Below are 115,343 nucleotides of genomic sequence, written 5' to 3' on the forward strand. Positions count from 1 at the left end.
GCGGGTTCAGCCAGAGCATCGGTGGAAAACCGTGACAGCAGAAGGTCGAGCGATGTCATATGGTCGTGCCCTTGATCGGTTATGGCGGCTGCCCGCTGACAGTCGGAGCCTGCACGGCGCGAGCAATGGCACGCCACCATGCAGCAGATGCCACGTCATGCCAATATCCACCCGGCCATGCACAATGCCGGGGCGCGGGATCGGTATGGATTCCGGCTTCCGGCTTCTATAGAAGGGGGAACATGAATACCCCGCGCACAGCCACGGTCCACCGCGCCACCAGCGAGACCGACATTACCGTCACCATCAACCTTGATGGCACGGGCCAGACCCGCATCGATACCGGCATCGGTTTTTTTGACCATATGCTGACCGCGCTCGGCCGCCACAGCATGTGCGACCTGACGGTTACGGCCAGGGGCGACCTGCATATCGACTACCACCATACGGTGGAGGATACCGGAATCGCCCTGGGCAAGGCCTTTGCACAGGCCATTGGCGACAAGCGGGGCATCCGCCGCTACGGCAGCGCCACCGTGCCGCTGGACGAGGCGCTGTGCGAAGCCGTGGTCGACATCTCCGGCCGTCCTTTCCTGGCCTGGTCGGTCACGTTCGGGCGTGACAAGATCGGGGAGATGGACACGGAACTGTTCGAGGAATTCTTCCGTGCCTTTGCCATGAGCGCCCTTGTCACCCTGCACGTGATCCAGCGCGCGGGGCATAACTGCCACCATATTGCCGAAGCCGGCTTCAAGGCGCTGGCCCGCGCCCTGCGCGCCGCCAGCGAGCCCGACCCCCGCGCGGGCGGCATCATCCCCTCCACCAAGGGCAGCCTGTGACCTTCTATTCCGCCCTGCTGCCACCTAGGCACGGGCAGGCCGATGGACCTGCCGGATGGCCGGTCATGGTCGCCTGCCGCATGTCGTGGCTGGTGCTGGCATGCGGGTGGCTGGGGCTGTTGCTGCGGGGCTGTCCGGTCAGCGGGCTGCTGGCTGGGGGGTGCTGCATCCTGCTGCGCCATGTGCTGCCGCTCTCCGTTGCCCTGCCGGTTCTGGCCGGGGGGCACCTGTTCCTGGCGCTGAACGCGCCGCAACTGCGAGAGTGGGAGCTGCGGCTGCGCGGCTACCGGCCGGCATCCGGCGTTTATGCAACGGACCCGAAGGGCGCCCTGCTGCGCTGGATGGACCATGACCGGTCCCGTTCCCTTTCTTCTGTATCATGAGGCATCCCATGCCCGCGCCTTCTTCTACGCAATCCATCGTGGTGATCGACTATAATGGCGGCAACCTTGCCTCCGCCGCCCGCGCCCTGACCCGGGCGGCGCACGATGGTGGCATTGCCGCCACCGTCACCATAACGGCTGACCCGCAGGCGGTGCGCGACGCCGACCGGATCGTGCTGCCCGGCCAGGGCGCCTTTGCCGACTGTGCTGCGGGACTTGCCGCCCGGCCCGGCCTGCGCGACGCCATTGTGGAGGCCACGGATGAAGGCACCCCCTTCCTGGGCATATGCGTTGGCATGCAGCTTATGGCCGAACGTGGGCGCGAGCATGGCGTGACCGCCGGCTTTGGCTGGATCGCGGGGGAAATCACACTGATGGACGCCCCCGGCCTGCGCCTGCCGCAGATGGGGTGGAACCAGCTTGCCTTCACCCCCGGCGCCCATCCGCTGACGGACGGGCTGGACGCAGATGCCCACGGCTACTTCGTCCACTCCTTTGCACTGGGGGGATATGACGCGGCCGACATGGTGGCCACGACCGATTACGGTGGCACGGTCCCCGCCATCGTGGCGCGCGGCAACCGCGCGGGCACGCAGTTCCATGTGGAAAAAAGCCAGAAGGTGGGCCTGCGCATCCTGTCCAACTTCCTGCGCTGGACACCAGCCCCCCTGTCGGCCGGCAGATCATGACACGCCCCGGCATTCCTACGGCGGTTCTTCTGGCCGAACGCCTGCAGGCGATGCATGAGGACGACCTGCATGCCCTGTGTGACGCCACAAACGCCGCCATCCTGGACGGCGGCGGCTTCGGCTGGCTGGCCCCGCCCCCGCGTGAGACGCTGGAACGCTACTTCCGCGGCGTGCTGCTGGTGCCCGAACGCCAGATGTTCGTGGCGCGCCTCGATGACATGATCGTGGGTTCCGCCCAGCTTGTCCGCCCCCCGCGCAATAACGAAGCGCAGGCGATGAGTGCGACACTCATGCACTTCTACATCGCACCCTATGCGCGCGGGCTGGGGCTGGGCCGCCTGCTGCTGACCGAAGTGGAAAACTGCGCGCGCAGCATGGGCTACCAGATCATCAACCTCGATGTGCGTGAAACCCAGGCGGAAGCCGTGCGGCTGTTCCGCAGCAGCGGATTCCACCACTGGGGCACCCACCCCAGCTATGCCCGCACGGACGGCCGTACCGTGCGTGGCCTGTTCTTCACCAAGCGCCTGCAGGCGGACGAGCGGATCGTACCCGCCCACCCGCAGGATGCCGCAACCCCCATTCCTGCAGCAGGACATGCCCCCGTGACCGGACACAGCCTGACACTCTATCCCGCCATTGACCTCAAGGACGGCCACTGCGTGCGCCTGCGCCGGGGCGAGATGGACAACGCCACAATCTATTCCGATGATCCCGGTGCGCAGGCGCGGGCGTGGATCCACGCCGGATGCAGCTGGCTGCATGTGGTTGACCTCAACGGCGCCTTTGCCGGGCGTTCCGCCAATACCGAGGCGATCGAGGCGATCATCGCCAATGCCTCCGTGCCGGTGCAGCTGGGCGGTGGCCTGCGTGACCTCGAAAGCATCGGCAAATGGCTCAATGCCGGGATCAGCCGTGTCATCCTGGGGTCCATCGCGGTCAAGAACCCCGAACTGGTGCGTGAAGCCTGCCGCCTGTTCCCCGGCCGGATCGTGGCGGGAATCGATGCCCGCAGCGGCCAGGTCGCAACCGAGGGCTGGGCCGAGACATCGGAGATGAAGGCCGTGGAACTGGGCCTGCGCATGCAGGATGCCGGTGTGGCCGCCGTCATCTTTACCGAGATCAGCCGCGACGGCATGCTGACAGGCATCGATATCGAACAGACATCCGACATGGCCAACGCGCTGTCCATCCCGGTCATTGCCAGCGGGGGCGTGGGCAACCTTGGCCATCTGGAAGCCCTGCGCGCGGCCACGGCACAGGCGCCGGGAATCGAGGGCGTGATCGTGGGCCGCGCGCTGTATGACGGGCGCATCGACCTGGGTGATGCGCTGCGGGTTCTGGGCTGATGCTGAAGCTGCGCGTCATCCCCTGCCTGGACGTGAAGAATGGCCGGGTGGTCAAGGGTGTGAACTTCGTCTCGCTGCGCGATGCGGGCGACCCGGTGGAACAGGCCGCCGTGTACGATGCGGCGGGGGCGGATGAACTGACCTTCCTCGACATCACCGCCAGCAACGAAAACCGTGATACCATCCTTGATGTGGTCAGCCGCACGGCGGAACGCATCTTCCTGCCGCTTACGGTGGGTGGTGGCGTGCGCACCACCGATGACATGCGCCGCCTGCTGCTGGCGGGTGCCGATAAATGCGCCATGAACTCGGCCGCCGTCTCGCGGCCCGAACTGGTCAGTGAGGCCGCGCAGAAATTCGGCAGCCAGTGCGTGGTCGTGGCCATTGACGCCCGCAGCGACGGCCATGGCGGGTGGGAAGTCTATACCCATGGCGGGCGCACCCCCACCGGGCGCAACGTGATAGACTGGTGCCGGGAAGTGGCCGAGCGGGGTGCGGGCGAAATCCTGCTGACCAGCATGGACCGTGACGGCACGGGCAAGGGTTTTGACCTGGACCTGCTGCGCGCGGCAAATGCCGCGGTGCGCATTCCCATCGTGGCCTCGGGCGGGGTGGGCGAGCTTGAGCACTTTGTCGAAGGCGCGCGGGCGGGGGCGACCGGCCTGCTGGCCGCAAGCGTGTTCCACTTTGGCCAGTTCACCATTCCACAGGTCAAGCAGGCGCTGGCGGCAGCCGGCCTGCCGGTCCGGCAGACGGACTGATCCCTTCATTCGAGCCTATCGGAGCCTTGTCATGGCCAAGACAGAAAAATCCCGCAAGAACGCCCCGGCCAAGTCCGCCACTCCCCCGAAGCCCGAGGCCGTGGGCCCCGCCACCCCCGATGTGCTGGACCGGCTGTTCGCGGTTGTGGAATCCCGTCGCGGCACCGATCCGGCCATCAGTCATTCCGCCCGGCTTCTGGCACGCGGGCGGCGCAAGATCGCGCAGAAATTCGGTGAGGAAGCCGTGGAATGCCTGATCGAGGCAGTCGCCGGCAACCGCGACGAACTGGTCAGCGAAAGTGCGGACGTACTCTACCACCTGATCGTAATGTGGGTGGATGCAGGTGTGAAACCGGCCGAGGTCTGGGCCGAACTGCTCCGGCGCGAAGGCACCAGCGGTGTTGCCGAAAAAGCTGCCCGCCCGCGCGACCCGCTGGCCTGACCCCACCACCGCCGACAGGAGAACACCCATGGCCGTAAGCGGCATTGGTCCATACGACCCGCAGAACATCTTTGCCCGCATCCTGCGCGGCGAAGTGCCGTGCAAGAAGGTATATGAGGACACATACGCCCTCGCCTTCCACGACATTGCCCCCAGGGCCCCGGTGCATGTGCTGGTGATCCCGAAGGGAGCCTATGTCTCCTTTGCCGATTTCAGCGCCAAGGCGAGTGAGGCGGAAATCACGGGCTTCATCCGTGCCGTGGGCACGGTTGCGCGTGACCTGGGGCTGGAGGCGCCGGGTTACCGGCTCGTCTCCAACACCGGGGCCGAGGGCGGGCAGGAAGTGCCACATTTCCATGTACACCTGTTTGGTGGGCGTGCGCTTGGATCCATGCTGCCGGGCTGATCTGGTAAACTGTTGAAAAAATAATGGAAGTTTCCGGGTGCCGCCTTTTTTAAAAAAGGCGGCATTCTTATCAAGCTTTTTGTAAAAAGCTTGACCAAAAACCCTTTGCTACAGGGACTGCAGTTCGAACAGCCCGCGATACAGTCCCCCTTCGCGTGCCATCAGGGCGGCATGGGTGCCATCCTCGCACACCTGGCCATGGCGGAACACGATGATCCGGTCCAGCCCCATGACGGTGGAAAGCCGGTGGGCGATGACCAGCACGGTGCGCCCCGCCATCAGCCGCTCCATAGCTTCCTGCACCAGCATTTCGGAACGGGAATCGAGGCTGGAGGTCGCCTCATCCATGATCACGATGCGCGCATGGCTCAGGAACGCGCGCGCAATGGCGATGCGCTGCCGCTCCCCGCCCGAAAGCTTGACCCCACGTTCCCCCACCATGGTAGCGTAGCCACGCGGCAGGCGGTTGATGAAGTCCGCCGCATTGGCCTGCCGGGCGGCATGAGCAATTTCCGCCATCGTGGCGTCGGGGCGGCCATAGGCAATGTTTTTCGCAAGGGACCGATGGAACAGCAGCGGCTCCTGCGGCACGATGGCGATCTGCGCACGCAGGCTGGCCTGCGTGACTGTCGTGATGTCGGTGCCATCGATGGTGATGCACCCTGCCTGCACATCATAAAGCCGCTGCAGCAGCCGCGTCAGCGTGGTCTTGCCCGAACCTGACGGGCCGACAAGCGCCACCCTGCTGCCCGGCGCGATATCAAGGTTCAGGTCATCGAATAGCACGCGCCCGTGCTGGCGCACATACCCGAAGCGCACGTGACTGAAGCGGATATGCCCCCGTGTCACCCGCAGGCTGCCCGCGCCGGGCTGGTCCGTCACGGCGGAGCGCATGCTGAACAGGCTGACCAGTTCCTCCATTTCGTTGACCGAACGCTGCACGACCGAAATCTGCTGCCCGATATCGCGCAGGTAGCCCTGGATCACGAACATCATCGTCAGCACATAGGCCACATCCCCCGGTCCCGCGCGGCCCCGCATCCACAGCAGCGCCACACCCGCGATCAGCGCCATGCGCATGAACAGGGCCGCAAGGTTCTGCAGGTTGGCGCTGTTGGTGCCGCGCAGCCATGAACGCACCATGCGCCGCCGCCACCGTCCCGCCACCCATGCCAGCCGCGCGTCCTCCCGCGCTTCGGCCCCGCTGGCCTTGACCACGGCATTGCATGTCACGGCATCGGACAGGGTGGCCCCCATGCGGGTATCCCATGCATTGGCCAGCCGGGCGGACGGGGCGACGTAACGCAGGGTCAGCACGACCGACAGGCAGACCAGCGCCACGGACCCCACGGCCAGCACCACCCCCATCAACGGCCAGTGAACGGCCAGTACCGCAGTGGTGGCGCACAGCACGATCCCCTCGGGCACCAGCATCAGCAGCACGGTATCACCCAATGTATCGACCGCCCCCATGCCCCGCGTGATCCGCCGTACGGTGGAGCCCGCGAAATTGCTGGCATGCCATTCGCTGGAAAAGCGCTGCACGCGGGCAAACGCCTCCGTCACGATGCCGGTCATGACGCGGGATGTCATGTGCGAGATGGCAACATAGGCCGTGCGCCGGGCCACGATGCCAGCCATGCCCAGTCCCGTCAGCCCCGCCACGTCCCACATTGCGCCACGCACGCCAGCCGTGGTGGCGGGACGGGAAACGTCATCCACCAGCCAGCCCGCCAGCAGCGGCATCGTCACATCCGCAACCGTGGCCACGGCAATGCCCGCCAGCGTCCACGCCAGAAAGGCGGGCTGGGCCCGCCAGCGACGCCATACAAACCCCAGAACGGCGGAAAATTCATGTCGCCCCGATGCCGGGCGGGAGAAAAAGGATGCCATTGCCAACGCGCCATGATGCAGGAAAACCATGCAACCGGCCACGAATGAGGGCGGGGCCGCACGGGGCTGGAACGACTACCCTTCGCCTGCTCCGCATGCAAGGCCGGTGATCCGGAACGGGAATGCCCCGGCGGGTGATTTACACGGACCACCCCCACGCCGCACAATGCAGCGCGCATCCACCCGCAGCGAGTAGCCCATGAAAACCCCCGCCCGCCCCCACAAACCCGCACGCCGCGCCATGACGCTGGCGGAAGTCCGTGCCTTCGTCAGCCTGCTGGCCACCGCCAACCCCGATGCGCGCAGCGAACTCGACTTTGTTGATGACTATACGCTGCTGGTCGCCGTGGTACTGTCCGCGCAGGCAACCGATGCCTCGGTCAACAAGGCGACCGTAGCACTGTTCCGTGATGCCCCCACCCCGCAGGCCATGGTCGAACTGGGGGAGGAAAAGGTGGGAGATCACATCCGCACCATCGGGCTGTGGCGGACCAAGGCACGCAATGTGGTCGCGCTCTCGCGCCAGCTGATCGACCGTTTTGACGGCAGGGTGCCCTATGACCGCACGGCGCTGGAATCCCTGCCCGGCGTGGGCCGCAAGACGGCAAACGTCGTGATGAATGTCGCCTTTGGTGACAGCACCATGGCGGTCGATACCCATATCTTCCGCATCGGCAACCGCACGGGTCTGGCGCCGGGGGCAACCGTGCGCGCGGTGGAGGACCAGCTTGTGCGCCGCATTCCCGCCGACATGCTGCGCCCCGCCCATCACTGGCTGATCCTGCACGGGCGCTACATCTGCAAGGCCCGCAAGCCCGAATGCTGGCGCTGCCCCGCCTTTGATCCCTGCCAGTACCGCCTGAAAGCCGACATCCGCGCCGAAGCGCCTGCAGGCTGAACCCTATTCCGCCCGCGCCATCGGCAGGTTGGGCATGCCTGCCCCGCCGGGCCGCATGACCCATGGCCGCGCGCCACGCGCCGCACGGTCGCGCGTCACCACCACCCCGCCCCCCGCACGGGGGTAGAGGGCATGGGCTCCCTCGCGCCATACATCGAAGCGTCCGATCCTGTCAGCACCCGGGCAGCCTGCCTGCCCGTGCAGGTTCACCACAACCTCCGCCCCCAGGCACAGCGCCGCATCGGGCAATCGCGCCCCCAGCAGCAGCACGATATCACCCCCCTGCCCCGCCACGCGGCAGACCCCGCGCTGGCATGCCACGCTGGCTAGCATGCCATCTTCCGGCAGCACGCCCGCAGGCAGGCCGGTCACCCGTTGCCATTCCCGCAAAATGAAGGGATCGGGATGCCCGCCCGGCCCGGTCAGCACCCGGCCGCCGGTCACCACCCCCACCATGCGCGCATCGGGTGACACCAGCACGACCGGCATCCGCCCCATCCAGGGTGACGACAGCGCCAGCACAACCGGCACGACACCCAGCAGCCGGACCCGCCCCGCCCACAGGCACAGCCAGCACAGCCCGGCAAAGAACAGCACCAGCCCGGCACCGCCCATGGCGGGCACCCCGATGCGCGCGACCGGCAGGCCCGCCACCAGCCGCGCCAGCCATGCCACCACATCAATACCCCACCCCATGGGCACCAGCGCCAGTTTTTCCGCCCCCAGCGGCATGAGCAGCAGCGATGCCAGTCCCCACGGCATGATCCAGACCGACATGAGTGGCACCGCCAGCAGGTTGGCCAGCACGAACCACGGCTGCACCGTACCGAAATGCGCCATGCCCACGGGTATGCACGCGCCGCCCGCCAGCACGCTGGCCAGCAGGGGGCGGCCCGCACGCCCGGCCATGCGCCGCCACCAGGCCACGTCATGCGCCCATGCGGACAGGACGGGCCGCAGGGCGTCGAATCCGGCAATCAGCGCCATGACAGCGGCCATCGACATCTGCAGTGGCAGTTCGGTCACCTGTTCCGGGGCAAGCGCCATCAGAATGGCGGCCGCTACCGCCAGCGCGCGCATGGAAAATGGCCGCCTGCCCGCAAGCAGCGCCACCACCGCCAGCCCCGCCATGATCAGGCTGCGCCGTGCCGGCAGGTGCGCGCCCGTCAGCAGCACGTAGCCTGCACCCGTCAGCAGCGCACCCAGTGCGGCAATCTGGCGGCATGGCCAGAACAGCGCCGCACGCTCGGACAGCGCCAGCCCCATGCGGAGCACCGCCATGACCAGCCCCATGACAATGGCAAGGTGCAGCCCCGCCACGGCCAGCAGATGGGCCAGCCCCGCATCGGCAAAGGATTCGCGAACGCCCGCGTCAACCGCGCCGTCCGACCCCGCCAGCACGGTCGCGGCAATCGTGCCGGAGGGGCCGGGAAGAGCTGCGCGAATCCGCTGCTCCAGCTTCTGGCGCAGGCCGTCCAGCCACGCCTGCATGCCCGGCAGACGCCGGTCATGCACGCATGTCACGCCATCCAGCGCGCGACCTTGCCCGGCCAATCCGTCAAACCATGCGCGGCGCTGGGCATCATACCCGCCCGGTATGGCGGGAAAGGCGGGCGGTGCCAGCAGGACACGGGCCGACAGCGCGTCACCCGCAACCGGAATCGCCGGATCATCGGGACGAAGGCGCAACCTGATCTGTCGGCGCAGCGGGGTCATGCCGATATTGATGCCATCAAGAAACCGCACATCCGCCAGTGCCATGCGCTGCACCTGTGTCCCATCGCGCAGGGTCTGTCCGTCCACGCCCGCAACGCGGCCGGACAGGTGAACCGCCCGGCGTGGCAGATCGGGGAAAGGCGGCATGCGGTGTGCCTGCCCCCATGCCAGCAGCAGCCCCGCGGCACAGCCACCCACCACGCCGCACCCCATGCGCACGGACAGGACGTTCCCCCACAGCAGCCGCGCCACCACGCAGGCCGCCACCACCATGCCCATGGCTGCGGCATCCATGCCACCCGGCTCCCACGGCAGGGCGAAATACGCGACGATGCCCGCCGCCAGCAGGACCGGCAGCCATACGGCAAAGCGGGCATGCTGCCCCCACAGCCATGCGGCCACCGGTTTACCGATGCGCGACAATGCGGCGGCAAGGCGGGCGATATGCTGGCGCGAGGGAAAATCCTCCATAATGATCCATGCAGGCCAGAGGGGGGCGTGCCCATGCGTGGCCGGAATGCATACCCTAACGGCCGAGATGGCCCGCACGCCAGACAGCCCCCTGTCAGCAGGGCGAAAACATGCTAAGGAGCCGGCTCATGACAGTCCGTACGCGTTTCGCACCCAGCCCCACCGGCCTGCTGCATATCGGCAACGCCCGTGCCGCCCTTTTCAATTTCCTCTATGCCCGCCACCATGGCGGTCAGTTCCTGCTCCGCATCGAGGATACAGACCGTGAACGTTCGACCCAGAAAGCGGTCGATGTACTGTTTGACGGCCTGGCCTGGATGGGCATCGAATCCGATGAGAAGCCGGTCTTCCAGTCCACCCGCCAGGCCCGCCATACCGAGGTGGCGCACAGCCTGCTGGAAAAGGGGCTGGCCTACCGCTGCTACTGCACGGCCGATGAACTGAAGGAAATGCGCGAGACCGCGATGGCCGAGGGCCGTCCCCCCCGCTACAACGGCATGTGGCGCGACCGCGACCCGTCCGAAGCCCCCGCCAACACCCCCTACACCATCCGCATCAAGGCCCCGCGTGAGGGCGAGACCATAATCCACGACCTGGTGCAGGGTGACGTGCGCGTGGCCAATGCCGAACTGGATGACATGATCATCCTGCGCGCGGACGGCACGCCGGTCTACCAGCTGGCCGTGGTGGTGGATGACCATGACATGGACATCACCCACGTGATCCGTGGCGATGACCACCTGACCAACACGTTCCGCCAGGCCATGATCTACCGCGCCATGGGCTGGAACCTGCCGCATTTCGCCCACCTGCCGCTGATCCACGGGCCGGATGGCGCCAAGCTGTCCAAGCGGCACGGGGCGCAGTCGGTGGTCGAATTCCGTGACATGGGCTACCTGCCCGAAGCGCTGAACAACTACCTGCTGCGCCTTGGCTGGGGCCATGGCGATGCCGAGATCCTGTCGCGTGAGGAACAGATCAGGCTGTTCGACCTTGATGGCGTAGGCCGCTCGCCCTCACGCATGGATTACGCCAAGCTGCTGCACATAAACGGCGTCTGGCTGCGGCAGGCCGATGACGTGCGCCTGACCAATGACGTGATGGAACGCCTTGCGAAAATGGACGGCGTGGATACATCGGATGCCACGCGCGCAAAAGTGCTGGCGCTTATGCCCGGCCTGAAGGAACGCGCCAAGACGCTGGTGGAACTGGCGGACAACGCCGCCTTCCTTGGCCGTTCGCTGCCGCTTGCATTCGACCCCAAGGCCGAAAAGCAGCTCACACCGGAAAACCGGGTGATGCTGGGCAGGCTGGCCGCAGCCCTGAAGGCGACCGAACCTTTTGCACAAGAAGGCATAGACGCCACCCTGCGCCAGTTTGCCGAAACGCATGAAATGAAGCTGGGCAAGGTGGCGCAGCCCCTGCGCGCCGCCGTGACCGGCAGCACCATGTCGCCCGGCATTGACGACACGCTGGCGGCCCTTGGCCGTGACGAGGTACTGGCCCGCATCAACGCGGTTGCCGCCCATGAGTGAGCGCGGCAGCCACGGCAGCAATGTCTTCCTGACCCGCACGGCACGGCACCTGCTGGGCGTGCAGGGCATGCATCCCGCCCGGATCACGCCCATCCTGGATCTGGCGGAGCACTACGCCCTGCTCAACCGCTCCCGCAAGACACCGCGCGACCTGCTGCGCGGGCGTACGCTGATCAACCTGTTCTTCGAGGACAGCACGCGCACGCGTACCTCGTTCGAACTGGCGGGCAAGCGGCTTGGCGCGGATGTGGTGAACATGACGGTCGCCAGTTCCTCGGTCAACAAGGGGGAGACGCTGCTGGATACGGCGGCAACACTCAACGCCATGCATACCGACCTGCTGGTGGTCCGTCATTCACAGTCCGGCGCCCCCGCCCTGCTGGCGCAGAAGGTGCAGGCCAGCGTGGTCAACGCCGGCGACGGCACGCACGAACACCCGACACAGGCGCTGCTGGACGCGCTGACCATCCGCCGGCACTTCGGCGTGTTCGAGGGGCTGACCGTGGCCATATGCGGTGACGTGAGCCACAGCCGTGTCGCCCGGTCCAACATCCACCTGCTGACCGCCATGGGCTGTCAGGTGCGTGTGGTGGGGCCGCCGACACTGGTGCCCGGCGCCATCGGGGCGCTGGGGGTCAGCATCCACCACACGATGGAAGACGGGCTGCGCGGGGTTGACGTGGTCATGATGCTGCGCGTGCAGCGTGAGCGCATGAAGGGCACGCAGGTGCCCAGCGCGCGTGAGTATTTCCGTTTCTACGGACTGGACAGCAGGCGCCTTGCGCTGGCGAAGCCGCATGCGCTGGTCATGCATCCCGGCCCGATGAACCGGGGCGTGGAAATTGACAGCCGGGTTGCCGATTCCGACCAGAGCGTGATTCGCGAACAGGTGGAAATGGGGGTTGCCGTGCGCATGGCGGTTCTGGACATCCTCGCACGCGGGGGAGAAGGCGCATGAAGCCGGTCCTGTTTGAAAACGTCCGCCTGATCGACCCCGCCAGCGCCATGGACCGCCCCGGTCGCCTGCTGGTGCACGACGGCGTGATCGCGGGCACCGACCTGCCACAGGCCGAAGGCGCGCCGGAGGGGGCCGAGGTTATTGACGGTGGTGGCCAGCTTGTCCTGTGCCCCGGCCTGGTGGACATGCGGGTCACGATTGGCGAACCCGGTTTTGAATACCGCGAGACGGTGCTGTCCGCGGCAAAGGCGGCGGTGGCCGGTGGCATCACCACCATTGCGGTGCTGCCCAATACCAGCCCCACCATAGACAACCCGGCCCTGGCCCGCCTGCTGCGCGCGCGTGGCGAGGAAACGGGCATGATCGACATCCTGCCCTATGGCGCGCTGACACGCGAATGCGCGGGCAGGGAAATGGCGGAAATCGGGCTGCTGGCCGAAGCCGGCGCCATTGCCTTTACCGACGGCCCCCACGCCATTGCCGACAGCCGCACCATGCGCCAGATGCTGACCTATGCCAAAGGCTTCGGCGCGCTGATCGTCCAGCACCCCGAGGACCCGTCACTGGCACGCGGGGGCTGTGCCACCGATGGCGAACTGGCCACGCGCCTGGGCCTGCCGGGCATACCGGCGGCGGCCGAGGCCATCCTGATCGCGCGCGACCTGCGGCTTGCGCGCATGACGGGCGGTCGGCTGCATTTCGGCCATGTCTCCACTGCGGAAGGGCTGGACCTGATCCGCGCGGCCAAGGCCGACGGGCTGCAGGTCACCTGCGATACGGCACCACCATATTTCGACCTGAACGAGACCGTGATCGGTGATTTCCGGACCTATGCCAAGCTTTCCCCCCCGCTGCGGGCGGAAGCCGACCGCCGCGCCATCTGCGCGGGGCTGGCCGATGGCACGATCGATGCCGTGGCGTCCGACCACATGCCGTGCGATGCCGATGACAAACGCCAGCCCTTTGCCGTGGCGGCGGCAGGTGGCACGGGGCTGTGCACGCTGCTGGCGGTAACGCTGGCGCAGGTCCATGCGGGCAATCTGGACATGAATGCGGCAATCGGACTGCTGACCCACCGCCCGGCCCGCGTGCTGGGCAGCACGACAGGCACGCTGGCTGCCGGCATGCCCGCTGACCTGTGCCTGTTCAATCCTGATACCGGCTGGATCGTGCGTGCAGGTGAACTGCCGGGCAAGGCGCAGAACACCCCGTTTGACGGCCGCGCGCTGGAAGGCCGCGTGATGGGTACGTGGAAGAAGGGCCGCCGTGTATTCGGGGCGCAGGCCGCATGATATACGGCATACCGACCTATGACCTGCCACTCATGGCCGGGGTGGCGTTCCTGTCCTACCTGATCGGCAGCATTCCCTTCGGGCTGGTACTGACCGCGCTCTCGGGCGGGGGGGATATCCGCAAGATCGGCTCGGGCAATATCGGGGCAACCAACGTGCTGCGCACCGGGCGCAGGGGGCTTGCGGCGGGCACGCTGGCGCTGGATGGCACCAAGGGCGCGTTTGCCGTGTTCTGCGCCTTCGTGCTGTGCCCGTTCCACACGCTGGCCGCTGAATCCCTGGCCGCCATCTTTGCCGTGGCGGGACACTGCTTTCCGGTCTGGCTCAAATTCAGGGGCGGCAAGGGTGTGGCCACGGGCCTGGGCTGTGTGCTGGCGCTCATGCCCGGCGTGGGGCTGTGCTGCTGCGCCCTGTGGCTGATCTTTGCCAAGGTCACGCGCATCTCCTCGGCCGGGGCCATCGTGGCCTTTGCCGCACTCCCGCTGCTCATGATCCGGCCGGGACGGATCGACTTTTCCTCCCCCGCCTATCTGGCGGGCTGCCTGATCGCGGTGATGATCCTGTGCCGCCATCATGCCAACATCACCCGGCTCCTGAAGGGAACCGAACCCCGGATCGGCCAGAAAGGCACATGACCGCGCCCGATGCCGCAACGCTGCTGGCCTGCCTGCGGCTGGCCCGGACGGACGGCATCGGCCCGGTCACCTACCGCCGCCTTCTGCGCACGCATGGCAGCGTGCAGGCAGCCCTGGACATGCTTGAGCGCGGCACCGGTTCCAGCCGCGGCATCGGCCATGCCTGCAGCCGCGATGACGCGCTGCGCGAGATCGAGCGCCTGCACGCCATGGGCGGCCAGTTCCTGCTGCATGGTCAGCCCGGCTACCCGCCCCTGATGGCGGCCTTGCATGATGCACCGCCGGTGCTGGCCGTGCTGGGCGATCCCGCCCTGCTTTCGGCCCGCATGGTGGGGATCGTGGGCGGACGCAATGCATCGGCGGGCGGGATCCGCATGGCCGAAAGCCTGTCCGCCCTGCTGGCCGCCGCGGGGATCGATACCGTGTCGGGACTTGCACGCGGAATTGATGCCGCCGCCCATCTTGGCGCCATGACCACCGGGCGCACGGTCGCAGCCATTGCCGGCGGGCTGGACTGTCCCTATCCGCCCGAACATGCCGACTTGCAGGCCCGGATCGCCCGCACGGGTGCCGTCGTGACCGAGGCGCCCCTGGGCACCATGCCGCAGGCCCGGCATTTCCCGCGTCGCAACCGGCTGATCGCAGGGCTGGGGCTGGGCTGCGTGGTGATCGAGGCAGCACTGCGTTCGGGCAGCCTGATCACCGCGCGCATGGCGCTGGAATACGACCGGACCGTCTTCGCCGTGCCCGGCTCCCCGCTTGATCCGCGCTGCCATGGCAGCAACGACCTGCTACGACAGGGCGCGGTACTGACGGAAAACGAACGCGATATCCTGCGCGAACTCCCTGAAACAATGGAAGAAACCGGTCTTTTTGCGTACAATGCCCCCCCACCCCGCCATGATACGCTCCCGTATCGGGACCAGGGGCAGGAAGAAGCACCAGCGGGCTTATCCCCCACCCCTTTGCCGCCCGTCGGGGATGGAGGGGACATTCATGAAATGATAGAGGGTTTTCTATCTTTCACACCATCTCCTGTTGACGATCTCGTACGGCGCTGCCAGTTCTCGACAGCAGCAGTCCTGGCCGCCCTGTCGGAAATGGAAATTGCGGGCATGATCGAGTTCCTTGCGGGGGACATGGTCGTGCGACGTCCACCCCCCGCCTGAGCGCTGGAAACAAGCAAGGTTTGAGAATCGTGATCCGGAGACAGAATGACTGACGTCGTGGTGGTCGAATCGCCGGCCAAGGCGAAAACGATCAATAAGTATCTGGGTGACAACTACACGGTTCTTGCCTCGTTCGGGCATGTGCGCGACCTGCCGCCCAAGGATGGCAGCGTCAAGCCCGACGAAGGCTTTGCCATGGTGTGGGAAACCGACGAGCGCGGCAGCCGCCAGATCGCGGCCATTGCCAAGGCGCTGCGCGGGGCCAAGCACCTTTACCTCGCCACTGACCCCGACCGGGAGGGGGAGGCCATTTCGTGGCATGTGCGCGCGATCCTTGAGGAGAAGAACCTCCTCAAGGGAATCGACGTGCAGCGCGTCACATTCAATGAAATCACCAAAAGCGCCATCAAGACCGCGATGGCGCATCCGCGCGGCCTCGATTTCCCGCTGATCGAGGCATATCTCGCCCGGCGCGCGCTGGACTATCTGGTGGGCTTCACGCTCTCGCCCGTGCTGTGGCGCAAGCTGCCCGGATCGCGCAGTGCGGGGCGCGTGCAGTCCGTCGCCCTGCGCCTGATCTGTGAGCGCGAAGCCGAGATAGAGGTCTTCAGGCCGCGGGAATACTGGTCGATCATCGCCCGCATGACCACGCCCGGGGGGGCCGCCTTCTCGGCGCGGCTGACGCATCTGGATGGCCACAAGCTCGACCAGTTCGACCTGAACGACGAAGCCCGCGCCATGGCCGCCAAGGCTGCCGTGGAAGCAGGCGACTACAGTGTTGAAAAGGTCGAGCGCCGCAAGGTCCGCCGCAACCCGCCGCCACCGTTCACCACATCGACCATGCAGCAGGAAGCATCGCGCAAGCTGGGCATGGGCGCGCAGGTGGCCATGCGCACGGCGCAGCAGCTTTATGAAGGTATCGATATCGGCGGTGAGACGGTCGGCCTGATCACCTACATGCGAACCGATGGCGTGCAGATGGCGGGAGAGGCCATTGGCGCCATCCGTGGCCATATCGGCCACAGCTTCGGACCGGAATACGTGCCGGAGAAGGCGCGCATCTATTCCACCAAGGCCAAGAACGCGCAGGAAGCGCATGAAGCCATCCGCCCGACCGATGTGCGCCGCACGCCGGCCGACATGGCGCGCTACCTCTCGCCCGAGCAGAAGAAACTGTATGACCTGATCTGGAAGCGCTCGGTCGCAAGCCAGATGCAGTCCGCCGAACTGGATCAGGTCGCGGTGGACATCACGGACCGCCAGCAGCGCGTCACCCTGCGTGCCACCGGCTCCATCATCGCATTTGACGGCTTCCTGCGCCTGTACAGCGAAGGCCGCGACGACTCGCCCGCCAAGGGTGATGACGACCAGGACCGCATGCTGCCCGCCATGGGCGAGCGCGACGCCATCGGGCGTGGCGAGGTCACGGCCGACCAGCATTTCACCCAGCCGCCGCCGCGCTATTCGGAAGCATCGCTGGTCAAGAAGATGGAAGAGATCGGCATCGGCCGTCCCTCCACCTACGCCTCCATCCTGACCGTGCTGCGTGACCGCAACTACGTGCAGCTGGAAAACCGGCGCTTCGTGCCCGAGGACCGGGGGCGGCTGGTCACGGCCTTCCTCACCTCCTTCTTTGAACGCTACGTCGATACCCAGTTCACGGCGGGGCTGGAGGAACAGCTTGATGACATATCGGGCGGCCGCGCCAACTGGCGTGATGTGATGTCCGCCTTCTGGTCCGACTTCTCGCATGCGGTCGACCAGACCAAGGATCTCAAGATATCCGACGTGATCACCGCGCTGGATGCGGATCTTGCCCCCTACTTCTTCCCCGACCGCGAGGACGGGCAGGACCCGCGCGTGTGTACCGCCTGCGGCACGGGGCGGCTGGGGCTGAAGCTGGGGCGGTATGGCGCGTTCATCGGCTGCTCCAACTACCCCACCTGCCAGTTTACCCGCAAACTGGTGGTGGACCCAAAGGAAGGCGAGGACGCGGCCACGCTGAAGGACGGCATGCGCGTGCTGGGCGCCGCCCCCACCGGTGAGGAAGTAACCGTGCGCCGTGGCCCGTGGGGCCTGTACGTGCAGCAGGGCGAACCTGACCCCGAGGACAAGAAGGCCAAGCCGAAGCGCGCCACCATCCCGCGCGGGCTGGATGGGGACAAGATCACGCTGGAACAGGCCGTGGGCCTGCTGTCGCTGCCGCGCATCGTGGGCATCCACCCCGAACTGGGCGAGCCGATCGAGGCGGGGCTGGGCCGTTTCGGGCCGTATGTGAAGATGGGCGCGGTCTATGGCTCGCTGGACAAGGATGATGATGTCCTGACCGTGGGGCTGAACCGCGCGGTGGATGCGCTGGCCAAGAAGCTGGCCTCCATCCGCACCATTGGTCCCCACCCCAAGGATGGCGAGCCGGTCATGGTGCGCAAGGGCCGCTTTGGCCCCTATGTGCAGCATGGCGCCATCGTGGCCACCGTGCCGCGCGGGCAGGACATGGCGGATGTGACCATGGACGAGGCCCTGGCGCTGCTGACGGAAAAGGGCAAGCCGCTCAAGGCCAGGGGCAAGAAGGCCACGACCACCCGCAAGCCGGCTGCCCGCAAAACGAAGGCCAAGGCGGCGGAAGGCACGGAGGGCGCCGAGACCGCGCCAAAGAAAAAAGCCGCCCCACGCAAGGCCGCCGGCAAGACGGCCACCAAAACCACCACGCGCAAGACAACGACGCGCAAAAAGGCCACACCGGCCAAGACCTAGAGCGAGACCGACTGATCATGAAAAGGCAGCGTCCAGCAACTTCCGAGATGCCGGACCGCCTGCCCACGGGCACGCCGCACGCCCGTACGGGTGGCCTGCCCGGTCGTGAACAGCTCCGCGCATTCATCGAGAACGCCACCGGACGGATCGGCAAGCGCGAGATCAGCCGGGAATTCGGTCTTGGTCCCGAACACCGGCAGGCATTGCGGCAGATGCTGCGCGAAATGGCGCTGGACGGCACGCTGGCCCCGGCCGGGGCACGGCGCTTCCGTGTTTCGGACCGGCTGCCCGAATCCATGGTGGTGCAGGTCACCGGCACCGATGCCGATGGCGACCCCGTTGCCCGCCCCGTGCAGTGGGATGGCGAAGGACCAGCCCCCGTGGTGTTCATGCACCCCGAACTGCGCGGACGCGCCGCCCTCGCCCCCGGGGAGCGTGTGGTCGCGCGCCTGCGCCGCACCGGCCCGGGCAGGTATGAAGGCCGCACGCTACGCCGCCTGACCGATGCGCCGATGCAGGTCGTGGGCCTGTTCCGCACCCTGGCGGCAGATGACCCGGCGGCCAGCACCCCCGCCCGCTTCCGCCCCGCAGGCAGGCTGACACCGGCCGACCGCAGGGCAAAGGCGGAATGGATCATCCCGCAGGGCGAGGACGCGGGCACGCCGGACAACGAAATCGTCATCGCGACCCCCCTGCCCCGGTCCGGGCCGGGGCTGCATCCCGCGCGGATCATCGAACGGCTTGGCCCGCAGGGGGATGCGCGGACGATAAGCATGGTTGCTCTCGCCATGCTCGGCATTCCGCATGTCTTCCCGACCGGGGCCCTGGCCCAGGCAGAGGCCGCCCGCGCCGTGACGCCTGCCGGCCGCACCGACCTGCGCGACATGCCGCTTGTGACCATAGACGGCGCTGATGCCCGCGATTTTGATGACGCGATTTATGCCGAGCCGGATGGCGATGGATTCCGCGTTACCGTAGCCATCGCGGATGTGGCCTGGTACGTCCGCCCCGACAGCGCGCTGGACCGCGAAGCGCGCCTGCGTGGCAATTCCGTCTATTTTCCCGACCGGGTCATTCCCATGCTGCCCGAGGCGCTTTCCAACGGCTGGTGCTCGCTGCGTCCGGGGGAAGAGCGCGGCTGCCTGTTCGTGACCATGGATGTGGCGGCCGATGGTGGCGTGGCCAATGCCCGTTTCGGGCGCGGCATCATGCGCAGTGCCGCCCGCCTGACCTATGAACAGGTACAGGACGCGCGGGATGGCATGCCGGATGCCGCCATTGCCGCACTACCCGCGGGGCTTCTGGACAGCCTGTTCGGCGCATGGCGCTGCCTGAGCAGTGCCCGCGCCCGACGCGGCACGCTGGACCTTGACCTGCCGGAACAGATGGTCCGGCTGGATGACCATGGCCAGATCACCACCATCACCCCCCGCATCCGGCTGGACAGCCACCGGGTGGTGGAGGAATGCATGATCGCGGCCAACGTCGCCGCCGCACGCTGCCTGGAGGGGCGGCACCTGCCCTGCCTGTACCGCATCCACGCGCCCCCCACGCCAGAACGGCTGGAAGGCCTGCGCCGTACGCTCGATACGATGGGGCTGAAGCTGCCGCCCGTGGGCAGCCTGCGTGCCGCCGATCTTGACCGGATCCTGCAGGAGGTACGCGGTACCGACCAGGCGGCGCTGGTGAACGAACTGATCCTGCGCGCACAGAACCAGGCCGAATACAGCCCGGACCCGGTCGGGCATTTTGGTCTGTCGCTTGCGGCCTACAGCCACTTTACCAGCCCGATCCGCCGCTATGCCGACCTGCTGACCCACCGCGCCCTGCTGGTGGCCACCGGGCTGGAACCCGGCCCCGCCCCGGACCATGCCGTGCTGGAAGAAACCGGCGCGGCCATAACCCGCACCGAGCGCCGTGCGGCCCAGGCCGAACGTGAGACGCTGGAGCGCTACGCCGCCACATGGCTGCAGGCACGCGTGGGCACGGTCATGGACGCGCATGTGTCCAGTCTGTCGCGATTCGGCATTTTCACGGTGCTGGACGCCACGGGCACATCCGCACTCCTGCCCATGTCTGCCCTGCCGGAAGATCAGTGGCATCATGACGAAAAAACGCAGACATTATACGGACGCGACAAGACCATGGCATTCCGCCCCGGTCAGGCCCTGCGCGTACGGATAGAAGAAGCATGCGCCATCCGGGGAACAGTCCTGCTGGCACTTCCCGATGCCCTTCCCCCCCGGCGAAGGCAGCGGGCGTGAAACGCCGCCGGTTTCCGGTCATTGTCCTGCGCCCCATGGGCTGTGACAGTGCCGCCACATGGCGGCGCCGGATCTCCACGCTGGGCCACATCCCGCGTGATACGTTCATCCTGCTGCTGGTCATTGCACGCCTGACCACGGCAGCCTGCGCCGATGACACGCCCGCCCCGCCCCGCAGCCCCACGCCGCAGCCCCCCACGCAGGAGGACAGCGTCGACACGGCGGAGGGGACAGGGATGGACCTTGCGGTCATCTCCTCCGTCATGCAGGCGAGCCTGTCCTTCCTGCAACCGCGCACGCTGGAAAGCCACGAGATCCACGATTTCGCGCTGTGGGGCCTGAACGGGCTGAGCGCGCTCGATCCCTCGCTGAGCATCGAGGAACAGCATGGCTTCCTGCAACTGGCCGCGACACAGAAGACGGTGCTCGCCCTGCCAGTGCCCGCAGCCGATGACGTACCGGGATGGAGTGCGGCCATCACCCGCATACTGGACGTGGCCTGGCACCATTCCGCCGCCATGCGCAGTACCGGGGCCGATGGGGTGCTGCAGGGCTTCTTTGATGAGCTGTTCAACCATCTCGATCCCTATTCACGCTACATTCCGCCCCAGGCGGCGGTGTCGGACCGCAGCACCCGCACCGGTGGCGAAGCCACGGCGGGGCTGACACTGGGGCTGGACCACCACGCGATCATGATCACGGCGGTCAACGCCAATGGTCCCGCATGGCCGACCACCCTGGCGGCGGGCCAGATCGTGCGCGCCATCAACGGTCGCTCCACCGAGTCCCGCAGCCTCGATACCGTGAATGCGTGGCTCAACGGCCCCAGTGGCAGCCTTGTGCGCATAACGGTGGAAGCAAAGGGGCGGCAGATGACGGTCACCCTTCACCGCGCCTCCACCCCACCGGAGACCGTGTTCGCCTATACCAGCGGCAAGCACGTGGTGCTGCACATCACCGCCTTCTCCGCCAATACGGCCGAGGAGATGAGCCAGTACCTCGATGAAGCCATGAACGTGCCCGGCCTGTCGGGGCTGGTCATTGACCTGCGCGGCAATCGCGGCGGCGTGCTGCAGCAGGCGGTCACCACCTCAGCACTCATGCTCGACCACGGGGTGGCCGCGATAACGCAGGGACGTGACCCGCAGGCCAACCACGTCTGGGCGGTGCAGGGCGGCGACATGACCAACGGGCTGCCCATCATCGTGCTGGTCGATGGCCGTACCGCCAGTGCAGCCGAGATCCTGGCCGCGGCGCTGGCCGACCAGAAGCGCGGCGTGGTGGTCGGCAGCGCGACCCTGGGCAAGGGGCTGGTGCAGACCATCGGCCAGCTTCCCAACGGGGCGGAGCTGTTCGTTACATGGAGTCGGGTGCTTGCCCCGCTGGGCTGGCCGCTGCAGGGGCTGGGGATCATGCCACAGGTCTGCACGAGTCTGGGCGAAGCGGAACTGGACCGTCAGTTGCAGAACCTGGCCGAAGGCACGGCGGACAGCAGGGAATGGGTAACGGCGGCCCGACAGATCCGTTACCCCGTTGACCTGTCCCGCATCCTGACCATCCGCAAGGCCTGCCCCGCCGCCATCGGCACGGACGGTGATCTGGATGCCGCCTATTCGCTGCTGGACAACCCGGTGGAATACCGCGCCGCCCTGGCCACCATACCCGATGAAGGGGCCAACCCACCCAACGGCGGGTGACCCGTGGCCACGGGGCAACTTTGCTATTCCTGCATGCCTCCCTGTGTTTTTCTGCATTACCGGAGATGTTCCCCAATGGAAGATGCGCGCCTGAAAACCGGCATATGGATCCGGGCAATGCTGCGCCAGGCTGGACAAACCGGAAATCCGGGCATGGTCCTGCACCATGGTGACGAAGACGCGGGCGAGGTACTGATCGTACTGCTGGGGCGCGCGGGACACATGTGTGTGCTCGCCCGGACACGCACCCCCGATGGACGGCAGGCATGGTTCCGCGCTACAGGAGAGGCGGCTGTGGATCAGGCCAGCGTCGACGCCTATGTTGCAAGGCAGATGGAACGGGACCCGGATCTGTGGGTTCTTGAATTCGACGCACCTGATCTGGTGCCACCGTTTGAAGCAAGGCTGATATGAAAGACGTGTTTCCACAGGACTGAAAGCAGGCAATCCGCTCTGGCGTACGGTGTGGCATCTCGCACACACTCGGCCACGACAGTTCGCCCGGCTGCCCCAGGCGGCGGATAAAGGTGGCTACAATGGATTGTCAGGGCTGGTTTCTTTCAGCAAAAGAATGCTGATGCTGATCATTCCAAGGAATATGGCACGTGCACCCGACCGGGCCGACATGCCGGAAGAGGCCCGTCGAAGGGAGAAGAAGAGTATGAATCTGCGGTACGGATTGCTTGCAGGGTCTTTATTGACTGCCGCGGTTACCCTGGGCTCCGTGCTGGTCTCCGCTCCGGTATTCGCCCAGCCTGTCCAGGGCCTGTATATCAGCGGTGCGGGCGGCGCGAGCTTCAACCAGGGCCAGGTCATACGCCATTCTTCCGCGCGTGATGAATTCAGGACAGGTGGCACGGGCATCGGCAGCGTCGGCTGGGGGCTGGGCAACGGCTTCCGTGTCGAGGTTGAAGGATTCTACCGCAACAATGACCTGAAAACCGTAGGCGGCAACGCCGCCTACCACGCCCATGCCGATGGCCGGCAGCAGGAATCGGGCATCATGGCCAATGCCCTGTTCGACATGGATATCGGCAAGAGCTGGCTTTTCCCGTATTTCGGCGCGGGCATCGGCTATGGCTGGCAGAACATGAACACCACCATGACCGGCAACGTGAATGGCCAGGGCTACAGCCAGCATGTCGGGGGCACGTTCGGCAACTTCGCCTATCAGGGTATTTTCGGCCTGTCCTTCCCCATGCCGTTTGCGGTCGGCCTGTCCGCCACGGCGGAATACCGGTTCTGGACCATGCTTGGCCCGCAGTCCCACCATTCCATTGTCAGTGGCAGCAGTGGCGCGCTGACCGCCATGAACAGTGACTACGGCTTCCGTAACGGCAACCGTGACAGCCGGACCGATTTCAATCACTCGCTCATGCTTGGCCTGCGCTACGAGTTCAATCCCGCGCCGCCGCCGCCGCCACCGCCCTCCACCATTGCCGCCCCCGCACCGGCGGAGAACCGGACCTATCTCGTGTTCTTCGACTGGGACCGCAGCGACCTGACCGACCGGGCACGCTCCATCGTGGCCGTGGCGGCGCAGGCTTCGACCAACACGCAGACAACCCGCATCGAAGTCAACGGCTATACCGACAACTCCGCGGCCCGTCCCGGCCCGCAGGGGGAACAGTATAACCAGGCGCTCTCCCTCAAGCGCGCGCAGGTCATCAAGGCGGAACTGGTGCGTGACGGCGTGCCCGGGCCGGCCATCGACATCCACGGGTACGGGGACGCGAATCCCCTGGTCCAGACCGTAGCCAACACGCGGGAAGCCCAGAACCGCCGCGTCGAGATCATCCTGCACTGATACCCCGTTTATGGGGCCGGAGCATGAAAAAAAGCGGCGCCGTAAGGCAGCCGCTTTTTTTCATGTCCATGACACCTGTTGAAATGATCCCCGAAAGCCGTCCATGACCTGCAGGGAGGTTTCCGCTGGGGCTTTTTTTTCAGAACGCCTGAGGGAACACTGCCTTTTGGAAAAAAGGCGGCATCCAGAAACCTTTGTCATTCATCCGTCAGTTATTTTTCAACAGTCTCTTTTCAGACCAGTCCGGTGAACAGGGACGTCGAAAGATAACGCTCGGCAAAGGACGGGGCGATCGTGACAATAGTCTTGCCGCTGTTTTCCGGCCGCTCTGCAAGCTGTACGGCCGCGTGCAGCGCCGCACCCGAGGAAATGCCCACCGGCACCCCATCCAGCCGCGCACAGCGCCGTGCGGCGGCAATGGCCTCCCGTTCCGATACCGGCAGCACGCCGTCCAGCGCCGCAAGGTCCAGCGTACGGGGGCAGAAGCCCGGCCCGATGCCCTGAATGCCATGCGGCCCCGGCTCGTCACCATTCAGGATGGCACTTTCCATCGGCTCGACACCATAGACCTGCACACCCGGCTTGCGCGCCTTCAGGCCATGCGCGATGCCACTGGCCGTCCCGCCCGTGCCCAGTCCGGCCACGACGATATCGACCTCTCCTCCCGTATCGACCCAGATTTCTTCCGCCGTGGTGGCGGCGTGCACATCGGGATTGGCCGGATTGTCAAACTGGCGCGGCATCCAGGCATTGGGCGTTTTTTTAAGGATTTCCTCCGCCCGGGCAATCGCACCCGCCATGCCAAGCCGGGAGGGCGTCAGCTCAAGCTGGGCATCAAGCAGACGCAGCATCTTGCGCCGTTCGATGGATGCCCCTTCGGGCATGGTCACGATCAGCCGGTAGCCCCGGGCCGCGGCAACAAAGGCAAGCGAGATGCCGGTATTGCCCGATGTCGGTTCCACCAGCGTGGTCCGGCCGGGTTCGATCTCGCCCCGGCTTTCCGCATCCTCGATCATGGCGGCGCCAATCCGGTCCTTGACCGAGGCAAGCGGGTTGAAGAACTCCAGCTTCATCAGGATGCGACTCTGCAACCCGTCCTCACGGGTCAGATGCGGCAGCGCCACCAGCGGCGTGCCCCCCACGGTCTCAACAATGGAGTCGTATACCTTTCCACGCGGCGCGGCAAAACCGTACGTGCGCTCCTGGGGGGTGGTCTTTTTCATGCGGTATCACTCCGTTCCATGGCAATGGCCTAATTCACGCGTACAGACTGACATAATCCACCATCCTCCCCAACAGAAGCGTGGATCAATCGGTTGATTGCTGCTAAATGAGGCAGACTGCTTTCCATATCCACCATAAAGCGAGGCTGAACGATATGCTGCTCCGGCGTGACAGGACCATGATCGCCATACTGATCATGCTTGATGTTGCCTTTCACGCAGGGCGGAATGGCACCATAAGCGCTGCCGACATAGCCGAACGTGCGGGCCTGGCACGGCGTGGCATCGAGCCGCTGCTCCAGACGCTGTCACGCTCCGGCCTGCTGGAAAGCGTGCGTGGCCCGCGCGGCGGCTACCGGCTGGGCCGCCCGCGGCGGGATATCCTGCTGGCGGATATCCTGTCCGTCATTACAGCGGAGGACAACAGGGACGACGGCCCCGTGGGTGGCCTGTTCAAGAAGGTCATCGAACCGTGCTGGGAGCAGTTCGACAGCATGATCGACGCGGAATGCCACAAGATCAGCCTGGATGACCTGGTGCGCCGCGCGGAACATGCCGGCATGCGCCGCCCGCTGCCCGAACCCATCACCTTCTCGATCTGATACGGCCGGCCACGTACCGGCGGACGCATGGCGTCCGCCCGGCCGGGTGGTTACTGCGCGCCGCTTACGGCGGATGCCGTGACGGTTGCGGTCACGTCCATGTATTCACGCGGCTGGCTGCCACCGGGGATCAGCACGACACGGAACTTGTCTTCCCCGGAATAGGACGTATTGGCCGTATACGTCACATAAGTGTGATCGTTGTAATTATAGATGAAGGCCTTGCCATGTTCCGGCGCGGGCGACACCCCGAAGGAGGCATAGGGATGACCGGCCGAGACACGGGTCTCGATCGCGCAGTAGCCATCATCGCTGCGCACCTGCATGGTGGCGGTTCTGGTGTTCTTGCCCGCGGCGGCCGGCGTGCTGACCTGGCACTGTCCCGATGGCTTCATGTAATTGTAGGGATTGGGGGTTCCGCCGATACCGCCAAGGTTCACGGCCGGTTTGTTGTCACATCCGGCGAGCAGAATGCCCGTCGTCATCATGATTGCAGACAGTCGCAGTCGCACTCGTCAGCTCCGCTGTATTTGATACATCACCCGTTATCAGGACAGTTACGCCCGCGCCGTCCCGTAACGGGCTTCATCGGCACAACGGCAAACCGCTTTGGCATACGCTGTAGAACAACGCACCCCGCCGGGAAAGACCCGTTGGTCGTTTTACGCAAGCGGGCAGGTCCCGCCCGTATGGCATAGCTGCCTGCCGGCATGCTGTCATCCCACGGCGGCGTGCCGGCGCATCTTTTTGAACGTGAAGTTATATCCCTCCCTTTTGGCAAGGGCGGCTTTGCGCTATAGACCTGTTCCAGTTTTCATTCCCACCGGAATTTGCGGGGTCCGTGCATCCCGTTGGCAACTGCCCCAATAGTCTGGAGAACCCGTCCTGATGTCGATGTCGATCTGGCGCGCTGGCGCCGCCGCACTTGCCCTTGCCGGGCTGGTCAATGGTGGGCAGGCACTGGCTGCCGGCCCCTGCTCTCCCTCCCCCGCGCATGAGGCGTTTGACGTGCAGGGCCTGAAAAGCGAGCTGATGGTCACGGCACTGTCCTGCAGCGCACAGGAAAAGTACAATAATTTCGTGATGAAGTTCCGCACCAAGCTGGCCAGCGAGGAGCATGTCCTCAACGGTTATTTCAGCAGCACCTACGGCCGCAACGCCCAGCGCCAGCATGATGACTACATTACCCAGCTGGCCAACGTGCAGTCCGAGCGTGGCCTGAAGTCGGGCACAGCATTCTGCCAGCAGCGCCTGTCCATGTTCGATGAGGTGGCGGAACTGGAAACGGCAGCCGACCTGTCCAACTACGCACAGGCGAAGGATATCCTCCAGCCTGCTTCCTACCTGACCTGCACGGCGCCCAACCGCCCTGCCGCCACCACCCGCCCGCGCAGCAGCTCCAGCCGCCACACGGTCCGGAGCTGACCCCACGGCCGGCGTGCCGGCATGCAGGAAAAGAAAAATATGGCCGGACCCGTGTCCGGCCTTTTTCATGTCGGTCACAGCGCGCATAGTCCGCAGGCGTGCACGGGCCTTATGGCTTGACAGGACGCGACCCGACAGAACAAAGAACGCTTCATGAACGACGATCTTTTTTCCGTACCCGCCAGCCCCGGCAAGCCGCCCCGAAGCAAGGTTTCCCCCGCCACCATGCCAGCAGATAACGCGAAAAACGGCCCCGATACCTATGACGCCAGCGCCATCGAGGTGCTGGAGGGCCTGGAGCCCGTCCGCCGCCGTCCGGGCATGTATATCGGCGGCACGGACGAGACGGCGTACCATCACCTCGCCTCCGAAATCCTCGACAACGCGATGGACGAGGCCGTGGCCGGCCACGCCACCACCATCGACGTTACGCTGGAAGCGGGTGACTGCCTGACCATCCGCGACAACGGGCGCGGCATTCCGGTGGACCCGCACCCCCGTTTTCCCGACCGTTCGGCGCTGGAGGTGATCCTGACCACGCTGCATGCGGGCGGCAAGTTCTCGGGCAAGGCCTATGCCACGTCGGGTGGCCTGCATGGCGTCGGTTCATCGGTGGTCAATGCACTGGCGTCACGCATGGAAGTCGAGATCGCGCGTGACCGTGAACTGTGGCGGCAGGTTTATGAACGCGGCCACCCGCTGGGCGGTGTTGAAAAGATCGGCCCGGTCAATAACCGGCGCGGCACGCAGATCCGCTTCACGCCCGACCCCGAAATTTTCGGGCGGCTGCACTTCTCGCCCGCGCGGCTGTACCGCCTGTGCCGGTCAAAGGCGTTCCTGTTCCGGGGTGTTACCATCCGCTGGTCGTGCGATCCGTCCCTGATAAAGAATGAGGATGTCCCGGCCGAAGCGGTCCTGCACTTCCCCGGCGGCCTGGCCGACAGCCTGCGCGACGAACTGGGGGACAAGGCCGCGCTGCTGACCGATCTGTGGTCGGGGGACGCGGACCTGCCCACCGGCCCCGACGGGGCTGACACCGGACGCATGGAATGGGCCATCGCCTTTCTGGAGCAGGGCACGGCCACCCTGGCCTCCTACTGCAATACCATCCCGACCCCCAACGGCGGCACGCATGAGACGGGCTTTCGCAATGCACTGCTCAAGGGGCTGCGCAACTGGGGTGAGCAGCGTGCCAACAAGCGCGCGGCCAGCATCGCGGCTGACGACATCATGGGCTGCATCGCCGCCAAGCTGTCGGTCTTCATCCGTGACCCGCAGTTCCAGGGACAGACCAAGGAAAAGCTGACCAGCAGCGAGGCCAGCAAGCTGGTCGAGACGGCACTGCGCGACCGCTTTGACCACTGGCTGGCGGGCAACCCGCCGCAGGCGGACAACCTGCTGGCCTTTGTGGTCGAACGCGCCGAGGAACGCCTGCGCCGCAAGGAGCAGAAGGAAACCCCGCGCAAGAGTGCGACCCGCCGCCTGCGCCTGCCGGGCAAGCTGACCGACTGCACGCGTGAAAACGCGGCCGAGACCGAAATCTTCCTGGTGGAAGGCGATTCGGCCGGTGGGTCCGCCAAGCAGGCGCGCAACCGGGAGACACAGGCCGTATTGCCGCTGCGTGGCAAGATCCTGAACGTGGCCAGTGCCTCGACGGAAAAGCTGCGCGGCAATCAGGAACTGCGTGACCTGGTGGAAGCACTAGGCTGTGGCATGGGCGAGCGCTTTGACGCCACCAAGCTGCGTTACGGCCGCATCATCATCATGACGGATGCGGATGTGGACGGCGCGCATATCGCCTCCCTGCTCATGACGTTCTTCTACCGTGAACTGCCCGGACTGATCCGGGGTGGCCACCTGTACCTGGCCCAGCCACCGCTGTACCGCCTGACACAGGGCGGCAAAAGCGTCTATGCCATGGATGATGCCGACCGTGAGCGGAAGCTGAAGAAAGACTTCAAGCCCAACAGCAAGGTCGAGGTCTCACGCTTCAAGGGGCTGGGGGAAATGCCGCCGGGCGACCTGAAACAGACCACCATGGACCCCAGGCACCGCACCCTGCTCAAGGTCATCACCCCACCTGAGGACAGGGCGCTGACACTGGAGCGCGTGGAGCACCTGATGGGCCGCAAGGCGGAACTGCGCTTCCGCTTCATTCAGGATCATGCCCGCCAGGTTGATAACCTCGACGTCTGAGACAGCGGGAACAAAAAAGCCCGGTCACCTGTTGCAAGGTGACCGGGCTTTTTTCAATCAGGCCGTCCGTCAAGCCTGCCGTGAATCACAGAAACATTTTTGGGGAGGCTTTTTTCAAAAAGCTTCAGGGGGGCGCCACCTTTTTAAAAAAGGCGGCACCCGACAGCTTTCCTCATTTTTGGGGCTGACTGTTTGAAACATCCGGCCCTTCAGCCCGCATCGGCCACATGCACGACCGGCTGCGGATCCAGCGTAGCAACCGATGTGACCGGATGCAGCAGGCCGGTCACGGCCGGGTCAAACACCCGCAGGAATGAGCCAGGGTGCACCCCCATCCAGATCGTCACGACGGCCAGCGGTACCAGCACGGCAAGTTCCTGCCCCGTCAGGTCACGCAGCAGGGCGACCACGCCCCCCCGGTCGGCCCCGAACAGTACCCGGCGATAGAGTACCAGCATGTAAACCGCCCCCAGGATCATGCTGCTCCCCCCCAGGAAAGCCAGCCAGAACGAGACATGCAGCGCGCCGACCATGACCAGGAACTCACCCACGAAGGCACCCGTGCCCGGCAGGCCGATATTGGCCATGACAAACAGCATGGCCAGCGTGGCCAGTACCGGCATCTTGTGCGCCACACCGGAGAATGCACTGATCTCACGCGTTTCCGCCCGCCACGACACGGCGGAGACACAGAAGAACAGCGCCGCGATCACGATGCCATGCGACAGCATCTGGAAAATCGCGCCATCGATCCCCGCCGGTGTCAGCGTGAACAGGCCAATGGCGATCACCCCCATATGCGAGAACGAAGAATAGGCGATCACCCGCTTCATGTCCGTCTGGGCCAGGGCAATGATGGCGGCATAGATCACCGCGATCACGCCCAGCGTCAGCACCACCGGGGCGAACAGGCGGGCAGCGTCGGGAAACATGAGCACGCCAAAGCGCAGCAGCCCGTAGGCCCCGGCCTTGGACAGCACGCCCGAGAGCATGACGGAAGCCGTTGTGGGCGCTTCGGTATAGGCATCGGGCAGCCATGCATGCAGCGGGAACAGCGGCAGCTTGACGCCGAAGGCCAGGATGAAACCCGCCAGCAGCCAGCACTGCATGCCATGGCCAAAACCGTGATGCTGCAGGGCAATGATATCGGTCGTGCCGGTCACGTTCCACATCGCCAGCAGGGCGAGCAGCATGAACAGTGAGCCGCCAAAGGTGAACAGGAAGAACTGCAGCGAGGCCCAGACCCGCTTCGGCCCGCCCCATACGCCCACCATCAGGCTGGCGGGCAGCAGTGTCGCTTCATAGAAAACATAGAACAGCACCATGTCGAGGGCCGAGAACAAGCCGATCAGCGTGGTTTCCAGCAAAAGCATGGCGATCATGTAATCGCGCACCCGCCCGGTAATCTGCCGCCACCCACCAATGATGGAAAGCGGGGTAAGGAAGGCGGAAAGCAGCACGAACATCAGGCTGATGCCATCCACCCCGGCATGGTAGGAGATGCCGGCGCCACTGGCCCACCCCACCTGCTGCTCGAACTGGATGCCCGGGCGTGACGGGTCGAATTCCACCCACATGATCACGGCCAGCGCGAACACGATGCCACTGGTCCACAGCGCCACCCAGCGCGCCGTGGTCTCGACCGTGTGGGGCGTGCCGCGGGTCAGCAATATGGCCACAACCCCGGCAAGGGGCAGGTAGGTAACTAGCGGGAGCAGGATCGGATGCACATTCGGTCTCACATCATCCATGGGGAATGCATGAGCCTAGGAGCGTTGCGGCCCGGGAATCCAGTACGGTCGCGCTCACATTATGCAGAGGACGCGGGCCACCGCTACCGCGCGGCGACGTGCCGCACGTCCGCCTGCGCAGCCGTGCCATGGGTCAGCGGCGACCGAACATCCGCTCAATATCGGCCTTTTCCAGCCTGAGCCAGGTGGGGCGGCCATGCGAGCAGGTGCCCGCGCGGGGGGTGCGCTCCATGTCCCGCAGCAGGGCGTTCATTTCCTCGTGTGTCAGCCTGCGCCCGGCCCGCACGCTGCCATGGCAGGCCATGCGCGCGATGACCGCATCCATGCGCGCATCCAGCGCATCGGCCTGCGCGGGGCTGGTCAGGTCATCGGCTTCCAGTTCCTCGGCCAGGTCGCGCAGCATGCCACCCGGATTTTCCTTGCCCAGCAGGGCGGGCATGGTACGGACCAGAACGGCCGTCCCGCCAAAGGGTTCGATCTCGATCCCTAGGCGGGCCAGTGCGGCACCAAAGCACAGCAGCACATCCACCTGCCGTGCAGGCAGGTCCACCACTTCAGGCAGGAGCAGGCGCTGGGCGCGGATCTCGCCGCCCATATACTGCTGGCGCAGGATCTCGTGTGTCAGGCGCTCATGCGCGGCATGCTGGTCCACCAGAACCAGCGCGCCATCCGCCGTCTGGGATACGATATAGGTGCCCAGCACCTGCGCCACCGCGGCCCCCAGCGGGTGCGCCATGGCAGCCATGGCTGCATCCGGGTCACGGGCGGTGTCCGGCGCTGTCTGGCGTGCTGCGGGCAGGCCGGCAAGCGGTAGCGACGACTCGGCAAAGCCGGGCGGCAGACCCGCATCGGGGCGGGCCGGAACAAGCGGCTCGGCCAGCCGTGTGGACAGGTCGGCCGCATCCGCAGCGCGTTCGGGCGGATACCAGATGCGCGCAGGCGAAGCCCCGCGTGACTGGAGCAGGCCGGGCCGCACGCCCGCCACGCCCGCGCCTGTACCCAGCGCACGCCCCAGCGCGACAATGACCAGCGCCCGCACGGCTGCAGAATCGGCATAGCGCAGTTCCGTCTTGGCCGGGTGCACGTTCACGTCCACCTGTTCGGGCGGGATTTCAAGCGAGAGCGCCACCACCGCGTGCCGCCCGTGCTCCATCACGTTGCGATAGGCCACCCGGACCGCCGTGCGCAGCACCGGGTCCACCACCGGCCGACCATTGACCAGCAGCATCTGCCCATTGGCCGTGGCGCGGTGGACGGATGGCGCGCAGATATAGCCGCTCAGCTTCAGGTCCCCGCGCTGGCCTTCGACTTCCAGCAGGCCGTCCGCCTGACCTGCCTCCAGAATGGCTGCGACACGCGCCGCCCTGTCCTGTACCGGCAGGTCAAGGATCAGGCGGTCATCGAATTCCAGCCGGAAGGCGATATGCGGGGCGGACAGGGCCAGCCTGCGCACCACGTTTTCCGCATGGCCTGACTCGACACGGGGGCTTTTGAGGAATTTGCGGCGCGCGGGGGTGGCGAAGAACATGTCCTCCACCAGCACACGGGTACCGGGCGCGCCCGCACAGGGTTCCGGCGCACTGACCATGCCGCCTTCCACCCGGATGGACCATGCGGATTCCGCCCCGGCCTGCCGCGACATGACCGTCAGCCGTGCCGCAGCACCGATGGAAGGCAGCGCCTCACCCCGGAAGCCAAGGGTGGAAATACGTACCAGTGTCTCGTCACGCAGCTTGGAGGTGCAGTGCCGCTCCACCGCCAGCAGCAGGTCATCGGGCGACATGCCGCAGCCATCATCGCACACCTCGATCCGATCGATCCCGCCACGGTCCAGCCGGATTCCGACCCGTCGCGCGCCGGAATCGATGGCGTTCTCCACCAGTTCCTTGAGTGCCGCCGCCGGGCGTTCGATCACCTCACCCGCGGCAATGCGGTTGACCACCTGATCGGACAGGCGACGGATGACCGGCAGGTCGTTACCAGAATGCATGTTCATGACAGGAACCGGACTTCAGCCATCAGGTCCCATGCCCGGCCACGACTGGCCAGACCGGATACCCTGTTTATTTGGCGGGACCGCTTACCGTGGGCGTGGCCCCCTTGGTCAGATTGCGGCCCAGCGCCGAATCCTCACGCAGGCGGGCGTTCTCGGCCTTGCCATTGACAAGGTTGCCCGCACCACCACCATGCCAGAACATCAGCTTGTCGACAAAAGTGGTATCCGCCCGGCCCATCTCGCCCCGATCGGGTTCGTTGGATGCTTCCTGCGCCGCGCCAACCAGTGCGGTCTGCCCGGCACTGCCAGGACCATCGGCACCCTGGAGTGCAACGTTGGGGGAAAGGGTTTCCAGCGCCTGCATGCGCGGATTGGTGTCCTGCGCGCGCTGTACTGCGTTGCTGTTGGGCGCACCGAGCTCATCCGAGGGCGGCATGGACAGCGGGGCACGGGTCGTGACCGTGTATTCATCCGGCAGGGTCCGCTCCAGCCCGAAGGCACGCGAAACATCGGCGCCCGTGCAGCCTGACAGCATGAAGCCGCTGGATACAAGCAATGCACAGGAAAGGGGTCTGAAAGCAGGAATCGCCATATCTCGCCTATTACCGTGAGTGAAACGGTTCGGCAAGCATGTGCGCGCCATCCCCGCCCTAGTTTGCATCGCGATTACGCATGTTGTCGATAATCAGGATTGCCACGCCGCAATCTATCAGCGCATCGGCTATGTTGAACACCGGCCACGAATGGCCATAGGCATGCGCATGGATGAAATCGACCACCGCGCCGAAGCGCAGCCGGTCGATCACATTGCCGATCGCACCGCCCATGATCAGCCCCAGCGCCACCGCGACCCAGCGCCGTGGCGTGCGTGCAAGCCAGATGCCAAGTCCTGCCACGATAAGCAGGGCCGCGATGGAAAAGATCACACGCCCGGCCGCACCCGCGCCACCCAGCATGCCGAACGTGATGGCATGGTTCCACACCATGGTCAGGTTGAGCACGGGCAGCAGGGGTACGCTCTCGCGCGCCGGCAGGTCATAGATATCGAGTATCCAGTACTTGCTGGCCTGATCGGCCACCAGCGCGCCCAGCAGGCAGGCCATGCCCGCAACGCGGTTGTTCATCGTGCCTATGCCCTGCCCTGCACCACATCGACACAGCGCAGGCACAGTTCGGGGTGGGCGGCATTCCCGCCCACTTCCTCCAGCACTTTCCAGCATCGCGCGCATTTGTGCCCCGCGGCGACACTGACCGACGGAATGCCGTGGGGCGTGCCGTCCTGTGCCTCATCCTCGCCCAGGTAGATCGATCCCGCACCGGCAATGACATTGACCTCCGCCTGCGAGACGATGGTCAGTTCCGCCCAGTCAACACCGGCAAAGCGGGCCGCTTCCGCTTCCGACAGCGGCAGTTCGAGCGCCGCCTGCAGCGAGGACTTGACCAGCCCGTCACGCCTTGCGGTCTCGATCTCGGTGGTGATCACACGCCGCACGGCACGCAGCATGGCCCAGCGTTCGCCCAGTTCGGGGTCGTTCCACTCCACCGGCAGTTCGGGGAAGGGCTGCAGGTGCACGCTTTCGGTATTGCCGGGGCGGGCCAGCCACGCTTCCTCGGCCGTGAAGACCAGGACCGGGGCAAGCCATGTGCACAGGCAGCGATGCAGGTGGTCCAGCACCGTACGCGCCGCCCGGCGCTTCAGGCTGGCGGGGCCATCACAGTAGATGGTGTCCTTGCGCACATCGAAGTAGAAGGCAGACAGGTCAGCCGCGCAGAAACCGTGCAGCGCGGGATAGACGCCAACCCATTCATGGGTTTCCACCGCGCGGGCCACAAGGCCGCCCAGTTCACCCAGACGGTGCAGCACCCAGCGCTCCAGCTCGGGCAGTTCGGCGTAAGGCACGCGCTCGGCTTCGGTAAAGCCGTCCAGCGCGCCCAGCAGCCAGCGCAGCGTATTACGCAGGCGGCGGTAGAGTTCGCCCTGCTGCTTGAGGATTTCCTTGCCGATCCGCAGGTCCTCGTTGGTGTCCGAGTTCATGACCCACAGGCGCAGGATGTCCGCACCCAGCGTGTCATTCACATCCTGGGGCGCAATGACGTTGCCCAGCGACTTGGACATCTTGCGGCCCTGCTCGTCCAGCACGAAGCCGTTGGTGACCAGCGCCCGGTAAGGGGCGACGCCGCGCGTGCCGACACTCTCCAGCAGCGAGGACTGGAACCAGCCGCGATGCTGGTCGGAGCCTTCCAGATACAGGTCGGCGGGAAATTTCATGTCGCCATGACCCAGCACGAAGGCGTGGGTCGAGCCACTTTCGAACCATACATCGACGATATCGAACACCTGTTCATAATCATCGGGGTTGCGGCCTTCACCCAGGAAGCGCGCGGCCGGTGAACTGTACCACGCATCAGCACCTTCCGTGCGGAAGGCCTCGACAACGCGCGTCATGACACCGGCGTCACGCAGCACCTCGCCCGTGCGCTTTTCCACGAACACGGCAATCGGCACGCCCCAGGCACGCTGGCGGCTGATGCACCAGTCGGGACGCCCCGCCACCATGGAGGTCAGGCGGTTGCGCGCCTGTGCCGGCACGAAGGTCACGTCATCAAGCGCATCCAGCGCACGCCTGCGCAACTGGCCTTCGCCATCCATGCGGATGAACCACTGGGGCGTTGCGCGATAGATGATCGGTGCGCGTGAGCGCCATGAATGCGGGTAGGAATGGACCAGCGTGGCCCGCGCCACAAGGCCGCAGGGCGCCGTGCCCGCAGCATCGGCGCGCTGCATGGCTTCCAGCAGCGCCTGGCAGACCGGCTCGGCCGCCTTGAACACATGCCCGCCGCCAAACAGCGGCACCCAGTCGGCATACCGCCCGTCATCAAGCACCAGTTCAGTGATCTCCAGACCATTGGCGCGGCCAAGGTTGAAGTCGTCCTCGCCATGGGCGGGAGCGGTGTGCACGAGGCCGGTGCCCGCCTCGGTCGTGACATGCGCGCCAGGGAGCAGCGGCACGTCGAAATCGTAGCCCTGCCCGCGCAGCGGATGGGCGCAGACGGCGCCTTCCAGCGCACTGCCGGGCAGGGTGTAGAGCACATGATGGGCGGTGATGTCCGCCGCCTCGCAGAACGGCGCGATCAGGTCCTCGGCCACCAGCACGCGGGCCTCGGGCTCCAGTGTCGCGCTGTCACCCACGCCATCAACGCGCACCACGGCATAGGTGATGTCCGGCCCGTAGGCGATGGCGCGGTTGGCGGGAATGGTCCACGGCGTGGTGGTCCAGATCACGGCCGCCACATCTTCCAGCGCATGGGCGGGGGTGGGATCGGTCACGAAGGGGAAGGCGACGTGAATGGCGGTGGATTCATGCTCGCGGTATTCGATCTCGGCCTCGGCCAGCGCGGTCTTTTCAACCGGGCTCCACATGACAGGGCGCAGGCCACGATACAGCAGACCATTGAGCAGGAATTTGCCGATCTCGTCCGCAATCGCCGCCTCGGATGAGAAATCCATCGTGGCGTACCGGTTCGCCCATTCCGCCTGCACGCCCAGCCTGCGGAATTCGGCCGCCTGCGTGTCCAGCCACTTCTGGGCATAGGCGCGGCATTCCGCACGGAACTGCAGGACCGGCACGCTGTCCTTGTCCTGCCCGCGCTTGCGGTATGCTTCCTCGATCTTCCATTCGATGGGCAGGCCGTGGCAGTCCCAGCCGGGCACGTAATGGATGCCGTACCCCGCCATGCGGTGGGCACGGTTGATCACGTCCTTCAGGATCTTGTTCAGCGCGTGGCCGATATGCAGGTGGCCGTTGGCGTAGGGCGGCCCGTCATGCAGCATGAACACGTCACGCCCCCGTGCCTGCTCGAGCAATCGGGTATCAAGCTTCTCGCCATCCCATCCCGCCAGAATCTCCGGCTCCCGCTTGGGCAGGTTGCCACGCATGGGAAAGGAAGTGGTCGGCAGGAAGACCGTTTCCCGATAGAGATCCTGTGGTTTTGACTCGGACATGGCCTGTTCTGTTCTTCTGGCAAGATGAAGCGCATGCCGGAGCGAAAGCCCCGTGCGCAAGGCAACCTTATGGGGATCACGGCCCCGTATGGTCAAGTTCTGGAGGGTTCGGCCCCCGGCTGGCGGGTGGACAGGTAGGTGGCGGCCTGTTCGGAGTCACGCGCGATCTGGGCCTTGAGCGCGTCCAGACCGTCAAAGCGGCGTTCGGCGCGCAGCAGCGTATGCAGCGCCACCGACAGGTGCTGGCCATACAGGTCGCCCGAAAAGCCCAGCAGGTGTACTTCCAGCCGGCTCTCCTGCCCGTCATTTATGGTGGGCCTGCGCCCGATATTGGCGACGCCGGGATGCACCGTGCCATCGGCCAGCCGCACGCTGACGGCATAGACGCCGCGCGCGGGCTCAAGATGGCGGCCAAGGGGGACGTTGGCGGTGGGAAAGCCCAGCAGGCGGCCACGCTTGTCCCCATGCTGGACCACGCCGCGAATCGACCATGGGCGGCCCAGTTCCTCGGCCGCGCGCTCGGGGTAGCCATCCTGCAGCAGGCGGCGGATACGGCTGGAGGAATATGGCCCCAGCCCGTCGGAAAGCGGCGGCACCACGGTCAGGCCGATACCCAGTTCCCCGCTGCGCTCGGCCAGGAAGTCCACGTTGCCGCGCCTGCGGTGACCAAACGCGAAATCGAGCCCGCAGGCCACATGCCGCAGGCCAAGGCTTTCATGCAGCACGCGGGTGACGAAGTCCTCGGCGCTCATGGTGCTGAATTCGCGGTCGAAACCGATCTGGAACACGTGCTTCACGCCCAGGGCGGCCAGGGCGGCGAAGCGTTCCTGCTCAAGTGTCAGGCGAAAGGGCGGGTCCTGCGGGCGAAAGAGTTCACGCGGATGCGGCTCGAACGTCACGACCGCCAGTTCGCAGCCGGGGCGGGCGGCATGCAGCGCATGGACCAGATGGGCATGCCCCAGATGCACGCCATCAAAATTGCCCAGCGCCGCAACCGTGCCCCGGGCGCTATCGGGTATGGCGCGCCAGTCGGTATGCAGCCGCGCTTTCATGCAGCCTCCACGCGCGGCAGGCCGAAGCGGTCCGCGACCTCGGCCAGTGTCGCCGCAACGGGGTGGGTGGTGCCGGGCTGCGTGCCATCGGCGGGGCGCACGATCTGGCAGGTACGCAGCCCCGCCTGTGCCGCCGCATCCAGTTCGGCCACCACATCGGACAGGAACAGGACATCGCCCGGGGTCCACTGCGCGTCCTGCACGATGCGGCGATAGCTTTCCGCATCCCGCTTGCCCCCCATCTGCAGGTCATAGAACCCCACGAACACGCTGCTCAGATCACCTTCGGTCGTGTGGCCATAGATCAGCTTCTGCGCCGCAACCGAGCCTGAGGAATAGACCGCAAGCGCAAGCCCCGCCGCCGCCCAGCAGCGCAGCGTGGGCACCACATCGGGGAAGAGCGTGGCCTTGAGCACGCCATCGGCATAGCCCTGCGCCCAGACCATGCCCTGCAATGCCTTGAGCGGGGCGATCTTGGCATCCGAATCCATCCAGCACTCAAGCTGGCGCAGCGGGGGCACGCCGGGTGCAAGGCGGGCGATTTCCTCAAGCTGGGACCGGACCGCCGGATCGTCCGCCCGGTCGCGCAGCAGCGCGGGCAATGCCTTGCGCGCATAGGGAAACAGGGTGTCATGGACGAAGGAGACCGGCAGGGTCGTTCCCTCGATATCCAGCAGCACCGCGCGCACTGGCGGCTGCGTGGTCTGGGTCACGTTACTCTTCTCCCTCGGGTGCGGTTTGCGGTTCAGGCTTCGGCGGGAAAGCGGGTTGCGATGTCACTTCCGGTATAGCGGGCAATCCAGCCATCAGGATTGGTAAAGATGCGCAGCGTCACGAAATCCGGCGTCTCGCCACCGTCGAACCAGTGCGATATGCCCGCGGGGACCGAGATCAGGTCGCCCGCCGTGCAGCGTACGTCATACACGCGGCCGTTCACATGCAGGATGAAATCCCCCTGCCCGTGCACGAAGAAGCGGACCTCATCCTCGCTATGGGTATGTTCGGACAGGTACTTGCCGCGCGCCTGCGCCCAGCCCTGCGTATCCGGCCCCACGCGCAGCACATCCGCCGAACCGGCACCTGTCTCGCCCATCAGCTGGTCCAGATAGGGGCGGTAGGCGTCAAGCACATCGCTTTCCGGCGCATCGCGCGGGGGCACGACGGGGGCGTCCCACCGTTCGAAGCGCACGCCGATGGGGGCAAGCTCCATGGCGATGCGTGCGGGGTCACCGAGCTGCACAATGGGCGCACCGGGGTTGTTGTCGGCATAGACACGCAGGCGGCTCATCGGATCTTCCTTCTTTCCAGTTCGCAGGCCAGCAGGAATTCAAGCCCCTCCAGCCGGGCCAGCGCCATGTCCATGTCCGCACCCCACACATAGACCCCATGCCCGCGGATGATGTAGCCCGCGCGCATCTGGTCCAGATACGGCGCCACGACATGGGAGAGACGGGCGATATCCTGGTCATTGTCGAATACCGGCACACGCACGCGGGCGGCATGGGTGTCCTGTCCGGCAAAGACCTTCTGCACCTCGTAGCCTTCCAGCACCAGTTCGTCACCGCCAAGCATGGACAGCACGGTGGAGGCGACCGAGTGGCCATGCAGCACCGCGCCCGCCGCCGGGTCGTGGGCATAGACCTGACAGTGCAGCAGCGTCTCGGCGCTGGGGCGGTCGGATGGCGTGAACGGCGCGCCCGCGGCATCGACCCGGATCACGCCCTGCCGGTCCAGCAGTCCCTTGTGGCCGCCCGAACGCGTGATGGCGATGGTGCCATCAGGCAGGCGGATGCTGATATTGCCCGCCGTGGCGGGTACCCAGCCGAAGCGGTCCATCCGCTGCCCCACGGCAATGATGCGGGCCACCGCATCGCAATACGCGCCAGCGGGAAACGTCGCCCCGTCCATCATGCCATCGGTCCGTGCATGGTGCACGTGCGCTGTCATTTCACGTTACTGGCCGAACGCTGCGGGGCTTCGGCAAAAGTGGCGTCCTTGTCCTTGGCCGGTCCCTGGATGTGGCCGCTGGCTGCCGGTTCTTCCGGTGTGTCATCGGCCATGTTCTTCTTGAACGACTTGATCCCGCGCGCCATGTCGCCCATGAGCGAACTGATCTTGCCGCCGCCGCCGAACAGCACCAGCACCACCGCCAGCACGATCAGCCAATGTCCCCAGCTCAAGCTACCCATAGCATCCCCCATCCGCGTCCATGACGCGCCAATACCGTATTGCCCGCCAGCCACACAACATGACCACGGCCTGCACGTACCCGCCTATGTGAGGCGCACGCACAGGATATGCAAGCACCCATCCCCGCCCTGTCAGCCCGCGGGAAGGATAAATCCGTAGGCAGGGTAGACGGTTTTGCCCATGTCGTGAATGGGGGACCACCATACCCTGACCCGTGACCAGTCATTGCGGCCCGATACATCGACCACCGGCTCCGACCTGCCGATGCGGCCGGGCACCCAGTTGGCCTGGTCCACCAGCACCTCCCGCGGGCCGCGTACCGCGCGCACGACCGATACATGACCGTCCGGCAGGCGGCCTGTCGCACGGAATACCAGGACCGCGCCGGGCCTTGGCGCATGGCCACGCGGGTAGCGGCCCTGTGCCTGCCCCCACCATGATGCCGCATCCCCCTGCATCTGCATATGCGTGACCTGCCGTGCATAGGGCGCGCACTGCACCGCACCATGCCACCCCTGCCCGCTGCCCCCCGCGCAGGCGGCCAGCGACAGCAGCGCGCCCCCCGCGCCCAGCCGCCACCATGCCGCGCGCACCCGGGCCGCCAGTGCCGGTATCGGGTGCGCCGGTCCCGGGCGTGCCACTGTCCTGCGCACCACCGTCATGCGTGCCACCGCGATGCATCCCCCGGCTCGGTGCGCCCCGGCGCTCCCGGCTCCGGCATATGGTCCGCCATCAGATACCCCACGCCCACGTCCCTTCCCTCACCGTCATGCCGACCTCATGCACATGATCCTGTCCTCCGCCTCGTCGCGGTCCATGTCCAGTGCGCGCCGTGCCGTATCATGGGAAAAACCGGCCCGCGCCATGGCATCGAGCGCACGGCGGTGGCGTCTGCGCGCCTCCTCCCCATCCGCGTCGGGACGCAGGAAGGGGCCGGCGCGGCGCTTGCGCACGAAGACCAGGGCCGCCGCCAGTTCGGTCTCCTGTCCCTCGCCATCACGCGGGCCGAGGGCTTCCTCCACTGCATGTGCCACCGTGGCCTCATCCACCCCCCTTGCACCCAGATGCGCCGCCACCATGCGCCGCGAACGGCCGGCGCGGGCAAGGGAACGGGCACGGAATTCGGAAAAACGGGCGTCGTCAACCGCGCCCAGCCCCTCCATATCCGTCACGATGCGGGGAATGGTCTGCCGCGCGGCCTGCACGGCACGGGCCGCGTCCTCCACGTCCATGCCGCCGTTCACGGCCCGGCGCACCCAGCGGTCGATGTGGCGGGCAAGCATCTGCTCCACCCCCGCCCGCGTGGCGGAAAAGCGGGCAAGATAGGCCAGCGCCGCCGCGCGCAGCACGGCGGCGTCCGGCGCGGGCGCAAGCGGTCGGGGGGCGGAGGGGAAAGGACGGGCCACCATGATGCCAGCACTATGCCACAACCACCCGCTCCCGCCCAAGCACCCCGTACAGGGGCATGGCTGCCATGGCTTCGGCACGCCCCGCCGCAGGGTTAAGGTTGCATTTCGCACAGGCGGGCCATATCCTCCGTGCTTTCCGGCCCATGACGGAATGCCGGATGCGTAACGGACCGCATCCCCGTCGGGCGTGGAAAAACCGGGAAAGAGATGTGCCTACCCCTGCTGGCGGTGGGCCGTTTTCGTTTCTGAACGCAATCCACTTTTTTCCTTTGAACTGAAATCACAAGGCCATTCCATGATTTCCGCCCTGATGCCGAACTACAATCGTGCCGACCTCGCTTTCGAGCGCGGCGAAGGTGCCTGGCTGTACACGGCGGACGGGCGACGATTCCTGGATTTCGGCTCGGGCATCGCCACATCCTCGGTCGGGCACAACAACCCCCATCTGGTGGACGCCATCACGCAGCAGGCGCAGCGCGTCATGCATGTGTCCAACCTGTACCGCGTGCCCCAGGCGGAAAGGCTGGCCGAACGCCTGGTCGCCAACAGCTTTGCCGACAGCGCCTTCTTCTGCAATTCCGGCGCGGAAGCGAATGAGGGGCTGATCAAGATGATCCGGCGCGCGCAGGCCAGGTCCGGCCACCCGGAGCGTACCCGCATCATCTGTTTCAACGGCGCGTTCCATGGCCGCACGCTGGCCACGCTGTCCGCCACGGGCAACCCCAAATACCTTGATGGCTTCGGCCCCCGGGTGGAAGGGTTCGACCATGTGCCGCTCAACAACATGAACGCGGTGCGCGACGCCATCAATGAAGAAACGGCAGGCATCCTGGTCGAGCCGGTGCAGGGGGAAAGCGGCATCCATGTCGCCGATTTCCGCTTCATGCAGGAACTGCGGGCGGCGTGTGATGAATACGGCCTGTTCCTGGGCGTGGATGAGGTGCAGTGCGGCATGGGCCGCACCGGCCGCCTGTTCGCCTATGAATGGTCGGGCATCACGCCCGATATCCTGTCCACCGCAAAAGGGATTGCCGGTGGCTTCCCCATGGGCGCGGTCCTGACGACCGAGACCATTGCGAAACACATGGTGCCCGGCACCCATGGCACGACCTTTGGCGGCGGACCACTGGCCTGTGCCGCGGCCAACGCGGTGCTCGACATCATCCTGGCTCCCGGTTTCCTTGAAGGGGTGCGCGCGCGCGCAGCCCAGCTGGATGCCGGCTTTGACCAGCTGATCGCCACCTGTCCCGACATCTTTGCCGGCAGGCGCGGGCTTGGTCTGCTGCTGGGGCTGAAATGCAGGGTCGATGTGGCGCTGGTGCAGAACGCTGCAATGGCGGAAGGCATGCTGAGCGTCACGGCAGGGGACAACGTGCTGCGCCTGCTGCCGCCCCTTACGATTACACAGGCCGACTGCGACCGGGCGCTGGCCATGCTGGAGGGCGCCGCAGCACGCGTACGCGCCCACATTGCCGCCCAGGCGGAGACCGTGGCATGAACGCGCTGCAGACACCCGCCCACGTCACGCCCCGCCATTTCCTTGACCTGAAGGAACTGGACCGGGTGACGCTACGCGCCATCCTGGACGTGGCGGCGGGCATCAAGCGCATGCAGCGCAACCGGGCTCGTCCGCTGCATCCGGCGCTGCCGCTGCGCGGGCGGGCACTGGGGCTCATGCTCTCCAAGCCCTCCACCCGCACGCGCGTCTCGTTCGAAGTAGGCATGCAGCAGCTTGGCGGCAACGTGGTCCTGCTTGCGCCGTCCGACATGCAGCTGGGCCGGGGCGAGAGCATTGCCGATACCGCGCGCGTGCTGTCGCGCTTTGTCGATGCCATCGTGCTGCGCACCGGCAGGACCGAAAACCTGCGCCAGCTTGCACGCTGGAGCAGCGTGCCGGTCATCAATGGTCTGACACCGGATTCACATCCGGTGCAGATCATGGCCGACATCATGACGTTCGAGGAACATCGCGGCCCGATCGCAGGCCGCACGCTGGCCTGGGTTGGCGATGGCAACAATGTCGCCACCTCCTTCATCGAGGCGGCGGCCCTGTTCGGCTTCCACCTGCGGCTGGCAACGCCCGCAACCCACGCACCCAATGCCGCCGCCGTGGCCTGGGCGCGCGCCCAGGGGGCGGAGATCACGGTCACGACCGACCCGGTGGCGGCCGTGACGGGGGCCCATGCGGTCATTACCGATACATGGGTCAGCATGTCCGACAAGGAATCGGCCCAGCGCATCAGTGCGTTCGAACCCTACCGGGTGGATGCGGCACTCATGGCGCGTGCGGCACCCGATGCCCTTTTCCTGCACTGCCTGCCTGCCCATATTGGTGAAGAGGTGACGGAAGAAGTGTTCGAAGGACCGCAATCCGTCGTGTTCGATGAGGCCGAGAACCGCCTGCACGCGCAAAAGGGCATCCTTGTCTGGGCGCTGTGTGGCGAGGACTGGCAGCAATATGGAAAGGAACCCACGGCATGACCGGACCGGCCGACCAGCCAGCCCTGCCCACCGGCACCGAGGACGTACCGGAAGCCCCGGGCTGGGCGGAGAAAAGCGTGCGCGACATCTTTGCCGCCCTGCCCACGCACGATGCCCGCATCGATCAGGTGCGTGATGCCTATCTGGACTGCCTGGCCGGTGCGGGCCGCACGCAGGACCTGGACATGGAACATGACCGCTGCCGCCAGCGCGCCATTACGGCGCTGGAGGCGGATGGCCTGCTGGCCGCGACACCGCTGCACGACCTTGACCAGCGCCTTGCCGCGCTGGAAGCGGACATTACCGCCAATCTCTGATGACCCGGCTCCCGCCTGAGCGTGGGAGCCGATGACGCGGGTTCTTGCCATGACCACCACGCCACCTTCTCCCGCCTTTCTCGATTCCAGCCGTCCGGATACGCCCGATCTGGTCGTGCCGCAGGGAATCGTGCCCTTCTATCTGGACCAGCGCCCGGTGCGCGGCAGGCTGGTGCGCCCCGGCGTGCTGACCGATACGCTGCTGACCCGTCATGACAACCCCGATGCCGTGCTGCAGCTGGCGGGAGAGGCGCTGGCGCTGGTGGCCGCGCTGGCATCATCACTGAAATTCCAGGGGTCCTTCTCGCTACAGGCCAAGGGGGATGGCCCGGTCAGCCTTCTGCTGGCGGACTGTACCGATTCGGGCGCACTGCGCTTCCATGCCCGCTCGGATGATGCGCAGGTGACCGAACTGCTGCAGACCACGCCCAGCCCCACCGCCAGCCAGCTGCTGGGCAAGGGCTACATCGCCTTCAGCGTGGACCAGGGACCGGATACCGACATCCACCAGGGCATTGTCGAGATGAATGGCGAAAGCCTGTCGGAAATGGCTGCCCATTATTTCGCCACCAGCGAGCAGCATGCCTGCTGGGTCAGGCTGTTCTGCGCGAAAACGGAAGCAGGCTGGCGGTCCGGCGCACTGGTGATGGAAAAGATCGCGACAGGCGGGGGCGCCGAATCAACCCTGACGCCAGAGGAAGGCGACGATGCATGGGAGACCGCCGTCACCCTTGCCTCCACGCTGACGGCGCGCGAGGTACTGGATGACAGCCTTTCTTCCGCCGACCTGCTGTACCGCCTGTTCCATGCCGAAGGGCTGATGGCTGGCCAGCCCCGTGCGCTGGCATTCGGCTGCCGGTGCTCACGCGCACGGCTGTCGGGCATTCTGGAAACCTTCCCGCTCGATGACCTGGACCACATGGCGGAAGACGGTACGATCACCATGAACTGTTCGTTCTGCAACCACAGCTTCCATTTCCAGCGCGACGAGATTGGCGGCAGGGAAGCCTGAACGCCCCTGCCCCTGTTCGCGCGGCGCGGAACATGGCACGATCATCCCCTGATCTACCGACCGCGCCATGGGCGCCAGCCGTTACCGGGACATATTCCATGCGACCGAACCGTTCGCCGCTTCGCATCCTGCCATCACGCCGCACCCTGCGCGTGATGCTGGCGGCCAGCCTGCCGTTCCTGGCGCTGACCGCCATGAGCGATCATGCCTACAGCCGCAAACATGCCGAAGAGCCCACCACGTTCGAGGGGCCACAATATGGTGATGCGCCGCCGCTCAGCCTCAATATCGCCTCGCTTTCCATCGTGGACCGGGGCCAGCCGGGGCTGGTGCCGGGCGACCTGTCGGGCCGTGCGCCCAACCCGCCGGATGAACTGCTCAAACAGCTTGCCCATACCCGGCTGCTGACCGCGGGCAGCGGGGGGGAAGGCGTGTTCACCATCGATCGTGCCTCCATCCTGCATGAACCGGGGGGCATACTGGACGGGCAGCTGAACGTGCATCTGGACGTGACCTCGGCCGACGGGCGTCGTACCGGCTATGCCGTGGCGCAGATCACACGCTCCTACGACCCCAAGCGCAAGCACGGCAACAGCGACACACCGCAGAACCTGAATGCCCTGACCAACATGATGCTGCAGGACATGAACCAGGAACTGGAAAACCAGATCCGCGCCAATCTGGGCAACTGGCTGGTCACGCCGCGGGCACCGGGCAGCGTGGCGGAGCAGTCGCTTGACGGAAGCGATGCCACGCCCGCCACGACCGGAACCACCAGCGACACCATGACCATTGGCGGCGGCCCGACGACCGACCACCCCGAGGCGGCGGCCACACCTTCGGCACCGGCCACCCCCGGACCGGCACGGCCAAAAACGGCAGATCAGGGGCCGGATGCCATCTTCCCCACCGGCTACCCTTCGGATGATACGGACACCACCACGCCGTCGACTCCGCAGCTCCGCTCCCCGCCACCGGGCAACCTTACCCTGCCGGGCAGCGCTGGCGGCACCACCAACTGAGCATGCCGTCCGGCGGGGTGCCACCGGAAGCACCCCGCCGGGGTCAGGTTCCATCCGCCCCGATCATATGCAGGACAATCCCGGGGGAGAGGATTTCCGGCAGGATCACCTCCGCCCCGTGGGCGGGGTAATAGACATAGAACGGCACCCCGTCGCGGCCATGGGCATGCAGGAAGGCCGTGATGTCCGCATCCCGCAGGGTCCAGTCGCCCTTCATGTATACGATACCCTGCCGGGCGAACGCCGCCTGCACCGCATGGGTGGACAGGGCAACGCGTTCATTCACCAGGCATGAAATGCACCACGCGGCCGTCATGTCCACAAATACGGGCCGACCCTGCCGGCGCAGTTCCGCAAGCCGCGCGGGGGAAAAGACCGAACTGCCATCCGCCACCCGCTCTGTCCCGTGGTCATGCATGGTGGCGGGCGGCACCACAGCCCCCCCCACGAAGGCGACCAGCAGGCTGAGAATGGCCACCGCACGGTACAGTCCCGCCCGCCCTTCCATGGCATCACGCAGGTCCATTGCCGTGGCCCGTCGCAGGCACCAGCAGCCGGTGGCCACCAGCACAAGCCCTGCCCCCAGCAGGTAAAGCGCATCCGGACCACCCTCCAGCCGCGCTACCCATGCCAGCCATACGCAGGTGGCCAGTACCGGCAGCGCCAGCAGGTTGCGCACGGTTTCCATCCACCGCCCCGGCCGGGGCAGCCAGCCCAGCAGGCCGGGCATGGCGGCCAGCAGCAGATAGGGGGCGGCAAGCCCGAAACCCAGCGCCGCGAAAACCAGCAGCCCGACAAGGGGCGAGGCCGCAAGCGCACCCGCCACCGCCGCCCCCATGAAGGGGGCCGTGCACGGTGACGCCAGCACGACCGCCAGCACCCCCGTCAGGAAATCCCCCGCATGCGCAGGCAGGGCGCTGCCCACCCCCATGAGCCGCAGCCCGATGGCAAAGACGCCTAGCAGATTGAGCGCCACCGCAAACAGCAGCAGGCAGATGGTGATGACAAACCCCACGGACTGGAACTGGAATCCCCACCCCGCCTGCTGGCCCGCAACCCGCAATGCCGCGACAGCGCCACCCAGCACGACAAACGACCCCACGACACCCGCGGCATAGGCGGCAGCCCCCCTGATGGCCGCGCCCCGCTCCCCGCGCGCCATGCGCTCCAGCGCCAGCACCTTCATGGCCAGGACCGGGAACACGCAGGGCATGAGGTTAAGGATCAGCCCCCCCGCAAAGGCCATGAGCACCAGCACCCCGACATTCGTGGCATGGGCCGCCACCGGCGGTGCAAGAGGATGGACCACCCCCACCACGGGCAGGACCGACAGGCCACGCTCGCGCCCCATGCCATCGCGCAGCACCACGATGCCGGACAGGTTGGCGCCATTGTGGAATTCCGGTCCGGGATGCAGCGTAAGCTGCACGGCGCCATCGCCCACCACCACAGGCTGGGCCACGTCCTGGTCGATCGCGCCGGATACATCGGGCATGAACCACGCCGCCGTGACCGCACCCGCCGACAGGCCCCGCCCCGCAAGCTGCAGGATACCGGCAGGTGACAGCTGGGCGGCAAAGGGCGAGGCCACGGGCCGGTCCGCACTGGCGCGGGCGAACGCCGCCGCCTGCGCCGAAGGCTGCGGCCCGCCGCGCGGCAGGCTCAGGTGGAAGGTGCCGTGCTCGGGCACACAGACCTCCGCACAGACCAGCCAGTCCGCCACGGCGTCGAGCGTGAGCGGGCCGTCCCCTTCCGCCTGCACTGGCACAAGGGTAACCGGCAGCAGCACATCGCCGGTATAGGCATAGGATGTCAGCGGCCCGTCATGCAGCACGCGCGGCGTCGGCCATTCAATGGCGCTGGCCTGCCCGCCCGCCCCGCCGTGCGCGGTAACAGCCAGCGTGGTTGCCTCCCCTGCATCGCCGGGGTTGAGCCAGTAGGTATGCCAGCCCGGCGCAAGGTGCATCTGCAGGCCCACATGCAGCGCGCGGCCGGGCATGTAGGTGTCGTCATCCGTGACGAGTGTCACGTCTGCGCGCGTGCTGGTCACGGCCTCGCTCTGCGCGGCATGTGCTGCGGGTGCCGCAAGCAGCACCATGCACAGGATCGATACAAGCCACATGAAGGGCATCGATATTACTCCGCCACACAGGGGGACAGGGAAAAAACACGTCCGGCACGCCAAGGCAAGGATTGCCCCGCCACCATGCCCGACGCCATAAGATCAGGATATGGCTTTCGATCCGACCTTGCAAAACCGACTTGATACCCTGATGGCAGATGCGGCCAGTGCGCTGCCTGTCGCCGCCGCCCTGCCGGCGCTGTGCGATGTGCTGGCACGGACATCCAACGCCGTGCTGGTCGCCCCGCCGGGGGCGGGCAAGACCACGCTGGTGCCGCTGGCGCTGCTGGATGCCCAATGGCGGGGCGACGGGCGGATCATCATGCTTGAACCCCGCAGGCTGGCCACCCGGGCGGCGGCCCAGCGCATGGCGGAACTGGTGGATGAAACGCCGGGCGGGCTGGTGGGTTACCGCACCCGGCTGGATGGCGCGACATCGGAGCGCACGCGCATCGAGGTGATCACCGAGGGGCTGCTGGTGCGCCGCCTGCTGTCCGATCCCATGCTGGACGGGGTGGCCTGCGTCATATTCGATGAAATTCACGAACGCTCCGTCGATGCGGATGCCGCCCTTGCCTTCTGCCTTGACCTGCAGCGCAGCCTGCGGCCCGAGCTAAAGCTGGTCGCCATGTCCGCCACCATGGATGGCGCGGCCCTGTCACGCCGCATGGATGCCGAACTGGTGGAAAGCGAAGGCCGGATGTTCCCCGTGGCGATCCGCCACGCGACCCGTGACCTTGTCCACCGCCGGGACCTGCCCGATGCCATGGCCGCCGCCATCCGCACCGCCATCGGGCAGGAAGAAGGCGACGTGCTGGCCTTCCTGCCCGGTGTGGGCGAGATCCAGCGCACCCGCACCCTTCTGGCGGGGGTCGATGCCGATGTACTGCCGCTGTATGGCGAACTGCCCCCAGCCGAGCAGGACCTTGCCCTGACCCCACACCCCGATGGGCGCAGGCGGGTAATCCTGTCCACCTCCATAGCCGAGACATCGCTGACCGTGCCGGGCGTGCGCATTGTGGTTGATGGCGGTTTCCGCCGCGTGCCACGGCTGGATGTGGGCACGGGGCTAACACGGCTTGACACGGTGCGGATTTCACGTGCTGCAGCCAGCCAGCGCGCGGGCCGTGCGGGACGTGTCGCACCGGGCACCGCCATCCGGCTGTGGACGGAAATGACCACCCGCGCCATGCCCCCCCATGACCAGCCCGAAATGATGGAGGCCGAACTGACCGGCCTGCGGCTGGACGCGGCGGCATGGCAGGACGCGATGGGCACGGACCCGGCCGACCTTCCTTTTCCCGACACGCCCCCCAATGGTGCATTCGAAGCCGGGCGCAGCCTGCTCCACGCCCTTGGCGCACTGGATGATGATGCCCGCATCACGCATGAGGGCACCCGCATGGCGGCCCTTGGTTCCCATCCGCGCCTAGCCGCGATGATGCTGGCCGCCCGCACCGCGCCCGAGCGCGCGCTGGCCTGCGATATCGCGGCCCTGCTGGAAGAACGCGACCCGCTGCGCCCCCGCCGCCCCGCCGGGGGCAGCAGGGGGGCACCGCCCGCGGCCCCCGCGGATATCCGCCTGCGCCTTGACCTGCTGGCGGGCGGCGACCACCCGGATGCCGACCGCGCGGCCCTGTCACGCATCCGCCATGCCGCGCGGCAGTACCGCAGGCGCCTGGGGCTGGGCCGTGACATTCCGGCAGGTGGCGACCCCGCCGCCCTGATTGCCGCAGCCTTCCCCGACCGGGTGGCCCAGTCACGCGGGGATGCAGGGTCATTCCGCCTGGCCGGTGGTGGCAGCGCGCGGCTTTCAAAAACCGATGAACTGGCCCGCGCGCCCCTGCTGGCCGTGGCTGGCATGCATGTGCGCAAGGCCGCCGAGATATGCCTTGCCGCCCCGCTGGAGCGTGACAGCCTGCCCCCCACCTTATTGGCCCGTACGCGTGAACAGGTGGAAACCACGCTCGACCCCACCACCGGCAGCGTGCTGGCCCGGCGCAGGCTGCGGCTGGGCAATCTGGTGCTGCGCGACCGTACGGTTACCGCCAGCGCCGATGAAGTGAGCGCCCTGCTGTGCCAGCAGGCGGCCCAGAACCTTGCGGCAAGCCTGACATGGAGCGATGCCTGCCGCCAGTTGCAGGCACGCGTGGACCTGGCCCGCACCCGCCTTGACCGCCCGGACCTGCCCGACCTGTCCGATGCGGCGCTGGCAGGGACGACCGACACATGGCTTGCCCCGTGGCTTGCAGGCGTGAACCGCCTTTCGGCCCTGGCGGAGCTGGACCTGCTGGCCATGCTGCGCGCCACCATGGACCATGCCAGCCTGAAATGGCTGGACCACACCCTGCCCACCCATCTGGACCTGCCCGGCGGGCGGGCTGGCATCGACTATCTCCAGCCCGTGCCGGTGGCGGCCGCCCGTGCCCAGACCTTCTATGGTGTAACGGACACGCCCCGCATTGCCGGTGGCAATGTGGACCTGCGCATTGCCCTGCTTTCCCCTGCGGGGCGTCCGCAGGCCATAACCGCCGATCTGGCCGGGTTCTGGGCCGGATCATGGGCGGACATGCGCCGTGACATGCGCGGCCGCTACCCCCGCCACGACTGGCCGGAAAACCCTGCCACGGCCAGCCCACCGCCACCACGGAGCCCACGTCGGGCATGAAACTGCATGCATTTTTGTCCATGTTGGCATGCAGACATGGCATTGCCGCTTTTTTCAGATAACATGGGTCATCATGAACGCACCTTCGTACCGCCATACATGACACGCATCGTCATGGTCCGTCCGGCCTGCCGCCTGCTCGCGATGCTGCTGCTGGGCATGGCCGGGCAGGTTACCGGGGCACTGGCGCAGGGGGCGGCTTCATCCGCAGTGCCGCCCAATCCCTCGCTGTTCGCCCCGGCCGTGCCACCCGTTGTGGCGTCGGGCCCGCTTACCTTCGCGCCACTGGTGCGGCAGGTGGGACCGGCGGTCGTGAACATCGCCGTCTCGCAGGCGCAGGACGCTAGGTTTCGTGGACAAAGGGTATCCACTGGAGTGCTGACACGAGACTGACGAAGCCAAGATATGATTCCTTGGTTTTGTCATATCGGGTGGCAACGCGTCGCCAGTTCTTGAGTTTGTTGAACAGGCGCTCGACGAGATTGCGCCAGCGATATTTGGTTTTATCATGAGGTACAGGATTGCGACGGTTGCTTTTGCTCGGGATGACGGCTTCGATTTCGGCCTTGGCAAGTTCCTCGCGAATGAGGTCGGCATCGTAACCTTTGTCTGCCAGTAACGCCTCGATCTTGTCAGCGATCATGCGGAACAGCGGGCCGAAACCCTGAATATCGTGGGTCTGTCCCGGCGTCAGGACAAAACCGAGAGGGCGTCCCCTGGCGTCGCATCGGGCGTGCAGTTTGGTGGTGAAACCACCGCGCGATCGGCCAAGCGCCTCGGTTTCCTGTGTCCCTTTTTTATACCGATAGCACAATGATGTGCCCGGACCACCGTGCTGTCGATCATGTCGGCAGTGGTATCCCGCTCGACCATTTCAGCCAAGGTTTCGAGCATCGCATCGAACACGCCTGTCGTCACCCATCGTCGGTAGCGTCGGAACACGCTGTTCCACTTGCCATAATCATCAGGCAGGTGGCGCCACTGCGATCCGGTTCGGGCAATCCACATCATGCCTTCGAAATACAGACGATTGTCTTGCGCAGGACGGCAGCCACGACCCCTCTCAGGCGGAAGCAGCGCCCCGATGATGGCCCATTCCTCGTCCGAAAGCCCAATTCGCTCGCCCAACAACGCCTCCAAAAGGCAGCTTTGAATCAATCATGGACGTTACTGTCAACCTTTGTCCACGAAACCTAGGGTGGCGGCCAACACCCACCAGCCCCTGCCCCCCAGCGTGAAGGGCACGCCGTTCGAACATAAATTCCGCGAACGCATGCGCGCACATGGGGAGGAAATGCTGGGCGCGGGCTCGGGCTTCCTGATCGACCCGGGCGGCGTGATCGTGACCAACGCGCATGTGGTTGGGGGGGCGGACCAGATTACCGTCTCGCTGGCCGATGGCACGGAATTCCCCGCCCATCTGGTTGGCAGCGATGACCTGACGGATATCGCGGTAATCCAGATCCACGTCCCCCACCCCATGCCCTTCGTGCCATGGGGGGACAGCAGGCTGGTCAATATCGGGGACTGGATCATGGCGGCGGGCAACCCGTTCGGTCTTGGATCGTCCGTTACGGCGGGAATCGTGTCGGCGCGCGGGCGCGATATCGGCACCAGCCCGTTTGATGACTTTTTCCAGATCGACGCCCCCATCAACCCCGGCAATTCGGGTGGCCCGTCGTTCAATCTGGGCGGACAGGTGGTTGCGGTGAACACGGCCATCGTCTCGCCCACCGGCGGGTCGGTGGGGATCGGGTTTGGCCTTCCGTCCGAAATCGTGGCACCCATTGTGGAAGAACTGCGCCGTAATGGCCATATAGACCGTGGCTGGCTGGGTGTTACACTGGCGGACGGGCCGGGGCGCAACGGCGTGCAGATCGTGGGGATCGACCGCAATGGCCCGGCCATGAAGGCACACCTGCATATTGGTGATGTGATTACCGCCGTGAACGATGAACCGATCGATACATCCCGCATGCTGATCCGCTCGATTGCGGCAAAGCGTCCGGGATCGACCGTGGCGCTGCATATCCGCCGCCGCCATGACCCGATGAGCCTGGATGCCTGCGTCGGCCACCGCCCCGACGAAGACATGGACGACTGAACGACCCCGCCCCCAACGACGTGAGGCAACGTGCATATTCTTGTTGTTGAAGATGATCCCACCGTCCGCAATTTCGTGGCCAAGGGCCTGAAGGAAGCCGGGCACCTGGTCGAACTGACCGATAACGGCAAGGACGGCCTGTTCATGGCCGTAAGCGAGAAGTTCGACCTGATCATACTGGACCGCATGCTGCCAGGCGGCATTGACGGCGTGCGCCTGCTGGAGACCATCCGCGCGCAGAACAACGCCACCCCCGTGCTGCTGCTGTCAGCACTGGCGGACGTGGATGACCGCGTGCAGGGCCTGAAGGCGGGCGGGGATGACTACGTGACCAAGCCTTTCGCCTTCAGCGAACTGCTGGCGCGCGTGGAAGCCCTTGGCCGCCGTGGCCGCACCGAGGCCGCACCCCAGACCAAGCTGGAACTGGCGGATCTGGAGATCGACCTGCTTTCGCGCACCGTGCGCCGCGCGGGGCAGAAGATCGACCTGCAGCCGCGGGAATTCCGCCTGCTGGAATACCTGACCCGCCATGCGGGACAGGTGGTGACCCGCACCATGCTGCTGGAAGGCGTGTGGGACTACCATTTCGACCCGCAGACCAACGTGATCGACGTGCATGTCTCGCGCCTGCGCCAGAAGGTGGACAAGCCCTTTGGCACGCCGCTCATCCATACCATCCGCAACGCGGGGTACATGCTGCGTGCGGAATAAGCGCCGGATCCACGCATGACAGCGCAGGCCTTCGCGCCCGCACCGCCACCCCGGCGTTCGCGCTGGCGGGCATGGCGGTCGGCCAGCCTGCGTTTTTCGCTGGCCTACGGGCTCATGTTCGCGCTGTCCTCCATCCTGTTCATGTCCTTCCTGTGGTGGGGGACGATCGGGTTCCTTGAGCGACAGGTGGAAACCGCCATCAACGCCGATGCGCGCGCCCTGGCCGAGCGCTGGGTAATGGGCGGCCTGCCCACGCTGGCCCTGACAATCGAGGACCGGCTGGAGCAGAACCTGGATGATGACGCGATCTACCTCGTCATCGACCCGCAGGGGAACTACCTGACCGGCAATGTATCGGCCTGGCCGGGCAGGGTACAGTACACCGACCGCTGGTATTCCCTGCCCGATACCCGCGCAGGGCTACGCAGCATGGCCGAACTGCATGCCTACAACCTGCCCGGCACGGCCCAGACCCATACGGCGGGCCAGCTTGACAGTGGCTACCGGCTGCTGGTGGGGCGCGATGTGCGGGCACGCGGCATCCTGCGCCACCTGCTGACCGATTCGCTGCTCTGGGCATGGGTCATGGTCACGCTGCTGGCCGTAAGCGGGGCGGTACTGGTGCACCGCATCTTCCGCCGCATGGTCAAGACCGTGGCGCGCACCACGTCGGCCATTGCCCATGGTGACCTGAGCCGCCGCATGCCGCTGGTCGGCAATGGTGACGAGATGGACCAGGTGGCCGAGGCCATCAACGAAATGCTCGACCGCATCGTACGCCTGATGGATGGCGTGCGGCAGGTCTCCAATGCCATTGCCCACGACCTGCGCACCCCCATCGCGCGTGCGCGCACCCAACTGGAGGATGCGGCACTCCACGCCACCACGCCGGAGGAACTGCGCGGCGCGATCGAGCGCGCGGTGGGCAACCTGGACAACGTCACCGCCGTGTTCGAGGCCCTGCTGCGCATTGCCCAGATCGAGGCCGGGGCCCGTCGCTCCGCCTTCATGGCGTTCGACATGGTGCCGGTGCTGCTGGACGTGGCCGATCTGTATGAAGCCGTGGCGGAAGAACACGCCATCACCCTCGATCTGGACCTGCCCGACCGTCTGCCCTTCTATGGCGACCGCTCGCTGATCCAGCAGGCCGTGGCCAACATGCTGGACAATGCGATCAAGTTTTCCCCCTCCGGCGGGACGGTGCACCTACGCGCGCAGATCCGTGAACTGGCCCCCGGCCGCATCACCGGGCCAACGGGCGAAGGCATGCTTGACCTGTCGGTCAGTGACGAGGGAATCGGCATGAGCGAAGCGGACATGGCACGGGCCACGGAGCGATTCTTCCGCGCGGAAAAGGCCCGCAATACCCCCGGCGCCGGGCTGGGCCTGTCCATGGTGCGTGCCATCGTGCAACTGCATGGCGGGCGGATGCACCTGTCGGCGCATGACCCGGGACTTACAGTTTCAATGGCGCTGCCCATCGCCGCCTGCGCACTGTCCGATGACGGGCGGGACTGTCCATCCCCACAGGGCATATCAGGCATGACACGAACGTCACCATTCTCCCATCAGCATGACATGAACAGTAGCGTAAAGTGACAGCATGAACATGCATCCCGCCATGACGCCTGCCATCGTCGTGATGAGTTTCTGCCTGTGTGGCGCCACCCCCATTCCGACAGAACCAGGCGACGGCATGGTGCGCGTGGTCACCGCCCGCGATGGCGCGGACAAGCCCGTCATCATCACCAGCGACACCAAGGCCTACTGCAACCGGCTTCTCAACATCATCGACGCCTATGGCCCCGCCCTGCCGCAGGATATCGACAGCCTGCGCATGCAGGGAGCCGACATGTGCCGCGAGGGCCGGATCCGCTCGGGCATTGTCCGGTTGCGCCGCGCCCTGGTGGAACTGAAGGAGACCACACATTCATGAAGACCAGCCATTTCCATGCCCCTGCGCGCAGGATGCTGCCCGCGCTTGCAATCATGTCGGTGGGTACGGCCCTGTACCCGCTGACGGCCATGGCACAGCGGCCGATCTTCTCGTCCGCCACGGCGTCCAGCACCCCCACGCTGGAACTTTCCGCCTCCGGCACCGTACATGCCCAGCCCGATGAACTGACGGCCGTGTTCTATGCCGAATCGCGGGCCGATACGGCCGCTGCCGCCCAGGCACAGGTCAATGCGCTGGCATCAAAGGCCATTGCAACCGCGGGCCATGCGGATGGGGTCAGCACCAATGCCGAGTCGTATTTCGTGCATCATGAAGATGGCGACCCCAGGCAGCCCCACAGGCCACCGCAATGGGTCGCGCGCCAGACCATCCGCCTGACCGCGACCGAGGGGAAGGGACTCCTGCCGCTGGTCGCACAGTTGCAGGGGGACAATCTTGTGCTGACCCGGCTGGACTGGTCACTCTCCGCGTCCCGGCGGGCGGACCTGACCCGCCAGGCCGAAACCCTTGCCCTGCAGGACATGCAGCAGCGCGCGCAGGCTGCCGCCGAGACACTGAAACTGAAGATTGGCCCGATTCGCACGGTCACGCTGGATGACCAGAACTTCCCCCGCCCCATGCCCATGATGATGATGGCCCGCGCGGCCAGCGTGGACGTGCCCCCGCCCGAAGCCCCGGCGGCCATGCAGGATGTTACCGCCACCGTTCATGCGGTACTGACCCTGCAGGGTGAGGAATAGGACACCGTTCCCAAAACAGCTCTTTGATAAGAAACGGTAAAATTTCCTGAATACCGTCTTTTTATGGAACAGGGGGCATTTCCCGAAGCTTCTGCCTGAATGAACATGAAGCGGACCGGCCCCTGACGGGGCGGGCGGGGCAGATGGCAAAAAGGCCCGGTGGAGGGCAACTCCACCGGGCCTTTTCATTTGACCGGACCTGCTGATGCGCAATCCTAGCGCGGGGCAAGCACCATGATCATCTGGCGGTTTTCAAGCTTGGGCATATGCTCGACCTTGGCCAGTTCATCCATTTCCGCACGGATGCGCTCCAGGACCTTCACGCCCAGATCCTGATGCGCCATTTCACGGCCGCGGAAGCGCAGCGTGACCTTTACCTTGTCGCCCTCGCCAATGAAGCTTTTCATGGCGCGCATTTTCACCTGATAGTCATTTTCATCAATGTTCGGGCGAACCTTGACTTCCTTGATTTCAATGACTTTCTGCTTCTTGCGCGCTTCGTTGCGCTTCTTCTGCTGTTCGTACTTGAACTTCCCGTAATCGAGAACCTTGGCCACGGGCGGCTCGGCGTTCGGGCTGATTTCCAGCAGGTCAAGTCCTACGGAATAGGCGCGCGCCAGTGCATCACGTGTGGACATGATGCCGAGCATCTCGCCTTCTTCGTCGATCAGACGGACCTGCGGTACGCGGATCTCTTCATTGACACGGGGGCCCTCTCGATTTGGCGGAGTGGGCATCGGGGGTCTGGCTATGGTCAGCTCCTGTGACTGTTTCATTCAAACGGCAGGCAGGGCCATTGCACATGCCCGGCACGACGGAAGCGGAACCGCCACCACGCGCAGGTCAGGCAATGACCTTACATTATGGAAAGATATGTGACGCAAAGACGCGCCCCAGATCAAGTACTGTCTTGTCCCGCGCCTGCGAAAACTGCCATGCAGTTACGGCACAGGGGGCGTGATGTCACTGCCGCTTCCTGCGGATATCGGGTGGCAGGGCCTCATGTTCAAGGGTGGATACGGCTTCATCCAATGGCAGCACCTCCTGCGTTTTGCCGCCAAGGCGGCGCATGGCAACGGTCTTTTCCTCTGCCTCCTTGCGGCCCACGACCAGAATGACCGGCACGCGGGCCAGGCTGTGTTCACGAATCTTGGCGTTGATTTTCTCGTTGCGCAGGTCGGCTTCCACAACCAGGCCCGCCGCGCGCAGGCTGTCGGCCACCTGCCGGGCATAGTCCGCCGCATCGGTCACGATCGAGGCAACAACCACCTGCACCGGCGCCAGCCACAGCGGGAAACGGCCCGCGTGCTGTTCGATCAGGATGCCAAGGAATCGCTCGAACGACCCCAGAATTGCCCGGTGCAGCATGACGGGGCGGTGGCGTGCACTGTCCTCGCCAACATAGGAGGCGTCAAGCCGTTCAGGCAGCACGTAGTCAACCTGCAGCGTGCCGCACTGCCAGTCCCGGCCAATGGCGTCACGCAGCACGAATTCCAGCTTGGGGCCGTAGAACGCCCCCTCACCCGCATTGTATTCATAGGTCACACCCGCCATGTCGCAGGCGACCTTCAGCGCGTTTTCCGCACGGTCCCATGTCGCGTCATCACCGGCGCGCTGCTCGGGGCGGTCGGCAAATTTCACGCGGAAATGCTCGAAGCCAAGGTCCTGGTACACATCGGACAGCATGCGCACGAACCGGGCGGTTTCATCGGCAATCTGGTCTTCGGTGCAGAATATATGCGCATCATCCTGCGTGAAGCCACGCACGCGCATGATGCCATGCAGCGCGCCGGATGGCTCATAACGGTGGCAGGCACCGAATTCCGCCATGCGCAGCGGCAGTTCACGGTAGGAGCGCAGGCCATGGCGGAAGATCTGCACATGGCACGGGCAGTTCATCGGCTTGAGCGCGAGGGTCTTGTCCTCGTCCTCGACGGTGGCGATGAACATGTGCTCACGGTATTTGTCCCAGTGGCCGGAGGCTTCCCACAGCGCACGGTCGACAAGCTGCGGCGTGCGCACTTCCTGATAGCCGTTACTGTTCTGCGCCCGGCGCATGTAGTCCTGCAGCACCGAATACAGGCGCCAGCCCTTGGGGTGCCAGAATATCTGGCCCACGGCTTCTTCCTGAATGTGGAACAGGTCCATCTCGCGGCCAATGCGGCGGTGGTCGCGGCGCTCGGCTTCCTCCAGCTGGTGCAGGTGCGCCTCAAGCTCCTTGCGGTCGCGCCATGCCGTGCCGTAGATGCGCGTCAGCATGGGGTTGCGGTGGTCGCCGCGCCAGTAGGCACCCGCCACCTTCATCAGCTTGAAGGCGTTGCCCACATCGGCCGTGCCGCGCAGATGGGGGCCACGGCACAGGTCCAGCCATTCGCCCTGGCGGTAGATCGAGATTTCCTCGTCTTCGGGCAGGTCGCGGATCAGTTCGGCCTTGAAGCGTTCACCCCTGTTTTCAAAGAATTCGATGGCCTTTTCACGCGGCCATGCCTCACGCACGAAGGGTTCGTTCGCGGCCACGATCTCGGCCATGCGCTTTTCAATCGCGGCGAAATCGTCCGGGGTAAACGGCTCGTTGCGGTAGAAATCGTAATAGAACCCGTTTTCGATGGACGGGCCGATGGTGACCTGCGTGCCGGGGAACAGCGACTGCACCGCTTCCGCCAGCACGTGGGCCGCATCGTGGCGGATCATTTCCAGCGCTTCGGGGTCCTTGCGCGTGATGAAACGGACATGGGCATCATGATCGACCGGGCGGCCGATATCCATGAGCTTGCCGTCCACTTCCATGGCAAGGGCGGCGCGCGCAAGGCCCGCGCCAATGGACTGTGCCACGGTAGTGCCCGTCACTGCCCCGTCAAAGCGGCGAACGGATCCGTCAGGCAGGGTGATGGCAGGCATGGTTTCATTGCTCCGGTAAGAAGATGTTCCGCTGTAATGGCGTCAGGCGAGCGTTGCCGCAACCCTGTCCACGTGCACGGTGGCCAGATCGTGCACATAAATCACCTTCACCTGCCCTGCGTACTGCCCCACGGGGGCGGTCAGGGCCGGGTTGCTGTCGGCTGAAAACAGCACGGTGCAGGGCACGCCCAGGGCGGCCGCCATGTGCATGGGGCCGGTATCGTTGCCCACGGCGCAGCGCGCGCGCGCCAGCACGCCGCCCAGTTCGGGCAGCGTGGTGCGGCCGGTCAGGTCCACCGCTGCCGGGCAGGCCGCCCGGATGGTGGCGGCAAGCCCTGCTTCTCCCCCACCCCCCACCACAACCGGCAGCAGGCCGCGCGCCTGCATGCGCACGGCAAGGGCTGCGTACCGTGCGGCCGGCCAGCGCTTGGCGGGGCGGTGGGCCGCGGCACCGGGCACCAGCACGCCATAGGGGGCGGGCAGGACCGGGCCACCGGCGGCCAGCCATGACAGATCGGGATTACAGAGCGGCGCGAGCCCGGCGCAGCGCAGCTGGTCGCGCTGACGGGTACGGGTATGCATGAAGCGCCGCTGGGGGTTGTCATGCACCGCCTGCCCGCCGCGCCCGATTCCCGACCATGCCTTCAGGCCCGACAGGCGCAGGTAGCGGGTGCTGCGGCCCGATGTCTGCAGGTCATAGATGAAATCATACGAGCGCAGCACCCGGCGCAGCGCCAGCACGGCCCGCAGGTCGTGCCATGGCGGCCTGCGGTCGACCAGCACATGGTCGAACCATGGCGACCGGCGTGCCAGTTCCGCAAGGAAACCCTGGGTCAGCAGGTCCACCACATCATGGGCATGATGGGCGCGGATGGTGGCGAAGGGCGCGAAGGACTGGACAAAATCCCCCAGCGCGCCCAGCCGGATTACCAGGATGCGGGCCATGGGGTCAGGGTGCCTCGGGGTCGGTTTCCAGCAGGGACAGGTCCTGGCGCGCCAGATCGGCCTCATCCGAATCCGGGGCCAGTGTCACCACTTCCTGCCAGTCGGCGCGGGCTTCTTCCATCCGGCCCTCGCGCTGGTACAGGATGCCGCGTTCCAGCAGGGCCGGAACATTGTGGGGCATGTCCTTCAGCGCCGCATTGATATCGTCCATGCCCTGCCCGATCCGCCCCAGCCTGCGCCATGCGCCCGCGCGCGCCACCAGCGCATCGTCACGTGCGGCGGACGCGGCAGGCAGGGGGGTCAGCATGTCGATGGCGCGCTGGGGCTGGTCCAGTTCCACCGCCACATGCGCAAAGACCAGCCGCAGCGCCACGTCCTGCGGTGCCAGTGTCAGCCCGTAGGTCGCACTGTCCATCGCCTGTTTCGGGCTGTCATCGGCCTGCCATGCGCGGGCGGCTTCCTCGGCCACGGTGGCGCGCCGGCGCACGGACCAGGGCGTATCAGACGCCGGGGGCTGGGCACCCTGCGGCACGCCCCCGGGCCAGCCGGGCACACGGGCCAGCCGGTCGAGCGATACGGCGGCCGTCGCCACATCCCCCAGTTCCATCTGGGCAAGGGCCGCGCACTGCTCGGCCTCCAGCCCGCCACCATGGGCATGCCAGTCCTCGGCATAATCGCGCGCGCCATCGGGGTCATCAGTCAGGGTGGCGGTGCAGTGGGAAAAGCTCCAGTCCTCATGCATGGCCGCGGGCTGCATGGGCTGGGACGCCGTGGTGACAGGGGGTGTATCCGCCGGGGCCGGGGCGCCACCATCAGCCCATGCGCGCCCGCAGGCCAGGGCCGCAGCCAGCAGCATGCAGGCCCCCGCCACGACAAGACCCGCCATCAGCCCGGGCGCCATGGCCCGCCGGAACACGGGGCGACTGCACATGACAGGGGCATGGGCTTGTGCCCGCATGGACAAAAGGGAAACGGGCAGGCACGCGAAAACTCTCATTACCGCATTCGTCGGCCCAGCCGCAGCACACGTCAAGGGCAAAGCCCCCATTCGCTGCCAGCCCGTGCAGTTTCGCTACGTTCATGATATGAAGGAACGTGATGCAAACCGTTTCTGACCGACCTGTCATATTACAGGCGCTCCCCGCGCTCGAATCCGGCGGGATAGAACATGGCACGCTGGAAATGGCGCAGGCCATTGTCCAGGCTGGTGGCACGGCCATCGTGGCCAGCGCGGGCGGGCGCCTTGTCCCGCGCCTGAAATATATCGGCGCCATTCCGGTCGAAATGGAGCTTGGGGCCAAGAACCCCATTTCCATCATGCGCAATGCCGGACGGCTGCGCCAGGTCATGCAGCATTATGGCGTGAATCTTGTTCACGCCCGCTCCCGCGCACCTGCATGGGCGGCCCATTACGCATGTCGGCGGCTGGGGGTACCCATGGTCACCACGTGGCATGGCGTGCATGACGCCAGCCTGCCGGGCAAGAAGCGCTACAACAGCGTGCTGGCATCTGGTGCGCGCGTCATCGCCGTAAGCCGCTACATCGCCACCCGCCTGCATGATGAGTACAAGGTGGACAGCGACCGCCTGCGCCTGATCCCGCGCGGGGCGGACATGGTGCGTTTCGACCCCCGTGGCGTACGCGGCAACCGGGTCCAGAAACTGATCGGGCTGTGGAACGTACCCGATGGCGCCACCGTCATCATGCTGCCCGCGCGCGTGACCCCGTGGAAAGGCCACGCCCTGCTGGTCGAAGCGCTGTGCCACCTGCACCAGAGCGGTGGACTGGGCGGGGACTGGGTGTGCCTCTTCGTAGGGGAAACGAACGAGAAGGAGGGCCGGCGACTTGTAGCGCAGGCACAGAAGGGCGGGATCGCCTCCCGGCTGCGCTTTGCCGGCCACTGTGCGGACATGCCCGCCGCGATGATGCTGGCGGACATGATTGTCGTGCCATCCCGCCGGCCCGAACCCTTCGGGCGTGTGGTGGTGGAAGCCCAGGCCATGGGCTGCCCCGTTATCGTATCGGGCCATGGCGCGGCGCTGGAAACGGTGGAAACCGGAGTGACCGGCTTTTCCTACCCCCCCGAGGATGTCAGGGCGCTGGCCGCCTGCATCCAGCATGTGGCCGGGATGGACATTACGGAGCGCGAGACACTGGCATGGCGCGCACGTGAAAACGTGCGTACGCATTATTCCACCCAGGCCATGCAGTACGCGACACTTGCCGTATATGACGAACTGCTGGGCACCCAGCTTGCAAATACCTTCTACCACAACATGGTGGCCGGGCAGCCATGGGGCGATGACGTAACCCTGCCCGAAGCGGGATGACAGGCGGGGTGGTTCCATTATGCCATGTCCGGGACCATGCCGCCTTGATCTGCCTCATCAGCTGCGCGGAAACCCCGGACGAGCATCCTGCATTAAGCATGTGCCTTATACGGCGGGTGGTTTTACAATCGACAATACGACTGTAATTCTTCACCCATTGCGCATTCCTCCTTCTGGCGGACGGGCATAGCCCGTGGCCCGCCGTTGCAACGCGAACACTTCGGGACCACACCACATGAACCAGATTTCCCCCGTCCAGGCAGACACCGCACCCCGGGCGCCCCAGCCCGACCTGCGCCGGGTCGATTGCGACCCGGATTTCTGGTACCCCGTGGCGTGGTCGGCCGACCTTAAAAAAGACAAAACGCTGGCGGTCAGCTACGCGGGCACGCCCATCGTGCTGGTCCGCCCGGCCGAAGGCAGCGTGTTCGCGCTGTACGACCGCTGCCCCCACCGCCAGGTTCCGCTGAGCAAGGGCACCGTAAACGGCCAGACCGTACGCTGCTGCTACCATGGCTGGGCATTCGGCCGCTCGGGCCGCTGCATCGACGTGCCCTATCTGGGCAAGGGCAAGCTGCCCAACGGCGTGCGTACCTTTCCGGTGCGCGAAGCAGGCGGGCTGATCTTCATCTTTCCCGGCAACCCGGAAAAGGCCGATACCGTCCCCTTCCCCAAGCTGGCGCAGACCGACAACCCCAAGTACAAGACCAAGCATTTCAGCCCGCGTGTGAACTGCCACTACACATTCATGCATGAAAACCTGATGGACATGAACCACCAGTTCCTGCACCGCCGCCAGATGGGGCAGATCAAGGCGCGCTTCCTGGGGCAGGACAGGGGCGAGAACTTCATTGAGGCACGGTACAGCTTCATGCGCTGCGCGGGGCAGCAGCCGCTGGCCGAGCGCCTGATCTTTGGCAAGCACAAGGACCTGCAGGGCAAGGAACAGCCCATCGAGGAGGTCGTGACCATCCGTACGGAATACCCGTACCAGACCCTACGCATCACCGACAAGGACGGTGACCTGATCATGGACCTGTGGACCGCCTATGTGCCGCTGGACAAGGAGCAGCGCATGACCCAGTCCTTTGGCCTGCTGTCCATCCTGCGCCCCCAGACCCCGCTGCTGATCGACCTGATCTGGCCCGCGCTGGGCTGGTTCACCAACCGCATCTTCCTGGAAGACAAGGAAATCGTGGAGCTGGAACAGGCGGCATGGAACGAGGTGGGCCACGACCGCAATGTCGAGATCTTCCCCGTCGTGGTCGGCCTGCGCGAATTGCTGGCGCGCTGCGGCATCCCGCATGGCACCACACGGCCGGACACGAAACCCGCCGCACCCGCCGCCACCGCCTGATCCATCCCCACGCCCCGCGCCCCGGCCCATGCCGGGGCGCCTGCCCCAGCCTGACGAAACACCGACCATGACCGAACGGCCAGATACCCCCCGCCTGACCGACAGGGCGGAGGCCACCCGAAGCGCCCGCCAGCAGCGCGAGGCCGAGGCCCTGCGCGCCAACCTGCGCCGCCGCAAGCAGCAGAGCCGCGCCCGCGCCACCCCGGCAGGTGACGCCCCCCCACCCGCAGGCCACGACATATCCCGCAACGAAGCGTGATTGCCAGTTGCGGTCGGGCGGCCACTTCGTTAGGGATCGGCCAGCGGCATGCCCATGCCGCTGGCCGCGCCACTCATGCCCAAGGGAAGGGACCCCATGCCAATAATGCCTGATACGTGGATTCGCCGCATGGCCACGGAACATGGCATGATCGAGCCCTTTGTGGAGAAGCAGAGCCGTGAGGGCGTGATCTCCTTCGGCCTGTCCTCCTATGGCTACGACGCGCGTGTCGCCAATGAATTCAAGATTTTCACCGACGTGGACAACGCGGTGGTCGACCCCAAGAACTTTGCCGAGAACAGCTTCGTCACCCGCCATGGTGACTGCTGCACCATCCCGCCGCACAGCTTCGTGCTGGCGCACACGGTCGAATATTTCCGCATACCGCGCGACACGCTGGTGGTCTGCCTGGGCAAATCCACCTATGCGCGCTGCGGCATCATCGTGAACGTGACGCCACTGGAGCCGGAATGGGAGGGCCAGGTCACGATCGAGATCAGCAACACAACCCCCCTGCCCGCGCGCATCTATGCCAATGAGGGGATCTGCCAGTTCCTGTTCTTTCAGGGCGCATCACCGTGTGAAGTCAGCTACGCCGACCGCAAGGGCAAATACATGGGGCAGGTCGGCGTCGCCCCACCGCGCATGTAAGGGCAGGAACCGCAAGTCATGGACCGTTTCATCATTCACGGCGGGCACCCGCTGCGTGGGGACATCGTTATCGGGGGGGCCAAGAATTCGGCCCTCAAGCTTCTGGTGGCGGGACTGCTGACCCCCGAACGCCTGATACTGGACAACGTGCCCCGCATTGCCGACATCCGCACCATGCGCAGGCTGCTGGCGCAGCACGGTCTGGATGTGGAGGACGTGAGCGGGGATGGCGGCACGCTGTCGGTAGGCGGCAACATTACCAATACCGAAGCACCTTACGATATCGTTTCCATGATGCGCGCCTCCATCCTGGTGCTCGGCCCGCTTCTGGCCCGGTGCGGGGAAGCCCGTGTGTCCCTGCCCGGTGGCTGCGCCATCGGCACCCGCCCGGTTGACATGCATCTCAAGGCGCTGGAAACGCTGGGGGCCAAAATCACGCTGGAGAATGGCTACATCCATGCCGAAGCCCCGAACGGGCTGAAGGGTGAGCGGGTGATCCTGCCCTTCGCCTCGGTCGGCGCCACGGAAAACCTGCTGATGGCCGCGACCCTGGCCAAGGGGCGCACCGAGATCGTCAATGCCGCGCGTGAGCCGGAAATCGGCGATCTGGTCGGCTGCCTCAACGCCATGGGCGCGCGGATTACCGGCATTGGCACCGGCAAGCTGGTGATTGACGGGGTGGAAGGGCTGCATGGCGCGCGCTACCGTGTCATGCCCGACCGGATCGAATGCGGCACCTATGCCTGTGCCGCCGCCATTACCGGGGGCGAACTGCGGCTGGTGGGCGGACAGATCGAGCACCTTGGCGCCGTGGTCCGCGCGCTGGAGGAAGCAGGCGTGGAAATGGTGCAGGAAGACGGCGCGGTGCGCGTGCAGCGCACGGGCGCGCTGCGCGGGGTCGATATCATGACCGAGCCCTATCCCGGCTTCCCGACCGACATGCAGGCCCAGTTCATGGCGCTGCTGTCGGTGGCGGAAGGGGCCTCGATGGTGACCGAGACCATTTTTGAAAACCGCTTCATGCATGTGCCCGAACTGAACCGCATGGGCGCGCGCATCAACGTGCACGGGTCTTCCGCCATTATCCGGGGCGTGCATTCGCTTTCTGGCGCGCCGGTCATGGCAACCGACCTGCGGGCATCGTTCTCGCTCATCATCGCGGGGCTTGCCGCCCATGGCGAGACGATCCTGAGCCGTGTCTACCATCTGGACCGGGGGTACGAGGCCGTGGAGCGCAAGCTGGCGCAGTGCGGGGCGCATATCGAGCGCGTTTCCGGCTGACGGGCCGCTGCCCCGAGAAAACTGCCCTTCCTGCATGATGGCTGAATGTGGTATGCGCGCATGTCACCAAAGACGTGCGCCGGATATCCGGGCGCGCCTGCCTTCATGTCGGAGAATGCATTGACCGTCCTGTCCCCGGCCCAGAACGCCGTTCCGGAAACGGATAGCCCGCTGGTACTCGCCCTGCCCAAGGGCCGTATCCTCAAAGCCGCGGCACCGCTTCTGCATATGGCGGGCATCGTGCCCGGACCGGACTTCAATGACGAGAAAAGCCGCCTGCTGCGCTTTGAAACCAACGACCCCGGCATGGACGTGGTGCGCGTGCGCTCGTTCGATGTGGCGACTTTCGTGGCCTTTGGCGGCGCGCAGATCGGCATCTGCGGCGCGGATGTGCTGATGGAGTTCGACTACCCCGAAATCTATGCCCCGCTTGACCTGGGCATTGGCGGATGCCGCATTTCCATCGCCCAGCCGAAGGACCGCAGCGGGCAGGAGGACAATCCCAACCGCCTCTCGCAGGTGCGGGTGGCGACCAAATACCCCTCCCTCACCCGGCGGCATTTCGCGGCGCGCGGCATCAATGCCAGCATTGTCCACCTGCATGGCGCGATGGAACTGGCCCCGGTTCTCGATCTTTCACACCTGATCGTGGACCTGGTGGATACCGGCTCCACCCTGCGCGCCAACGGGCTGGAGGAGACGCACACCATCGCCCACGTCACCAGCCGCCTGATCGTGAACCGCACGGCGCTCAAGACCCGGCCCGAGCGGATTACCGCCATCATCAACCGCTTCCGCACGGCGCTGGCCTCCAGCACCGTGCCGGGCAAGGACCAGCCGGCATGAAGCGCCTCGATACCACCCAGCCCGACTTCCGCACCCTGTTTACCGCGCTGCTGGCCGACCGTGACAGCGACACCGCCCGCGTTGATGGCCCGGTAACCGAGATCCTGGCTGCCGTGCGCAGCCGTGGGGACGCAGCACTGTGCGAGTTCACCAACGAGTTTGACCGGGCCGATGTCACCCCCGCCACCCTGCGCATTACCGCAGCCGAGGTGGATGCCGCCTGTGCTGAAGTATCGGCCGACCTGCTGGCTGCGCTGGAAGTGGCGGCCACCCGTATCGAATCCTTCCACCGCGCCCAGATGCCATCCGACCTGCGTTACGTGGACGGCGCGGGCGTAACGCTGGGCATGCGCTGGACGGCGCTGGATTCGGTTGGCCTGTACGTGCCCGGTGGCAAGGCGGCCTATCCTTCCTCCGTGCTGATGAACGCCATCCCCGCGCATGTGGCGGGTGTCGGGCGCATCGCCATGTGCGTGCCAACACCCGGTGGCGTGCTCAACCCGCTGGTGCTGGCTGCGGCGCGGCGCGCGGGCGTGACCGAGATCTACCGCGTGGGCGGCGCGCAGGCGGTGGGAGCAATGGCCTACGGTACGGCCACCATCGCCCCGGTCGACCGCGTGGTGGGGCCGGGCAATGCCTATGTGGCAGAAGCCAAGCGACAGGTTTTCGGCAAGGTGGGAATCGACAGCATTGCCGGTCCGTCAGAGGTGGTCGTGGTGGCGGATGCCAACAACGATCCGCGTGCCATAGCACTCGACCTGCTGGCACAGGCGGAACACGACCCCATGGCCCAGTCCATCCTGATCACGCCGGACGCGGGCATGGCGCAGAAGGTGGAACAGGCCGTCACCACCGAGCTTGAAACCCTGCCGCGTGCCGAAATCGCCCGCGCAAGCTGGGACGCCCACGGCGCGATCATAACCGTGCGCGACCTGAATGAGGCGGCAGACCTTGTAAACGAGATCGCGCCGGAACATCTGGAGCTTATGCTTGACGCGCCGGAACCCGTGTTTGACCGCGTGCGGCATGCGGGCGCCATATTCATCGGGCGGTACTGCCCCGAAGCCATTGGCGATTATGTCGGTGGTCCCAACCATGTGCTGCCGACCAGCCGCACGGCGCGTTTTTCATCGGGGCTGTCGGTATTCGACTTCATCAAACGTACCACGTTCATTGGTGCGCAGGCCGGGTCGCTGCGTGAAATCGGCCCCGCCGCCGTAAGCCTGGCCGAAGCGGAAGGCCTTGATGCCCATGCGCTGAGCGTGTCGGTCCGGCTGGACAGCCTGAAGCGCGCGCAGAACGGAACTTGACCCGGGCTGCGCGTATCCCCACATAAACCAACCGTACTGCATGCAACGCCTGCGGCAGAACGGCAAACCTTGATGATTGAAGGACACGATGTCGAAAGAAGACATGATCGAATTCAGCGGCACAGTCACCGAACTGCTGCCCAATGCCATGTTCCGCGTCACACTGGATAATGAGCATACCATTCTGGCGCATACCAGCGGCAAGATGCGCAAGAACCGTATCCGCGTACTGGCAGGCGACCGCGTGAACGTGGAAATGACGCCCTATGACCTGACAAAGGGTCGCATCACGTTCCGCTTCAAGTAAGCCGCCCTTGCCGGTCATGACCGAAAACACCGCTCCCACCGGGGCGGATGCGGGCGCGCAGCTTGTTCTTGCCTCGGCCTCGCCACGCAGGCTGGAACTCCTGCGCCAGATCGGGATCGTGCCCGACCGGGTGCACCCGGCCAATCTTGATGAAACACCCCGGCGCGACGAACTGCCCCGCCCCCATGCCCAGCGCCTGGCGATGGAGAAGGCCGACCATGTGGCGGCCGTACTGGATGGTCCGGCACTGGTTCTCGCGGCTGATACCGTGGTCGCCCTGGGCCGACGCATCCTGCCCAAGGCGGAGGATGCGGCAACGGCGCGTGCCTGCCTGAACCTGCTGTCCGGGCGGCGCCATACCGTTTTTACCGCCGTGGCCCTGCGCCCCACCGCCGCGTGGAAGGACGGGCGCGCGGGCAACCGGCTGGTGGCCAGCACGGTCGCCTTCTCACGCCTGACCCCCCTGCAGATCGACGCACTGATCGAGGCGGGTGACTGGCAGGGCAAGGCGGGGGGCTATGCCATACAGGGGCATGCCGCGGCGTTCGTGCGGTTCCTGTCGGGCAGTTATACCGGCATTGTCGGGCTGCCCCTGTTCGAGACGGCGCAGATGCTGCGCGGGCAGAAGGGGTGCTGGCTGCGGTGAGCATGCGCATCTGCGCCAGCAGCAGCCCCGGAGAGGTCCGCATTGCCGTAACCGGCCATGACGTGCTGCTGGATTTCGCACTATGGCGGCCCGACATGGCCGATGGTGTGGGCGATATCTACCGCGCCCGCGTCAGTGCCCACGTACCTGCCCTGGGCGGGACCTTCATTACCCTGCCGGGACTGGAACAGGCTGGCTTCCTTCCCGATTCGGAAGGGCTTGGCCCCCTTACGCAGGGGCAGACGGTTCTCGTGACCATCACCCGCAGTGCACAGGGCGGCAAGGGGGTACGGCTGGGCGCGCGCAACCTGCCACCCGACCTGCCCGGCGGGTCCGAACCCGGCCTGCTGCGCCGTGGCCCGACCCCGCTGGAGCAACTGGCCCGGCAGTATCCGGATGCACCGATCCTTATTGATGATGCCACCATTGCCGCCATGCTGCCCGCAGCGCTGCATCCGCGGCTGACACGCGTCACCTCCGCTTTTGACAGCGACCTGCGGGCCAAGGTGGACGCGCTGGAAGACCCGGTCGTGTCACTGCCCGGCGGCATGTCGGCCAGCATCACGCCCACGCCCGCACTGGTCGCGATCGACATGGATGGCGGGGCCACCAGCATGGACCGCCGCCCCAAGCAGACGGCACAGTTCGCCGCCAACCGCGACGCGCTGCCCGACCTGCTGCGCCAGTTGCGCCTGCGCAACCTGTCGGGGGCGATCATTGTGGATGTGGCGGGGCTGGCCATACGCAAGCGTCGCGCACTGGCCGAAACGGTGGAAACCCTGCTGAAGGATGACCCGCTGCGCCCGCGCTTTCTTGGCTTCACAGCACTTGGCCTGGCGGAAATCGTGCGCCCGCGCGTGCATCCGCCGCTGCATGAACTTTTTCACTCGCGTGAGGGGCAACTGCTGCGCGACCTGCGGGCCCAGATGCAGGCCTATCGTGGTATGCCCCCCAATGGGCGGCCTGTCACATTGGCCTGCGGGCATGGTATCATGAAGCTCCTGCAGGACCATCCGGACTGGATGGCGGATTTCGTACGCCTGACGGGCCGCGTGCTTCAGCCGGTCATGGCACAGGCGCTTCCTGCCAATGGCTGGAGATTTGACCATGACTGAACGGTCTGCCCTTCCCCCCTGCCCCATCTGTGGCCAGGCCGCCCAGCAGCGCTACCGGCCGTTCTGTTCGCGCCGCTGTGCCGATGTTGACCTGGGCCGCTGGTTTTCAGGCCAGTACCGCGTGCCCTCGGCCACGTTTCCATCAGAAGAAGATGAAAAATACACAAGACGGGTTGATCCCGATGATGAGGTAGGTTAAACGCTTGTCCAGCGTCACGGCAGGCCCCGCCTGCTCCTGACCCAGCCGGACAACGGCCCGGTGCCCAAGTAGCTCAGTTGGTAGAGCATGCGACTGAAAATCGCAGTGTCGGTGGTTCGATCCCGCCCTTGGGCACCATTCAGTTCCCTAAAAAACAATAGCTTTCTTTTACCGGATCTGTCCGCATGCCATCTGGCAGACAGGATGGCCCATTGTCATGCTTCCAAAACAGAAAGAAGGTTTTGGTGAAGCTTTTTTCCAGAAAGCTTCAGGAACGTCGCCCTTGATGGAAAAAGGCGACGCCCCCAAAATTTCTACTGTTTTCTATCAGCAGGCCATGCCGGTCAGGCGGCCTGCGGGCGGTCCGTGGCTTCGAACAGCAGGGGTTCGCCCTGTGCGGTCGGGGCAAGCTGGTTTTCCCACATCACCACATTGCCACGGATAATCGTGCCCATGGGGCGGCCCGTCAGTTCGCGCCCGACAAACGGCGACCAGCCACATTTCGAAGCCAGCCAGTCCTGCTGCACCATCCAGCGCGCGGCAAGGTCCACAACCGAGAAATCAGCGTCGTACCCCACCGCGATGCGCCCCTTGCGCACTAGCCCGAACAGACGCTGCGGGCCTGCCGATGTCATGTCCACCACCCGGCGCAGCGACACGCGCCCGTGGGCCACATGGTCCAGCATGAGCGGCAGCAGGGTCTGCACGCCGGGCATGCCGGACGGACTGTCGGGGTAGCTGCGCCGCTTGGCTTCCAGCGTATGGGGGGCATGGTCGGAACCGATGATGTCGGGCACACCCTGGCCCATCCAGTACCACAGGCCATCGCGCCACGTGCGGCCACGGATGGGCGGGTTCATCTGCGCCAGCGTACCCAGTTCGGCATACGCTTCCTCCCCCGCCAGCGTCAGATGCTGGGGTGTGACCTCGCAACTGGCAATATCCTTGTGGCCTGACAGGAATTCCAGTTCGGCCGGGGTCGTGACATGCAGCACATGGATGCGCCGCCCCGTGCGCCGGGCCAGATGCACGATACGCTGCGTCGCCCGCAGCGCCGTTTCCTCATCGCGCCATACGGGGTGGGAGGACGGATCGCCCGCCCTGCGTTCGGACAGGCGTTCATGCAGGCGGGTCTCATCCTCGGCATGGATGGCCACGCGGCGGCGGCCGGCGCGCAGCACGCGCTCCAGCACGGCATCATCCGACACCAGCAGGCTGCCGGTGGAAGACCCCATGAAGATCTTGATGCCCGCCGTGCCGGGCAGCATTTCCAGCTCGCCACAGCGATCGGCATTGTCCGTGGTGGCGCCGACATAGAAGGCATGGTCACACCACATGCGCCCGCGTGCCCGCTCCAGCTTGTCCAGCACGGCTTCGGGGCAATCGGTGGGGGGCTTGGTGTTAGGCATCTCGAACACGGCGGTCACACCCCCCATGACGGCGGCCATGCTGCCCGTTGCCAGATCTTCCGCCCCGGTCAGGCCGGGTTCACGGAAATGGACCTGCGTATCGATCACACCGGGCAGGACAGTCAGCCCCGTGCAGTCGATCACGCGGCCTGCATCCCCCTGCCCGCCAATGCGGGCAATCCGCCCGTCACGCACGTAAACGTCGGTCACGACCGTGGCGTCGGGCAGGACAACGCTACCATTTTTCAGGCAGAGATCAAAAACGGGTAAGGTCATGGGCATATCCTGTGGTCATTGGCCCGCATCCGGCCACAGGCGGGCGCACGGGCGGCAGGTGGCGCGCCGGGCCGGATATTGTGTGACCCCGCACGTCTGTCACCTGATGTATGGCATGCACCTGCCGCCATGCAAACCATGCCGCCGGGCAAATGCCCATGCCCCGTACACAAAACACCCCGGTCCTTGCGAACCGGGGTGTGGTCATGACGCCTGCTGGCGCGGTGTGTCATTCGCCCGAAAGGACGGGCGGTGCCTCCCTGGCTTCCTTCAGTACGGCGGCCAGCCTGTCATCACGGAGCCATTCCTCCAGCTTGTCCGGTGGCATGGGCCGCGCAAACAGGTAGCCCTGCACCACGTCACAGCCAAGCTGGCACAGCAGGTCAAGCTGGCGGATGGTCTCCACCCCTTCCGTCACCACCGTCATGCCAAGACGGCCACCAATGCCGATCACTGCAGTCGTCACCGCCTGGGCATTGGGATCATGCTCAAGGTTCATAATGAAGCTGCGGTCGATCTTGATCTCGGTCAGCGGCAGGCGCGTCAGACGCGAAAGCGACGAATAGCCGGTGCCGAAATCATCCATCGACAGCGCGACACCCAGGTTACGGATGGCCTGCAGGACCATGTTCGTATCCTCGTTTTCCGTCATCATGACGCTCTCGGTAATCTCGACCGTCAGGCGATGCGGCTCAAGCTGGCTGTCGCTGAGCAGACGGGCAATGAAACCGGGCAGGTTGCGGTTACGGAAATGCCCCGCCGAAAGGTTGACCGCCACGGTGGGCACATGCACGCCGTGAGCATCCCACTCCAGGATCTGCTGCACCGCGCGCTCAAGCGACCAGGTGCCAATGGCCTCGATCTGGCCGGTCTCCTCCGCCACGGCAATGAAGCGCGAAGGATAGATGTTGCCCAGTGTGGGGTGATTCCACCGTGACAGCGCTTCCACGCCATACAGCGTGTTGTTGCGCACGTCGATCTGCGGCTGGTACTGCAGGTTGAGCAGCCCCTTGGCCAGCGATTCACGCAGGGCGGAACCCAGCAGCAGGCGGTCCTGTGCTGCCTTGTTGTCCTCCGAACGGGCAAGGTGAGTCATGCCAAGACCCGCGCGCTTGGCGTGGCGCATGGCCTGCTCGGCATAGCTGAGCAGGGATTCACCATCTGGCCCGTTTTCAGGGAAGACGCTTATGCCAATGCCCAGTGTCGGCACGATCATGTTGCCGCCGATCTCGATCGGCTGCTTTACGCAGTCATGCAGTATGGTGGCGAACTTGACCGCGTCTTCCTTGCGCGTGTTCGGCACGATGATCAGGAATTCGTTCGGGCCGGACCGGCTGAGCACGTAGTTGCTGCGTGAAACACCCTTCAGCCGTTCCGACACGGATTTGAGGAACCCGTCGCCATTGATATGACCCAGCGCGTCATTGATATCGCGGAAACGGTCGATATCGATCATGTACAGCGCGAAGTGGTTGTCACCCGGCTGGCCGATCATGGACCGGATCACCTTGTGCACGGCGGTACGGTTGAGGAAGCCGGTCAGCGGATCGAAATTGGACAGCTGCGAGATGTGCTGGCGCGCCTCATGCTGCTCGATCAGCACGCCACAGAAGGGCACGCAGCTGTTCACGATCTGCGCCGGCCATTCCCCGCGATTACGCTCGGAACGCGAATACAGCGCGAAAATGCCGGTAATGCGGCCGTTGCGCGTACGGATGGCCGATGCCCAGCAGTGGTGCAGCCCCAGCGAAATGCCAACGGAGCGATAGCTGTCCCACACGATGGTGGTCGCCTCGCCCAGGTCATTGGCCAGCGCCGCGATATCCGCCTCCGTCAGGCGCATTTCCTCCAGCGCCGCGGCAAAGCGGCGCGGCATGCCGGGGCCGGACAGGATACGCAGGCGGTTCTGGTCGTCCAGCAGGATCAGCACGGCCACGGTGTTGGGGACCAGCACCTCCACTTCGCGGCAGACCATGTCGGCCACGTCCTGAATCTGGATCTCGCTGGAAAGCGAGCGGAAAACCGTATTCTGCAGTTCCATCACCCGGCTGCGATGGCCCGCGCCCGTGATGCCACGCACCGTCATCAGGCGGTAGTTCCGCCCTGGCGTTCCCACCTTGGCAGTGCTCAGGCTGATCTCGGCGGAGATGTAATCCCCGCTGCGGTTTTCAAACGTGACCTCATCGGCAAACGGCCCTGTCCGGTCTGCGGGCACATCCATGCTGAACGGCAGGTGACCGTTCTCCATCGATGCCGCCAGCAGTTCATTGGCCGGCCTGCCCACCAGTTCGCCAGGATCATACCCCCACAATATCGTGGCTGCAGGATTGGCGTACAGGATCATGTTGTGATCATCAATGATGATCATGCCATCCTTCGCCTGACTGAGCAGTTCGAAACTGATGTCAGGAATGGTTTCAGCGGCGGGTAGAGGAATGGAATTCTTGGGTTTCATAGTAATCCAACATGATGAACACCTGTTTCCAATCAGGCGCCGGGATCGGGAGATGGTCGGTTATCGGGGCAGTTTCATGTCTGGGTCCCGTCTTTTGGCGCGGCGGCCTCGACTATGCTGGCCTCCAGCGTGCGGGCAGGACCCTTTGACCATTCGAGCATGTCGGCCGGCTCCATCGGCCGGGCGAACAGGTAACCCTGCACCACATCGCAGTTCAATCCCTGAAGCAGCTGGAGCTGGACTTCGGTCTCGACACCCTCTGTCACGACCGTCATGTCCAGGCGGTTGCCAATGCCGATGACCGCCGTGGTCACAGCCTGCGCATTGGGATCATGCTCAAGGTTCATGATGAAGCTGCGGTCGATCTTGATCTCGGTCAGCGGCAGGCGCGTCAGGCGCGAAAGGCTGGAATACCCCGTGCCGAAATCATCCATCGACAGGCCGACGCCAAGATTGCGGATGGCGGCCAGCCCTTCCATCGTGTCCTCGTTCTCGTCCATCATCACGCTTTCCGTTATTTCAACGGTCAGGCGCTCGGGGTCGAGGGCACGTTCCTTCAGGATGCGCTCGATCAGCGCGGGCAACCCGCGATTGCGGAAATGCGCGGCCGACAGGTTGACCGAAACGGTGGGAACATAAAGCCCCTTCTGCTCCCAGTCGATGATCTGCCGGGTCGCCTCCTCCAGCGACCATGTGCCGATCGTCTCGATCTGGCCGGTGTCTTCCGCCACGGCAATGAAGCGTGAAGGGTAGATGTTGCCCAGCGTGGGATGCTTCCAGCGCGACAGCGCCTCCACACCATATAGCCTGCCGGTCTTGATATCGACCTGCGGCTGGTAATGCAGGTTGAGCATGCCCTTGGCTAGCGATTCACGCAGGGCGGAACCAAGCAGCAGCCGGTCCTGTGCGGCGCGGTTATCCGCCGTGCTGGACACGCAGTAACTGCCACGGGCTTCCTTCTTGCACCGCCGCATGGCGATCTCGGCATGGCCCAGCAGGGATTCCCCATCCGGCCCGTTCTCGGGAAAGAGGCTTATGCCGATGCCAAGCGACACGATCAGCAGGTTGCCCGCGATCTCGACAGGTTCCTGCATGGCCTTGATCAGCCCCTCGGCAAAGGCCGTGGCCTTTTCCTCGTCACTGTCCGGCATGACGATGACGAACTCGTCCCCACCCGAGCGGCTGAGGATGTAGTTGCTGCGCGACATCATCTTGAGCCGCTCGGCAATGGCCCGGAGGAAGGCATCGCCATTCATGTGGCCCAGCGTGTCGTTGATATCGCGGAAGCGGTCGATATCGATCATGAAGACCGCGAATTTGTTGTCACCCGGGCGGTCGATCATCGACTTGATGATCTTGTGGATCGCCGTGCGGTTGAGGAAACCGGTCAGGGAGTCATGGTTGGCCAGCTGGGAGATATGCTGCTGGGCCTCGTAATTCTCGATCACCACGCTGCAGAACGGCACGCAGCCGGTCACGATTTTCTGCGGCCAGTCGCTCAGCTTGTACTGATTGCGCGAGAACAGGGCGAAAATGCCCGAAATCCGGCCATTACGCGACTTGATGGCCGAAGCCCAGCAGTTATGCAGTCCCAGCGAGATGCCCAGCGAGCGGTAACTGTCCCACACGATGGAGTTGGCTTCCGACAGGTCATTGCCCAGCGCCGCAAGGTCCCCTTCGGTCAGCACCATGTTCTCGAGTGCGGCGGCATAACGGCGCGGCAGGCCAGGACCGGACAGGATGCTCAGCCGGTTGTTCTCGTCCAGCAGGATGATGGCGGATACGGTGTTGGGCACGAAGCTTTCCACCTCACGGCACACCAGGTCGGCCACGTCCTCCACCTGCATGTCGTTGGAGATGGCCTGGAATACGGTATTCTGCAGGTCAAGCAGCTTGCGGCGATGGCTCTCCTCGGTCACACCCTTCATGAAGGCCATGTAGTAGCGCTTCTTTTCCGGGCCGAGCAAGGCTGTGGAAATCGACATCTCGCCCGAGATGTAGTCACCGGCCTTGTTCTCGAACGTGACCTCACGCGATGTCCCGACAATGCGGTTCACGCCGGTCTTGCGGTTCTTGTAGATGTAGCTGTCATGATCACCACGGTAGACCGAGGGAACAAGGCAGCTGACATTGCGGCCCAGCACCTCGCTCTCAGTAAAGCCCCACAGCTTTTCGGCAGCCGGATTGAAGAAAACGATCTCGTTGCGCTCGTTGATGATGACGACACCGTCCGTTGCCTGCTCCAGCAGCTGGAGGCTGACGTCGGCGGTCATGTCGAGTTCGCGCGTAACCGGTTTTGCTTCAGTTGTCATTGGCTCTTCATGCGGGTTCATTACATACTCGTGCGGTTTCATGAGAGATTCCGAAATCTCAGATCTCGGGATACGATAATGGCGAAGCTGCGGCACGCAGCGGGCGGGCGGCAAAAGGCTGACGCATGCCATGTGCATCATCGGGGCGCATGCCGGGTGCGGTTGGCGCCATCTGGGTGGGATGACCGATCAGGTAGCCCTGTCCTTCGTCACAGCCCCTGGACGAGATCGCGGCAAGCTGGTCCGCCGTCTCGATCCCCTGGGCCAGCACCGAAATCCGCAGCGCATGCCCCGCCACCATGACGGAGCGGACCAGTTCGGCCATGGCCGGATCCGTTGCAACCTGCTTCATCAGGGAGCGGTCGATCTTGATCTTGTCAAACGGGAAATCACACAGCATCGACAGGACCGAATGGCTGCCGCCAAATTCATCAAGCGCAAGACCCACACCCAGCGTATGCACCCTGCGCGCCATGGCGAGGGCACGCCGGCGGTCACGCTGCACCGTGGTTTCGGTAATCTCGATTGCCAGACGGCGCGCGGGCAGGCCGCTGCGGTCCAGGATATCGGCCACGACATCGGCAAAGCGCGGCTGGAGGAACTGCGTGGCGGACATGTTGACCGCGACACGCACATTGTCATCCCAGCCCATGGCCGCATGGCAGGCCTGTTCCAGCACCCATTCACCCAGCTGGACAATCAGGCCGTTTTCATCGGCAAGAGCGATGATCTCAAGTGGGGGAATGGCCCCCTTTGCCGGGTGGTCCCAGCGCAGCAGCGCCTCATAGCCCGAGATCTCGCCCGTGGCGACCACCGTCTGTACCTGATAGAACAGCGAAAGCTGCCCTTCCTGCATCGCCTTCTTCAGGTCCTCGCCCAGCGCCCGGCGTGCGCTGGCATTCTGGTCGAGGGAGTTTTCGTAATACCAGACGGTCTCATGCAGGTCGGTCTTGGCACGGTACATGGCCATGTCCGCGCGTGAGATCAGGGTTTCGCTGTCCTGCGCATCCAGGGGATAGACCGCAACCCCGATGCTGCCGCCGCTGCTCACCACATAATCATCAATGGGAATGGGCTGGTTGAGCGCATGGCGGATGCGCTCGACAAAGCCGTGCAGTTCGGCACTGTCGGACGTGCGGTGGATGGCAATGAACTCATCGCCCCCCAGCCTCGCCACGAACTCTCCCTTGCCCAGCAGGGCGCTGAAACGCTCGGCCAGCGTGGTCAGGACAATGTCCCCCGCCGCGTGCCCCCGCGTATCATTGATTTCCTTGAACTTGTTCAGGTCAATGCCGATCAGCGCGAACTGCGTGCCGCTCTGGTCGGCCATTGCCACTTCCTGCTCCAGCCGTTCATTGAAGCTTATGCGGTTCGGCAGGCCCGTCAGCGCGTCCGACATTGCCATGCGGTGCAGTTCATCATAGGAATCCTGCCGCACGCTGCCATCAATGACAAAGCAGGCGATACCGGCGATGATGGTCAGCATGGAGCCACCGATGACCGCGAAGCCAATCGCCAGGAACTGGCCGTTATCGTGCATCATCTGCATATGCGGCTGCACGGCGACGTGCATGGCCGCCATGCCGGTGAAATGCAGGCCGGCCACCGCGCCGACCATGGCCAGCGTCATCCCGGCTTCCCGGGACACGGTAGCTGGCCGCAGCGCCAGCATGAGAGCAAGCGACGACAGCACGATGCCGGCCAGGACCGACAACACGACCAGCGGCATGTTCCACACCACCGGGGCATCCACCCGATAGGCGGCCATGCCGATGTAATGCATGCTGCCGATACCAAGACCAAGGATTGTCCCGCCCACCGCGCAACCACCGCGCCCGTACAGCCGGATAGCGGCCATGACCGCAAGCGGAACGGCCACGAACATGGCCAGCAGGGACAGCACCGTCTCGACCGGATCCAGATTGACGGCTGCGTTGCAGCGATACGCCAGCATGGCGACGAAATGCGTGGACCAGACAAAGCTGGCCCCAGCCAGGGCTGCCAGGAAATACCAGCCGATACGCTGCCTGCCACGCGTTTCTGCCACACGGGTTATCAGGCGCATGGTAATCCATGCACCGGCAACACATACAACAAGCGCACCAGCAAGCAGGACGGGATTGTATACCTTCAGTTCATAGATATGATTGCTCATGATTTCCATTTTTGAACGATCAATACCATCAAACCGCCGACAGATTTCAGGGCAATATCCGACGCCGCATGGGGGATGCGGAGATCATCTGGCATTAACCGCCTACGACAGGGGCATAAAACAGGCGATCAGCTATTTATTTTTATTTGCTGAGATTAACCTGATATTAGTAAACCCTCTCTTGGGATGCAACAAAAAAATATTGCCCTGAATCCCACAATGCCATGCTCCTGCCGCTTTATTGGGAATATATAGGGGCCAGGCATTACTCTAATTACAAATCAAGCGTTAAAATCACAATTATTAGGTTTATTTTCCTATTTTTATACTTATAAATTGCATTATTTGTGTTTTTGATTCCCAAATATTAGGAATTTATACCAGTTTCTTTCCTTTTTCATCCGCGCGACAGCATGCGCTGGAACACCCGGTCCCGGCAGACAAACAGGTGATACAGGCCCGCACCAGCGTGAAAGAGTGCAGTTACAAACAGTAACCATGCATTCCAGTGATGTAGCCACGAGAAAAAGGAATGTGACCCGCGCAGCAGGACCGGAAAAGGTGAATTGATCGGCACCCCAAACGCCATGACGGGCCGGCCGGTGGACCAGCGCGCCATGTAGCCGAACACGATTTCGCCCCCCAGCAGCAGGTAAAGCAGGCGATGCACGCTCCGCGCGACGCGGTCCTGAAATGTTACAACGGGAAAACGGATCGTCCGCCCGCCCGTCATGCTCCACGCGATGCGGGTCGTGAACACCGCTGCCAGCAGCACGCCGAGCGATGTATGGGTCGCCACCAGGAACGTCCGCGATGGCGTGCCACGGGCTAGCAGGTGCCACGCCACCTGCCCTACGGTAAACTGCTCGACCACCAGCACGGCGGTCAGCCAGTGCAGCCAGCGGGTTTCCCAACTGTACCGTACGGGGCCGCGGGGGGAAACGGAAGAATAAGCGGTCACTTCGGTCACCTGTGGTTCAAATGGCCGGACGGTGCGGACGATCTGGCCAGACCGCCCGCGCATGTGGGCTCAGTTGACGCCGGGCAGAAGGGCGCTGTCCTCACCGCCAATATTCATGTTGGAATAACTGCCATCGGTCATGCCCGGCGCCCGGCTTCCGGATGCGGAACCCGGCATCATCATCGCGCCGGTCATCTGGTCGGCTTCCCCGTCACCATCATTGCTGAACTGCGGCACATCGCCACCCGCACCCATTTCCGGCGCGCTGTACTGCGACACCCCGGCCGAAGCACTCTGTCCCGCCGTCTCGCCCGGCATGTAGCCACCGGCCCCGCCGCTACCCGACTGCCCTCGTGCCTGCGCCATGCCCGCACTGCCAGCCAGCATGGCCCCGACAGTCAGCGCCGCGATTCCCTTCATGATGCAACCCGAACCTGACATCCGATTTCCCTCCCGTTGCGTGCCATGGCTCATGCCGCATGGCTTCCCTGTCTTACATGGGACATCCGTCCCGACATGCCAACATTACCGCGCCTGCAAGCGGATCGGGACAGTTCTGTCACGCATGCCACGCGCGTGTGCCATGCAGCATGGAACACCCGAGCGGGGGCATGGTTGTCATGAAACGTAACGGAGCGCACAGTCCAGATCGTTCCGCCAATCGCCTGCACCGTGATGGAGACAGCAAGATGACCATTCTCGCCACCCTTCCCCTGAGCCAGATGACCGTGGTGCCCGACCTGCTGGCCGCCCCGGTCGGCACGGTCATGATCGCATCGGAAATCTCACGCGATGACCAGAAGATCGTCATCCGCAGCCGCCTCGTTTCCAAAAACGGGACGACACCCGGCCTGATCATGATGGCGGCGAAGACAAAGGGGTATTTCGTGCCCGACGACGCATGTACCGAATTCGTGCGCACCGCGTTGGACGTCACCACCGTCATGCCGCTGCTGCTGACGAAAATCCTGCCCGGCTTCCGCTACAAGTATGACGCGGTGGTACGGGGCGACGTATGGCAGCTGCGCGATGAGGCGGGCAAGGAATTCGCGGGCCTGGCTGTCAACTCATCCGATGAGGAGGAAAGCAAGGTTTCCGCCTATGCCCGCATCGAAGGCGGCCGGATTGGCGATATCGTGCCCGCGACGCGTGTGGCCTATCTGGGCCAGCTTGATTTCGGGGCAGGCAACGCCACACCCACGCTGGGCTGAATGGCTTCCCCCGGCCATGGACCTTTGCCATGGCCGGGGCATGGATATGGCTCAGGCCGCGCCGGGCTGGCTTTCCAGGCTTGCCGAATTGGGCGTGCGCCTGAGGAACCGCCGGATGAACCGCGCCAGGTTGGGGGCAAGCTTCGGCCGCAGCAGGCGCGGGTCGTAACCCGAGAAGCGGCGTTCGTTCTCGATCAGGCAGATATCGATCATGTCGCGCAGCGGCACATCGATATCGGCCACCTCCTTGGTGCCGTTTACGGTGAAGTTGTTGTCCTGCTGGTGCCTGTTGCCATCGGCATCGAAGGTGGTGACCATGCCCAGGCGTTCATACAGCAGGAAGAACCATACGCCGATCACGCGCGCCTCGAACCACGGGCGCTTCCACAGCGGCATGGTGGCGCGGTGCCACGCCAGCCAGTTGGCGAACAGCAGGATATGGCGGCATTCCTCCTGCATCACCGGCTCGAACGTGTCGATCAGCGCAGGGGGGAAAAAGGCTGATTTCTGGGCAATGGCGAACAGGCCGAAGGCAAAGAAGCTGTCCACGCATTCCGAGAATCCCGTGACCATGTAGGCCCATTCCACATCACGCGGTTCGATGTAGGGCGGCTCCGACGCAAGCGGGATGCCATAGGCCTCCACCATCTTGGACAGCACTTCCTTGTGGCGGTTTTCCTCCCACGCATTGCGTGACAGGGCATCCTTCATGTCCGGATCATCGATCAGCCGGGCATAGGCCGCCATGCGCAGGCGGGCCTTGCCTTCGGTCTGGACCGCGATGTCCCAGATCGGCAGCGAGGTCACGCGTTCCAGCGTTTCCCTGTCCAGTTCGGGCCATTCAATGACCGATGGCTTGTAGGGGTTGAAGGTTTCGCGGAACATGTCCGCCACGGCCTTCTTGTGCTCGGCCGATCCGGGCCTGAGCGGGCCGGGCACCGGGCTGGACCAGTGGCGGGCGTTGAAATCGGCCTTCGCCACCGCATCGGGGGTGGCGGCACCCGCGTCACGGGCTTCGGGCAGGGTTGTGTAGATATCGGAGAGTGATTTCGTCATGTCGGCTCGCTGCTCGGAACGGTGTCGGGTGGAAACGCGGCCAGCGGCATCGATCCATCCGACCTGACACCCTCGTCGCCGGTTCCCATCAATTATATTCAGGCACCATTCGGTGCAGGACTGTTACAGGAAATCTGCAGGGGGCACCCGGTCAGTCCGGGCACCCCCTGCAAAACGGAACAGCAGCATTACGGACGGGCCGTACGGCCCGCCTTGCCCTGGATCAATGCAGGTCCGAGATTTTGTCGATCACGCGCGTCACCAGCCCGTATTCGATCGCTTCCGGCGCGGACATCCAGTAATTGCGGTCCGTGTCCTTGCAGACCTTCTCGTAAGGCTGCCCCGTCTCACGTGCGAAGATATGGTTCAGGCGCGCACGCATCTTGATGATTTCGCGAGCCTCGATATCGATATCGGTCGCGGGACCGCGCACACCGCCCATGGGCTGGTGCAGCAGGAAGCGCGTGTTGGGCAGGCAGAAGCGCCGCTCCCTGTTGCCCGCCGCAAAGATCAGGGCACCGGCGGACGCCACCCAGCCCGTGCCGATCATGTTGATGGGGGCCAGCGAATCGACAAAGCGGATCATGTCGTGGATGGTGTCACCACTTTCCACATGCCCACCGGGCGAGTTCACGTACACGTCGATCGGCTTGTCCGACGCACCGGCCAGCGCCAGCAGGCGACCGGTCACGTCGCGGGCGATCTTGTCATTGATCGGGCCGAACACCAGCACCTTGCGCTGGTCGAACAGGCGGCTTTCCAGTTCGCCAACGGGCGAGGAAAGCGTGCGGTTCTTGTCGGGCTCCTCGGTTTCCGGGCCCTGGGGTTCGGGGATATCGGGATCTCTCGGATCTTCATCATCCATGCGGACGCGGTCTTTCGGCTGCATGCCGTTCATCGGGTTCTCCCTATTCTCCGGGACTGTCCTGGTCATGCCCTTATCCTGCGCCGCCTTGCGCCCGGTGCCAAGTCCCCCGGCACCATGCCGGGGCAGGCCACCGGGCACAAAGGCGATGGCAGGAGGGGCTGCGCGGTGCAAGCCCTCTCGCTAAGATCGGTATTGCAGGCTAGTTTGTCCGCGTTATGTCGTGTGCAGGCCAAAACGGGCCATGGGAGCTAGAGATTGGGAAAGCGGGCACCATCGCCAAGTCCCGGAAGATTTTTTTTTCCGCCAACCGGATGCGTCGCCCCCCTGCGGGCCGTATTCCTTGCGCTGCTGGCCACGGGCACGGCGGGCTGCGCACACCACCAGGATACGGTCGATGCCCTGTCGGACTGGTACCACCGGTACCAGGGCGGCGTGATCGGCCAGCAGCGGCCACCGCCGCCGGGTACGCACCAGCCCTATCCCAAGATCGGGCTCGGACCGAACAGGCTGCCATCACTCCCCTCGCCCGACCTGCGTGAGGACATTACCACCGACCTCGAGGCCCAGCGCGAATTCAACCAGCGTCAGGACGCGATCATGGGCACCATGCCCACGATCGCGGACATCCCGCCCGTTCCCACCCATCCGCTGGCAAACAGCCAGTCCGCGTCCCTGCAGGCGGCCGATGGCACGGATGCGGGCACCAGTAGCGGCGCCCCCACGCATGGCGGCAACGCCACCCCCCGTGGCGAACGCGGCATGTCCACCCAGCCCGAACCCGCGCGTGACAGCAGCGGGAAGCTGCTCATGCCCGAAATCACCACCACGCTGCCCGACCATCCCGAAGCGGTGCCTGCCAACCTGCCCCCGATTGCCGCGGCCCCGCCCGAACTGCCCAGCGTGGGTGGAATCAGCCTGCCCGACAACGCCGCGCGCGACGGCATGGACCTGCCGGCCTATCATCTCGCCTCCCCCGATGACGGGGAGCCTGTCCGCTTCCTGTCCGGCTCGGACCAGATCGAACCGGGGGAGGAAGACGTGGTGGGCAGCATCGTGCAGCAGCGTGGCAACAGGTTCGTGATCGTGAACGGCTATGGCAATGCCGCGACCGCCACGGCAGAAGGGCAGACGGCGGCGCTGAACCTGGCCATACTGCGCGCGCGCACCCTGACGCGCCTGCTTCTGGCCCGTGGCGTGCCGGCCAGTCGCATCACCGTGCGAGCCCATGCCTTTGGCAATGGTGCAAGATTGGCCATCGTGCGCTAGAGTAGCGTGACCGGAGCCCGCCATGGGGGTGGGCCCGGCCTGATCCCAACCCGGCGCCGCGTGTCGCGCGCCCTCAACAGAGCATCCCATGACCGAAGAATTCCACCGTATCCGCCGCCTGCCGCCCTATGTCTTCGCCGAAGTCAACAAGGCCAAGGCCCAGGCCCGAGCGCGGGGGGAGGATATCATCGACCTGGGCATGGGCAACCCCGACACCCCCACCCCGCCCCATATCGTGCAGAAGCTGGTCGAGACGGTGTCCGACCCGCGCACGCACCGTTATTCCGTCAGCCGTGGCATTCCCGGCCTGCGGCGGGCGCTGGCGGGATATTACGAACGCCGCTTCAATGTGAAGCTCGACCCCGAGACGGAAGTGATCGCCACCCTTGGCTCCAAGGAAGGGCTGGCCAACCTTGCCTCCGCCATCACCAGCCCCGGTGACACGATTCTGGTGCCCAACCCGTCCTATCCGATCCATCAGTTCGGTTTCATCATTGCCGGTGCGTCCGTGCGCTCCATCCCGGCCACACCCGATGATGAAATGCTGGAGGCGCTGGAACGTGCGGTGCGCCATTCGGTACCCAAGCCCACGGCCCTGATCGTCAACTTCCCCTCCAACCCCACGGCGTACCTGGCCGATATCGATTTCTACCGCAAGCTGGTGGCCTTTGCCCGCAAGCATGAAATCTGGATCCTGTCCGACCTGGCCTATGCCGAGATCTATTTTGGCAGCAACGTCCCCCCCTCGATCCTGGCCGTGCCAGGGGCGAAGGACATTGCGGTGGAGTTCACGTCCCTGTCCAAGACCTATTCCATGGCGGGCTGGCGCATGGGGTTTGCCGCGGGCAACCCGAAGCTGATCGCGGCGCTTACGCGCATCAAGTCCTATCTGGATTATGGCGCGTTCACGCCCATCCAGGTTGCCGCCGTCGCGGCACTCAGCGGCCCGCAGGACTGCGCTGCCGAAATCCGCGATACCTACCGCAAGCGCCGCGACGTGCTGATCCAGGGCCTGCACGCGGCGGGGTGGGACGTGCCCTCGCCCGAGGGCTCGATGTTCGCCTGGGCGCCGATTCCCGGGCGGTTCCGTGAACTGGGCAGTGTCGGCTTCTCCAAGCTGCTGCTGGAAAAGGCCGGGGTTGCCGTGGCCCCCGGTCTGGGCTTTGGCGAACATGGCGAAGGATTCGTGCGGATCGGACTGGTGGAAAACACCCAGCGCCTGCGCCAGGCCACCCGCTCCATCCGCCATTTCATGGCGGAACATGGCGGCGTTGCCCCCACCACGCAGCAGGCAGCCCCCCTGCCTGATGAACAGCCCGCCCATTCATGACTGCCCAATCGGTTGACGGAAAAGAAATGACATCCATCCCCTCCACGTGTGAATCCAGGCCCCTGCGTATCGGCATTGCGGGGCTTGGCACGGTTGGCGCCGGCGTTGTCAGGCTGCTGCGTGAAAACGCAGCCCTGATCCGCGCCCGCGCGGGCCGCGAACTGGTCGTGACCGCCGTCAGCGCGCGCGACCGCACGCGCGACCGTGGAATCGACCTGTCCGGCGTGGCGTGGTGCGACACGCCGGAGGAACTGGCCACCCACCCCGATGTGGACGTGGTGGCCGAACTGATCGGGGGCGCGGAAGGCCCGGCGCGGCTGACCGTCAGCCAGGCGCTGGAAAACCGCAGGCCGGTCGTGACCGCCAACAAGGCGCTGATCGCCATCCACGGCGCGGAACTGGCCTGCACGGCGCAGCAGGCAGGCGTGCCACTGATGTTCGAGGCCGCCGTGGCCGGTGGCATTCCCGCCATCAAGACCGTGCGTGAAGGGCTGGCCGCTGACCGTATCCTCAAGATCGGCGGCATCCTGAACGGGACGTGCAACTACATTCTCAGCGTCATGCACGAGACCGGGCGTGACTTTGCCGAAATCCTGTCCGACGCCCAGAAGCTGGGCTATGCCGAGGCCGATCCCTCGACCGACGTGGATGGAATCGATACTGCCCACAAGCTTGCCATCCTGGCGGGTCTTGCCTTCGGGCGGCCGGTGGTGTTCGCCTCCCTCTATATCGAGGGCATCCGGCGCATCGGCGCGCTCGACCTGCAGTTCGCGCGCAAGATGGGCTACTGCATCAAGCTGCTGGGTCTCGCCCGCCAGCATGAAAACGGGATCGAGGCACGCGTGCATCCCTGCCTTGTGCCGCAGGATGCCCCCATCGCGCAGGTCAATGGCGTATTCAACGCCGTGGTGGCGGAAGGGGCCTTCGTGGGGCGCCTGATGCTGGAAGGCCGGGGCGCTGGCGAAGGCCCCACCGCCACCGCCGTCTGTGCCGATCTGATCGATATTGCCCGTGGCGCCGCCATTCCGGTATGGGGCTGCGATGCCGACAGCCTGACACAGGCGGTAGCCCTGCCCGCCCGGGAATTCATGGGCGAGTACTACCTGCGGCTGAATGTATGCGACCGCCCGGGCGTGATTGCCGATATCACGGCGGTACTGCGTGATAACGGCGTGTCGCTGCGCAGCATGCTCCAGCATGCCGACGCGCATGATATCCGCCCCGATGGCACGCATGCCGTGCCACTGGTGCTGCTGACGCATGAGACCAACGAAGCGGCCATGCAGCACGCCCTGCACCATATTGCCGAACTGGAAGCCGTGCTGGATGAACCGGCCCTGATCCGCATCGATGCAGGCTGAATGATGGTGGCGGGTGGTTTTTCGGGCCATCCGTCCCATCTTGTCGGGTGACCATACAAACCAAGGATTCATTCCATGTCCGCTGCCGACCTGCTGTCCTCCCCTTCCGCCATGCTGTCCGGGGAGGAGGGACAGGTTCCCGTCGTGCTGGGCGTGACACGCAGTGTCACGGGCCGCCAGTGGCACTGGCGCGCGGGCGCGCAGGCCAGCCATACCGACCGCATGGGCATGGCCATTGCCCAGCAGGCCGGCCTGCCCGAAATCGTGGGCCGCATGCTTGCCCTGCGTGGCGTCGCCCCCGAACAGGTCGGCACCTACCTTACCCCCACCCTCAATGACCTCATGCCCAATCCGTCCACCCTGGTGGACATGGACACCGCCGCCACCCGCCTTGCCGCCGCGATAGGCAGCGGCGAGACCGTGGGGCTGTTTGGCGATTACGACGTGGATGGCGCGTGTTCCACCGCCCTTCTGGCCACCTTCCTGCAGGATGCGGGCTGCACGGTACTGACCCACATTCCCGACCGCATGACGGAAGGCTACGGCCCCAACATTCCCGCCATTGAGGCCATGCAGGACGCAGGCGCCAGCCTGATCGTGTGCCTGGACTGCGGCACGGCGGCGGTCGAGGTGCTGGAGCATGCAAGCAGGCGCAGTGATGTGATTGTCCTTGACCACCACCAGGTACAGGGGCCGCTGCCAAAGATCGTGGCCACGGTCAATCCCAACCGGCCAGACTGCCCGTCCCGCCTGCATGGGCTGTGTGCCGCGGCCGTCACGTTCATGACCATTATCGCCACCCGCCGCACCCTGCGGGAAGCGGGATGGTTCGATACCCGCCCCCAGCCCCGGTTGCTGGACTGTCTCGATCTGGTGGCGCTGGCCACCGTATGCGACGTAATGCCGCTGCACGGACTGAACCGGGCTTTTGTGACCCAGGGGCTGAAGGTCATGACAGGACGCCAGCGCGTGGGGCTGGCGGCGCTGCTGGAAGTCGCGGGCGCGCGCGATCCGTTTTCCGCCTTTACCTGCGGGTTCGCGGTGGGGCCACGCATCAACGCGGGTGGCCGCATTGCGGATTCGGGGCTGGGGCTGCGCCTGCTGCTGTGCACCGACCCGGCCGAGGCCCGCGTGCTGGCCGAACGCCTCAATTCCGTCAACCACAACCGGCAGGGCGTCGAAGCCGGCATCCTGGACCGTGCGATGGAACTGGCCGCCGCCCAGCGCGCGCAGGGCCATGCCGTACTGGTGCTGAGCGGGCGTGACTGGCACCCCGGCGTGGTGGGAATCGTGGCCGGACGCATAAAGGAAAAATTCAACCGTCCCGTGCTGGTCGGCGCGGAACTGGAAGATGGCAGCGTAAAGGGCTCCGCCCGTTCGGTACCGGGGCAGGACCTTGGCGGGGCCATTATTGCCGCGCGGCAGGCAGGGCTGCTGTCCTCGGGCGGGGGGCATGCCATGGCGGCGGGATTCGGACTGCCCGCCGGGGGGATACCGGCCCTGCAGGCATTCCTTGACCATCACCTCGCGACCGCCGCCGATCTGCCAGATGCCGTGGACCTGACCATCGACGCGGTCGTGAATGTCGCTGCCGCCACCGTGGCACTGGCAGGCGACATGAACCGGCTGGCTCCGTTCGGGGCGGGTAATGATGAACCCCTGATCGCACTGCCACGTGTACGCGTGGCCCATGCCCAGCGCATCGGGCGGGAGGGCAATACCCTGCGCCTGACGCTGGAAGGCGAAGGCCGTGGCCCACGGCTGAAGGCCCTGGTTTTCCGTGCCAATGAAAGCCCGCTGGCCGCCGTACTGGAAGATCGCGATGCGCCCCCCCTGCATCTGGCGGGCTGGCTGCGTGCCGAAAGCTGGAATGGCCAGACATCGGCCACCTTCTTCATCCGTGACGTGGCGATCGCCCAATAATTTCAATATTTTTTATACATAGGGCTTGACCGCCCCCCCATGTCGGGATAGTTACCCCTCACGCCTTTAGTCCCGTTCGTCTAGAGGCCTAGGACACCGCCCTTTCACGGCGGCAACACGGGTTCGAATCCCGTACGGGACGCCAGCTACTTTACCGCAGTTTACTGCGGATCTTGGCTGATTACAGGCACTTTCCTGATTTCCAGTCTGTTGGACTTTGAGCCAATCCTGAACCAGACGGGTTTCCGTCACTCAGGGATGGCTCAGTGATGTCAGGGATTCTCATGAGCGAATCATAGAAGACGAATACCGGCCCCGCCACGAGCAGAGCGCCGCCCAAAGGTGTGTGGTATCGTGGCCCCGGCCAGCACCAGGCCTAAAAGATGGTAGACGGCAAACGTATCCGCAAAACATTCGCCCCAGCCTCTCTGTCTTGGCGTTGGCCCAGTGAAAAACGGGGCAGGATCGTTCCTGACCGGTTTCGTGATACACCTCCAGCCTTCCCCGATCTGTCAGTTGACCGGGACGTGACAGGGCTGCCTGCATGGCTTCCATGCGGCCTTTCCCGCAACCATACAGCCCCGTCCCCATCTTGATGTCCTGACGTGCAGGTGACAGGTGTGGAATACTGCCGGGTATTGCGTTCCCTTCATACGATGACATGATCTGGCCATGCGAAGTACGTCTGTTCCTTCTTTATACATTGTGCTGCGGGCTTTCCTGCATGACAACGGATGCAGTATTCAATGCCATGCGCATCAGGCAACCATCGGAAATATCCAACGCCTGTCATGAAACCGGCCATGACCACGCCTGAAAGCATTCTGCGCCTGAATACAACGCCAGAGCAATTCCACTGAACTCTGGCTCAGTGGAATTGCTCCAACTCATTGTTTATCGAGCATCTTCACCAGTTTGAATGTATCCATTCAAACTGGATCTGCCCTAATTTCCACTTTGCCATCATGGTGGGCTTCCTGATTGCAGGAAAGGCACCTGCCATCTGAAGTGATTTGTTCAGGATCAGAGCCAGGTGAAAACGATAGCAATGATATTGCAGTCCGTAAGGAAAGGCCGCGAAGATCATCCCGCCGATCTGGCGAGCTGATCAATGATGTCTGTGGATGACTTTTTTCGAAAATTTCCGGGGAAAGAGACATTGCACATCCGGAATATAGTGTTCACACTACAACACTCCGCCTTCCATCGGCAAAGGCATTCATGACTGACGAGACGCCACGCTTTTCTGTTGAAGCGAACAGCACTTCCTTCGTACCGCGTGGCCAGCGTCATGGCCATGTGCGGGACCTGTTCACGCTGTGGTTCACCACCAATATCGCACCGCTCCCCATCGTTACCGGGGCCACGCTCTACCGGAGCGTGCATCTGCCATTATGGGTGGTGATCGTGACAATCGTGGCGGGGCATTTCACGGGGGGGCTGGTTCTGGGGGCCTGCTCGGCGCAGGGGCCACAGACCGGCCTGCCGCAGATGGTCCAGGCCCGCGCGCAGTTCGGGCGTTATGGATCCCTGCTGATCGTTCTGGTTTCCGCCCTGCTCTATCTTGGCTTCTTTACATCCAATACGGCACTGGCCGGTGCCGCGCTCCATGGTCTGTATGGCGGGATTTCACCGGCGCTGGGGGCCATTCTTGCCGGGCTTGCCGCCGTCGGGATCGGTGCGATGGGATACAGCACCATTCATCTCATCAACCGGGTCGGCTTCTGGTTCATGGCGGCCGCCCTTGCCGCGGGGTTTGTTTTCGTGCTTGTGGCCAGCGGGCCGCAGGCCGCTACAGCACCGGTGCAGGCATCAGGTTTCATAAGCTGGATGCTGCTGTTTTCGACCACCTGCGTCTGGAACATCTCCTATTCCTGCTACACATCCGACTATTCCCGCTACCTGCCGCCAGATGTCGGCTTCAGGGGGCCATTCCTGGCCAGTGCGGCCGGGGCGGCCGGGGGCGCGTCGCTCAGCTTCATCTTCGGGGTACTGATTGCGGCAACGATGCCCGGCGTCATCGACCCGCTTTCAGCCATTGCGGGACTTGCACGACCACTCGGGCTGTTTCTGATGGTACTGTTCGTACTCAATATTGTCAGTCATAACGCACTGAACGTGTATGGCGCGGTTCTTACCCTTATTACCGCAATCCAGACCCTTTTCCTTTCCTGGCGACCGGGCAGGACGGCACGCCTGTGCTTTTCGGCCATTATCCTTCTGGGAAGCCTGATGGTCGTGACACTTTATCCGCAGAGCGTTGTGCCGGTATTTCTGAATATCGTGCTGTCGCTTCTGATTGTTCTCGTGCCGTGGGTGACGGTCAACCTGTGCATGTTCTATTTCCTCCGCACCAGCCGGGCGGACCCGGGCGCCGCCGTAGCGGATACTCCTTTTGATCTGCGGGTCTGTCTTGCCTATCTTGTTGGTGTTGTTGTGCAAATTCCTTTCACATCCAATGCGTATTACACAGGACCGCTGGTTGCGTTCATGCACGGAATCAATCTGGGCTGGCTGATTGCGGCCCCGGTCACGGCGGGGATGCTGTTCATGCTCAATGGGCGCTTACGCCCATCAAATTCATGATTTCCGGTCACTCCGCCATGTCTGATGACGGGTTGCGGAGGCTGGAACGCGGGCGACCGGCCCCAAACGTGACTGACAGACACAAAGATGGTCCGCAGCCGCATCCAGAACGCATTTTGTCGTATGTTTCGCCCATTTATCGTGTATACATTATTTGTGAATCGATATCGTAACGGTCGATATCATGGCAGCAAAGGAGAAGTATTCGGTGATCGATCAGACCGACTTTCGTGAATTGATGTCGCGTTTACCCAGTCCGGTCTGCGTGGTGACAACAGACGGACCGGCCGGACTGGCGGGTCTTACTGTCTCCGCAGCCTGTTCCGTGACGGATACGCCGCCGACCATGCTTGTCTGCGTAAACCGTTCCAGCCGGAGTTATGCCGCGCTGATGGAAAATCGTGAGATCTGCATCAATGTTCTCGGTTCACGCCAGCAGGAAATCGCCATGCGGTTTGCCTCGTCAAAAGGGGACATGAAAGAAAAATTCCAGAACCTTCCAACACACAGGCTGCGTGGCGGTGCGCCCGCGATCGAGGGATGCCTGGCATCCCTGGACTGCACCATTGTCAAGACGGCCGATATCGGCACGCATACCGTCCTGTTCTGTGAGGTGCATGCGTCATCTTCCGAGGAGGATGAAGGCCTGACCTATTTCCGCCGCGCGTTTCTCTCCCTTTCCTGATATCTGCCGTACGGAAGATCCATCATGTCCAGAAAAATGAACCTGTTTGCCTATCTCAAGACCGGGCCGACCGCGCTGCACCCGGCGGGCTGGCGCCACCCGGAGGCGACACTGGGGGACATTCTCAAACCCTCCCGTTACGAAAGCATCGCACGTACTCTGGAAGATGCCTGTTTTGACGGGTGTTTTTTCGCCGATCTGCAGGGTCTGTATGACATCCACGCCGGTGGCTACGATGCCTATGTCCGCTATGGTGGCCAGATCAGCTACCTCGACCCGATGACGGTCCTGCCCGTCATGGCCGCGGCAACACGCAACATCGGCCTTGGGGCCACGCTTTCCACCACGCTGCTGCCACCCTATCACCTGGCCCGTTCGCTCCAGTCGCTGGATGTGATGAGTGGCGGGCGCGTGGCATGGAACATCGTGACATCAGCCACCGAGCTTGAGGCCCGCAATTACGGCCTGGACAGCCTGCCGGACAAGGAACTGCGCTATGACCAGGCCGACGAGGTTGTCGAAGCCTGCATGAAGCTGTGGAAAAGCTGGGATGAGGATGCGTGGATCCTTGACAAGGAACACGGCATCTTCGGTGATCCGGACAAGGTTCATTACGCCAATTACGAAGGCCGTTTCCTGCGCACGCGTGGGCCGATCACCATTCCGCGCAGCGCACAGGGGCATCCGGTTCTCATGCAGGCGGGCTCCTCCCCGCGCGGGACCGAATTTGCCGCACGCTGGGCCGAACTGGTCTTTACATTCCATGCACCGATGGAAAAGGCCATTGCCAGCTACAATACGCTGAAGGAAAAAGTCGTTGCGGCAGGACGACGCCCCACGGACTGCGCGGTTGCCATGCTGGCCACCTGCATTATCGGCGAGACGGATTCCATCGCGCGTGAAAAGGCCGATTACATCAACGGGCTTGTTGTCGGGGAACTGAACGCGGCGCACCTGTCCGCATCGGCTGGCGTGGATGTCACGAAACTTTCGGGCAAGGCAGGATCGGAAGCAGGCTCCCAGGGCATGCATGCGATTATCGAGGAAGTGTCCGAATTGCAGAAAACCGCCAAGACGCAGTTCATGGAAGCGGCAAAAAAGTCGCTTCCTGCACAGATCGTGGGCTCCCCCACAACCGTTGCGGACCGGCTGGAGGAACTGTTCACCGCCGGGTGCTGTGACGGGTTCGTAATTGATCCCGTAACGTCACCCTCCAGCCATGAGGCATTTGCCCGCGCTGTGGTGCCCGAACTGCAGCGCCGTGGCCTGTTCCGTACGGAATACCAGGCAACGACCCTGCGCGGTAATATCGGAACCCGTCCGGGCCGATGACCCGGTTCCCGCGGAAGGTGTGCCACGGCCTTCCGCGTTTTCATTCCCGGCCGGCGGGTACACCACATGGTGCGGCCGCCGCTATTCTGCCGGAGCTGCACGGCCCCTGCGGGCAGGCCGGAATCATGTCATGACCTGCCCCGCATTGCGGCATGCAACCATCCTGTCATGGGGCATGCCGGAATCCCGCCTTACCCACCACGGGCCATGGCGGGCACGGATTATGCCTGCTGCCCGCCCCCTTGCGCCTTACGCCGCGCACGCCGCCGTGCGCGGGCGGCATCCATGATCAGGGGTGGCGCCAGCCGACGCAGGACCGCTTCCAGCCGTTGCGCAACGGACTGCCTGCTGTTGGGCAGGTACAGGGTCGTTTTGCTGCGGTCACGCGTCTCGGGCCGGGGGGCGGTATAGAAATAGGCGATCAGCGCCCGGCGCACACGTCCGGGCTGCACAGGCTGCGGATGACCATGCCATGCCCGGGCCGACTGTTCCATCAGCACCGTACGGGCAAAGAGCGGCCGGATTTCCACGGCCCGCCGCCGGGGTGCGTCATGCCACAGTTCCAGGCCGCCACCATCCGCATGGTCCCAGCCGGCATTGAGATAGGTAAGCAGGGCCAGCCGGTTTTCCAGATTGGTGACAGGATGGTGGCTGAAATCGAGATGCACCTGAAACTGTCCCTGCCCCCCGACTTCATGCATGCCACCGCCATACAGATAGGGATCAGGCACCAGCCCGGTTATGCCGGTCAGCCGTGTCACCAGCCGCAGGAAGGGGGCACCATGCACGATATCGAAAAACCGCTGCACGGCAGGCGGCAGGGCGGTGGCCATGCTGGTGGACTGCTTGGCCTGCATCCGGTCCCGGAAAACATTCACGTCATTCAGGGCTGACAGATCAAATTCCCGCAGCGCGTTTTCCAGCAGTTCGGCCGTGAACAGGTTATCCATGACCAGGTGCGGGAAGGGCCGGGCGGTCGCGTAACGACGCGCCAGCTGGTCGGGCAATGCTGAACCCGGTCGTACCAGTTCGCGCAGCAGGGATATGTCAGCCATGCAGGGTATCCTGTAAAACCGCGGTCGTGGATGAAAATCATGTCTTTTTTGAAACTACTGAATTTAAATATTCTTTAAAATTTTTCCGTGGACAGAACATCTCTCGTGAATTTCAACCACTCCAAAATATAGACCCTGCATTACATTTGATACGATGCCGCCCGTCCATGCCATGGCCATGCCTGCCGCCCCTGTCCGCATGGCAGGCGAGCGGGCGGCCACCATCCCCTTTCCACCCCGGATCATGGCATACTGCGCGACCACCCGAGGAGGAACGGACTCATGGAACCATGGACTTCATTCACGCTGTTCGGAAAATCCGGCACGATCTACCAGTTCCGCCGTGTGCCCACGCCACGGCCCGCGCAGGCGGCGGTATTCCTGCTGACGACCGTCATGGGCTCAACGGCCAATGGCGGGTCGTGGCAGTTCGTGGATCCTGAGATCGGCACCGTCACATCACTGGCAAAGGACTGGGACAGCGTGATCACCCCCGCACGCGAATCCAAGGAAGAAAGCGATGACGTGCTGGTCTGTTTTCCCGAAAGCGGCGACGTGGCGGATGCCTTTGCCGACCTGCTGGAGGGTGGCGCGAAACGCCTGCCGGGCTGACACCCTTCCCGCGCCACCGGCACAGACGTGACTGGACGCGGGTAGCGCGCACGGTCAACACTGGCTGCCGGTCCCAGCCGGATGGAGTTTCCCACCATGCCCCCCTGCCGCCCTGCCCTGATCGCCCTTGTGACCGGCCTGCTGGCCAGTCCCGTGGCAGCCCATGCCCGCACGCCCCATACCGGCACCGCCACGCCGGTCATGCTGCGCCATGCCAGCGTGATTGACGGCACGGGCGGAGCTGTCCGGCCTGATACCGACATCATCATTCAGGGTGACCATATCACCGCCACCGGCCATGCGCTGCACGTGCCTGCCCATGCGCGCGTGATCGAACTGGGCGGGCAGACGATCATGCCGGGCCTTGTCTCGGACCACAGCCATGTGGGGCAGGTCAGCGGCACCAGCAATGGCGAAGTCAACTACACCCGCGCCAATATCCTGGCGGCGCTGGCGCAGTACGAACATTATGGCGTGCTGACCATTACGGCGCTCGGCCTCAACCGTTCGCCGCTGTTCGATGACCTCCGGCGCGAGCAGCATGCCGGGCTCAACCCCGGCGCCGACCTGTATGGCGTGGATCAGGGCATCGGCGCGCCTGATGGCGTGCCGCCGGAGAACATGTTCCATCTCGGCGCGGATCAGGTCTTCCGCCCCACCACCCCTGACGAGGCGCGGGCGGCGGTCAACAGGATGGCCGATGAGGGCACCGACCTGATCAAGCTGTGGGTGGATGACTTCCGCAATGGCGTGCCGGGTGCGCATCCGCTGCCCAAGATGCGGCCCGAAATCTACCGTGCCGCCATTGCGCAGGCGCATCTGCGCGGCAAGCGGGTCGCTGCCCATATTCACGATCTGGCCGATGCACGTGCCCTTGTGGCGGGGGGGGTGGATATCCTGGCCCATGGCGTGCGTGACCGACCGGTTGATGCCGCGCTGATCAGCGCCATGACCCAGCAGCGCACGGGCTACATCGCGACACTGGACCTGGATGAAGCCAATTACATCTTTGCCGAACACCCCGAATGGCTGGAGGATCCGTTCTTCTCCTACGGGCTGTCGCCTGCGCTGCGCCAGCAGTTTGCCGATCCGGCGTGGCGGCGGAAAATACTGGCCGCCCCGCTCACCGCGGCATCACGCAAGGCGCTGGCACTGAACATGCGTAACCTGATCACGCTGTACCATGCAGGCATCGCCATTGGCTTTGGCACGGATTCGGGGGCGACACCCACCCGGATTCCCGGCTTTGCCGAACATCGGGAACTGCGCCTGTCCATCATGGCGGGGCTGACACCGCTGCAGGCCATAACACTGGCAACGGGTGATGCGGCCCGTCTCATGCAACTGTCCGACCGGGGCACGATCGCACCGGGGCAACTGGCGGATCTGGTGGTGGTGCAGGGGGACCCGGTGGCCGATCCGCACGCATTCGACCGGCTGCTGCAGGTCTGGCATCGTGGCAGGCAGGTGACCGGCCCGCTGCCCGGCCAGACCCAGCCCCAGACCCAGTTCCAGACCGGGCAGGGCACGACCGGGCAGCCGCCCGCCAGCCCATGACAGGACCCCACCCATGACAGACACAACAACCCTGCCCGTCCGGCGCGCGCGTCGGCAGATTGCGCCGCTGCTTATGGTGCTGGCAGTACCCCTGGCCGCCTGCACCGGCCCGACGGGGCCGCAACTGTCAGGCCCCGATGGCCCGATGATCGCCAATAATGACTGGAACGAGCACAGTTACGGCATGGGCTATTATTCGGGTCCGTATGATGATGGATTCGAAGCCGAAGGCTTGGATGGCGGGCCACCATCCTATCTGGGTGATGAATTCATGCGCTAGATCCGGGGCACCCGCTTCGGGCGTGAAGGCAGACCTTTTTCGCCAGCTTTCATCTTGAATCATATGCCCTGTTCCTCCGGTCCTGCGCAACGTGATCCATTGCCAAGACGGCGGAGTGCTTCAGTCAGGGGCTGATACATCGTCCCTGCTGCATCCGTGGGCATGCCTGTCGCGCCGCTTTCTTCCCGCATTCGGGACGCAGGAAGAATTCCAGTTACCGACAGGGCCTAGCAACGGGTGGAAAAACGGTCCCACGGGGTGATCCGGGTCACGGGCAGTTCCACCGGACGGCCGTAGACCTCGGCCGCCAGGAAGGCCAGTTCCGCCTCCACCGCGCTTTCGGCCAGCGAGAGGGACCATGCGCGCGGGTTGCCATCCGTACCGTCATTCCAGCGGTAGCCACGCTGGCGCAGCATGTCCTTGTATTCATAGGGCGCATTCTCGGCCCAGATCCGGCAGCGGATCTTGCGTGCATTTTCCAGAAGCACCCCCAGCGCCGGACGCCCGGAAACCGGCAGCACCCGATCCAGGATGGCAATGCCCGCGTGGCAGTCATCCACCGCGCGATGCCCGTCAAACCAGAAGCCCGCCTGCATGCCCAGATAGGACAGCTTGCGCCCTTCGTATCCCTCCGCCGCCCAGTCCACATCCTTCATGGAACAGGCCCACGGTTTGGTGGTGAAGACGGGGCTGAAGCTTTCAGCAAACTTCCGGTCAAAATCTGCATTATGTGCGATAATAAGGGACGCGGGCGCGACGAACTGTGCCACTTCCTCCGCCGTGACACGCTGCCCCGCCACCATGGCGGGCGTGATGCCGGTCAGGGCGGTGATCTGCAGCGGGATGGGGCATGATGGTTCACGCAGACGGCTGAAGGGCTCCAGACTGCCCAGAATCTCGCCCTGCAATGTGTAGACGAACGGCACGATGCCGAATTCGATGATCTCGTCCTTTGCCGCACTCAGTCCCGTTGTCTCGAGATCAAGGAACATGCCAAGCCGCGTGGCGCTGCCACCCGGCGCGTCACTGGCGGGGGGATACTGGGCCAGCATGCGTGGCTCCAGCGGGCGCAGGACCCGGTAGCGCCCGCTGCCTTCGAGATCGCGGGCCATCTGTTCCAGTTGCATGGGGGTGTGGTCTGTCACGGGGGGTTCATCCATGGGCTCATCTCCTGCCGGGGCCTGCACCGGTATGAGAACAGTGCGTGACCCTGCCCTGTCCAGACAGAACTGGCGTTGCCCGCTGACATGCGATGTAATATTACAAACCTTGTCAGCCCGTCCGGTGCTGACCCGACACGCCACGCGCAGGCAGGATGACGTCATGGCAGATAGCGCCGGACTACCCCCCACCACCCGGCCACCCGGCAGGGGCGGCATGGAGTCGCCGCAGTCCCGCTCCCACCGGCTGGAGGACAGTGGCCATGACCGGGTCGTGCGCGTGGGCCAGGTGGACCGTATCTGGTCGGATTTCTACCATCATGCGCTGACCGCGCCATGGAGCACGTTCTTCTGGGGTTCCCTGCTGGTCTATGTCGTGGTGAACCTGATCTTCGCCCTGCTCTACATGTGCGATGGCGGCGGGGTCAGGGGTGCGCAGCCCGGCAGCTTTGCCGATTTTTTCTTTTTCAGCGTGCAGACACTGTCCACCGTCGGCTATGGCGGCATGGTCCCGGTCAGCCGCACCGCCAACCTGATCGCAACGGTGGAGGTACTGGGCGGCATGATGATCAATGCCCTGGCCACCGGGCTGATCTTTGCCCGCTTCTCCCGCCCGCGCGCGCGGGTCATGTTCAGCAACAAGGCCCTTGTCCTGGCCGAAAACGGGCAGATGCACCTTGATATCCGCATTGCCAACTGCAGGCGCAGCCCGATCCTGTCGGTTGATGTGGAATTCGCGCTGGCCCGCCTGATCCACATGCCATCGGGCCGGGTGGTACGGCAGTTCGATCCGTTGCCGCTCCAGCAGTCCCACGTGCCCGTGCTGCGCTTTGCCTGCACGCCCACGCATGTCATCAACACACAGAGTCCCCTCCATGGCCTGACGGAAGCCGACCTGTCGGCGCAGGAGGCTGAAATCATCGTCAGCCTGACCGGCACGGATGAAGCATCCGGCCAGACCGTCTTCGCACGTTCGGCTTACGGATTTGACCGGATGCTGTATAATCACCGTTTTGTTGACATCATAAACGCCGGGCCGGATGGGCGGATCACCGTTGACTATACCCGCTTTGACCATACCGAATCCCCCCAGGATGCAAACGCCGTCCGGGCGGAATACCTGTCCGACCAGCCGGACTGAGCGGGGCGGGACTTACCGCCTGCGCGCGGGCATGCTGGCGCTGCTGGCATGGGCCTGCGCCAGCCCCCTGGCCCATGCGGCCCCGCGGGCACGGGCCACGGTCGCCCCGCCGGTCCAGCCTCCCGCCATGCTGTACGGCCTGCCCGCCGCCTGCCTGAGCCATGTGATCACGGCGCCGCTGCTGACCAACAGCGGCAGCCCGCTGGTGCCCGCCACGTTCAACGACACTACGGGCCTCGCCTATCTGAGCGTCACGCAGGACCGGGTGGGGGTCTATGCCGCGACGGAACTGGATTTTCCCATTGAATCCATCATCAACATCCAGACCATCGCAGGCACGGACACCACGTACACCACCGTGCTGCACAGCCTGAAGCTGAGCAATGGCGCGGCGCAGGACGTACCCGCCCTGCTGATCGGCATTGGCCTGCCCCATATCGATACCCAGCCCGTGCTGGGCGTGATCGGTTACGACTTGCTGAGCAATTATGACGTGCTGCTGGATTTCCAGGCCCGGCGCATGGTCCTGTTCGTGCCAAGCGATGCCGCCGGCTGCCCGCCACAGGCCGAATGGCTGGGGCCGGACAGCATGGGCGTGCCGCTCCTGCCCGATGCGACGGGGCGCATGACCGGCGTTGCCCTGCGGGTGGGCGAACAGGCGGTACGGATGGAAATCGAGCCGGGGGCGGACATGTCCTCACTGTCGCGGCGGGATGCGAAAACGCTGGGCCTGACCAATGCCATCCTGCATGACGACATGCATGTGCGCACCAATGCGGGGAAGATCCTCAATGGCCGACGCCATCATTTCGACCATGTGGCGCTGGGGGCATGGCAGGACCTGTCGCTGGACGTGAATGTGGAAAAGACCAGCTACAGCATCCTGGGCATGAACTTCCTGCGTCGCAGGCGCGTGCTGCTGGCTTTCCCGCAGGATATGCTGTTCCTGACCCCGCAGCAGGACACGGCCAATGACCGGGGCCAGGCCACGCGCGGCATACTCAGTACCCGCACCGCCATCGCCCGCATGGTCGACACCCCACCGCCGCCACCCGGCACGGCGGCCAGTCATTCCCTGATCACACCGGCCCCATCCGCACCGCAGACAAACGCGCAGCCCCGACCCTGACGGGACCCGGGCAGTCCGGTCAGGCCAGCCCCACGGCCAGAAGCCGGTCGCGATAGGGGCCGGGCACGCGCTCCAGTTCCGCCATGCTACCCTGCTGGGCAATATGGCCGTGCTCCATCACCACGATCCGGTCAAAGCCACGCAGGGTGGAAAGCCGGTGCGCCACCGCGATCACGGTGCGCCCCACCATCAGCCGCTCCAGGGCAGCATGCACATGGCGCTCGCTCTCCCCGTCCAGCGCGCTGGTCGCCTCATCCAGGATCAGGATCGGGGCATTGCGCAGGAAGGCCCGCGCAATGGCCAGGCGCTGGCGCTGGCCGCCGGACAGCATGACCCCACGCTCTCCCACCACGGTGTCGAATCCGCGCGGCATGGCGGCGATGAAGCCCATGCAGCCCGCAGCCTCGGCCGCCGCCCGTACCGCCGCATCCGTTGCATCGGGGCAACCATAGCGGATGTTTTCCAGCACCGAGCGGCGCAGCAGGTACACATCCTGCGGCACCACCGCCATGCTGGCGCGCAGGCTGGCCTCATCCAGTTCAAGGATGTTGATGCCGTCAATCTCCACCGCGCCTTCCTGCACGAAGCGCTGGCGCTGCAGCAGGGCCAGCACCGTGCTCTTGCCCGAACCCGAAACACCCACCAGCCCGATCCGGCTGCCCGCCGGAACATCCAGGTCAAAATGCGACAGAACCGGCCTGCCGCCGGGATAGGCGAACGTCACGTCGCGCAGCCTGACATGCCCCCGGCAACGGTTGGGGTGCAGGCGCACCGTCTCGGCCACGCCGCTGCGTTCATGCGCCACCAGCAGGTGGCCCAGCGTCTCATCCAGCCGGGTGACGTGCTTCATCGCCTCCACCATGGAAAAGGCGAGGTCGCGCGTGCAGTTCAGGATCAGGAAGCCCAGCGTGGTCACCATCACCACGTCACCTGTGCTGGCCCTGTGCCACCGCCACAGCAGCACCGCCCACAGCAGCAGTCCCGTGGTCATGATGGCCGTGACGACGGAATGGATCATGCGCAGCTTTTCCATATACCGCAGCGAACGGGTATGCAGCGCGGTCTCGCCGCCAATGCGCGCGCGCATGCGCCCATGCTCGGCGCCGATCATGCCATAGGCACGCACCAGCGGCAGGTTCTGCATGACATCCAGCATCTCGCCATCCACCTCCGCCGCTTCCGCGGCGTAGGCCAGGTGCAGCCCCTGCCCCTTTCCTGCCAGCCGGTATATGCCAAGCCCCAGCAGCATGGTCATGCCCACCAGCACCACGACCATGAGCGGGCTGACCGTGCCCAGCGTCGCGATGGCCAGCAGCATGTTCAGCGCGGAAGGCAGCAGGTTCCACGCCGCCATGTTCTCCAGCGCCACCACCGCGCTGGCGGCGGCCGAAACCCGGGCCGCCAGCGCGCCGGAAAGCCGGTCGGCAAAATAGGTGGCGGCATGCCCCGTAAGGTAGCGGAACAGGTCCTGGCGCACATCGCTGCCCACGCGCACGAACACGCCCGATGCCATCCATCCCGCCACACGCCACGCCGCGTTGTCACACACGATGGTCAGGCAGAACAGGATGATGGACACCCACACCGCCCCCATGCCCTGGCTGCCCTCCGTCATGCCGTTGACAAGGTGGCGGATGATGGCGGACATGCCCACGTTGCACGCCACCGCCACCGTGATCGCACCGGTGATGATGGCATGCCACCGGGCATGCAGCCGCACGTAATGCCCGATGAAGGCAAGCGGGCGATGCCGGTAGCGCTGCAGGGCGGCGGCATTGACGTCCATGCCGTCCGTCTGCTGCGGGTGATCCGCCGGTTGTGCCGCCGGGGTGGCGGGGCCGTTAACGGGTGTTGTCATGAATGGGTGATACCCCTGTACATGCATGGCGGGATGGTCCGCAGTTCTGCCGCATTTCGCCCCGTATCATGCCTGCATGACACACGCACCCCTATCCCGCCTGGCGGGACGTCTTACCTTCGTGTCCCTGCTGGTCCTGTGGCTGGCCGTCATGGCGCATGACCCGATCCCCCTGCCCTTCTGAAACCCGCCGCGGCGGCGGGGGTTCATGGCCGGATACCGACCGGCCGCCATATTCATGCGAGCGGCCGTATTCCTCCGCCATGATGGCGGAAAAGGAAGGGCCGGTGGCATCACGCTCCAGCCGCCTTGCCGCGCCATCCAGCCTGCGGATGGCGTCAAGCCGTTCCTCCCGCCCCAGCTTCGCGGCCGTTACCGCCGCCTTCATGACCGACAGCGTGCGGTCATATACCGCCACCGGCACGGGATAGGGATGCCGGTCCTTGCCCCCATGGGCGAGTGAGAAGCGCGCCGGGTCGGAAAAGCGGCAGGGCGCGCCATGCACCACCTCCGCCACCAGTGCCAGCGCACGCACGGTCCGTGCCCCCACGCCGGGCACCCGCAGCAGCCCCGCGAAGTCACGCGGCCCCGCCTCGCTCGCCGCCGCCAGCGCACCATGCAGGCGGCGCATGTTCACATCCGCCGGACGCACGTCATGGTGAGCGGGCAGGGACAGGTGCGGCAGTTCCCCCTGCGCCGGGGGTGGTGGCAGCCTGTCCTCGATGCGCATGACTTCATGAACCAGCCGGTCCGGCCCCATGGCGTGCAGCAGGTCCATCTGCCCGCTGCGCGAAGCGGCAGCGCGCCGGTCGGTCAGGTTCATGATCGCGCTGCCCGCCGCGCGGCCATCAATGGCCGCATGCGGGGCTTCCACAAAACTCTCCAGCCCCTCGGACAGCCAGTGATAGCGCCGCGCCATGCGCTGGCCGGTATGCATGCCCTGCTGGATGACCGTCCATTTACCATCCGCCGCCACCACGAAGCCATGCAGGTACAGGTCGAATCCATCCTGCACGGCGGCACTGTCCACTTTCGCCACCATCCGGCTGCTGGCCACCAGCGGCACGGCATCAAGTCCGGTCACGTCCCCTACCGCCAGCAGTTCATCGGGCGTACGGCGGGAATGGCGGCCACGCCCACCGCAGACATACAGACCCAGTTCACCCGATAACGGCGCCAGACCGCGCTTGAGCGCCCCGATCACGCTGGTGGTCATGCCCGATGAATGCCAGTCCATGCCCATGACCGCGCCAAAGGACTGGAACCAGAAGGGATGGGCCAGCCGGCGCAGGAATTCGTCCCGCCCGTAATGATGGATGACCGCCTGCGCGATCACGGCCCCCAGGCGGGACATGCGCTGGCCCAGCCAGGCGGGCACGCGCCCGGTATGAAGCGGCAGGTCGGCAGAGCCGGCACGTCGGGTCATGGCGTTCCTTTCCGGGGGGCTTTCCGGCCGTTTCCCGCAATCATCCCTGCCGGGTGATCAGTCGCGGCGGCGCCGGGCCGCCGCCATGAAGGCGCCCAGCCCCGCATCAAGCGCATGGCGCAGCGCCGCCAGCGTTTCCTTGCCCACGTAGTGCTCCATGCCTTCGGCATCAATGCGCGCGCTGGCCTCGCTCACGCCCAGCGCGCGCAGGAACTGCTCGACCACACGATGGCGCTCCCGGCTTTCACGCGCCATGTCGTACCCGGCCCCGGTCAGGAAGATGCCACGATAGCGGCGGCGCGTGACCAGGCCTTCCGCTTCCAGCCGCACCAGCATCTTGGCCACGGTGGGCTGGGAGACGCCAAGCCTTGCCGCTATATCCACCTGGCGTGCTTCCTGCCCGTCATTGAGCAGGTCATCGATCAGTTCGACGTAATCCTCGACCAGTGCCGTCTTGCGCGCCAGCCGCGCCTGGCGGAAACCGGCGGACTGCATGTCCGCATCCACCATGGGCCGCGCCCGCATGCCATGGCCATTGCCCGGCCTGCGATCATGGTCGGGCATGGCTGCTCCCCCCGCGGCCCGGCATGGCATTAACGCGACCGGTCGGTATCAGGCATGGTGTCATAGAACCAGCAAGGCCCCTTGGCCCGGCGCACGGCGGCCTGCGTGGTGGGCACGGGCCTGACCACGTCACAGCCCGGGGTCCAGCCCTCCGGTGTCATGACGGCATTGCCGTCACTGCGGCGCAGGGCCTCGACCAGGCGGAGCAGTTCCTCCACCGAGCGACCGACCGACATGGGGTACCATACAAGCGCACGGATCACCCCCGCCGGGTCGATCACGTAGCTTGCGCGCACGGTGGCGCTGTTATACGCGGTCTGGTCGAGCATGCCATAGGCGCGGCATACCGCCATGGAGGGGTCCTCCACCAGCGGGAAGGGAATCTCGACGCCAAAGCGTTCCTGTATCGTTTCCAGCCATGCCAGATGCGCGTACAGGCTGTCGACCGACAGGCCCAGCAGCGCGCAGTCCAGCTTTTCAAAACGGTCCATCGCCCTGGCCAGCGCCATGAACTCACTGGTGCAGACGGGCGTGAAATCCGCCGGATGGGAAAAAAACAGAAGCCAGCGCCCGCGGAAATCCGACAGGCGCATCTCTCCCTTCGTGGTGCGGGCCATGAAGTCCGGCGCCACGTCGCCAATACGCAGCGGGCGGGTTCCCGTCACGCCGCCGACTGCAGGTATGCTGCCCTCAGTACTCATACCCTGCCTTTTGCATCTGACGCGCCTTGACGCAAGCGGTCTCATAACATACATGTATTATGTAATTCATAAACTATGGAAAACATTCCATGCAGGATCCTGTCATCCAGGCCGCCACGCGCCAGATCGCAACATGCCGCGCAGCCGGCACGGTACCGGTTGTCAGGACGTTTTTCGACAATCCCACCTTCACCGCCACCCATGTCGTGCATGACCCGGCCACGATGGCCTGCGCGGTCGTGGACAGCGTGATGGATTACGACCCCGCATCCGGCCGGATCGACCACGCCATGGCGCAGGAAGTCGTTGACTGCGTTACCACAGGAAAACTGAAAGTGGCGTGGCTGCTCGAGACCCACGTCCATGCCGACCACCTTTCCGCGGCCCCCTGGCTGCAGGAACGGCTGAGCGGGCAGCTTGCCATCGGTGCCGACATCCTGCGCGTGCAGGACATTTTCGGCAAGCTGTTCAACGCCGGCACGCGCTTTGCGCGCGACGGGTCGCAGTTCGACCGTCTTTTCCATGATGGCGAGACCTTCATGCTCGGTTCCCTGCCCGTCATCGCCCTGCATGTACCGGGTCACACACCGGCGGACATGGCCTACGTCATCGGGGATGCCGCCTTTATCGGTGATACCCTGTTCATGCCCGATTACGGCACGGCGCGGGCCGATTTTCCCGGTGGGGACGCACGCACGCTGTACCATTCGATCCGCAGGCTCCTGTCCCTGCCGGACGAGACGCGGGTCTTCCTGTGCCACGACTACAAGGCGCCGGGGCGGGACGAATACGCGTGGGAAACCACAATCGGCGCGGAACGCCGCCACAATGTCCACGTTCATGACGGCGTGGATGAAGATACGTTCGTGACGATGCGCACCCGGCGCGATGCCACGCTGTCACTGCCGAACCTGATCATGCCGTCCGTGCAGGTCAACATGCGGGCCGGCCATCTGCCCGAACCGGAAGACAATGGTGTAAGCTACATCAAAATACCGGTCAGCAGTTCCTGACAGTCGCTGCCGCCACCCTGTTTTACCCTGCGTTTTTCCATTCTGCTTACGGAGAACCTTCATGACAGACACCGCCCCATCCGCCCCCGGTCTGGCCAGTGCCGTACGGGGACTGACCTATGATGTTGTCGTGGTTGGCGGGGGGGCCGCGGGCCTGTCCACCGCCGCCAGCATCCTCAGGCGGCGGGGCGGCATCACGGTTGCGATCATCGAGCCGTCCACCTCGCATTTCTACCAGCCGGGCTGGACACTGGTCGGTGGCGGGGTGTTCAAGCAGTCCCGGACACGGCGGTCGGAAAAGCGGCTGATCCCCCCCGGTGCCGACTGGGTGCAGGCGGCGGCCATCGGGTTCGAGCCCGAAGCCAGTCTCGTGCATCTGTCAAACGGTTCCTCCATCCGCTACAACGTGCTGGTCGTGGCCACCGGCTTGAGCCTGAACTGGGACGGGATCGAGGGCCTGAGCGAGACGCTGGGCCGCAATGGCGTGACCTCCAACTACCGCTACGACCTGGCCCCCTATACCTGGCAGCTTGTACAGACACTGGGGCGCGGCAACGCGGTATTCACCCAGCCGCCCATGCCCATCAAATGCGCGGGCGCGCCACAGAAGGCGATGTACCTGGCCTGTGACGCATGGCGCAGGCGGGGGCTGGCCGACAACATCAACGTCTCCTTCCATACCGCGACACCGGGGCTGTTCGGGGTGAAGGAATTCGTGCCGCCGCTGATGGAATACATCCATCGCTACCACATTGACCTGTGCCTGAAATCCAACCTGAAGAAGGTGGACGGCAGGAACCGTATCGCCACATTCGAGAACGTGGCGGAAGATGGCGGCAAGACCACCACCGAGACGGAATTCGACATGCTGCATGTCGTCCCGCCCCAGTGCGCGCCCGAAGTGATCCGCAACAGCCCGCTGGCGGGTGAAGGCGGCTGGGTATCGGTTGATCCCGCCACGCTGCGCCATACGAAGTATGAAAACGTCTTTTCGCTGGGCGACGTGGCTGGCACGTCTAACGCCAAAACGGCGGCGGCCGTGCGTGTGCAGGCCCCGGTTGTTGCGGTCAACGTGCTGGCCACGCTGGACCACAGGCCGATGGTGGCCGACTATGACGGTTATGGCGCCTGCCCGCTCACGGTGGAGCGCGGGCGGATCGTGCTGGCCGAATTCGCCTATGGCGGCAAGCTGGACCCGACCCTGCCCACATGGCTGCTGGATGGCCGCAAGCCCACCCATTTTGCATGGTTTCTCAAGGAATGGGTGATGCCGGTCCTGTACTGGGACGGCATGCTCAGGGGCCGCGAACTGATGGTCGCCCCCCACAAAATCGGCACGCCGCGCTGAACTGGCCGGCCGGGTGACACGATACATGGCCGCGCGGGGTGGATCTCCGCGCGGCCATGCGTATGAATACGGCCATGGATACCAAGCCGCCTTCCACCCACCATGTGGGTTCTTCCCGTCCGCTGCGCCTGGCTGATGACGTGGTCAGCAGGGCCGTCTATGGTGGGCCGGACAGATGCTACCGCTATGAACTGATACGTACGTGGGATGCGGATCGCCCCGCTGTCATGTGGCTGATGATGAACCCGTCGGTCGCGACCGAGGACGGGGATGACCGTACGGTGGCCAAGTGCCAGCGTTACGCCCGCGCATGGGGATACGGCACGCTACTGGTGGGCAACACGTTCGCCTATCGCTGCACCGACCAGAAACGCCTGACGGAAGTGCCTGACCCGGTCGGGCCTGATAATGACCGCCACCTGCTGGACATGGCGCGCCGGGCCAGCCTGGTGATCGCGGCCTACGGCTCCCCCCAGATCAAGAGCCTGCTGCCACGCGGGCCCGAAGTGGTGCGGATGCTCCAGCAGCACGGCATTACCGTCAGCGCCATGCGCCTGAGCCGCCGTTCGGGCCGGCCGGAACACCCGCTGTACCTGCCCGCCGACCTGCGGCCCGAACCCCTGCCTGCCGATCCGCTGACCTGACTGGCCAGCCGGGACTCAGCGGGTGGTGACGGACCACCGGGTCAGAAGCTTTCTTCCGCCCGGCAGTTGACCGGCACTTCGGAAATGCTGACCTCATTAGGAGACGTGACAAGGAAGTGGGCAATACGGCCGATTTCCTCGGGCGGGGTCATTTTCAGGTCCGCCATCATGCCAGCCACCATATCCGTCCTGACAAAACCGGGACAGATGACGGTCGAACGGATGCCATGGTCAAAACCTGCATGGCGGATGGCGTGCGCCAGCGCCAGCGACCCGAATTTGGATACGGCATAGGCCCCCGAATCCGCATCATAAACCCGTTTGCTGGACAGTGAGCCGATGATGATCACCCGCCCCTGCCCACAGGCCACCAGCTGGTCCCATGCGGCGGCCACAAGCCTGCGGGGACTTTTGACATGGACCTCCAGCATGTCGTCCATATCGCGTTCGGAAATGTCGATGACGCTTTTCCACGTCCCGATGCCCGCATTGGCCACAACGGCGTCAATCCGCCCGAAACGGCCCTGCGTTTCCTTCACCCACGCGGCTTCGGTCGTGGCGTCAAGCGCGTCATAGCGGGACACCAGCACCCGTTCCCCGTCAGCCCATGCGGGCATGTGCGGGGTGCGCATGCCAAGGCTGACATGCCAGCCCGCGTCGTGAAACCTGCGGGCAATGGCAGCCCCCATGCCACGCGCGGCCCCTGAAACCATGATGACCCGTCCGGACTCTGCCATGGAGGTTTTTCCCGCATCCTGTGGGTTGTCGATACGGTGCCATCCTTTCACAGGATGGACGACCTGACGAATCCATTTGCATTACGCAACGAAAAAGGAAGGGCGGATTTTCCTCAAGACTGCTCTGGCAATACTGCAGTGGCAACAAGGCACGGGCCATCGTGGAAAACGCTCTTCCGGAAACACCCATTCCCGGGAACCGTCTTTTACCCGAACAGCGCCAGTTGCCGGGGCGCGGGCTGCGTATCCTGCGCGCGCAGTCCGGATACGGTAATGCCCAGCAGCCGGATGCCCCGTGGCAGGGGAAAACACGGGGCCAGTAACCCCTGCGCCCGATCGGTCAGGTCGGGTGCGTCACGCACCGGTTCCGCCGCCGTGCGCCCGCGCACGATCTGGCGAAAATCATTGTATTTCAGCTTTATGGTAACGGTAACGCCCGTCAGGCTGCGGGCCGTGCAGCGGTTCCATACCCGTGCCGACAGGTCGGCCACGCTGTCACATGCGGCGGACCAGTCATGGATATCGGTCTCGAATGTTTTTTCCGCCCCTACCGAACGGCGCGGCCGGTTGACCTCGACCGGGCGTTCATCAAGCCCCCGCGCAATACCGTAATAGAAATCCGCCGCCTTGCCGAAATGCCGCAGCAGGCGCGACAGCGGCTGGCCACGCAGGTCCAGCCCCGTGTGGATACCCAGCGCGTTCATGCGCGCAGCGGTGGCAGGCCCGATGCCATGAAAGGCTTCCACCGGCAGGTCAGCCACGAAATCCGCCCCCATGGCCGGTGTAATGACAAACTGGCCGTCGGGTTTGCGATAGTCCGATGCCAGCTTGGCCAGGAATTTGTTGTAGGACACGCCCGCCGATGCGGTGAGCCCCGTCTCGGCATGGATCAGCCCCCGGATGGCGGTGGCAATGGCCGTAGCCGATGGGTAGGGCAGCAGCGGCCGCGTTACATCCAGATAGGCTTCATCAAGTGAAAGCGGCTGGATCAGGCTGGTAAAGCGGGAAAATATGCCATGTACCTGCGCCGAGACGGCACGGTACACCTCAAAGCGGGGCGGTACGAATACCAGGTCAGGGCATTTACGCAGCGCCGTGACCGAAGGCATGGCCGAACGGACCCCGAAGCGCCGGGCTTCATAACTGGCGGCGGCCACGACGCCACGGCGTCCGGGGCTGCCCACGGCAACCGGCCGCCCGCGCAGGGCCAGGTTGTCGCGCTGCTCGACCGAGGCATAGAACGCATCCATGTCCACATGGATGATACGACGGCAGGCCTGTGTCATGCCGCTACCGGGTCGTGCGCCTGCACGGCCATGCCCACGCGGGGCACGACCGGCATGCAATCAGGCCGGATCAGCCGTTGCACTTCTTTTTCTTGAGGAAAAACACGATAAGGCCGGCAATCGCGCCAAAAACCAGAATACCCTTCATGCACGGAGACTTGGACGGGCACTTGGTTGTACAGTCAGACATGGTTCATTCCTTGATCAATCGGGCCGGCGCCCGGACGGGCGCGGCACGCCCCCATACTACCGCATGCCCGAAACATGACCATACCGCATTTTACATGCATGTTCCCGTTCTGGCCTGACATGCGATGACAGGGCAGCCGCATTGCGTTGTGCCATCTTTTGTTACGCAGGGCGGCAGGCGATGATGGCGCCGCAAAGACCGGAGTATGAACCATGAAGAAAATCGCCTTCCTGCCTGCCGCCCTGCTCATGCTTGGAACCGCAATGGGCTCGGCCCATGCGGCATCATCCGCCGGGCGTGCGGTCAACCGTGATTTCGCCAAGCTCTCGGCCGATGGCAGCCGCGCGTTTGACGACATCGCCATGGCCCGCACCGCGCTGGCCAACAACGACACCGCTGGCGCCGTGAAGCTGCTGACCGATGCCAATAACGCCCTGCAGCGCGCCAAGAGCGACAACAGGGTGTTCATGAAGGCGGAAGCCCAGCTCACCCCGCCCAAAAAGGCCCCGACGGGCGCACCCGCCCCAGCCGCCGCCCCCTCCACCAAGCCGGTTGCGTGGCTGCCGGTTGATGGCGAATACATTGTAACCGAGGATCTGGAGCCTACTTCCACCAAGGCTACCGCCGTGAACTCGGCCAATACCAGCCTGAACAAGGGCAAGCCCGCGCAGGCGGCGCAGAACCTGCAGGTCGCGGCCGTGGATGTCGATTTCGTTCTGGCCATCGCCCCGCTTGATGCCAGTGCCAGCGATGTCTATCGCGCAACCAACCTGCTGGCGGGCAAGGACACCAAGGGCGCCGACAATGCCCTGCAGGAAGCCCAGAACAGCATCCGCTTCGTATCCGAAGACATGGTCGGCTCCCCCAATGGGCAGCCACAGGGCTCCGGCAATGGCAAAAAGACCGCCGGTCACTGACCCTTACGGGTGCTTCCGGTCCTTCTCCATGCGTAGCACGGCAGGGTCGTGCCGCGCATTGCGGCATGGTGCGCGTGGCAGGCCGGCCCTGCCACGCGCCCGGGCGGGTATACGTGTCCTGCTGGCCTGCATGGGCATAGGCTGGACAGCCACGGGAATGGGGTGGCCCCTGTCCACCGCCCGGGCAGCAGGTGAAATCCAGCTGTGTCTGGAACAGCATCCGGTGCAGGACAGCTTCGTGCAGGCACCATCGGGGCAGATGCCGGTGCATGTGCCTGCCGGCACCGTGTTCAATTACGCAGGCCATGCCTTTGGTCCCGCTGCCGACCCGCTCGACCGCGCCCATGCCAACCCGGATGGTGATGGCTGGCGCGGCATATCCAGCGCGGAAGAAACCCGCCGCCGTAACCTGCAGATGGAAGATATTGGCGGTGATGGTACCTATCACCGCCCGCAGGCCGCCCTCGTGACTACCGGCGCCGTGACCCTGTCACGCAGCCACCCCTGCGCACGCATGGGGGCCAGTGCCCTCCTGTCCCCTGACTGGACATGGACGATGGATACGATCCCGGCCCGCCCCGACATGTATTTCCAGGTCTATGGCACCCTGCGCGACGACCATCTTGATCCGACATTCAATGACGATAACGATCCCTTCCAGCGGATCGCGGCGCGGGGCGGCATCAATGCCGTTGTTACACAAACAGTTGACCAGGCCGTTACACTGAATTCGCCAGACCAGCCATGATGCGGGCCTGAATAACAGGGCCTGTCTATACTTTAATGGTTCCGGCCCGTTTCAGTCATGGCCTTCAATGCACACATGCGTATACAAACCGGCGGGCTGCTACATGGCCGCACCGGATGGTAAACCATAACATGTATGTTAAAGGTAATTTTACAGCTCCGGCATATGCCGGGCAGGCCGGGCAACCGATGGGAACTATGGAGAAGGGGATGGCGCTCTACCAGTCCGCACAGTTTGTCGACACGTGGACCGATCCTGAATTTGACAAGATCCATCCCCCCCGTACCGTCGCCCCCCATTCAGGCATCTACCGCTGCGTAGGATGCGGGGTGGAGATAGCCATAAGCGAAGGGCATCTCCTGCCGCCCATCCATGCCCACCCGCACCGGCTGGGCACGAAGGAGGCATGGCAGATGATCGTCTATGCCGACCACCGCCAAAAACCGGGCTGAATTTCCACCCGTTCCGCCCGCTGCGGTCTGGTCAGTGTTACCACCAGCCGCCGCCCCATGGGCCGCCCCAGCCTCCACCCCAGCCCCACATGCCCCAGTTCCATGAGGCATCCTGGTACATATCCGCTGTCATCTGCTGCTGGTCAGCCAGATTCTGGGCCTGCACATAGGACATGTAGCGCCCATAGGCCGCCTGGTTGCCGACATACAGGCAATTGCACACCTTCGGGTCGGAATAGATGTACAGCATGTGATCCCCGAACGATTTCTGCAAAAACCGGTTGGGGGGAAGCTTCTGCAACATTGCCTGCCGCTCGGGATCATTGGCGGGACGCACGACAAAACCGGCGGCGGCGAGGCTGTTTTCCTTATCCGTGATCTGGTCGCGCACGCTTTCGCACGCTGTAAGCCCGATGGACGCGACAAGCAGCAGTGCACCGCCTGTATGAAGATGTCCCAGCGCCCGTTTTATTCCCATCGACATGCTGCCTGTTTCCATCCTGGTTGATGTGCGCATCCTGTCCCATGCAACGCGCGGAATAAAGATGTGACGGAAAAAACATATGCATTATTCCGACAGAGTTTGATTTATCTCATGTCCGGGCCGGAAACATCAATGCCATAACACAGGGGCGATGGGGGCATCGCATATCGAATCATCACTTAAAACCTTGGCGGGTTCCTTTACGGGAACCCGCCATTTTTCTTTATACGGACAGTCGCATGGCCATACCGGCCATGAAGGACAGGAACAGCAGCGTTGCCTGTACTCAGGCAGCCGTTACCGGCACCCGTGTCTCCTCCACTGCCCCGAGTGCCGGGATGGCCTCGTCACGCAGTACATAACCCTGCCCCCATACGGTGGCGATGAGATGGCCCGCCCCGGCCACCTGCAGTTTCTTGCGCAGCTTGCAGATGAAGACATCGATGATCTTCATTTCCGGCTCATCCATGCCGCCATACAGGTGATTGAGGAAGGCATCCTTGGTCAGGACCATGCCCTTGCGCAGCAGCAGCAGCTCCAGGATCATGTATTCCTTGCCCGTCAGGTGCACACCCTGCCCCTGTACGCTGACCTGCCGGCTCCCCAGGCACAGTTCCAGCTGGCCCGCGCGCAATGTCGGCTCGCTATACCCCTTGGAGCGGCGGATGACCGCCTGCATCCGCGCCGTCAGTTCCATCGATTCGTAGGGGCGGGTCACATAGTCATCCGCGCCGGTGGAAAATGCCTTTACCTTTGCGGTGGCGGCCTTCTCTTCCGAAAGGACCATGACCGGGGTCGGCACCCGTGCGGCACGGCTGACACGGATGACTTCAAACCCGTCCATGTCAGAGCCCGATCCGAAAGTTTTTCAACCCTGACAATGCCTTGCTGTCCGTCGTGTGAGCATTCGGATTGAGGCGATCAATGTCCATGCGGTTGAGGAAGCAATGGATTGTTCCCAATCTTTGGCGAGCCGCCTGCATCGTCCCAGCCATGCGAATGTCCGTTCCACCACCCAGCGACGCGGCAGGATCTGAAAACCCTTCACCGTATCGGACCGCCTGATGATTTCGAGGGTCCATTTTCCCATGGAGGCGAGCGCGGATCGCAATTTGTCGCCAGCATAGCCGCCATCAGCGAAGATGTGGCGCAGCCAGGGAAAGCGCCTGCGTATCGCTGCCAGAACATCAACGGCCCCATCACGGTCCTGGATATCAGCGGCATGAACGAGGAGAAAGATCAGGAAGCCGCAGGTATCCGTCACGATATGGCGCTTGCGGCCCTTGACCTTCTTCCCCGCGTCATAGCCCGAAATCCCGCCGCTTTCCGTGGTTTTCACCGACTGGCTGTCAATCACGCCCGCGCTCGGAGAGGCGTCACGTCCCTCGATCTCGCGCAGGCTCATGACCAGCACCGTATTCATGACCTCGAACACTCCGGCATCACGCCAGGCGTAAAAATAGCGCCTGATGGTCGAGACCGGCGGAAAGCATTTCGGCAGCAGACGCCACGCACACCCGGCCGAGGCTATGTAGAGCATCGCATTGACCACCTCGCGCATATCCGTCGTGCGCGGACGACCGCCCCGTTTCGCCGGGGGCACAAATGGCATGATCAAAGTCCACTCCCCGTCCGTCATGTCCGATGGATATCGCAATCTTTCCCGGCTATACTCGCGCCGGGCAATACCAGTCCATGTCACCATTCACTCCATCTCTCTGCAAAGACGGATGAATCACAACAGGCTGGTATTGTTCAAAAACTTTCGGAT

104 protein-coding genes, 2 tRNA genes and 2 pseudogenes (2 of these 108 cut by a window edge) are annotated in these 115,343 nt (G+C 64.8%); 65 read left to right on the plus strand and 43 right to left on the minus strand.

Annotated elements, in window-relative coordinates; all coding sequences use genetic code 11:
* Window positions 1-59, minus strand: the 5' portion of a protein-coding gene (locus tag LDL32_RS09290) for a nitroreductase (RefSeq protein ID WP_233066173.1). It extends 529 nt beyond the left edge of the window; only the first 59 of its 588 coding nucleotides appear in the window; it begins with the start codon at window positions 57-59; its stop codon lies beyond the left edge, outside the window.
* A 183-nt stretch (window positions 60-242) separates the two neighbouring features.
* Here LDL32_RS09290 and hisB point away from each other — a divergent pair, with 183 nt between their 5' ends.
* From hisB to LDL32_RS09325, 7 genes are read left to right on the plus strand one after another with little or no spacing between them, the layout of a single operon-like run.
* Window positions 243-839, plus strand: coding sequence for an imidazoleglycerol-phosphate dehydratase HisB (gene hisB, locus LDL32_RS09295; protein WP_233066176.1), 597 nt, complete (start codon window positions 243-245; stop codon window positions 837-839).
* A complete protein-coding gene (locus LDL32_RS09300) occupies window positions 836-1,222 on the plus strand; it encodes a hypothetical protein (protein ID WP_233066178.1) in 387 nt (128 codons plus the stop codon). Before hisB ends, LDL32_RS09300 begins: the two co-directional genes overlap by 4 nt.
* An 8-nt stretch (window positions 1,223-1,230) precedes the next feature.
* Complete coding sequence (gene hisH, locus LDL32_RS09305) at window positions 1,231-1,911, plus strand: imidazole glycerol phosphate synthase subunit HisH (RefSeq protein WP_233066180.1); 681 nt, start codon at window positions 1,231-1,233, stop codon at window positions 1,909-1,911.
* A complete protein-coding gene (hisA, locus tag LDL32_RS09310) occupies window positions 1,908-3,260 on the plus strand; it encodes a 1-(5-phosphoribosyl)-5-[(5-phosphoribosylamino)methylideneamino]imidazole-4-carboxamide isomerase (protein WP_233066182.1) in 1,353 nt (450 codons plus the stop codon). The genes hisH and hisA overlap by 4 nt, the downstream gene beginning before the upstream one ends.
* The gene (gene hisF, locus LDL32_RS09315; protein ID WP_233066184.1) at window positions 3,260-4,021 is read left to right on the plus strand and encodes an imidazole glycerol phosphate synthase subunit HisF; all 762 of its coding nucleotides are present in this window, start codon (window positions 3,260-3,262) and stop codon (window positions 4,019-4,021) included. Before hisA ends, hisF begins: the two co-directional genes overlap by 1 nt.
* Before the next feature lie 31 nt (window positions 4,022-4,052).
* Window positions 4,053-4,463, plus strand: coding sequence for a phosphoribosyl-ATP diphosphatase (locus tag LDL32_RS09320; protein WP_233066186.1), 411 nt, complete (start codon window positions 4,053-4,055; stop codon window positions 4,461-4,463).
* 28 nt (window positions 4,464-4,491) lie between these two features.
* On the plus strand, window positions 4,492-4,869 hold the full coding sequence (locus LDL32_RS09325) for a histidine triad nucleotide-binding protein (protein ID WP_233068796.1): 378 nt from the start codon (window positions 4,492-4,494) through the stop codon (window positions 4,867-4,869).
* A 108-nt stretch (window positions 4,870-4,977) separates the two neighbouring features.
* On the opposite strand, the gene LDL32_RS09330 is transcribed toward LDL32_RS09325, so the two are convergent.
* Window positions 4,978-6,762: an ABC transporter ATP-binding protein gene (locus LDL32_RS09330; RefSeq protein ID WP_233066188.1), complete on the minus strand. Its 1,785-nt coding sequence runs from the start codon at window positions 6,760-6,762 to the stop codon at window positions 4,978-4,980.
* Window positions 6,763-6,961: 199 nt separating this feature from the next.
* Between LDL32_RS09330 and nth the strand changes: the two genes are divergently transcribed.
* Window positions 6,962-7,660, plus strand: a complete 699-nt coding sequence (nth, locus tag LDL32_RS09335) for an endonuclease III (protein ID WP_233066190.1) — start codon at window positions 6,962-6,964, stop codon at window positions 7,658-7,660.
* A 3-nt stretch (window positions 7,661-7,663) separates the two neighbouring features.
* Here nth and LDL32_RS09340 read toward each other — a convergent pair whose 3' ends face one another.
* Complete coding sequence (locus tag LDL32_RS09340) at window positions 7,664-9,847, minus strand: ComEC/Rec2 family competence protein (protein WP_233066192.1); 2,184 nt, start codon at window positions 9,845-9,847, stop codon at window positions 7,664-7,666.
* 128 nt (window positions 9,848-9,975) lie between these two features.
* Between LDL32_RS09340 and gltX the strand changes: the two genes are divergently transcribed.
* The 10 genes from gltX to LDL32_RS09390 all read left to right on the plus strand — a co-directional run bounded on the left by gltX (window position 9,976) and on the right by LDL32_RS09390 (window position 23,958).
* A complete protein-coding gene (gltX, locus tag LDL32_RS09345) occupies window positions 9,976-11,382 on the plus strand; it encodes a glutamate--tRNA ligase (protein ID WP_233066194.1) in 1,407 nt (468 codons plus the stop codon).
* Window positions 11,375-12,340, plus strand: a complete 966-nt coding sequence (locus LDL32_RS09350; protein ID WP_233066196.1) for an aspartate carbamoyltransferase catalytic subunit — start codon at window positions 11,375-11,377, stop codon at window positions 12,338-12,340. Before gltX ends, LDL32_RS09350 begins: the two co-directional genes overlap by 8 nt.
* Complete coding sequence (locus tag LDL32_RS09355) at window positions 12,337-13,632, plus strand: dihydroorotase family protein (RefSeq protein ID WP_233066198.1); 1,296 nt, start codon at window positions 12,337-12,339, stop codon at window positions 13,630-13,632. Before LDL32_RS09350 ends, LDL32_RS09355 begins: the two co-directional genes overlap by 4 nt.
* A complete protein-coding gene (gene plsY, locus LDL32_RS09360; RefSeq protein ID WP_233066200.1) occupies window positions 13,629-14,267 on the plus strand; it encodes a glycerol-3-phosphate 1-O-acyltransferase PlsY in 639 nt (212 codons plus the stop codon). The genes LDL32_RS09355 and plsY overlap by 4 nt, the downstream gene beginning before the upstream one ends.
* Window positions 14,264-15,436 carry a DNA-processing protein DprA gene (gene dprA, locus LDL32_RS09365; RefSeq protein ID WP_233066203.1) on the plus strand — a complete coding sequence of 391 codons (1,173 nt, stop codon included), beginning with the start codon at window positions 14,264-14,266 and terminating at the stop codon, window positions 15,434-15,436. The genes plsY and dprA overlap by 4 nt, the downstream gene beginning before the upstream one ends.
* Before the next feature lie 45 nt (window positions 15,437-15,481).
* The gene (topA, locus tag LDL32_RS09370; protein WP_233066206.1) at window positions 15,482-18,190 is read left to right on the plus strand and encodes a type I DNA topoisomerase; all 2,709 of its coding nucleotides are present in this window, start codon (window positions 15,482-15,484) and stop codon (window positions 18,188-18,190) included.
* Between the two features lie 47 nt (window positions 18,191-18,237).
* The gene (locus LDL32_RS09375) at window positions 18,238-20,454 is read left to right on the plus strand and encodes a ribonuclease R family protein (protein ID WP_233066208.1); all 2,217 of its coding nucleotides are present in this window, start codon (window positions 18,238-18,240) and stop codon (window positions 20,452-20,454) included.
* Window positions 20,451-22,151 carry a S41 family peptidase gene (locus tag LDL32_RS09380; RefSeq protein WP_233066210.1) on the plus strand — a complete coding sequence of 567 codons (1,701 nt, stop codon included), beginning with the start codon at window positions 20,451-20,453 and terminating at the stop codon, window positions 22,149-22,151. The genes LDL32_RS09375 and LDL32_RS09380 overlap by 4 nt, the downstream gene beginning before the upstream one ends.
* A gap of 75 nt (window positions 22,152-22,226) precedes the next feature.
* Window positions 22,227-22,565, plus strand: coding sequence for a DUF1491 family protein (locus LDL32_RS09385; RefSeq protein WP_233066212.1), 339 nt, complete (start codon window positions 22,227-22,229; stop codon window positions 22,563-22,565).
* 247 nt (window positions 22,566-22,812) lie between these two features.
* On the plus strand, window positions 22,813-23,958 hold the full coding sequence (locus tag LDL32_RS09390) for an OmpA family protein (protein ID WP_233066214.1): 1,146 nt from the start codon (window positions 22,813-22,815) through the stop codon (window positions 23,956-23,958).
* Window positions 23,959-24,191: 233 nt separating this feature from the next.
* Here the strand turns inward: LDL32_RS09390 and cysK are convergent, their stop codons facing one another.
* Window positions 24,192-25,181: a cysteine synthase A gene (gene cysK, locus LDL32_RS09395; protein ID WP_233066216.1), complete on the minus strand. Its 990-nt coding sequence runs from the start codon at window positions 25,179-25,181 to the stop codon at window positions 24,192-24,194.
* Window positions 25,182-25,336: 155 nt separating this feature from the next.
* Between cysK and LDL32_RS09400 the strand changes: the two genes are divergently transcribed.
* On the plus strand, window positions 25,337-25,783 hold the full coding sequence (locus tag LDL32_RS09400; protein ID WP_233068797.1) for an Rrf2 family transcriptional regulator: 447 nt from the start codon (window positions 25,337-25,339) through the stop codon (window positions 25,781-25,783).
* 50 nt (window positions 25,784-25,833) lie between these two features.
* Here LDL32_RS09400 and LDL32_RS09405 read toward each other — a convergent pair whose 3' ends face one another.
* On the minus strand, window positions 25,834-26,271 hold the full coding sequence (locus tag LDL32_RS09405) for a hypothetical protein (protein WP_233066217.1): 438 nt from the start codon (window positions 26,269-26,271) through the stop codon (window positions 25,834-25,836).
* A 400-nt stretch (window positions 26,272-26,671) separates the two neighbouring features.
* Between LDL32_RS09405 and LDL32_RS09410 the strand changes: the two genes are divergently transcribed.
* The gene (locus tag LDL32_RS09410; RefSeq protein ID WP_233066219.1) at window positions 26,672-27,208 is read left to right on the plus strand and encodes a hypothetical protein; all 537 of its coding nucleotides are present in this window, start codon (window positions 26,672-26,674) and stop codon (window positions 27,206-27,208) included.
* Between the two features lie 153 nt (window positions 27,209-27,361).
* Window positions 27,362-29,404, plus strand: a complete 2,043-nt coding sequence (parE, locus tag LDL32_RS09415; RefSeq protein WP_233066221.1) for a DNA topoisomerase IV subunit B — start codon at window positions 27,362-27,364, stop codon at window positions 29,402-29,404.
* 209 nt (window positions 29,405-29,613) lie between these two features.
* Here parE and LDL32_RS09420 read toward each other — a convergent pair whose 3' ends face one another.
* The 12 genes from LDL32_RS09420 to LDL32_RS09475 form a co-directional block, all read right to left on the minus strand.
* On the minus strand, window positions 29,614-31,155 hold the full coding sequence (locus LDL32_RS09420; RefSeq protein ID WP_233066224.1) for a NuoM family protein: 1,542 nt from the start codon (window positions 31,153-31,155) through the stop codon (window positions 29,614-29,616).
* A gap of 133 nt (window positions 31,156-31,288) precedes the next feature.
* Entirely contained in the window at window positions 31,289-33,151 is a 1,863-nt protein-coding gene (gene mutL, locus LDL32_RS09425) for a DNA mismatch repair endonuclease MutL (protein ID WP_233066227.1), read from the minus strand.
* Window positions 33,152-33,218: 67 nt separating this feature from the next.
* The gene (locus tag LDL32_RS09430; protein ID WP_233068798.1) at window positions 33,219-33,707 is read right to left on the minus strand and encodes a DUF3035 domain-containing protein; all 489 of its coding nucleotides are present in this window, start codon (window positions 33,705-33,707) and stop codon (window positions 33,219-33,221) included.
* A gap of 94 nt (window positions 33,708-33,801) precedes the next feature.
* Window positions 33,802-34,275, minus strand: coding sequence for a signal peptidase II (gene lspA, locus LDL32_RS09435; protein WP_233066229.1), 474 nt, complete (start codon window positions 34,273-34,275; stop codon window positions 33,802-33,804).
* Between the two features lie 5 nt (window positions 34,276-34,280).
* On the minus strand, window positions 34,281-37,154 hold the full coding sequence (gene ileS / locus LDL32_RS09440; protein WP_233066232.1) for an isoleucine--tRNA ligase: 2,874 nt from the start codon (window positions 37,152-37,154) through the stop codon (window positions 34,281-34,283).
* A 92-nt stretch (window positions 37,155-37,246) separates the two neighbouring features.
* The gene (locus LDL32_RS09445; RefSeq protein WP_233066235.1) at window positions 37,247-38,206 is read right to left on the minus strand and encodes a bifunctional riboflavin kinase/FAD synthetase; all 960 of its coding nucleotides are present in this window, start codon (window positions 38,204-38,206) and stop codon (window positions 37,247-37,249) included.
* A complete protein-coding gene (gene mtnC, locus LDL32_RS09450) occupies window positions 38,203-38,919 on the minus strand; it encodes an acireductone synthase (RefSeq protein WP_233066237.1) in 717 nt (238 codons plus the stop codon). The genes LDL32_RS09445 and mtnC overlap by 4 nt, the downstream gene beginning before the upstream one ends.
* Before the next feature lie 32 nt (window positions 38,920-38,951).
* The gene (locus tag LDL32_RS09455) at window positions 38,952-39,494 is read right to left on the minus strand and encodes an acireductone dioxygenase (protein ID WP_233066239.1); all 543 of its coding nucleotides are present in this window, start codon (window positions 39,492-39,494) and stop codon (window positions 38,952-38,954) included.
* Window positions 39,491-40,114, minus strand: coding sequence for a methylthioribulose 1-phosphate dehydratase (locus LDL32_RS09460; protein ID WP_233068800.1), 624 nt, complete (start codon window positions 40,112-40,114; stop codon window positions 39,491-39,493). The genes LDL32_RS09455 and LDL32_RS09460 overlap by 4 nt, the downstream gene beginning before the upstream one ends.
* Window positions 40,115-40,149: 35 nt before the next feature.
* Window positions 40,150-40,395 (minus strand): twin-arginine translocase TatA/TatE family subunit, encoded by a 246-nt coding sequence (locus tag LDL32_RS09465; RefSeq protein WP_233066241.1) that lies wholly within the window; start codon window positions 40,393-40,395, stop codon window positions 40,150-40,152.
* A 132-nt stretch (window positions 40,396-40,527) separates the two neighbouring features.
* Window positions 40,528-41,058, minus strand: coding sequence for a CHAP domain-containing protein (locus tag LDL32_RS09470; protein ID WP_255673906.1), 531 nt, complete (start codon window positions 41,056-41,058; stop codon window positions 40,528-40,530).
* Window positions 41,059-41,163: 105 nt separating this feature from the next.
* Window positions 41,164-41,805, minus strand: coding sequence for a regulatory protein RecX (locus LDL32_RS09475; protein WP_233066245.1), 642 nt, complete (start codon window positions 41,803-41,805; stop codon window positions 41,164-41,166).
* Window positions 41,806-42,100: 295 nt separating this feature from the next.
* Here LDL32_RS09475 and LDL32_RS09480 point away from each other — a divergent pair, with 295 nt between their 5' ends.
* From LDL32_RS09480 to LDL32_RS09500, 5 genes are all read left to right on the plus strand, one after another.
* Entirely contained in the window at window positions 42,101-43,303 is a 1,203-nt protein-coding gene (locus tag LDL32_RS09480; RefSeq protein ID WP_233066247.1) for an aspartate aminotransferase family protein, read from the plus strand.
* Entirely contained in the window at window positions 43,300-44,286 is a 987-nt protein-coding gene (gene argF / locus LDL32_RS09485; RefSeq protein ID WP_233066249.1) for an ornithine carbamoyltransferase, read from the plus strand. The genes LDL32_RS09480 and argF overlap by 4 nt, the downstream gene beginning before the upstream one ends.
* A complete protein-coding gene (locus tag LDL32_RS09490) occupies window positions 44,283-44,603 on the plus strand; it encodes a hypothetical protein (protein WP_233066251.1) in 321 nt (106 codons plus the stop codon). The genes argF and LDL32_RS09490 overlap by 4 nt, the downstream gene beginning before the upstream one ends.
* 31 nt (window positions 44,604-44,634) lie before the next feature.
* Complete coding sequence (locus tag LDL32_RS09495) at window positions 44,635-45,615, plus strand: Hsp33 family molecular chaperone HslO (RefSeq protein WP_233066254.1); 981 nt, start codon at window positions 44,635-44,637, stop codon at window positions 45,613-45,615.
* A 98-nt stretch (window positions 45,616-45,713) separates the two neighbouring features.
* Window positions 45,714-46,637, plus strand: a complete 924-nt coding sequence (locus LDL32_RS09500; protein ID WP_233066256.1) for a hypothetical protein — start codon at window positions 45,714-45,716, stop codon at window positions 46,635-46,637.
* Window positions 46,638-46,680: 43 nt separating this feature from the next.
* Here the strand turns inward: LDL32_RS09500 and LDL32_RS09505 are convergent, their stop codons facing one another.
* Entirely contained in the window at window positions 46,681-48,768 is a 2,088-nt protein-coding gene (locus LDL32_RS09505; RefSeq protein ID WP_233066258.1) for a protein-disulfide reductase DsbD, read from the minus strand.
* Window positions 48,769-48,868: 100 nt separating this feature from the next.
* Here LDL32_RS09505 and hrpB point away from each other — a divergent pair, with 100 nt between their 5' ends.
* Together hrpB and LDL32_RS09515 are read left to right on the plus strand one after the other, a co-directional pair.
* On the plus strand, window positions 48,869-51,427 hold the full coding sequence (gene hrpB, locus LDL32_RS09510; RefSeq protein WP_370636676.1) for an ATP-dependent helicase HrpB: 2,559 nt from the start codon (window positions 48,869-48,871) through the stop codon (window positions 51,425-51,427).
* A gap of 36 nt (window positions 51,428-51,463) precedes the next feature.
* Window positions 51,464-51,760 (plus strand): annotated as a pseudogene (locus tag LDL32_RS09515) (endopeptidase); the annotation flags it as partial.
* Window positions 51,761-51,770: 10 nt separating this feature from the next.
* Here the strand turns inward: LDL32_RS09515 and LDL32_RS18050 are convergent.
* Window positions 51,771-52,585 (minus strand): annotated as a pseudogene (locus LDL32_RS18050) (IS5 family transposase).
* Window positions 52,586-52,607: 22 nt separating this feature from the next.
* Between LDL32_RS18050 and LDL32_RS09530 the strand changes: the two are divergent.
* From LDL32_RS09530 to LDL32_RS09550, 5 genes are read left to right on the plus strand one after another with little or no spacing between them, the layout of a single operon-like run.
* Window positions 52,608-53,531, plus strand: a complete 924-nt coding sequence (locus tag LDL32_RS09530; RefSeq protein WP_233066260.1) for a S1C family serine protease — start codon at window positions 52,608-52,610, stop codon at window positions 53,529-53,531.
* 30 nt (window positions 53,532-53,561) lie between these two features.
* The gene (locus LDL32_RS09535; RefSeq protein WP_233066262.1) at window positions 53,562-54,242 is read left to right on the plus strand and encodes a response regulator transcription factor; all 681 of its coding nucleotides are present in this window, start codon (window positions 53,562-53,564) and stop codon (window positions 54,240-54,242) included.
* Between the two features lie 15 nt (window positions 54,243-54,257).
* Window positions 54,258-55,841 carry a HAMP domain-containing sensor histidine kinase gene (locus LDL32_RS09540; RefSeq protein WP_233066264.1) on the plus strand — a complete coding sequence of 528 codons (1,584 nt, stop codon included), beginning with the start codon at window positions 54,258-54,260 and terminating at the stop codon, window positions 55,839-55,841.
* A gap of 4 nt (window positions 55,842-55,845) precedes the next feature.
* Window positions 55,846-56,178, plus strand: coding sequence for a hypothetical protein (locus tag LDL32_RS09545; protein ID WP_233066266.1), 333 nt, complete (start codon window positions 55,846-55,848; stop codon window positions 56,176-56,178).
* Entirely contained in the window at window positions 56,175-56,939 is a 765-nt protein-coding gene (locus LDL32_RS09550; RefSeq protein WP_233066267.1) for an SIMPL domain-containing protein, read from the plus strand. The genes LDL32_RS09545 and LDL32_RS09550 overlap by 4 nt, the downstream gene beginning before the upstream one ends.
* A 215-nt stretch (window positions 56,940-57,154) precedes the next feature.
* Here the strand turns inward: LDL32_RS09550 and infC are convergent, their stop codons facing one another.
* From infC to LDL32_RS09570, 4 genes are all read right to left on the minus strand, one after another.
* Window positions 57,155-57,676, minus strand: a complete 522-nt coding sequence (gene infC / locus LDL32_RS09555) for a translation initiation factor IF-3 (RefSeq protein ID WP_233066270.1) — start codon at window positions 57,674-57,676, stop codon at window positions 57,155-57,157.
* A gap of 226 nt (window positions 57,677-57,902) precedes the next feature.
* Entirely contained in the window at window positions 57,903-59,837 is a 1,935-nt protein-coding gene (thrS, locus tag LDL32_RS09560; RefSeq protein WP_233066272.1) for a threonine--tRNA ligase, read from the minus strand.
* Between the two features lie 42 nt (window positions 59,838-59,879).
* Window positions 59,880-60,782: a glycosyltransferase family 9 protein gene (locus tag LDL32_RS09565; RefSeq protein ID WP_233066274.1), complete on the minus strand. Its 903-nt coding sequence runs from the start codon at window positions 60,780-60,782 to the stop codon at window positions 59,880-59,882.
* 4 nt (window positions 60,783-60,786) lie between these two features.
* Entirely contained in the window at window positions 60,787-61,713 is a 927-nt protein-coding gene (locus LDL32_RS09570) for a lipopolysaccharide assembly protein LapB (protein ID WP_233066276.1), read from the minus strand.
* 167 nt (window positions 61,714-61,880) lie between these two features.
* Between LDL32_RS09570 and LDL32_RS09575 the strand changes: the two genes are divergently transcribed.
* The 12 genes from LDL32_RS09575 to LDL32_RS09630 all read left to right on the plus strand — a co-directional run bounded on the left by LDL32_RS09575 (window position 61,881) and on the right by LDL32_RS09630 (window position 71,222).
* Window positions 61,881-63,113 (plus strand): glycosyltransferase family 4 protein, encoded by a 1,233-nt coding sequence (locus LDL32_RS09575; protein WP_233066278.1) that lies wholly within the window; start codon window positions 61,881-61,883, stop codon window positions 63,111-63,113.
* A gap of 235 nt (window positions 63,114-63,348) precedes the next feature.
* Window positions 63,349-64,470, plus strand: coding sequence for an aromatic ring-hydroxylating dioxygenase subunit alpha (locus tag LDL32_RS09580; RefSeq protein ID WP_233066280.1), 1,122 nt, complete (start codon window positions 63,349-63,351; stop codon window positions 64,468-64,470).
* A gap of 67 nt (window positions 64,471-64,537) precedes the next feature.
* Window positions 64,538-64,729, plus strand: coding sequence for a hypothetical protein (locus tag LDL32_RS09585; protein WP_233066282.1), 192 nt, complete (start codon window positions 64,538-64,540; stop codon window positions 64,727-64,729).
* Between the two features lie 96 nt (window positions 64,730-64,825).
* Entirely contained in the window at window positions 64,826-65,380 is a 555-nt protein-coding gene (dcd, locus tag LDL32_RS09590) for a dCTP deaminase (RefSeq protein WP_233066284.1), read from the plus strand.
* Window positions 65,381-65,398: 18 nt separating this feature from the next.
* Window positions 65,399-66,661 carry a UDP-N-acetylglucosamine 1-carboxyvinyltransferase gene (gene murA, locus LDL32_RS09595; RefSeq protein WP_233066286.1) on the plus strand — a complete coding sequence of 421 codons (1,263 nt, stop codon included), beginning with the start codon at window positions 65,399-65,401 and terminating at the stop codon, window positions 66,659-66,661.
* Between the two features lie 105 nt (window positions 66,662-66,766).
* Window positions 66,767-67,507, plus strand: a complete 741-nt coding sequence (hisG, locus tag LDL32_RS09600) for an ATP phosphoribosyltransferase (RefSeq protein WP_233066288.1) — start codon at window positions 66,767-66,769, stop codon at window positions 67,505-67,507.
* Window positions 67,504-68,817, plus strand: a complete 1,314-nt coding sequence (gene hisD, locus LDL32_RS09605) for a histidinol dehydrogenase (RefSeq protein ID WP_233066290.1) — start codon at window positions 67,504-67,506, stop codon at window positions 68,815-68,817. Before hisG ends, hisD begins: the two co-directional genes overlap by 4 nt.
* A gap of 88 nt (window positions 68,818-68,905) precedes the next feature.
* Complete coding sequence (gene infA, locus LDL32_RS09610) at window positions 68,906-69,124, plus strand: translation initiation factor IF-1 (RefSeq protein WP_010508114.1); 219 nt, start codon at window positions 68,906-68,908, stop codon at window positions 69,122-69,124.
* A gap of 16 nt (window positions 69,125-69,140) precedes the next feature.
* The gene (locus LDL32_RS09615) at window positions 69,141-69,770 is read left to right on the plus strand and encodes a nucleoside triphosphate pyrophosphatase (protein ID WP_233066293.1); all 630 of its coding nucleotides are present in this window, start codon (window positions 69,141-69,143) and stop codon (window positions 69,768-69,770) included.
* A gap of 2 nt (window positions 69,771-69,772) precedes the next feature.
* Window positions 69,773-70,885, plus strand: a complete 1,113-nt coding sequence (locus LDL32_RS09620; RefSeq protein WP_233066295.1) for a ribonuclease E/G — start codon at window positions 69,773-69,775, stop codon at window positions 70,883-70,885.
* Window positions 70,878-71,084 (plus strand): DNA gyrase inhibitor YacG, encoded by a 207-nt coding sequence (locus tag LDL32_RS09625; protein ID WP_233066297.1) that lies wholly within the window; start codon window positions 70,878-70,880, stop codon window positions 71,082-71,084. Before LDL32_RS09620 ends, LDL32_RS09625 begins: the two co-directional genes overlap by 8 nt.
* 62 nt (window positions 71,085-71,146) lie before the next feature.
* Window positions 71,147-71,222, plus strand: a tRNA-Phe gene (locus LDL32_RS09630).
* A gap of 206 nt (window positions 71,223-71,428) precedes the next feature.
* Here LDL32_RS09630 and LDL32_RS09635 read toward each other — a convergent pair.
* The 6 genes from LDL32_RS09635 to LDL32_RS09660 form a co-directional block, all read right to left on the minus strand.
* Window positions 71,429-72,769 (minus strand): dihydroorotase, encoded by a 1,341-nt coding sequence (locus LDL32_RS09635; RefSeq protein ID WP_233066299.1) that lies wholly within the window; start codon window positions 72,767-72,769, stop codon window positions 71,429-71,431.
* Window positions 72,770-72,998: 229 nt separating this feature from the next.
* Window positions 72,999-75,224, minus strand: a complete 2,226-nt coding sequence (locus LDL32_RS09640; protein ID WP_233066301.1) for an EAL domain-containing protein — start codon at window positions 75,222-75,224, stop codon at window positions 72,999-73,001.
* Window positions 75,225-75,298: 74 nt separating this feature from the next.
* Window positions 75,299-77,536 (minus strand): EAL domain-containing protein, encoded by a 2,238-nt coding sequence (locus tag LDL32_RS09645; protein WP_233066303.1) that lies wholly within the window; start codon window positions 77,534-77,536, stop codon window positions 75,299-75,301.
* 58 nt (window positions 77,537-77,594) lie between these two features.
* Window positions 77,595-79,691, minus strand: a complete 2,097-nt coding sequence (locus LDL32_RS09650; protein WP_233066306.1) for a bifunctional diguanylate cyclase/phosphodiesterase — start codon at window positions 79,689-79,691, stop codon at window positions 77,595-77,597.
* A gap of 397 nt (window positions 79,692-80,088) precedes the next feature.
* Window positions 80,089-80,652, minus strand: a complete 564-nt coding sequence (locus LDL32_RS09655) for a cytochrome b/b6 domain-containing protein (RefSeq protein WP_233068804.1) — start codon at window positions 80,650-80,652, stop codon at window positions 80,089-80,091.
* Between the two features lie 69 nt (window positions 80,653-80,721).
* The gene (locus tag LDL32_RS09660; protein WP_233066309.1) at window positions 80,722-81,093 is read right to left on the minus strand and encodes a hypothetical protein; all 372 of its coding nucleotides are present in this window, start codon (window positions 81,091-81,093) and stop codon (window positions 80,722-80,724) included.
* A 248-nt stretch (window positions 81,094-81,341) separates the two neighbouring features.
* On the opposite strand from LDL32_RS09660, the gene LDL32_RS09665 reads away from it, so the two are divergent.
* Window positions 81,342-81,863: a hypothetical protein gene (locus LDL32_RS09665; protein ID WP_233066313.1), complete on the plus strand. Its 522-nt coding sequence runs from the start codon at window positions 81,342-81,344 to the stop codon at window positions 81,861-81,863.
* A gap of 51 nt (window positions 81,864-81,914) precedes the next feature.
* Here the strand turns inward: LDL32_RS09665 and LDL32_RS09670 are convergent, their stop codons facing one another.
* The gene (locus LDL32_RS09670; RefSeq protein WP_233066316.1) at window positions 81,915-82,919 is read right to left on the minus strand and encodes a ferritin-like domain-containing protein; all 1,005 of its coding nucleotides are present in this window, start codon (window positions 82,917-82,919) and stop codon (window positions 81,915-81,917) included.
* Window positions 82,920-83,142: 223 nt separating this feature from the next.
* Complete coding sequence (locus tag LDL32_RS09675) at window positions 83,143-83,817, minus strand: ATP-dependent Clp protease proteolytic subunit (RefSeq protein WP_233068806.1); 675 nt, start codon at window positions 83,815-83,817, stop codon at window positions 83,143-83,145.
* A gap of 225 nt (window positions 83,818-84,042) precedes the next feature.
* On the opposite strand from LDL32_RS09675, the gene LDL32_RS09680 reads away from it, so the two are divergent.
* From LDL32_RS09680 to LDL32_RS09715, 8 genes are all read left to right on the plus strand, one after another.
* A complete protein-coding gene (locus LDL32_RS09680) occupies window positions 84,043-85,053 on the plus strand; it encodes an OmpA family protein (protein WP_233066318.1) in 1,011 nt (336 codons plus the stop codon).
* Between the two features lie 88 nt (window positions 85,054-85,141).
* Entirely contained in the window at window positions 85,142-86,383 is a 1,242-nt protein-coding gene (locus tag LDL32_RS09685; protein ID WP_233066321.1) for an LL-diaminopimelate aminotransferase, read from the plus strand.
* A gap of 26 nt (window positions 86,384-86,409) precedes the next feature.
* Window positions 86,410-87,744, plus strand: a complete 1,335-nt coding sequence (locus LDL32_RS09690; protein WP_233066324.1) for a homoserine dehydrogenase — start codon at window positions 86,410-86,412, stop codon at window positions 87,742-87,744.
* Window positions 87,745-87,819: 75 nt separating this feature from the next.
* A complete protein-coding gene (recJ, locus tag LDL32_RS09695; RefSeq protein WP_233066327.1) occupies window positions 87,820-89,667 on the plus strand; it encodes a single-stranded-DNA-specific exonuclease RecJ in 1,848 nt (615 codons plus the stop codon).
* 69 nt (window positions 89,668-89,736) lie between these two features.
* Window positions 89,737-89,812 (plus strand) — tRNA-Glu (locus LDL32_RS09700).
* A 1,076-nt stretch (window positions 89,813-90,888) separates the two neighbouring features.
* A complete protein-coding gene (locus LDL32_RS09705) occupies window positions 90,889-92,253 on the plus strand; it encodes a cytosine permease (protein ID WP_233066330.1) in 1,365 nt (454 codons plus the stop codon).
* A gap of 208 nt (window positions 92,254-92,461) precedes the next feature.
* Window positions 92,462-92,938 carry a flavin reductase family protein gene (locus tag LDL32_RS09710; protein WP_233066333.1) on the plus strand — a complete coding sequence of 159 codons (477 nt, stop codon included), beginning with the start codon at window positions 92,462-92,464 and terminating at the stop codon, window positions 92,936-92,938.
* A gap of 24 nt (window positions 92,939-92,962) precedes the next feature.
* Window positions 92,963-94,270, plus strand: a complete 1,308-nt coding sequence (locus tag LDL32_RS09715) for an NtaA/DmoA family FMN-dependent monooxygenase (RefSeq protein ID WP_233066335.1) — start codon at window positions 92,963-92,965, stop codon at window positions 94,268-94,270.
* Window positions 94,271-94,491: 221 nt separating this feature from the next.
* On the opposite strand, the gene LDL32_RS09720 is transcribed toward LDL32_RS09715, so the two are convergent.
* Window positions 94,492-95,325, minus strand: a complete 834-nt coding sequence (locus tag LDL32_RS09720) for a 2OG-Fe(II) oxygenase (RefSeq protein WP_233066337.1) — start codon at window positions 95,323-95,325, stop codon at window positions 94,492-94,494.
* A gap of 282 nt (window positions 95,326-95,607) precedes the next feature.
* Here LDL32_RS09720 and LDL32_RS09725 point away from each other — a divergent pair, with 282 nt between their 5' ends.
* The 3 genes from LDL32_RS09725 (at window position 95,608) to LDL32_RS09735 (ending at window position 97,774) form a co-directional block, all read left to right on the plus strand.
* Complete coding sequence (locus tag LDL32_RS09725; protein WP_233066339.1) at window positions 95,608-95,937, plus strand: hypothetical protein; 330 nt, start codon at window positions 95,608-95,610, stop codon at window positions 95,935-95,937.
* A 96-nt stretch (window positions 95,938-96,033) separates the two neighbouring features.
* Window positions 96,034-97,494, plus strand: coding sequence for an amidohydrolase family protein (locus tag LDL32_RS09730; RefSeq protein WP_233066342.1), 1,461 nt, complete (start codon window positions 96,034-96,036; stop codon window positions 97,492-97,494).
* A gap of 13 nt (window positions 97,495-97,507) precedes the next feature.
* The gene (locus LDL32_RS09735) at window positions 97,508-97,774 is read left to right on the plus strand and encodes a hypothetical protein (protein WP_233066344.1); all 267 of its coding nucleotides are present in this window, start codon (window positions 97,508-97,510) and stop codon (window positions 97,772-97,774) included.
* A 227-nt stretch (window positions 97,775-98,001) separates the two neighbouring features.
* Here the strand turns inward: LDL32_RS09735 and LDL32_RS09740 are convergent, their stop codons facing one another.
* Entirely contained in the window at window positions 98,002-98,934 is a 933-nt protein-coding gene (locus LDL32_RS09740; protein WP_233066345.1) for a 3'-5' exonuclease, read from the minus strand.
* Between the two features lie 217 nt (window positions 98,935-99,151).
* Between LDL32_RS09740 and LDL32_RS09745 the strand changes: the two genes are divergently transcribed.
* Window positions 99,152-100,075, plus strand: coding sequence for an ion channel (locus LDL32_RS09745; RefSeq protein ID WP_233068808.1), 924 nt, complete (start codon window positions 99,152-99,154; stop codon window positions 100,073-100,075).
* On the plus strand, window positions 100,029-101,204 hold the full coding sequence (locus tag LDL32_RS09750) for a retropepsin-like aspartic protease (protein ID WP_233066348.1): 1,176 nt from the start codon (window positions 100,029-100,031) through the stop codon (window positions 101,202-101,204). Before LDL32_RS09745 ends, LDL32_RS09750 begins: the two co-directional genes overlap by 47 nt.
* A gap of 19 nt (window positions 101,205-101,223) precedes the next feature.
* On the opposite strand, the gene LDL32_RS09755 is transcribed toward LDL32_RS09750, so the two are convergent.
* From LDL32_RS09755 to LDL32_RS09770, 4 genes are all read right to left on the minus strand, one after another.
* Window positions 101,224-103,062, minus strand: coding sequence for an ABC transporter ATP-binding protein (locus LDL32_RS09755; RefSeq protein ID WP_370636677.1), 1,839 nt, complete (start codon window positions 103,060-103,062; stop codon window positions 101,224-101,226).
* Between the two features lie 91 nt (window positions 103,063-103,153).
* Window positions 103,154-104,488 carry a DUF763 domain-containing protein gene (locus tag LDL32_RS09760; protein ID WP_233066352.1) on the minus strand — a complete coding sequence of 445 codons (1,335 nt, stop codon included), beginning with the start codon at window positions 104,486-104,488 and terminating at the stop codon, window positions 103,154-103,156.
* Window positions 104,489-104,545: 57 nt separating this feature from the next.
* Window positions 104,546-104,998, minus strand: a complete 453-nt coding sequence (gene mntR / locus LDL32_RS09765; RefSeq protein ID WP_255673908.1) for a manganese-binding transcriptional regulator MntR — start codon at window positions 104,996-104,998, stop codon at window positions 104,546-104,548.
* Between the two features lie 83 nt (window positions 104,999-105,081).
* Window positions 105,082-105,753 (minus strand): peroxiredoxin, encoded by a 672-nt coding sequence (locus LDL32_RS09770; protein WP_233066354.1) that lies wholly within the window; start codon window positions 105,751-105,753, stop codon window positions 105,082-105,084.
* 89 nt (window positions 105,754-105,842) lie between these two features.
* Between LDL32_RS09770 and LDL32_RS09775 the strand changes: the two genes are divergently transcribed.
* The 3 genes from LDL32_RS09775 (at window position 105,843) to LDL32_RS09785 (ending at window position 108,758) form a co-directional block, all read left to right on the plus strand.
* Window positions 105,843-106,766: an MBL fold metallo-hydrolase gene (locus LDL32_RS09775; RefSeq protein ID WP_233066357.1), complete on the plus strand. Its 924-nt coding sequence runs from the start codon at window positions 105,843-105,845 to the stop codon at window positions 106,764-106,766.
* 61 nt (window positions 106,767-106,827) lie between these two features.
* A complete protein-coding gene (locus LDL32_RS09780) occupies window positions 106,828-108,114 on the plus strand; it encodes an FAD/NAD(P)-binding oxidoreductase (protein WP_233066360.1) in 1,287 nt (428 codons plus the stop codon).
* Window positions 108,115-108,170: 56 nt separating this feature from the next.
* Window positions 108,171-108,758 (plus strand): DUF1643 domain-containing protein, encoded by a 588-nt coding sequence (locus tag LDL32_RS09785; protein WP_233066362.1) that lies wholly within the window; start codon window positions 108,171-108,173, stop codon window positions 108,756-108,758.
* A 41-nt stretch (window positions 108,759-108,799) separates the two neighbouring features.
* On the opposite strand, the gene LDL32_RS09790 is transcribed toward LDL32_RS09785, so the two are convergent.
* Both LDL32_RS09790 and dinB read right to left on the minus strand, forming a co-directional pair.
* Window positions 108,800-109,495, minus strand: a complete 696-nt coding sequence (locus tag LDL32_RS09790) for an SDR family NAD(P)-dependent oxidoreductase (protein ID WP_233066365.1) — start codon at window positions 109,493-109,495, stop codon at window positions 108,800-108,802.
* 206 nt (window positions 109,496-109,701) lie between these two features.
* Entirely contained in the window at window positions 109,702-110,781 is a 1,080-nt protein-coding gene (gene dinB / locus LDL32_RS09795; protein WP_233066367.1) for a DNA polymerase IV, read from the minus strand.
* 402 nt (window positions 110,782-111,183) lie between these two features.
* Here dinB and LDL32_RS09800 point away from each other — a divergent pair, with 402 nt between their 5' ends.
* The 3 genes from LDL32_RS09800 (at window position 111,184) to LDL32_RS09810 (ending at window position 113,088) form a co-directional block, all read left to right on the plus strand.
* Window positions 111,184-111,888: a YfdX family protein gene (locus LDL32_RS09800; protein WP_233066369.1), complete on the plus strand. Its 705-nt coding sequence runs from the start codon at window positions 111,184-111,186 to the stop codon at window positions 111,886-111,888.
* 130 nt (window positions 111,889-112,018) lie between these two features.
* Window positions 112,019-112,636 (plus strand): hypothetical protein, encoded by a 618-nt coding sequence (locus tag LDL32_RS09805; RefSeq protein WP_233068819.1) that lies wholly within the window; start codon window positions 112,019-112,021, stop codon window positions 112,634-112,636.
* A 209-nt stretch (window positions 112,637-112,845) separates the two neighbouring features.
* A complete protein-coding gene (locus tag LDL32_RS09810; protein ID WP_233068821.1) occupies window positions 112,846-113,088 on the plus strand; it encodes a hypothetical protein in 243 nt (80 codons plus the stop codon).
* Between the two features lie 37 nt (window positions 113,089-113,125).
* On the opposite strand, the gene LDL32_RS09815 is transcribed toward LDL32_RS09810, so the two are convergent.
* The 4 genes from LDL32_RS09815 to LDL32_RS09830 all read right to left on the minus strand — a co-directional run.
* Window positions 113,126-113,572, minus strand: a complete 447-nt coding sequence (locus LDL32_RS09815) for a hypothetical protein (RefSeq protein WP_233066371.1) — start codon at window positions 113,570-113,572, stop codon at window positions 113,126-113,128.
* Between the two features lie 286 nt (window positions 113,573-113,858).
* Window positions 113,859-114,416 carry a response regulator transcription factor gene (locus LDL32_RS09820; RefSeq protein ID WP_233066373.1) on the minus strand — a complete coding sequence of 186 codons (558 nt, stop codon included), beginning with the start codon at window positions 114,414-114,416 and terminating at the stop codon, window positions 113,859-113,861.
* A gap of 24 nt (window positions 114,417-114,440) precedes the next feature.
* Complete coding sequence (locus tag LDL32_RS09825) at window positions 114,441-115,277, minus strand: IS5 family transposase (RefSeq protein ID WP_048856220.1); 837 nt, start codon at window positions 115,275-115,277, stop codon at window positions 114,441-114,443.
* A gap of 30 nt (window positions 115,278-115,307) precedes the next feature.
* Window positions 115,308-115,343: the end of a response regulator gene (locus tag LDL32_RS09830; protein ID WP_233066375.1), read on the minus strand. Its footprint extends 183 nt past the window's final position; the window shows 36 of its 219 coding nt (coding positions 184-219); the start codon falls outside the window, past its right edge; its stop codon occupies window positions 115,308-115,310.

Origin of the sequence: Komagataeibacter sp. FNDCF1 (assembly GCF_021295335.1) — a bacterium.
Classification (GTDB): domain Bacteria; phylum Pseudomonadota; class Alphaproteobacteria; order Acetobacterales; family Acetobacteraceae; genus Komagataeibacter.

Coding starts and splice junctions, on each gene's coding strand:
- LDL32_RS09810 (WP_233068821.1), top strand. CDS start 112,846: ATGGCGCTCTACCAGTCCGCACAGTTTGTCGACACGTGGACCGATCCT.
- LDL32_RS09720 (WP_233066337.1), bottom strand. CDS start 95,325: ATGGCTGACATATCCCTGCTGCGCGAACTGGTACGACCGGGTTCAGCA.
- infA (WP_010508114.1), top strand. CDS start 68,906: ATGTCGAAAGAAGACATGATCGAATTCAGCGGCACAGTCACCGAACTG.
- dinB (WP_233066367.1), bottom strand. CDS start 110,781: ATGACACAGGCCTGCCGTCGTATCATCCATGTGGACATGGATGCGTTC.
- LDL32_RS09325 (WP_233068796.1), top strand. CDS start 4,492: ATGGCCGTAAGCGGCATTGGTCCATACGACCCGCAGAACATCTTTGCC.
- LDL32_RS09410 (WP_233066219.1), top strand. CDS start 26,672: ATGTCGATGTCGATCTGGCGCGCTGGCGCCGCCGCACTTGCCCTTGCC.
- LDL32_RS09445 (WP_233066235.1), bottom strand. CDS start 38,206: ATGAAAGCGCGGCTGCATACCGACTGGCGCGCCATACCCGATAGCGCC.
- hisG (WP_233066288.1), top strand. CDS start 66,767: ATGTCGGAGAATGCATTGACCGTCCTGTCCCCGGCCCAGAACGCCGTT.
- LDL32_RS09575 (WP_233066278.1), top strand. CDS start 61,881: ATGCAAACCGTTTCTGACCGACCTGTCATATTACAGGCGCTCCCCGCG.
- LDL32_RS09585 (WP_233066282.1), top strand. CDS start 64,538: ATGACCGAACGGCCAGATACCCCCCGCCTGACCGACAGGGCGGAGGCC.
- LDL32_RS09565 (WP_233066274.1), bottom strand. CDS start 60,782: ATGGCCCGCATCCTGGTAATCCGGCTGGGCGCGCTGGGGGATTTTGTC.
- LDL32_RS09385 (WP_233066212.1), top strand. CDS start 22,227: ATGGAAGATGCGCGCCTGAAAACCGGCATATGGATCCGGGCAATGCTG.
- LDL32_RS09660 (WP_233066309.1), bottom strand. CDS start 81,093: ATGTCAGGTTCGGGTTGCATCATGAAGGGAATCGCGGCGCTGACTGTC.
- LDL32_RS09490 (WP_233066251.1), top strand. CDS start 44,283: ATGACCGGACCGGCCGACCAGCCAGCCCTGCCCACCGGCACCGAGGAC.
- LDL32_RS09775 (WP_233066357.1), top strand. CDS start 105,843: ATGCAGGATCCTGTCATCCAGGCCGCCACGCGCCAGATCGCAACATGC.
- LDL32_RS09340 (WP_233066192.1), bottom strand. CDS start 9,847: ATGGAGGATTTTCCCTCGCGCCAGCATATCGCCCGCCTTGCCGCCGCA.
- plsY (WP_233066200.1), top strand. CDS start 13,629: ATGATATACGGCATACCGACCTATGACCTGCCACTCATGGCCGGGGTG.
- hisD (WP_233066290.1), top strand. CDS start 67,504: ATGAAGCGCCTCGATACCACCCAGCCCGACTTCCGCACCCTGTTTACC.
- LDL32_RS09790 (WP_233066365.1), bottom strand. CDS start 109,495: ATGGCAGAGTCCGGACGGGTCATCATGGTTTCAGGGGCCGCGCGTGGC.
- LDL32_RS09690 (WP_233066324.1), top strand. CDS start 86,410: ATGACATCCATCCCCTCCACGTGTGAATCCAGGCCCCTGCGTATCGGC.
- LDL32_RS09685 (WP_233066321.1), top strand. CDS start 85,142: ATGACCGAAGAATTCCACCGTATCCGCCGCCTGCCGCCCTATGTCTTC.
- parE (WP_233066221.1), top strand. CDS start 27,362: ATGAACGACGATCTTTTTTCCGTACCCGCCAGCCCCGGCAAGCCGCCC.
- nth (WP_233066190.1), top strand. CDS start 6,962: ATGAAAACCCCCGCCCGCCCCCACAAACCCGCACGCCGCGCCATGACG.
- LDL32_RS09500 (WP_233066256.1), top strand. CDS start 45,714: ATGCGACCGAACCGTTCGCCGCTTCGCATCCTGCCATCACGCCGCACC.
- LDL32_RS09780 (WP_233066360.1), top strand. CDS start 106,828: ATGACAGACACCGCCCCATCCGCCCCCGGTCTGGCCAGTGCCGTACGG.
- mutL (WP_233066227.1), bottom strand. CDS start 33,151: ATGAACATGCATTCTGGTAACGACCTGCCGGTCATCCGTCGCCTGTCC.
- LDL32_RS09580 (WP_233066280.1), top strand. CDS start 63,349: ATGAACCAGATTTCCCCCGTCCAGGCAGACACCGCACCCCGGGCGCCC.
- LDL32_RS09540 (WP_233066264.1), top strand. CDS start 54,258: ATGACAGCGCAGGCCTTCGCGCCCGCACCGCCACCCCGGCGTTCGCGC.
- LDL32_RS09750 (WP_233066348.1), top strand. CDS start 100,029: ATGCAAACGCCGTCCGGGCGGAATACCTGTCCGACCAGCCGGACTGAG.
- recJ (WP_233066327.1), top strand. CDS start 87,820: ATGTCCGCTGCCGACCTGCTGTCCTCCCCTTCCGCCATGCTGTCCGGG.
- LDL32_RS09330 (WP_233066188.1), bottom strand. CDS start 6,762: ATGGCATCCTTTTTCTCCCGCCCGGCATCGGGGCGACATGAATTTTCC.
- LDL32_RS09665 (WP_233066313.1), top strand. CDS start 81,342: ATGACCATTCTCGCCACCCTTCCCCTGAGCCAGATGACCGTGGTGCCC.
- LDL32_RS09675 (WP_233068806.1), bottom strand. CDS start 83,817: ATGAACGGCATGCAGCCGAAAGACCGCGTCCGCATGGATGATGAAGAT.
- murA (WP_233066286.1), top strand. CDS start 65,399: ATGGACCGTTTCATCATTCACGGCGGGCACCCGCTGCGTGGGGACATC.
- dprA (WP_233066203.1), top strand. CDS start 14,264: ATGACCGCGCCCGATGCCGCAACGCTGCTGGCCTGCCTGCGGCTGGCC.
- LDL32_RS09350 (WP_233066196.1), top strand. CDS start 11,375: ATGAGTGAGCGCGGCAGCCACGGCAGCAATGTCTTCCTGACCCGCACG.
- lspA (WP_233066229.1), bottom strand. CDS start 34,275: ATGAACAACCGCGTTGCGGGCATGGCCTGCCTGCTGGGCGCGCTGGTG.
- LDL32_RS09475 (WP_233066245.1), bottom strand. CDS start 41,805: ATGGTGGCCCGTCCTTTCCCCTCCGCCCCCCGACCGCTTGCGCCCGCG.
- LDL32_RS09770 (WP_233066354.1), bottom strand. CDS start 105,753: ATGAGTACTGAGGGCAGCATACCTGCAGTCGGCGGCGTGACGGGAACC.
- LDL32_RS09740 (WP_233066345.1), bottom strand. CDS start 98,934: ATGGATGAACCCCCCGTGACAGACCACACCCCCATGCAACTGGAACAG.
- LDL32_RS09470 (WP_255673906.1), bottom strand. CDS start 41,058: ATGACGGTGGTGCGCAGGACAGTGGCACGCCCGGGACCGGCGCACCCG.
- LDL32_RS09405 (WP_233066217.1), bottom strand. CDS start 26,271: ATGATGACGACGGGCATTCTGCTCGCCGGATGTGACAACAAACCGGCC.
- argF (WP_233066249.1), top strand. CDS start 43,300: ATGAACGCGCTGCAGACACCCGCCCACGTCACGCCCCGCCATTTCCTT.
- LDL32_RS09495 (WP_233066254.1), top strand. CDS start 44,635: ATGACGCGGGTTCTTGCCATGACCACCACGCCACCTTCTCCCGCCTTT.
- infC (WP_233066270.1), bottom strand. CDS start 57,676: ATGCCCACTCCGCCAAATCGAGAGGGCCCCCGTGTCAATGAAGAGATC.
- hisB (WP_233066176.1), top strand. CDS start 243: ATGAATACCCCGCGCACAGCCACGGTCCACCGCGCCACCAGCGAGACC.
- LDL32_RS09390 (WP_233066214.1), top strand. CDS start 22,813: ATGAATCTGCGGTACGGATTGCTTGCAGGGTCTTTATTGACTGCCGCG.
- LDL32_RS09800 (WP_233066369.1), top strand. CDS start 111,184: ATGAAGAAAATCGCCTTCCTGCCTGCCGCCCTGCTCATGCTTGGAACC.
- LDL32_RS09730 (WP_233066342.1), top strand. CDS start 96,034: ATGCCCCCCTGCCGCCCTGCCCTGATCGCCCTTGTGACCGGCCTGCTG.
- LDL32_RS09465 (WP_233066241.1), bottom strand. CDS start 40,395: ATGGGTAGCTTGAGCTGGGGACATTGGCTGATCGTGCTGGCGGTGGTG.
- cysK (WP_233066216.1), bottom strand. CDS start 25,181: ATGAAAAAGACCACCCCCCAGGAGCGCACGTACGGTTTTGCCGCGCCG.
- LDL32_RS09745 (WP_233068808.1), top strand. CDS start 99,152: ATGGAGTCGCCGCAGTCCCGCTCCCACCGGCTGGAGGACAGTGGCCAT.
- LDL32_RS09420 (WP_233066224.1), bottom strand. CDS start 31,155: ATGGATGATGTGAGACCGAATGTGCATCCGATCCTGCTCCCGCTAGTT.
- LDL32_RS09505 (WP_233066258.1), bottom strand. CDS start 48,768: ATGCCCTTCATGTGGCTTGTATCGATCCTGTGCATGGTGCTGCTTGCG.
- LDL32_RS09725 (WP_233066339.1), top strand. CDS start 95,608: ATGGAACCATGGACTTCATTCACGCTGTTCGGAAAATCCGGCACGATC.
- hisF (WP_233066184.1), top strand. CDS start 3,260: ATGCTGAAGCTGCGCGTCATCCCCTGCCTGGACGTGAAGAATGGCCGG.
- LDL32_RS09570 (WP_233066276.1), bottom strand. CDS start 61,713: ATGTGCAGTCGCCCCGTGTTCCGGCGGGCCATGGCGCCCGGGCTGATG.
- LDL32_RS09625 (WP_233066297.1), top strand. CDS start 70,878: ATGACTGAACGGTCTGCCCTTCCCCCCTGCCCCATCTGTGGCCAGGCC.
- LDL32_RS09375 (WP_233066208.1), top strand. CDS start 18,238: ATGCCGGACCGCCTGCCCACGGGCACGCCGCACGCCCGTACGGGTGGC.
- LDL32_RS09705 (WP_233066330.1), top strand. CDS start 90,889: ATGACTGACGAGACGCCACGCTTTTCTGTTGAAGCGAACAGCACTTCC.
- LDL32_RS09815 (WP_233066371.1), bottom strand. CDS start 113,572: ATGTCGATGGGAATAAAACGGGCGCTGGGACATCTTCATACAGGCGGT.
- LDL32_RS09785 (WP_233066362.1), top strand. CDS start 108,171: ATGCGTATGAATACGGCCATGGATACCAAGCCGCCTTCCACCCACCAT.
- dcd (WP_233066284.1), top strand. CDS start 64,826: ATGCCAATAATGCCTGATACGTGGATTCGCCGCATGGCCACGGAACAT.
- LDL32_RS09615 (WP_233066293.1), top strand. CDS start 69,141: ATGACCGAAAACACCGCTCCCACCGGGGCGGATGCGGGCGCGCAGCTT.
- LDL32_RS09755 (WP_370636677.1), bottom strand. CDS start 103,062: ATGACAACACCCGTTAACGGCCCCGCCACCCCGGCGGCACAACCGGCG.
- LDL32_RS09760 (WP_233066352.1), bottom strand. CDS start 104,488: ATGACCCGACGTGCCGGCTCTGCCGACCTGCCGCTTCATACCGGGCGC.
- LDL32_RS09635 (WP_233066299.1), bottom strand. CDS start 72,769: ATGACCTTACCCGTTTTTGATCTCTGCCTGAAAAATGGTAGCGTTGTC.
- LDL32_RS09620 (WP_233066295.1), top strand. CDS start 69,773: ATGCGCATCTGCGCCAGCAGCAGCCCCGGAGAGGTCCGCATTGCCGTA.
- gltX (WP_233066194.1), top strand. CDS start 9,976: ATGACAGTCCGTACGCGTTTCGCACCCAGCCCCACCGGCCTGCTGCAT.
- LDL32_RS09670 (WP_233066316.1), bottom strand. CDS start 82,919: ATGACGAAATCACTCTCCGATATCTACACAACCCTGCCCGAAGCCCGT.
- hrpB (WP_370636676.1), top strand. CDS start 48,869: ATGGCTTTCGATCCGACCTTGCAAAACCGACTTGATACCCTGATGGCA.
- LDL32_RS09640 (WP_233066301.1), bottom strand. CDS start 75,224: ATGAAACCCAAGAATTCCATTCCTCTACCCGCCGCTGAAACCATTCCT.
- LDL32_RS09645 (WP_233066303.1), bottom strand. CDS start 77,536: ATGACAACTGAAGCAAAACCGGTTACGCGCGAACTCGACATGACCGCC.
- LDL32_RS09355 (WP_233066198.1), top strand. CDS start 12,337: ATGAAGCCGGTCCTGTTTGAAAACGTCCGCCTGATCGACCCCGCCAGC.
- LDL32_RS09715 (WP_233066335.1), top strand. CDS start 92,963: ATGTCCAGAAAAATGAACCTGTTTGCCTATCTCAAGACCGGGCCGACC.
- hisA (WP_233066182.1), top strand. CDS start 1,908: ATGACACGCCCCGGCATTCCTACGGCGGTTCTTCTGGCCGAACGCCTG.
- LDL32_RS09320 (WP_233066186.1), top strand. CDS start 4,053: ATGGCCAAGACAGAAAAATCCCGCAAGAACGCCCCGGCCAAGTCCGCC.
- LDL32_RS09820 (WP_233066373.1), bottom strand. CDS start 114,416: ATGGACGGGTTTGAAGTCATCCGTGTCAGCCGTGCCGCACGGGTGCCG.
- LDL32_RS09735 (WP_233066344.1), top strand. CDS start 97,508: ATGACAGACACAACAACCCTGCCCGTCCGGCGCGCGCGTCGGCAGATT.
- thrS (WP_233066272.1), bottom strand. CDS start 59,837: ATGCCTGCCATCACCCTGCCTGACGGATCCGTTCGCCGCTTTGACGGG.
- LDL32_RS09455 (WP_233066239.1), bottom strand. CDS start 39,494: ATGAGCCGCCTGCGTGTCTATGCCGACAACAACCCCGGTGCGCCCATT.
- LDL32_RS09650 (WP_233066306.1), bottom strand. CDS start 79,691: ATGAGCAATCATATCTATGAACTGAAGGTATACAATCCCGTCCTGCTT.
- LDL32_RS09825 (WP_048856220.1), bottom strand. CDS start 115,277: ATGGTGACATGGACTGGTATTGCCCGGCGCGAGTATAGCCGGGAAAGA.
- LDL32_RS09400 (WP_233068797.1), top strand. CDS start 25,337: ATGCTGCTCCGGCGTGACAGGACCATGATCGCCATACTGATCATGCTT.
- LDL32_RS09460 (WP_233068800.1), bottom strand. CDS start 40,114: ATGGACGGGGCGACGTTTCCCGCTGGCGCGTATTGCGATGCGGTGGCC.
- hisH (WP_233066180.1), top strand. CDS start 1,231: ATGCCCGCGCCTTCTTCTACGCAATCCATCGTGGTGATCGACTATAAT.
- ileS (WP_233066232.1), bottom strand. CDS start 37,154: ATGTCCGAGTCAAAACCACAGGATCTCTATCGGGAAACGGTCTTCCTG.
- LDL32_RS09550 (WP_233066267.1), top strand. CDS start 56,175: ATGAAGACCAGCCATTTCCATGCCCCTGCGCGCAGGATGCTGCCCGCG.
- topA (WP_233066206.1), top strand. CDS start 15,482: ATGACTGACGTCGTGGTGGTCGAATCGCCGGCCAAGGCGAAAACGATC.
- LDL32_RS09480 (WP_233066247.1), top strand. CDS start 42,101: ATGATTTCCGCCCTGATGCCGAACTACAATCGTGCCGACCTCGCTTTC.
- mntR (WP_255673908.1), bottom strand. CDS start 104,998: ATGGTGGATGCGGACATGCAGTCCGCCGGTTTCCGCCAGGCGCGGCTG.
- LDL32_RS09545 (WP_233066266.1), top strand. CDS start 55,846: ATGAACATGCATCCCGCCATGACGCCTGCCATCGTCGTGATGAGTTTC.
- LDL32_RS09805 (WP_233068819.1), top strand. CDS start 112,019: ATGGGCATAGGCTGGACAGCCACGGGAATGGGGTGGCCCCTGTCCACC.